This window comes from Burkholderia sp. 22PA0106 (assembly GCF_047497155.1).
GTDB lineage: Bacteria > Pseudomonadota > Gammaproteobacteria > Burkholderiales > Burkholderiaceae > Burkholderia.
Map to the genome: position 1 here is coordinate 1,772,859 of NZ_CP163163.1, position 115,343 is coordinate 1,888,201.

At 67.5% G+C, this 115,343-nt stretch carries 81 protein-coding genes and 3 pseudogenes (2 of these 84 cut by a window edge); 36 read left to right on the top strand and 48 right to left on the bottom strand.

The window, feature by feature from the left end:
• The 6 genes from AB4850_RS22625 to AB4850_RS22650 all read left to right on the top strand — a co-directional run.
• Nucleotides 1–3,133 carry the 3' end of an amino acid adenylation domain-containing protein gene (locus AB4850_RS22625; RefSeq protein ID WP_414445213.1) on the top strand. 6,509 nt of this gene lie to the left of the window's left edge, so 3,133 of the gene's 9,642 nt are visible here — the last part of the coding sequence; its start codon lies off the left edge, out of view; its stop codon occupies nt 3,131–3,133.
• Nucleotides 3,134–3,186: 53 nt separating this feature from the next.
• Nucleotides 3,187–9,684, top strand: a complete 6,498-nt coding sequence (locus AB4850_RS22630) for an amino acid adenylation domain-containing protein (protein ID WP_414445214.1) — start codon at nt 3,187–3,189, stop codon at nt 9,682–9,684.
• A gap of 110 nt (nt 9,685–9,794) precedes the next feature.
• The gene (locus AB4850_RS22635) at nt 9,795–23,171 is read left to right on the top strand and encodes an amino acid adenylation domain-containing protein (protein ID WP_414445215.1); all 13,377 of its coding nucleotides are present in this window, start codon (nt 9,795–9,797) and stop codon (nt 23,169–23,171) included.
• Nucleotides 23,172–23,238: 67 nt separating this feature from the next.
• Complete coding sequence (locus AB4850_RS22640) at nt 23,239–24,864, top strand: cyclic peptide export ABC transporter (RefSeq protein ID WP_414445216.1); 1,626 nt, start codon at nt 23,239–23,241, stop codon at nt 24,862–24,864.
• A complete protein-coding gene (locus AB4850_RS22645) occupies nt 24,861–25,667 on the top strand; it encodes a thioesterase II family protein (protein WP_414445217.1) in 807 nt (268 codons plus the stop codon). The genes AB4850_RS22640 and AB4850_RS22645 overlap by 4 nt, the downstream gene beginning before the upstream one ends.
• An 18-nt stretch (nt 25,668–25,685) precedes the next feature.
• Nucleotides 25,686–26,627, top strand: coding sequence for a homoserine O-succinyltransferase (locus AB4850_RS22650; RefSeq protein ID WP_414445218.1), 942 nt, complete (start codon nt 25,686–25,688; stop codon nt 26,625–26,627).
• 164 nt (nt 26,628–26,791) lie between these two features.
• On the opposite strand, the gene AB4850_RS22655 is transcribed toward AB4850_RS22650, so the two are convergent.
• Nucleotides 26,792–26,917 (bottom strand): hypothetical protein, encoded by a 126-nt coding sequence (locus AB4850_RS22655; protein ID WP_414445219.1) that lies wholly within the window; start codon nt 26,915–26,917, stop codon nt 26,792–26,794.
• Between the two features lie 273 nt (nt 26,918–27,190).
• Entirely contained in the window at nt 27,191–28,891 is a 1,701-nt protein-coding gene (locus AB4850_RS22660) for an ABC transporter substrate-binding protein (protein ID WP_414445220.1), read from the bottom strand.
• Nucleotides 28,892–29,263: 372 nt separating this feature from the next.
• Here AB4850_RS22660 and AB4850_RS22665 point away from each other — a divergent pair, with 372 nt between their 5' ends.
• Together AB4850_RS22665 and AB4850_RS22670 are read left to right on the top strand one after the other, a co-directional pair.
• A complete protein-coding gene (locus AB4850_RS22665) occupies nt 29,264–29,980 on the top strand; it encodes a glycosyltransferase (protein WP_414445221.1) in 717 nt (238 codons plus the stop codon).
• Entirely contained in the window at nt 29,977–30,744 is a 768-nt protein-coding gene (locus AB4850_RS22670) for a PIG-L deacetylase family protein (protein ID WP_414445222.1), read from the top strand. Before AB4850_RS22665 ends, AB4850_RS22670 begins: the two co-directional genes overlap by 4 nt.
• 28 nt (nt 30,745–30,772) lie before the next feature.
• Here AB4850_RS22670 and AB4850_RS22675 read toward each other — a convergent pair whose 3' ends face one another.
• Together AB4850_RS22675 and AB4850_RS22680 are read right to left on the bottom strand one after the other, a co-directional pair.
• Entirely contained in the window at nt 30,773–31,441 is a 669-nt protein-coding gene (locus tag AB4850_RS22675; RefSeq protein WP_414445223.1) for a class I SAM-dependent methyltransferase, read from the bottom strand.
• Between the two features lie 211 nt (nt 31,442–31,652).
• Nucleotides 31,653–32,777: an acyl-CoA dehydrogenase family protein gene (locus tag AB4850_RS22680; protein WP_414445224.1), complete on the bottom strand. Its 1,125-nt coding sequence runs from the start codon at nt 32,775–32,777 to the stop codon at nt 31,653–31,655.
• A gap of 225 nt (nt 32,778–33,002) precedes the next feature.
• On the opposite strand from AB4850_RS22680, the gene AB4850_RS22685 reads away from it, so the two are divergent.
• Both AB4850_RS22685 and AB4850_RS22690 read left to right on the top strand, forming a co-directional pair.
• Nucleotides 33,003–33,461, top strand: coding sequence for a BON domain-containing protein (locus AB4850_RS22685; protein ID WP_414445225.1), 459 nt, complete (start codon nt 33,003–33,005; stop codon nt 33,459–33,461).
• 243 nt (nt 33,462–33,704) lie between these two features.
• Nucleotides 33,705–34,448 carry a YoaK family protein gene (locus tag AB4850_RS22690; RefSeq protein ID WP_414445226.1) on the top strand — a complete coding sequence of 248 codons (744 nt, stop codon included), beginning with the start codon at nt 33,705–33,707 and terminating at the stop codon, nt 34,446–34,448.
• Between the two features lie 52 nt (nt 34,449–34,500).
• On the opposite strand, the gene AB4850_RS22695 is transcribed toward AB4850_RS22690, so the two are convergent.
• A complete protein-coding gene (locus tag AB4850_RS22695) occupies nt 34,501–34,851 on the bottom strand; it encodes a cupin domain-containing protein (protein ID WP_414445227.1) in 351 nt (116 codons plus the stop codon).
• 154 nt (nt 34,852–35,005) lie between these two features.
• Between AB4850_RS22695 and AB4850_RS22700 the strand changes: the two genes are divergently transcribed.
• On the top strand, nt 35,006–35,938 hold the full coding sequence (locus tag AB4850_RS22700; protein ID WP_414445228.1) for a LysR family transcriptional regulator: 933 nt from the start codon (nt 35,006–35,008) through the stop codon (nt 35,936–35,938).
• Between the two features lie 128 nt (nt 35,939–36,066).
• Here the strand turns inward: AB4850_RS22700 and AB4850_RS22705 are convergent, their stop codons facing one another.
• Complete coding sequence (locus AB4850_RS22705; protein ID WP_414445229.1) at nt 36,067–36,351, bottom strand: hypothetical protein; 285 nt, start codon at nt 36,349–36,351, stop codon at nt 36,067–36,069.
• A 284-nt stretch (nt 36,352–36,635) separates the two neighbouring features.
• On the opposite strand from AB4850_RS22705, the gene AB4850_RS22710 reads away from it, so the two are divergent.
• Nucleotides 36,636–37,529: a helix-turn-helix domain-containing protein gene (locus AB4850_RS22710; RefSeq protein ID WP_414445230.1), complete on the top strand. Its 894-nt coding sequence runs from the start codon at nt 36,636–36,638 to the stop codon at nt 37,527–37,529.
• Nucleotides 37,530–37,629: 100 nt separating this feature from the next.
• On the opposite strand, the pseudogene AB4850_RS22715 reads toward AB4850_RS22710, so the two are convergent.
• Nucleotides 37,630–37,761: pseudogene (locus tag AB4850_RS22715) on the bottom strand (integrase core domain-containing protein); the annotation flags it as partial.
• A gap of 56 nt (nt 37,762–37,817) precedes the next feature.
• Here AB4850_RS22715 and AB4850_RS22720 point away from each other — a divergent pair.
• A complete protein-coding gene (locus AB4850_RS22720) occupies nt 37,818–38,270 on the top strand; it encodes an Imm26 family immunity protein (RefSeq protein ID WP_414445231.1) in 453 nt (150 codons plus the stop codon).
• Nucleotides 38,271–38,690: 420 nt separating this feature from the next.
• Here AB4850_RS22720 and AB4850_RS22725 read toward each other — a convergent pair whose 3' ends face one another.
• Nucleotides 38,691–38,843 carry a hypothetical protein gene (locus AB4850_RS22725; protein ID WP_414445232.1) on the bottom strand — a complete coding sequence of 51 codons (153 nt, stop codon included), beginning with the start codon at nt 38,841–38,843 and terminating at the stop codon, nt 38,691–38,693.
• A gap of 4 nt (nt 38,844–38,847) precedes the next feature.
• Between AB4850_RS22725 and AB4850_RS22730 the strand changes: the two genes are divergently transcribed.
• A complete protein-coding gene (locus AB4850_RS22730) occupies nt 38,848–39,486 on the top strand; it encodes a LysE family translocator (protein ID WP_414445586.1) in 639 nt (212 codons plus the stop codon).
• Between the two features lie 74 nt (nt 39,487–39,560).
• Here AB4850_RS22730 and AB4850_RS22735 read toward each other — a convergent pair whose 3' ends face one another.
• The 3 genes from AB4850_RS22735 to AB4850_RS22745 form a co-directional block, all read right to left on the bottom strand.
• A complete protein-coding gene (locus AB4850_RS22735; RefSeq protein ID WP_414445233.1) occupies nt 39,561–39,977 on the bottom strand; it encodes a carboxymuconolactone decarboxylase family protein in 417 nt (138 codons plus the stop codon).
• Nucleotides 39,978–40,120: 143 nt separating this feature from the next.
• Nucleotides 40,121–41,260 (bottom strand): NAD(P)/FAD-dependent oxidoreductase, encoded by a 1,140-nt coding sequence (locus AB4850_RS22740; protein ID WP_414445234.1) that lies wholly within the window; start codon nt 41,258–41,260, stop codon nt 40,121–40,123.
• Nucleotides 41,257–44,292, bottom strand: coding sequence for a LodA/GoxA family CTQ-dependent oxidase (locus tag AB4850_RS22745; RefSeq protein ID WP_414445235.1), 3,036 nt, complete (start codon nt 44,290–44,292; stop codon nt 41,257–41,259). The genes AB4850_RS22740 and AB4850_RS22745 overlap by 4 nt, the downstream gene beginning before the upstream one ends.
• Nucleotides 44,293–45,042: 750 nt before the next feature.
• Here AB4850_RS22745 and AB4850_RS22750 point away from each other — a divergent pair.
• A complete protein-coding gene (locus AB4850_RS22750) occupies nt 45,043–46,209 on the top strand; it encodes a hypothetical protein (protein WP_414445236.1) in 1,167 nt (388 codons plus the stop codon).
• Nucleotides 46,210–46,485: 276 nt separating this feature from the next.
• On the opposite strand, the gene AB4850_RS22755 is transcribed toward AB4850_RS22750, so the two are convergent.
• Together AB4850_RS22755 and AB4850_RS22760 are read right to left on the bottom strand one after the other, a co-directional pair.
• Nucleotides 46,486–47,475, bottom strand: coding sequence for a DUF6396 domain-containing protein (locus AB4850_RS22755; RefSeq protein ID WP_414445237.1), 990 nt, complete (start codon nt 47,473–47,475; stop codon nt 46,486–46,488).
• Nucleotides 47,476–47,639: 164 nt separating this feature from the next.
• Nucleotides 47,640–48,824, bottom strand: a pseudogene (locus tag AB4850_RS22760) (type VI secretion system Vgr family protein); the annotation flags it as partial.
• 305 nt (nt 48,825–49,129) lie between these two features.
• Between AB4850_RS22760 and AB4850_RS22765 the strand changes: the two are divergent.
• The gene (locus AB4850_RS22765; RefSeq protein ID WP_414445238.1) at nt 49,130–50,380 is read left to right on the top strand and encodes a phosphatidylserine decarboxylase family protein; all 1,251 of its coding nucleotides are present in this window, start codon (nt 49,130–49,132) and stop codon (nt 50,378–50,380) included.
• 100 nt (nt 50,381–50,480) lie between these two features.
• On the opposite strand, the gene AB4850_RS22770 is transcribed toward AB4850_RS22765, so the two are convergent.
• Together AB4850_RS22770 and AB4850_RS22775 are read right to left on the bottom strand one after the other, a co-directional pair.
• Entirely contained in the window at nt 50,481–50,654 is a 174-nt protein-coding gene (locus AB4850_RS22770; RefSeq protein ID WP_414445239.1) for a hypothetical protein, read from the bottom strand.
• Nucleotides 50,655–50,777: 123 nt separating this feature from the next.
• Nucleotides 50,778–51,107: a hypothetical protein gene (locus tag AB4850_RS22775; RefSeq protein ID WP_414445240.1), complete on the bottom strand. Its 330-nt coding sequence runs from the start codon at nt 51,105–51,107 to the stop codon at nt 50,778–50,780.
• A gap of 188 nt (nt 51,108–51,295) precedes the next feature.
• Here AB4850_RS22775 and AB4850_RS22780 point away from each other — a divergent pair, with 188 nt between their 5' ends.
• Entirely contained in the window at nt 51,296–52,606 is a 1,311-nt protein-coding gene (locus AB4850_RS22780) for a cation:proton antiporter (RefSeq protein ID WP_414445241.1), read from the top strand.
• 30 nt (nt 52,607–52,636) lie between these two features.
• Here AB4850_RS22780 and AB4850_RS22785 read toward each other — a convergent pair whose 3' ends face one another.
• The gene (locus AB4850_RS22785) at nt 52,637–55,975 is read right to left on the bottom strand and encodes an autotransporter outer membrane beta-barrel domain-containing protein (protein ID WP_414445242.1); all 3,339 of its coding nucleotides are present in this window, start codon (nt 55,973–55,975) and stop codon (nt 52,637–52,639) included.
• 424 nt (nt 55,976–56,399) lie between these two features.
• On the opposite strand from AB4850_RS22785, the gene AB4850_RS22790 reads away from it, so the two are divergent.
• Entirely contained in the window at nt 56,400–56,864 is a 465-nt protein-coding gene (locus tag AB4850_RS22790; RefSeq protein ID WP_414445587.1) for an MEKHLA domain-containing protein, read from the top strand.
• Nucleotides 56,865–56,891: 27 nt separating this feature from the next.
• Here AB4850_RS22790 and AB4850_RS22795 read toward each other — a convergent pair whose 3' ends face one another.
• The 9 genes and pseudogenes from AB4850_RS22795 to AB4850_RS22835 form a co-directional block, all read right to left on the bottom strand.
• Nucleotides 56,892–58,613 (bottom strand): ATP-binding cassette domain-containing protein, encoded by a 1,722-nt coding sequence (locus AB4850_RS22795; RefSeq protein ID WP_414445243.1) that lies wholly within the window; start codon nt 58,611–58,613, stop codon nt 56,892–56,894.
• A gap of 89 nt (nt 58,614–58,702) precedes the next feature.
• Nucleotides 58,703–59,596 carry an ABC transporter permease gene (locus tag AB4850_RS22800; RefSeq protein WP_414445244.1) on the bottom strand — a complete coding sequence of 298 codons (894 nt, stop codon included), beginning with the start codon at nt 59,594–59,596 and terminating at the stop codon, nt 58,703–58,705.
• Nucleotides 59,593–60,522: an ABC transporter permease gene (locus AB4850_RS22805; protein WP_414445245.1), complete on the bottom strand. Its 930-nt coding sequence runs from the start codon at nt 60,520–60,522 to the stop codon at nt 59,593–59,595. Before AB4850_RS22805 ends, AB4850_RS22800 begins: the two co-directional genes overlap by 4 nt.
• A gap of 2 nt (nt 60,523–60,524) precedes the next feature.
• Nucleotides 60,525–62,168 (bottom strand): ABC transporter substrate-binding protein, encoded by a 1,644-nt coding sequence (locus AB4850_RS22810; RefSeq protein WP_414445246.1) that lies wholly within the window; start codon nt 62,166–62,168, stop codon nt 60,525–60,527.
• A 226-nt stretch (nt 62,169–62,394) separates the two neighbouring features.
• Nucleotides 62,395–63,744, bottom strand: coding sequence for an AAA-associated domain-containing protein (locus AB4850_RS22815; RefSeq protein ID WP_414445247.1), 1,350 nt, complete (start codon nt 63,742–63,744; stop codon nt 62,395–62,397).
• A 24-nt stretch (nt 63,745–63,768) separates the two neighbouring features.
• Nucleotides 63,769–65,517 carry an ABC transporter permease gene (locus AB4850_RS22820; RefSeq protein WP_414445248.1) on the bottom strand — a complete coding sequence of 583 codons (1,749 nt, stop codon included), beginning with the start codon at nt 65,515–65,517 and terminating at the stop codon, nt 63,769–63,771.
• Nucleotides 65,518–66,132: 615 nt separating this feature from the next.
• Nucleotides 66,133–67,959: a DUF3300 domain-containing protein gene (locus AB4850_RS22825; RefSeq protein ID WP_414445249.1), complete on the bottom strand. Its 1,827-nt coding sequence runs from the start codon at nt 67,957–67,959 to the stop codon at nt 66,133–66,135.
• Nucleotides 67,960–68,119: 160 nt separating this feature from the next.
• A complete protein-coding gene (locus tag AB4850_RS22830; RefSeq protein WP_414445250.1) occupies nt 68,120–68,392 on the bottom strand; it encodes a hypothetical protein in 273 nt (90 codons plus the stop codon).
• A gap of 70 nt (nt 68,393–68,462) precedes the next feature.
• Nucleotides 68,463–68,891 (bottom strand): annotated as a pseudogene (locus AB4850_RS22835) (DUF2778 domain-containing protein); the annotation flags it as partial.
• 315 nt (nt 68,892–69,206) lie between these two features.
• On the opposite strand from AB4850_RS22835, the gene AB4850_RS22840 reads away from it, so the two are divergent.
• On the top strand, nt 69,207–70,244 hold the full coding sequence (locus tag AB4850_RS22840) for an N-acetylmuramoyl-L-alanine amidase (RefSeq protein WP_414445251.1): 1,038 nt from the start codon (nt 69,207–69,209) through the stop codon (nt 70,242–70,244).
• Between the two features lie 178 nt (nt 70,245–70,422).
• Entirely contained in the window at nt 70,423–71,046 is a 624-nt protein-coding gene (locus AB4850_RS22845) for an ABC transporter substrate-binding protein (protein ID WP_414445252.1), read from the top strand.
• Nucleotides 71,047–71,115: 69 nt separating this feature from the next.
• Here AB4850_RS22845 and AB4850_RS22850 read toward each other — a convergent pair whose 3' ends face one another.
• The 4 genes from AB4850_RS22850 to bdcA all read right to left on the bottom strand — a co-directional run bounded on the left by AB4850_RS22850 (nt 71,116) and on the right by bdcA (nt 73,497).
• Complete coding sequence (locus AB4850_RS22850) at nt 71,116–71,439, bottom strand: CcdB family protein (protein WP_414445253.1); 324 nt, start codon at nt 71,437–71,439, stop codon at nt 71,116–71,118.
• Nucleotides 71,439–71,720 carry a type II toxin-antitoxin system CcdA family antitoxin gene (locus AB4850_RS22855; RefSeq protein WP_414445254.1) on the bottom strand — a complete coding sequence of 94 codons (282 nt, stop codon included), beginning with the start codon at nt 71,718–71,720 and terminating at the stop codon, nt 71,439–71,441. The genes AB4850_RS22850 and AB4850_RS22855 overlap by 1 nt, the downstream gene beginning before the upstream one ends.
• A gap of 162 nt (nt 71,721–71,882) precedes the next feature.
• Nucleotides 71,883–72,743, bottom strand: coding sequence for an NAD(P)-dependent oxidoreductase (locus AB4850_RS22860; RefSeq protein WP_414445255.1), 861 nt, complete (start codon nt 72,741–72,743; stop codon nt 71,883–71,885).
• Between the two features lie 28 nt (nt 72,744–72,771).
• Nucleotides 72,772–73,497, bottom strand: a complete 726-nt coding sequence (bdcA, locus tag AB4850_RS22865) for an SDR family oxidoreductase (RefSeq protein ID WP_414445256.1) — start codon at nt 73,495–73,497, stop codon at nt 72,772–72,774.
• A 72-nt stretch (nt 73,498–73,569) separates the two neighbouring features.
• Here bdcA and AB4850_RS22870 point away from each other — a divergent pair, with 72 nt between their 5' ends.
• Entirely contained in the window at nt 73,570–74,169 is a 600-nt protein-coding gene (locus AB4850_RS22870) for a TetR/AcrR family transcriptional regulator (protein WP_414445257.1), read from the top strand.
• 34 nt (nt 74,170–74,203) lie between these two features.
• Here AB4850_RS22870 and AB4850_RS22875 read toward each other — a convergent pair whose 3' ends face one another.
• The 3 genes from AB4850_RS22875 to AB4850_RS22885 form a co-directional block, all read right to left on the bottom strand.
• Complete coding sequence (locus tag AB4850_RS22875) at nt 74,204–74,845, bottom strand: LysE family translocator (protein ID WP_414445258.1); 642 nt, start codon at nt 74,843–74,845, stop codon at nt 74,204–74,206.
• 72 nt (nt 74,846–74,917) lie between these two features.
• Nucleotides 74,918–75,838, bottom strand: coding sequence for a helix-turn-helix domain-containing protein (locus tag AB4850_RS22880; RefSeq protein WP_414445259.1), 921 nt, complete (start codon nt 75,836–75,838; stop codon nt 74,918–74,920).
• Between the two features lie 154 nt (nt 75,839–75,992).
• A complete protein-coding gene (locus AB4850_RS22885; protein ID WP_414445260.1) occupies nt 75,993–76,928 on the bottom strand; it encodes a LysR substrate-binding domain-containing protein in 936 nt (311 codons plus the stop codon).
• 117 nt (nt 76,929–77,045) lie between these two features.
• Here AB4850_RS22885 and AB4850_RS22890 point away from each other — a divergent pair, with 117 nt between their 5' ends.
• Together AB4850_RS22890 and tssA are read left to right on the top strand one after the other, a co-directional pair.
• Complete coding sequence (locus tag AB4850_RS22890; protein WP_414445261.1) at nt 77,046–77,645, top strand: LysE family translocator; 600 nt, start codon at nt 77,046–77,048, stop codon at nt 77,643–77,645.
• Between the two features lie 103 nt (nt 77,646–77,748).
• Nucleotides 77,749–78,894 carry a type VI secretion system protein TssA gene (gene tssA, locus AB4850_RS22895; protein WP_414445262.1) on the top strand — a complete coding sequence of 382 codons (1,146 nt, stop codon included), beginning with the start codon at nt 77,749–77,751 and terminating at the stop codon, nt 78,892–78,894.
• Nucleotides 78,895–78,903: 9 nt separating this feature from the next.
• Here tssA and AB4850_RS22900 read toward each other — a convergent pair whose 3' ends face one another.
• The 7 genes from AB4850_RS22900 to rhaM form a co-directional block, all read right to left on the bottom strand.
• Nucleotides 78,904–79,146: a hypothetical protein gene (locus AB4850_RS22900; protein WP_414445263.1), complete on the bottom strand. Its 243-nt coding sequence runs from the start codon at nt 79,144–79,146 to the stop codon at nt 78,904–78,906.
• A gap of 62 nt (nt 79,147–79,208) precedes the next feature.
• A complete protein-coding gene (gene rhaS, locus AB4850_RS22905; protein WP_414445264.1) occupies nt 79,209–80,246 on the bottom strand; it encodes a rhamnose ABC transporter substrate-binding protein in 1,038 nt (345 codons plus the stop codon).
• Between the two features lie 96 nt (nt 80,247–80,342).
• Nucleotides 80,343–81,341 carry an ABC transporter permease gene (locus tag AB4850_RS22910; protein WP_414445265.1) on the bottom strand — a complete coding sequence of 333 codons (999 nt, stop codon included), beginning with the start codon at nt 81,339–81,341 and terminating at the stop codon, nt 80,343–80,345.
• Nucleotides 81,334–82,356 (bottom strand): ABC transporter permease, encoded by a 1,023-nt coding sequence (locus tag AB4850_RS22915; protein WP_414445588.1) that lies wholly within the window; start codon nt 82,354–82,356, stop codon nt 81,334–81,336. The genes AB4850_RS22910 and AB4850_RS22915 overlap by 8 nt, the downstream gene beginning before the upstream one ends.
• 17 nt (nt 82,357–82,373) lie before the next feature.
• Nucleotides 82,374–83,906 (bottom strand): sugar ABC transporter ATP-binding protein, encoded by a 1,533-nt coding sequence (locus AB4850_RS22920; protein ID WP_414445266.1) that lies wholly within the window; start codon nt 83,904–83,906, stop codon nt 82,374–82,376.
• A 51-nt stretch (nt 83,907–83,957) separates the two neighbouring features.
• The gene (locus tag AB4850_RS22925; RefSeq protein ID WP_414445267.1) at nt 83,958–84,857 is read right to left on the bottom strand and encodes an amidohydrolase family protein; all 900 of its coding nucleotides are present in this window, start codon (nt 84,855–84,857) and stop codon (nt 83,958–83,960) included.
• Nucleotides 84,858–84,893: 36 nt separating this feature from the next.
• The gene (gene rhaM / locus AB4850_RS22930; RefSeq protein ID WP_414445268.1) at nt 84,894–85,208 is read right to left on the bottom strand and encodes an L-rhamnose mutarotase; all 315 of its coding nucleotides are present in this window, start codon (nt 85,206–85,208) and stop codon (nt 84,894–84,896) included.
• A 141-nt stretch (nt 85,209–85,349) separates the two neighbouring features.
• On the opposite strand from rhaM, the gene AB4850_RS22935 reads away from it, so the two are divergent.
• The gene (locus tag AB4850_RS22935) at nt 85,350–86,348 is read left to right on the top strand and encodes a LysR family transcriptional regulator (RefSeq protein ID WP_414445269.1); all 999 of its coding nucleotides are present in this window, start codon (nt 85,350–85,352) and stop codon (nt 86,346–86,348) included.
• Here the strand turns inward: AB4850_RS22935 and AB4850_RS22940 are convergent.
• Nucleotides 86,335–87,117, bottom strand: a complete 783-nt coding sequence (locus AB4850_RS22940) for an SDR family NAD(P)-dependent oxidoreductase (protein WP_414445270.1) — start codon at nt 87,115–87,117, stop codon at nt 86,335–86,337. The two genes, AB4850_RS22935 and AB4850_RS22940, sit on opposite strands and share 14 nt — an antisense overlap.
• 355 nt (nt 87,118–87,472) lie before the next feature.
• On the opposite strand from AB4850_RS22940, the gene AB4850_RS22945 reads away from it, so the two are divergent.
• From AB4850_RS22945 to aldA, 4 genes are all read left to right on the top strand, one after another.
• Nucleotides 87,473–88,804: an MFS transporter gene (locus AB4850_RS22945; RefSeq protein ID WP_414445271.1), complete on the top strand. Its 1,332-nt coding sequence runs from the start codon at nt 87,473–87,475 to the stop codon at nt 88,802–88,804.
• An 89-nt stretch (nt 88,805–88,893) separates the two neighbouring features.
• Nucleotides 88,894–90,078 carry an L-rhamnonate dehydratase gene (gene rhmD / locus AB4850_RS22950; protein WP_414445272.1) on the top strand — a complete coding sequence of 395 codons (1,185 nt, stop codon included), beginning with the start codon at nt 88,894–88,896 and terminating at the stop codon, nt 90,076–90,078.
• A gap of 205 nt (nt 90,079–90,283) precedes the next feature.
• On the top strand, nt 90,284–91,108 hold the full coding sequence (locus AB4850_RS22955; RefSeq protein ID WP_414445273.1) for an HpcH/HpaI aldolase family protein: 825 nt from the start codon (nt 90,284–90,286) through the stop codon (nt 91,106–91,108).
• Nucleotides 91,109–91,173: 65 nt separating this feature from the next.
• Nucleotides 91,174–92,610 carry an aldehyde dehydrogenase gene (aldA, locus tag AB4850_RS22960; RefSeq protein WP_414445274.1) on the top strand — a complete coding sequence of 479 codons (1,437 nt, stop codon included), beginning with the start codon at nt 91,174–91,176 and terminating at the stop codon, nt 92,608–92,610.
• 35 nt (nt 92,611–92,645) lie between these two features.
• Here aldA and AB4850_RS22965 read toward each other — a convergent pair whose 3' ends face one another.
• Complete coding sequence (locus AB4850_RS22965; protein WP_414445275.1) at nt 92,646–93,095, bottom strand: hypothetical protein; 450 nt, start codon at nt 93,093–93,095, stop codon at nt 92,646–92,648.
• A gap of 44 nt (nt 93,096–93,139) precedes the next feature.
• Nucleotides 93,140–96,082 (bottom strand): HD domain-containing phosphohydrolase, encoded by a 2,943-nt coding sequence (locus AB4850_RS22970; protein ID WP_414445276.1) that lies wholly within the window; start codon nt 96,080–96,082, stop codon nt 93,140–93,142.
• Between the two features lie 463 nt (nt 96,083–96,545).
• Between AB4850_RS22970 and AB4850_RS22975 the strand changes: the two genes are divergently transcribed.
• Nucleotides 96,546–98,156, top strand: a complete 1,611-nt coding sequence (locus AB4850_RS22975; protein WP_414445277.1) for an FAD-dependent monooxygenase — start codon at nt 96,546–96,548, stop codon at nt 98,154–98,156.
• A 16-nt stretch (nt 98,157–98,172) separates the two neighbouring features.
• Here AB4850_RS22975 and AB4850_RS22980 read toward each other — a convergent pair whose 3' ends face one another.
• From AB4850_RS22980 to AB4850_RS23005, 6 genes are all read right to left on the bottom strand, one after another.
• Nucleotides 98,173–99,834, bottom strand: coding sequence for an FAD-dependent monooxygenase (locus AB4850_RS22980; protein WP_414445278.1), 1,662 nt, complete (start codon nt 99,832–99,834; stop codon nt 98,173–98,175).
• Nucleotides 99,831–100,847, bottom strand: a complete 1,017-nt coding sequence (locus AB4850_RS22985) for a methyltransferase (RefSeq protein WP_414445279.1) — start codon at nt 100,845–100,847, stop codon at nt 99,831–99,833. Before AB4850_RS22985 ends, AB4850_RS22980 begins: the two co-directional genes overlap by 4 nt.
• Nucleotides 100,844–102,277 (bottom strand): NAD(P)/FAD-dependent oxidoreductase, encoded by a 1,434-nt coding sequence (locus tag AB4850_RS22990; RefSeq protein ID WP_414445280.1) that lies wholly within the window; start codon nt 102,275–102,277, stop codon nt 100,844–100,846. Before AB4850_RS22990 ends, AB4850_RS22985 begins: the two co-directional genes overlap by 4 nt.
• 14 nt (nt 102,278–102,291) lie before the next feature.
• Complete coding sequence (locus AB4850_RS22995) at nt 102,292–102,876, bottom strand: LysE family translocator (protein ID WP_414445281.1); 585 nt, start codon at nt 102,874–102,876, stop codon at nt 102,292–102,294.
• 36 nt (nt 102,877–102,912) lie between these two features.
• Nucleotides 102,913–104,349: an NAD(P)/FAD-dependent oxidoreductase gene (locus AB4850_RS23000; RefSeq protein WP_414445282.1), complete on the bottom strand. Its 1,437-nt coding sequence runs from the start codon at nt 104,347–104,349 to the stop codon at nt 102,913–102,915.
• Between the two features lie 623 nt (nt 104,350–104,972).
• Nucleotides 104,973–105,740 carry a hypothetical protein gene (locus tag AB4850_RS23005; protein ID WP_414445283.1) on the bottom strand — a complete coding sequence of 256 codons (768 nt, stop codon included), beginning with the start codon at nt 105,738–105,740 and terminating at the stop codon, nt 104,973–104,975.
• Between the two features lie 281 nt (nt 105,741–106,021).
• Between AB4850_RS23005 and AB4850_RS23010 the strand changes: the two genes are divergently transcribed.
• The 7 genes from AB4850_RS23010 to AB4850_RS23040 all read left to right on the top strand — a co-directional run.
• The gene (locus AB4850_RS23010; protein ID WP_414445284.1) at nt 106,022–108,268 is read left to right on the top strand and encodes a TonB-dependent receptor; all 2,247 of its coding nucleotides are present in this window, start codon (nt 106,022–106,024) and stop codon (nt 108,266–108,268) included.
• 77 nt (nt 108,269–108,345) lie between these two features.
• A complete protein-coding gene (locus AB4850_RS23015) occupies nt 108,346–108,786 on the top strand; it encodes an acetyltransferase (RefSeq protein ID WP_414445285.1) in 441 nt (146 codons plus the stop codon).
• Between the two features lie 406 nt (nt 108,787–109,192).
• Nucleotides 109,193–111,973 (top strand): type VI secretion system Vgr family protein, encoded by a 2,781-nt coding sequence (locus AB4850_RS23020; protein ID WP_414445286.1) that lies wholly within the window; start codon nt 109,193–109,195, stop codon nt 111,971–111,973.
• Nucleotides 111,974–112,002: 29 nt separating this feature from the next.
• Complete coding sequence (locus AB4850_RS23025; protein ID WP_414445287.1) at nt 112,003–113,718, top strand: glycoside hydrolase family protein; 1,716 nt, start codon at nt 112,003–112,005, stop codon at nt 113,716–113,718.
• Nucleotides 113,719–113,734: 16 nt separating this feature from the next.
• On the top strand, nt 113,735–114,535 hold the full coding sequence (locus AB4850_RS23030; RefSeq protein WP_414445288.1) for a lysozyme inhibitor LprI family protein: 801 nt from the start codon (nt 113,735–113,737) through the stop codon (nt 114,533–114,535).
• A 78-nt stretch (nt 114,536–114,613) separates the two neighbouring features.
• Nucleotides 114,614–114,895, top strand: coding sequence for a PAAR domain-containing protein (locus AB4850_RS23035; RefSeq protein WP_414445589.1), 282 nt, complete (start codon nt 114,614–114,616; stop codon nt 114,893–114,895).
• A 141-nt stretch (nt 114,896–115,036) separates the two neighbouring features.
• Nucleotides 115,037–115,343: the 5' portion of a lysozyme gene (locus tag AB4850_RS23040; protein WP_414445289.1), read on the top strand. It continues 110 nt past the right edge of the window; only the first 307 of its 417 coding nucleotides appear in the window; the start codon lies at nt 115,037–115,039; its stop codon lies beyond the right edge, outside the window.

Here is a 115,343-nt window from a genome sequence, read left to right on the forward strand (position 1 = left end):
CCCGGTGGGCGTGCGCCTGAGCGGCGCGCTGAATGCCGATGCGCTGCATGGCGCCCTGAACCGCATCGTCGAACGTCACGAAGCGCTGCGCACGCGCTTCGTGGTGGTGGACGGCGTGCCCGTGCAGCACATCGACGCGCCGGCGCCGTTCGCGCTGACGCTCCACGACCTGAGCGGCGCGGCCGACCCGGACCACGAGGTCGCGGCCCATACCCGCGACGAGGCCGCCGCGCCGTTCGACCTGTCGGCCGGCCCGCTGGTGCGCGGCCGGCTGCTGAGGCTCGACGAGCGCGAGCATGTGCTGCTGGTGACGATGCATCACATCGTCAGCGACGGCTGGTCGATGAGCGTGCTGATCCGCGAATTCGGCGCGCTGTATCGCGCGTTCGGCGAAGGGCGGGGCGATCCGCTGGCCCAGCTCTCGATCCAGTACGCCGATTACGCCGCGTGGCAGCGCCGCTGGCTCGCGGGCGAGGTGCTGCAACGACAGCTCGCGTACTGGCAAGCCACGCTGCAAGGCGCGCCGGAATTGAGCGAATTGCCGCTCGATCGCGCCCGCCCGGCCGTGAAGGATTACGCGGGCGAGACCGTCGAGGTCGTGCTCGACGCGCCCTTGAGCGCGGGCATCAAGGCGCTGGCGCGGCAGCAGGGCACCACGCCGTTCAACGTGGTGCTGGCCGCCTGGGCGGCACTGGCCGGCCGCCTGTCGGGGCAGGACGACGTGGTGATCGGCACGCCGGTGGCGAACCGGATGCGCTCGGAAGTCGAACCGCTGATCGGCTTTTTCGTCAACACGCTGGCGCTGCGCATCGACCTGTCGGGCCGGCCCGCCGTGGGCGAACTGGTAACCCGCGTGCACGCGGCGACGCTGGCCGCGCAAGCGCATCAGGACCTGCCGTTCGATCAGGTGATCGAGGCGATCAACCCGGCGCGCTCGACCTCGCACGCGCCGCTGTTCCAGTTGATGCTGGTCTGGCAGAACACCGAGCCGGCCGATCTCGATCTCGGCGAGGTCAGGCTGCAAGGGCTGTCGGCCGATCGCGACCGCGCGCAGTTCGACGTGACGCTGGCGCTCGGCGAACACGAAGCCGGCTTCGCCGGGCGCGTGACGTTCGACACCGCGCTGTTCGAGCGCGCGAGCATCGAGCGCTATCTCGGCTATTTCAAGGCGCTGCTGGCGGGCATGACGGCCGGCGCCGCCGAGCCGATGCACGCGCTCGAGATCCTGCCGCCCGCCGAGCGCCAGCGCATCGTGCACGCCTGGAACGATACGGCCGTGCCCCGCGACCCCGCGCAGACGGCGCACGGCATGTTCGAGGCGCAGGTCGCCCGCACGCCCGACGCGGTGGCGGTGTTGTTCGAGGACGAGGCGCTGAGCTACGCCGAGCTGAACGCGCGCGCCAACCGGCTGGCGCGCCATCTGGTCGCGCAAGGCGTGGGCGCGGACCGTCTGGTGGCGCTCTGCCTGCATCGCGGCGTGGAAACGCTGGTGGCCGTGCTGGCCGTGCTGAAGGCCGGCGGCGCCTACGTGCCGCTCGATCCGCAGTTGCCCGACGAGCGGCTCGCGCGGATGCTGCGCGACTGCGCGCCGGCCGCGGTGCTGGCCGACCACGCCAGCGTGGCGCGCCTGCCGCCCGGCGCGGTGGCGCTAGACGGGCCGCAGGCCGTCGATACGAGCGGCCAGCCCGCGCACGATCTGGCGCTGCGCACGTACCCGGCCCAGCTCGCTTACTGCATCTACACCTCCGGGTCCACCGGCCAGCCGAAATGCGTGCAGTTGACGCACGAAGGGCTGACCAACCTGACCCACATCATGTGGAAGCTGTACCACCTGAAGGTCGGCGACCGCGTGCTGCAGTTCTCGGCGCCGGGCTTCGACGTCTCGGTCAGCGATTACTTCAAGACGATCACGCAGGGCGCCACGCTGTGCATGGCGCCGCGCGAACAGTTGATGCCGCGCGTGACGCTCGAGGCCACCGTGGCGCGGATGGGCGTGCAGGTCGCCACGCTGCCGCCGGCGGTGCTCGCCGCGATGGACGGCGACGCGCTGCCCGGCGTGCACACGCTGGTGACCGCGGGCGACGCGTGCACGCAGGCGCTGGTGGCGCGCTGGTCGAACGGCCGGCGCTTCCTCAACGCGTACGGGCCGGCCGAGGTGACGGCCAGCTCGTCGAACCGCGAAGTGTCGGCCGCGTTCGAGCGCCTGCCGCCGATCGGCAAGCCGCATCCCAACCTGCAGTTCTACGTGCTCGACGCCGAGGGGCGGCTGTTGCCGGCCGGCATTCCCGGCGAGCTGTTCATCGCGGGGGTGGGCGTCGGGCGCGGCTATGGCGGCCGGCCGGACCTGACGGCCGAACGCTTCCTGCCGAACCCGTTCGGCGCGCCCGGCAGCCGCATGTATCGCACCGGCGACCGCGTGCGCTGGCTGCCGCAAGGCGAGCTGGAATACCTGGAGCGGATCGACAACCAGGTGAAGCTGCGCGGCTTTCGCATCGAGCTGGGCGAGATCGAGGCCTCGCTGGTGGCGCTGCCGGAAGTGCGCGAGGCGGCCGTGGTGGTGCGCGAGGACCAGCCCGGCAACAAGCGGCTGGTGGGCTACCTGGTGGCGGCCGAGGGTGGCGAGGCGGCCGGAGTGCAGACCGGTGTTCAGACCATTCGGGCGGCGCTGGCGCGCACGCTGCCCGACTACATGGTGCCGTCGCAGCTCGTGTGGCTCGACGCCTTGCCGCTGACGCCGAACGGCAAGCTCGACCGCCGCGCGCTGCCGGCGCCGGGCGCCATCGTCAGCGAGGCCGACTACGTCGCGCCGCGCACCGAGACGGAGCGCAGGATCGGCGAGATCTGGGCGGAGGTGCTGGGGGTGGCGCGGGTGGGCATCCATGACAACTTCTTCGAACTGGGCGGCCACTCGCTGCAGATGGTGCACGTGCATCAGCAGTTGACGCTGCTGAGTCCGAAGCCCGTCTCGATGATCGACTTGTTCCAGTACCCGACGATCGCGCAACTGGTGGGCCTGCTGCATGCGCAGGCCGACGAGGAGAAGGCGCAGATCCAGACGCAGGTGGACGCCGCGGCAAGACGCGGCGAGCAACGGCGCCGACGCCATGCGTCCACGCCCGCCAAGCCCCGATGAGCCCCGCCAAGCACCGATAAGCCGCGACATTCAACGATAGACAAGGAACCCCCGTGGAAGAGCTTTCCCTGGATGCCCTCAAAGAGGAACTGCTGCGCCTGCTGGCCGAGGAGGAATCCGGCTTGCCGGCGGCGAGCGACGAGGCGCCGGTGCCGGTGTCACGCGACGCGGCGCTGCCGCTGTCGTTCGCGCAGCAGCGCATGTGGTTTCTCGACCGGCTCGACCGGCGCGCGAGCGCGGCGTATCACGTGCCGGCCGGCGTGCGTCTGCGCGGCGCCTTGAGCGTAACGGCGTTGCGCCGGGCGCTGGACCGCATCGTCGAGCGCCATGAGGTGCTGCGCACGCGTTTCGTCACGACGGACGGCGAGCCGGTGCTGCAAATCGACGCGCGGCAGCCGTTCTCGCTGGAGCAACACGACCTGAGCGGCCTGGCCGATGCGCAGGCCGCGCTGCTGCGCCACGCCGAGGCGGAGGCCGACGCGCCGTTCGACCTGTCGGCGGGGCCGGTGGTGCGCGGGCGGCTGCTGCGCATGGGCGAGCAGGACCACGTGCTGCTGGTGACGATGCATCACATCGTCAGCGACGGCTGGTCGATGGGCGTGCTGATTCGCGAGTTCGGCGCGCTGTACCAGGCGTTCGTCGCCGGGCAGCCCGACCCGCTGCCGCCGCTCGCGATCCAGTATGCGGATTACGCGGTGTGGCAGCGCCAGCGCGTGTCGGGCGAGATGCTGCAACAGCAGCTTGCGTATTGGAAGCGCACGCTGCGCGACGCACCGGCGCTGACCACCCTGCCGCTCGATCACGCGAGGCCGGCAGTGCAGGACCACGCCGGCGACAGCGTCGACGTGATGCTGGACGCGCCGCTGGTGAGCCGCATCAAGACGCTGGCGCGGCAGCAGGGCACGACGGTGTTCAACGTGATGCTGGCGGCGTGGGCGGCGCTGGCGGCGCGCCTGTCGGGGCAGGACGAGGTGGTGATCGGCACGCCGGTGGCGAACCGCATGAATACCGAAGTCGAGCCGCTGATCGGCTTTTTCGTCAACACGCTGGCGCTGCGCATCGACCTGACGGGGCAACCGTCGGTGGGCGAGGCGGTGCGGCGCGTGCACGAGGCGGCGCTGGCCGCGCAGGCCCATCAGGATCTGCCGTTCGAGCAGGTGATCGAGGCCGTCAACCCGGCACGCTCGCGCTCGCATGCGCCGCTGTTCCAACTGATGATGGTGTGGCAGAACTACGAGCGCGCGAACTTCGAATTGAGCGGGCTGCAACTCGACAGCATGGCGGCGGCGCAGATCATGGCGCGCTTCGACCTGAGCCTGATCATGCGCGAACACGACGGGCGCATCGGCCTGAGCATGCTGTTCGCGACGTCCTTGTTCGAGCGGGCGAGCATCGCGCGGTATCTCGGGTATTTCGAGGCGCTGCTGGCGGCGATGGTGGACGATGCGAGCGCGCCGGTGCAGCGGATCGGGTTGCTGGCGGAGGCGGAACGGCGGCAAGTGGTGCAGGGCGGGAACGATACGGCGATGGCGTATGCGTCTTCGCTGGGGGTGCATGGCGCGTTCGAAGCGCAGGTGGCGCGCACGCCGGATGCGGTCGCGGTACGGTTCGGGGATCAGGCGCTGACGTATGCGCAACTCGATGCGCGGGCGAATCGGCTGGCGCATCGGCTGGTCGAGCTTGGCGTGGGGCGTGAGGTCGTGGTGGGGGTGTGCCTGCATCGCGGCATCGATCTGCTGGCGGCGTTGCTGGCCGTGATGAAGGCGGGCGGGGCGTATCTTCCGCTCGATCCGGCGTTCCCCGCCGAGCGGCTGGCGATGATGCTGGACGATGTGCAACCGGCGCTGGTGCTGACGCATGACGGTTTGCTGGCCGATCACGACAAGCGGCTCGATCTGGGCGAGTGGCCGGCTGGGCCTGAACAATTCGACAGCGCGCGGTTTGATGGCAGCGGCGGCGAATTGGCTTACGTGCTGTACACGTCCGGTTCGACGGGCCGGCCGAAGGGCGTGCAGGTCACGCAGCAAAACGTGCTGAATCTGCTGGCGTCGATGCAGCGCGATTTGCCATTGCAGGCGCACGACCGGCTGTTGAGCGTGACGACGCTGTCGTTCGACATCGCGGCGCTGGAACTGTATCTGCCGCTTCTGTGTGGCGCATGCGTGGTGATCGCATCGCGAGAAACGGCGCAGGAAGCGTCGCGTCTGGCGCGAGAAATCGAGACGCAACAGATCACGGCGATGCAGGCCACGCCATCCACCTGGCGCATGCTGGTCGATCACGGCTGGCGACCGAAGCCGGGTTTCATGGTGTTGAGCGGCGGCGAAGCATTGCCGCGCGATCTGGCGGAATCCTTGCTGCGAGCGGTGCCCTCGCTGGTCAATTTGTATGGCCCGACGGAAACCACGATCTGGTCGACGCTCTCGCGGTTGGCGCTCAAGGACGAAAGCGTACGCATCGATATCGGCCGGCCGATCGCCAACACGCAGGTTCACGTCCTCGACGACGCGCTGGAACTGGTGCCCGTCGGCGTCGCTGGGGAGCTATTCATCGCGGGCGACGGCGTGGCGCGCGGTTATCGAGGCCGCCCGGACCTGACGGCCGAACGCTTCGTGCCGAACCCGTACGGCGAACCCGGCAGCCGCATGTACCGCACCGGCGACCGCGTGCGCCGCCTTGCAACGGGCGAACTGGAGTATCTGGGCCGAATCGACCAGCAAGTGAAGCTGCGCGGCTTCCGCATCGAGTTGGGCGAGATCGAAGCCACGCTGCGCGGGCAGCCCGACATAAGCGACGCAGCGGTAACGATCCGCGAAGATCAGCCGGGCCAACAACGCCTGGTGGCCTATGCCGTGGCGGCGCACGGCCATCGACCGACGAGTGCGCCGGAACTGCGCCAGGCGCTGTCGCGCACGTTGCCGGACTACATGATCCCGTCGCAACTGATCTGGCTGGACGCCTTGCCGCTGACGCCGAACGGCAAGCTCGACCGCCGGGCCTTGCCCACACCGGACGCCCCGCAAGGCGACACCGACTACGTCGCCCCGCGCACCGAAACCGAGCAGGCATTGAGCGCGATCTGGCAGGAAATCCTGAAGCTCGACCGGGTCGGCATCCACGACAATTTCTTCGACCTCGGCGGCCATTCGCTGCTGGCCATGCAACTGGCGTCGCGCATCCGCGCGCGGCTCGGCGCGGACATCGCGCTGGCCGACCTGTTCGAAGCCCCCACGGTGGCCGCCCTGGCCGCCCGCCTGAGTGGAGCCGGGGCCGAGCCGGAAGCGCGCATCGAACCCGTGCCGCGCGATGCGCTCGCCTCGGGCATGCCGCTGTCGCCGGGCCAGGAACGTCTGTGGTTCCTGAACCAGCTCGAACCGGCGTCGCCGGCCTACAACCTGCCGCACGCGCTGCTGCTGCGCGGGGCGCTCGATATCGCCGCCGTGCAGGGCGCGTTCGACGCCATCGTGCAACGCCACGAAATCCTGCGCACGCGGATCGTCGGCACCCACGGCCGCCCGCAGCAGGCGATCGCCGAGGCGCAGGCGGTGGACCTGCCGCTCCACGACCTGACGCCGCTGCCCGCCGCGCAACGCAAGCCGCGCGCCGACGCGCTGGTGGCCGAGCTGGCCGCCGCGCCGTTCGACCTCGCCACCGATCTGCCGCTGCGCGCCCACCTGATCCGGCTGGCCGACGACGCGCACGTGCTGCTCGTCACGATGCATCACGTGGTCAGCGACGGCTGGTCGATCGGCGTGATGATGCAGGAGTTCGCGGCGCTCTATACGGCGTTCGCGCAACGGCAGCCTTCGCCGCTGCCGCCGGTCAGGCTCCAGTACCTCGATTTCGCCGTCTGGCAGATCCGCTTCTTCGAGGGCCCCGCCATCGCCGATCAGCTCGCGTACTGGACGCGCCAGTTGGACGGCGCCCCCACGCTGCTGACGCTGCCGACCGACCGCGCCCGGCCGGCCGTGCGCCGCAGCGCGGGCGGCAACGTCGCGTTCGTGGTGCCGGCGGCCACCGCCGCGGGCCTGCGCGAGCTGGCCGGGCGCCATCGGGCGTCGCTGTTCATGGCGCTGGCGGCCGCCTACGGCGTGCTGCTGGCGCGCTATGCCGGCCAGCGCGACGTCTGCATCGGCACGCCGGTGGCCGGCCGCCAGCGCGCCGAGCTCGAAGCGATGCTCGGCATGTTCATGAACATGCTGGTGCTGCGTTGCGAGGTGGACGGCGCGCTGCCGTTCGACGCGTTCCTCGAGCGGATGCGCGCAGTCGCGCTCGGCGCCTACGCGAACCAGGATCTGCCGTTCGAGCGGCTCGTCGATGCGCTCAAGCTCGAACGCCACCTGAGCCACACGCCGCTGTTCCAGGCGTTCCTGCAGGTGGACAACGCGGCGCTGACCCAGGCCGCGCCGCTGCCCGGCATCGAGGTGGAACGCTGGCCGCTCGACGGCGACACCGCGAAGTACGATCTGAGCCTGCTCGTCAGCGACGTGGGCAGCGAGCTGCACTGCCGCTTCCAGTACGCGGCCGACCTGTTCGATGCCGCCACCGTCGAGCGCATGGCGCGCCACTTCGGCGTGCTGCTGGCGAGCATCGTCGGCAACCCGTCCGGCTGCGTGGGCGATCTCGCGCTGGTGGACGAGGCCGAGCGCGAGCACATGCTGCGCGACTGGAACGACAGCCGGCTCGAGGTGCCCGACATGGGGCTGCACACGCGCTTCGAACAGCATGCCGAGGCGCGGCCGCAGCAGACGGCGGTGGTGGTGGGCGACGCGTCGCTGACCTACCACGCCGCCAACGCGCGCGCGAACCAGCTCGCGCACTGGCTGCGCGGGCGCGGCGTCGGCCCGGAGGTGAAGGTCGCCGTGTGCCTGGAGCGCTCGGTGGACCTGATCGTCGCGCTGATCGCGGTGCTGAAGGCCGGCGGCGTGTACGTGCCGCTCGACGCGTCGTTCCCGGCCGAGCGCCTGGCCTACATGGCAAAGGACTCCGGCGCGGTGCTGATCCTCACGCAGGCCTCGCTGCGCGAGGCGCTGCAGGCGGTGCCCGTCGAGCAGTTGGCGCTCGACGACGGCTGGGCGCCGGTCGCGGCCATGCCGCGCGGCAACCCCGCGAACCTGACCGGCGGCGAGAACCTCGCCTACGTGATCTACACGTCCGGCTCCACCGGCATGCCGAAGGGCGTGCAGATCACCCATCGCGGCATCGTCAACTACCTGCACTGGGGCATAGAGGGCTACCCGATGCGCGACGGCGAACGCGCCTCGTTCACGCACCTGCCGCTGATCTTCGACGCCTCGCTCACCACGCTGTTCATTCCGCTGTGGGCGGGCCGCGACATTCACCTGCCGCTGCCGGGCGGGCACGACCGGATCGTCGATTCGATGCGCGAGGCCCAGCAGTTGAGCATGGTGAAGATCACCCCGGCCCATATCGACCTGATGGCCGCCGCGCTGCAGCCCGAGGACGTCCACACCCGCGTGCGCACCAGCGTGATCGGCGGCGACGTGCTGACGATCGCGCAGTTCAACACCTGGCTGCGCTACTTCCCCGGCACGGTGGTGGTCAACGAATACGGCCCGACCGAAACCGTGGTGGGCTGCTGCGTGGAATACGTCGATCCGGCCGCGCTGAGCGGCGCGAGCGTGCTGATCGGCAAGCCGATCGCCAACATGCAGCACTACATCCTCGATGCGCGCGGCCATCCGGTGCCGCCCGGCGTGATCGGCGAGCTCTACATCGCGGGGGCCGGCGTGGCGCGCGGCTATCTGGGCCGCCCGAAGCTGACGGCCGAGAAGTTCGTGCCGGACCCGTTCGGGCCGCCGGGCAGCCGCATGTATCGCACCGGCGACCTGTCGCGCTACCTGCCGGACGGGCGGATCGACTTCCTCGGCCGGATGGACAACCAGGTGAAGATTCGCGGCTTCCGCGTGGAACTCGGCGAGATCGAGGCCACGCTGGTGATGCTGCCGGCGATCCGCGAGGCGGTGGTGCTCGCGCTCGACAACTCGGCCGGGCAGAAGGCGCTGGCGGCGTATCTGGTGATGGACGGCGAGGCGGGCGGAGAAGCGGGTGGGGAAGCCGACCTGCAGGCGTGCCGCGCGGCGCTGCGGCAGACGCTGCCCGACTACATGGTGCCGACCGAGTGGATCGTGCTCGACGCGTTGCCGCTGACCGCGAGCGGCAAGGTGGATCGCAAGGCGCTGCCCGCGCCCGCGTACGACGCGCGCGCGGCCGATTACGTGGCCCCCGAGACCGACACCGAGATCCGGCTGGCCGAGGTGTGCGCCACGGTGCTCGGCGTGGCGCGGGTGGGGCGGCTCGACAGCATCTTCGAGTTCGGCGCGAATTCGCTGCTGGTGGTGCAACTGGCGGCGCAGGTCACGCGCGAGTTCGGCATCAAGGTGCCGCTGGCGATGATTTTCGAGGTGCAGACGGTGGCCGGCATGGCGCGGTACGTCGACGGCCTGCTCGTCGAACTCGCGCATCGCACGGATGACACGGAGCAGGACGCGTCCGGCCCGACCGACGACGAACCCGAGATGCGCATCTGAGCACGGCGGCGCGGCCCTCCCGACGAGCGCCGCGCCGCACGGGCCGATTCCGCGTCACGAGCACGAACGAAAGCGAACGAGAACAAAGACACATGGCAAGGAGCACGAGCATGGCGTTGCTGGACATTCTGCAGGAACTGCGGGAACTGAAGATCCGCGTCGAGGCCGACGACGGGCAACTGGTGCTCAAGGGCGCGACCGGCCGCATGGATGCCGGGCTGGTGGCGAGGCTCCGGCAACACAAGGCGGCCCTTCTGGAATTCCTGTCCGATCCGTCGCGCGACGCGCGCGCCGCGATTCCGCGCCGCCCCGCGCACGAGCAGGGCCGGCCGGGGCCGCTGTCGTTCGCGCAGCAGCGCCTGTGGCTGCTGGACCGGATGCAGCCCGGCAGCACGGCCTACAACATCGTCAACGCGGTGCGGCTCGACGGGCGGCTCGATCTCGACGCGCTGCAGCGCACGTTCGACGCGATCGTGGCGCGCCACGCCTCGCTGCGCACCACGTTTGCCGAACACGAGGGGCGGCCGCTCCAGCAGGTCGCGCCGCACGCCTCGGTCGAGCTGTCGCTGATCGAGGCCGCGCCGGCAGAGGGCGAAGGCAAGGGCGACGGCAAGAACGACAGCGAGGCGCGGGTGCGCGCGCTGATCGCGGCGGAAGTCGCCACGCCGTTCGATCTGCGTGCCGGGCCGCTGATGCGGGTGCGCGTGGCGCGGCTCGGCGACGCCGAACACGTGGTGGTGATCGCGCTGCATCACATCGTGTTCGACGAATGGTCGATGGGCGTGCTGCTGCAGGACATCGCGGCGCTGTACCCGGCCTTCGCGGAAGGCCGCCCGCTGCAACTCGCGCCGCCCGCCCTGGATTACCAGGATTACGCGAGCTGGCAGAGCGGCTGGCTCGGCGGCGAGGTGCTCGACCACAAGGTCGCCTACTGGGTGGAGACGCTGCAGGACGCGCCGCCGCTGCTGCCGTTGCCGCTCGATCGCGCGCGCCCGCTGACGCCGGGCTTCGACGGCGCCTCGAGCGGGGTGTTCCTCGACCAGGCCCAGTTGGCCGGCCTGCATGCGCTCGCCAGGCGCGGCAACGCCACGCTGTTCATGGTGTTGCAGGCGCTGTACGCGATTCTGCTGTCGCGCTGGTCCGGCGAGCAGGACCTGTGCGTCGGCACGCCGGTGGCCAATCGCAACGATCCCGAGCTGCACGCGCTGGTCGGCTTCTTCGTCAACATGCTGGTGATCCGCACCGAGGTGGACGGCGCGCGCAGCTTCGAGGCGCTGCTCGCGCAGGTGCGCGAGCGCGTGCTCGGGGCGCTGTCGAACCAGGATCTGCCGTTCGACTATCTGGTCGAGGTGCTGCACCCGGAACGGCACGGCACGCATGTGCCGTATCTGCAGGCGGTGCTGATCCTGCACAACGTGCCGCAGCGCACGTTCGCGTTGCCGGCGCTCACGCTGACCGCGCTCGGCACCGGGCAGCAGCCGGCCAAGTGCGATCTGGCGATGAACGTGGTGGAGGAACGCGACGGCCTCGGCGTGATGTTCGAATACAACGCCGCGCTGTTCGACGCGCCGACCATCGACCGGCTGGCACAGCGCTTTCAACGGCTCGTGACGGGCATCCTGGCCGATCCGGCGATGCCGGTGGGCGACGTGCCGTGGCTCGCGGAGGAGGATCGCCGGGAGATCGCCGAGTCGTGGCAGGGGCCGTGGCCGGTGGGGGCGGCCGAGCCGCATCCGGAACATGAACGCCAGGCGATTGCCGAATCCTGGCAAGGGCAGCGGCCGGTCACGGCCGAGCCGCATCCGGAACACGAACGCCAGGCGATCGCCGAATCCTGGCAAGGGCAGCGGCCGGCAGCAGCCGAGCCGCATCCCACGCACGATCCGCGCAATCTCGTGCAGCGGCTCGATGCCGTGGCGGCGCGGCAGCCGGCGCACCCGGCGATCGTCTGCGACGGCGAAACGATCACCTACGGCGAACTCGACGCGCACGCCAACCGGCTCGCGCACTGGCTGATCGCGCAGGGCGTGCGCGCCGACAGCCGCGTGGCGATCGGCGTCGAGCGCTCGCCGCTGGCGATCGTGGCCTTGCTGGCCGTGCTCAAGGCCGGCGGCGCCTACGTGCCGGTCGATCCGCGCCAGCCCGCCGCGCGCCTCGCGCGCATGCTGCGCGAGGCCGGCCCGGTGCTGACGCTGACGCAGCGCCGGTTCGACGCCTGGCCGGCCGACCTGCCGCGCCTGGATCTGGACGCGCCCGATGCACCCGATGCATCGTTCAACGCGGCCTGGCCCGACACCGCGCCGGACGTCGCGATCCATCCCGGGCAACTGGCCTACGTGATCTACACGTCGGGCTCGACCGGCACGCCGAAGGGCGTGGCCGTGACGCACGGCAACCTGCGGGCCTCGTTCGATGCGCGGCTGGCGTTCTACGCGCCGATCCGCCGCCACCTGCTCGCGCTGTCGATCGTGTTCGACGCGGCGGCCAGCGGGCTGTTCACCACGCTGCTGGGCGGCGGCACGCTGGTGCTGGCCAACGAGGCGCAGGCGGGCGATGCCGAGGCGCTCGCGCGGCTGGTCGACACGCATCGCTGCGACACGCTGATCGGCACGCCGGCACTGAGCGCCGAACTGCTGCGCCGGGTGTCGGACGACGCGCTCGGCTCGCTGCGCTGCCTGATCGTCGGCGGCGACGTGTTTCCGCCGACGTTGCGCGAGCTGGCCCGGCAGCGCTGCCCGCAACTGGCCGTCTACAACGAATACGGCCCCACCGAGGCGACCATCTGGGCCACGGTGCAGGCGGTCGACCTGGCCGACGACGCGCCCGGGGTGGCGCTCGGGCGGCCCATCGCCGGGATGCGCGGCTACGTGCTCGACCGGCGCGGCCACCCGGTGCCGGCCAACGTCGCCGGGGAACTCCATCTGGCCGGGCCGGCGCTCGCGCGAGGCTATTGGGGCGACGCGGCGCTCACGGCCACGCGCTTCGTGCCCGATCCGTTCGGCGCACCCGGCGAGCGCATGTACCGCACCGGCGATCTCGTGCGGGCCGGCGCGGGCGGCGCGCTCGAATTCGTCGGGCGGGCCGACCGGCAATTGAAGCTGAACGGCTATCGCATCGATCTCGGCGAGGTGGAGGCGGCGCTCGCCGCGCTGCCGGGCATGCGCGAATCGGCGGCACAGGTGCGCGGCGCGGGCAACGGCCGGCAACTGGTGGGCTATTGCGTGTTCGATGACGGCGGCGAGGGCGGTAACGAGGTCGATAGCGAGGTCGATAGCGAGGGCGGTTTCGATCCCGACGCGTTGCGCGCGCAACTGGCGCAGGCGCTGCCGGCCTACATGCTGCCGAAACATCTGATCCGCCTGGAGCGCCTGCCGCGCCACGTATCGGGCAAGCTCGATTCGCATGCGCTGCCCGAGCCGGCGACGACGGACGCCGCACACACCGCTCCGCGCTCGCCGCTCGAAGCCGCGCTGGCCGCGATCTGGGCCGAGGTGCTCGGTCGGCCCGAGGTGGGCATCCACGACGACTTCTTCCTGCTCGGCGGCCATTCGCTGCTGGCCACCCAGGTGATCAGCCGCGTGCGCGCGGCCACCGGCGTGGAGGCCTCGCTGGCTAGCCTGTTCGAAGCGCCGAGCGTCGCCGGCTTCGCGCAGCGCCTCGGCGCGGGCGCAATGCCGGACGCACCGTCGTCCACCGCGCCGACGATCCCGCGCGCCGACCGTTCGGCCCGGCTGCCGCTGTCGTTCGCGCAGCAACGGCTCTGGTTCCTCGATCAGCTCGAAAGCGACAGCGCGGCCTACAACATCTGCGAGGCGCTGACGATGCGCGGCGCGCTCGACCCCGCCGCGATGCGTACCGCGCTGAACCGGCTGGTGGCCCGCCACGAGGTGTTGCGCACCACGTTCGGCACGCACGAGGGCCAGCCCGTGCAGCAGATCGCCGCCACGCTGTCGATCGACCTGCCGGTGGTGGATCTGTCGTCGCTGGACGAAGCGCGACAGGAGCAGGAAGCGCGCGAGCTGGCCCGCCAGGAAACCGAGCGCCGCTTCGACCTCGTACGCGGCCCGCTGCTGCGCGCGAAGCTGCTGCGCCTCGATGCGCAACGCCACGTGATGCTGTTCACGCTGCACCACATCGTGTCCGACGGCTGGTCGATGGGCCTGCTCGTGAAGGAGTTCGCGGCGCTGTATGCAGCGGTGCTCGACGGCGAGCCGGACGGCCTGCCGCCGCTCGCCGTGCAATACGCGGATTTCTCGGTGTGGCAGCGCGGCTGGCTGCGCGGCGAGGTGCTCGACGCGCAGCTCGCCTACTGGACCGACGCGCTGCGCGGCGCGCCCGAGCTGCTGGCGCTGCCGACCGACCGGCCGCGGCCCGCGGTGCAGACCTATCGCGGCAGCCTGTTCGGCTTCCGCCTCGGCAAGCCGGTGCGCAGCGGCCTGCAGGCGCTCGCGCACGAGACGCGAACCACCTTGTTCATGGCGCTGAACGCGGCCTACAGCGTGCTGCTCGCGCGCTGGTCCGGGCAGGACGACATCTGCATCGGCACGCCGATCGCCAATCGCACGCTGGCCGATACGGAAGACCTGATCGGCTTCTTCGTCAACACGCTGGTGCTGCGCAACCGGATCGACCCGAAGGCCGCGTTCCGCACGCTGCTGCACCAGGTGCGCGCCACCACGCTCGGCGCGTACGCGCATCAGCACCTGCCGTTCGAGCATCTGGTGGACGTGCTGAACCAGGAGCGCTCGGTCGCCTACACGCCGCTGTTCCAGGTGCTGCTGGTGTTGCAGAACGCGCCGATGCAGGACCTGGCGCTGCCCGGCGTGGAACTCGGCTATTTCGGCAATGCCGGCGCCACCTCGAAGTTCGACCTGTCGCTGTACGTGATGGAGACGGCCGACGAGGGCCTCGCGTGCCACTTCGAGTACAACACCGACCTGTTCGACGCCGCCACCATCGAACGGCTCGCCGACAACCTGCGGGTGCTGCTCGACGGCATCTGCGCGCACCCCGACGCCGCCCTGGCCGAGTTGCCGCTGCTGCCCGAGCAGCAGCGCGAGCAGGTGCTGCACGCGTTCAACCGCACCGCGCTCGAGGTGCCGGCGCCGCTGCTGCCGCAATGCTTCGAGGCGCAGGTGCGGCGCACGCCCGATGCGGTGGCGGCGATCTGCGACGGCGAGACGCTGACCTATCGCGCGCTCAACGCACGCGCCAACCGGCTCGCGCATCGCCTGCGCGAACTCGGCGTGGGGCCGGAAACGCGCGTGGCGATCTGCCTCGATCGCTCGCTGGACCTGCTGGCCGCGCATCTGGCCGTGCTCAAGTCGGGCGGCGCCTATATTCCGTTCGATCCGATGTATCCGCCCGATCGCCTCAAATACATGATCGGGCACGGCCAGCCGCGCGTGCTGCTGACCCAGTCGCACCAGCGCCGCCACGGCAACGCGGCCGAGTGGCAGGCGATCGACCTGGACACCGGCTGGCCGGACGGCTCCGACGCCGATCCCGCGCCGCTCGCCACGGCCGAGAACCTGGCCTATGTGCTGTATACGTCCGGCTCCACCGGGCGGCCGAAGGGCGTGATGCTCCGGCATGCGAGCCTGCGCACCTTCATCGCCTGGGCGCTGCACGAATTCGACGCGGCGAGCCTGCGGCATGTGCTGGCGTCCACCTCGAACTGTTTCGATCTGTCGGTGTTCGAGATGTTCGCGCCGCTGTGCTGCGGCGGCACCGTGCATATCGCGAACACCGTGCTCGACGTGCTCGAGCATCCGGGGCGCTTCCCGGTGTCGCTGATCAATACGGTGCCGTCGGCGATCGCCGAGCTGCTGCGCCAGGACGCGATTCCGCCGTCGGTGCGCGCGCTGAACCTGGCCGGCGAGGCGCTGCCGCTGCTGCTCGCGCGCGAACTGCGCGAGGCGCTGCCCGGCACGCTGATCCGCAACCTGTACGGCCCCACCGAGGACACCACCTATTCGACCTGCTCGCGGCTCGACGCCGACGAATTGCGCCACGTCACGGTAGGCCGCCCGGTGGCCAACACCCAGGCCTATGTGCTCGACGCCGCCTGGCAGGCGGTGCCGGTGGGCGTGAGCGGCGAGCTGTACCTGGCGGGCGAGGGGCTCGCGCGCGGCTATCTGGGCCGCGCCGACCTGACGGCCGAGCGCTTCGTGCCGAACCCGTTCGGCGCGCCCGGCAGCCTCATGTACCGCACCGGCGATCTGGTGCGCTGGCGCGCCGACGGTTCGATCGACTATCTCGGCCGCATCGATCACCAGGTCAAGCTGCGCGGCTTCCGGATCGAGCTGGGCGAGGTCGAGGCGGTGCTGCAGGCCTTGCCCGACGTGCAGGACGCGATCGTGATGGCGCGCGAGGACCGGCCCGGCGAACGCTATCTGGCGGCCTATATCGTCAATCACGCGGGCGACGCGACGGGCGCGGATGGCCAGGCCGATGCCGGCGGCGAGCAGGTGGCGTTCTGGAACGAGACCTTCGATCAGATCTACGGCGAAACCGACGCGCGCGAGCATGGCCACGACGATTTCGTCGGCTGGACCAGCCGCTACGACCAGCAGCCGATTCCGCGCCACGAGATGCAGGAGTGGGTGGAGCAGGTGGTGGGCCGCATCGCGGCGCTCGCGCCGCGCCGCATCCTCGAAATCGGCTGCGGCACGGGCCTGCTGCTGCACCGCCTCGCGCCGCTCGCCGGCCACTATCACGGCACCGACCTGTCGGCGGTCGCGATCGCCAAATTGCAGGCCGAGGTGGACGGCCAGCCGGCGCTGCGCGAGCGGGTGACGCTGCAACAGGGGGCCGCCGACGCGGCATCAGCGCTGGCCGCCGGGCAGGCGTTCGATACGGTGGTGATCAATTCGGTCGCCCAGTATTTCCCGAACGCGGACTACCTCGGGCAGGTGATCGAATCGGCGCTGGCCGCGCTGCCCGAGGGCGGCCGGGTGTTCCTCGGCGACTTGCGCCACGCGGGGCAGCTCGACCTGTTCCTCGCCTCGGTGGAGCTGTTCAACGCGCCCGGCTCGATGCTCGCGTCGGAACTGCGCGAGGCGATCGAACTCGGCGCGCGGCGCGAGGCCGAACTGCTGGTCGATCCGAACTACTTCTTCGCGCTCGCGCAGCGCATGCCGCGCATCCGCCACGTGCAGGTGCTGGCCAAGGCCGGGCAGACGAAAAACGAGCTGACGCAGTTCCGTTACGACGCAATCCTGACGATCGATCGCGAGGCGGCCGCCGAGCCGGCCCCGCTCGGCTCGCAGGTGGCCTGGCAGGACTGGGCGTCGCTGCGGCAGAGCGGCGAGACCGGCGAAGCCGTGGCGGCGCGCCTCGTGCAGGCGGCCTCGGCGCGCTGCGTGGCGGTGCGCGACATTCCCGACGCGGATCTGGCGCTGCCGCATGCCGTGCTCCAGGCGCTGCGCGGCCTGTCGGCCGCCGGCACGCTCGGCGCGCTGCTCGCGGAACTCGACCCCGCCGCGAACGGGCCGCTCGATCGCCGGCTGCTGCAACGGCTGTGCGAAGCGGCCGGCTGTTCGCTGTGGATGGCGCCGGCCGCCGGCGACCAGGGCCGGTTCCACGCGGTGATCTCGCGCGAGCCCGTCACGGTGGACTGGCGCGATGTGTTCGCGGCCGGTGGCGGCCACCCCGGCCGCCACGTCCGGGCGCTGTCGCCGCTGCGCGACGAACTGAGCTATCAGCGCACGCTGCAACGCCATTTGCGCACCGTGCTGCCGGACTACATGGTGCCGTCGCACTTCGTGCTGCTCGATCGCTTTCCGCTCAACGCGAACGGCAAGGTGGACCGCAAGCTGCTGCGGCCGCCCGAGCTCGGCATGCCGGGCGGCGGCGGCGCGCCGGCCACCGGCACCCCGACCGGGGAAATTCTCGGCGGCATCTGGTGCGAGCTGCTGAACCTGCCGGGCGTGGCCGCCGACGACAACTTCTTCTCGCTGGGCGGCCACTCGCTGCTGGCCACGCGCGTGATCTCGCGCATCCGCCAGGCGTTCGGCGTGGAGCTGTCGCTGCGCGTGTTCTTCGAGGCGCCCACGCTCGCGGCGCTGTCGCGTCATGTCGATGCGGCGCGCAGCCGCGCCGAGGGCATGGACGCGCCGCCGATCGTGCAGGTGGCGCGCGACCGGCCTGCGCCGCTGTCGTTCGCGCAGAAGCGCCTGTGGTTCCTCGACCGCTTCGAACCGGGCAGCGCGTCGTACAACATGCCGTCCGCGCTGCGGCTGACCGGCGAACTCGACGTCACCGCGCTGCGCATGGCGCTGGACCGGATCGTCGAGCGTCACGAGGTGCTGCGCACGCGTTTCGAGGTGGTGGACGGCGAGCCGGTGCAGCGCGTGGAGCCGCATGCGCGCTTCGCGCTGGCGCGGCACGACCTGAGCGGCATGGCGGATCGGGACGCGCGCGAAGCGGCCGCCCGGCAGCAGGTGCAGGCCGAAGCGGGCGAACCGTTCGACCTGGCCGCCGGGCCGCTGGTGCGCGGGCGGCTGCTGCGCCTCGGCGACCAGGAGCATGTGCTGCTGGCCACGATGCACCACATCGCGAGCGACGGCTGGTCGATGGGGGTGCTGGTGCGCGAATTCGGCGAGTTGTATCGCGCCTTCAGCCAGGGGCAGGCCGATCCGCTTGCGCCATTGGCGATCCAGTACGCCGATTACGCCGCCTGGCAGCGCGGCTGGATGACCGAGGACGTGCTCGCGCGGCAACTGGCCTACTGGCGCGACGCGCTGCAAGGCGCCCCCGAACTGCTCACGCTGCCGACCGACCGGCCCCGGCCGGCGATGCAGCGGCATCGTGGCGCGGTGGTGCCGCTGCACTGGCCGGCTGCGCTGAACCAGGACTTGAAGGCCCTGAGCCAGCGCGCGGGCGCAAGCCTGTTCATGACGCTCGCGGCGGCGCTCGGCGTGGTGCTCGGGCGTCACGCCGGCCAGACCGACGTGTGCATCGGCTTGCCGATCGCGAACCGCCATCACGCGGAGATCGAACCGCTGATCGGATTCTTCGTCAACACGCTGACGCTGCGCGTGCGCGCCGAACCGGCGCTGCCGTTCGACGCGCTGCTCGCGCAGGTGCGGTCCGACGCGTTGCAGGCCTATACGTTCCAGGATCTGCCGTTCGAACAGGTGGTCGATGCGCTGAACCCGGGCCGCACCACCAGCCACGCGCCGATCTATCAGGTGTCGTTCAACATGCAGAACGCACCGTCGGGCTCGCTGGAACTGCCGGGGCTGACGATCGGCATGATGAACACCCACAGCGCGACGGTGAAGCTCGATCTGTCGATCCATTTGCAGGAGATCGATGGGCAGATCGTGGGCGCGGTGGAATACGACACCGATCTGTTCGACCGGGCCACGATCGAACGCCTGTTCGCGCATTACGAGGTGCTGCTGCGCGCGGTGGCGGAGGCGCCCGATACGCCGGTCGGCCGGCTCGCGCTGCTGCCGGTGCAGGAACGGCAGCAGATGCTGCTCGAATGGAACGATACCGGGTCAATGCGTGGCTCGATGCGCGATCCGGTTCGTCATGTGCATGGCGTGTTCGAAGCGCAAGTCGATCGCACGCCGGATGCCGTGGCGCTGGTGTTCGGGGATGAAGCGCTGACGTACGCGCAACTCGATGCCCGCGCCAACCAGATGGCGCATCGCCTGCGGGCGATGGGCGTGCAGCCGGAAACGCCGGTGGCGATCTGCCTCGATCGCTCGATCGAGTTGGTGGTGGCGGTGCTGGCCGTGCTGAAGGCGGGCGGGGCCTATGCGCCGCTCGATCCTTCCCAACCGTCGGACCGTTTGGCGTGGATTGTCGAGGATGCGGCGCTGCCATTGCTCATCACAACCTCGGCGCTGTCCGACCATGTGCCCGGTTTGATGCTGTTCCGCCTGCTGGTGGACGAGCACGCGGCGGCAATCGCTTCGCAGCCTACCGAACGCCTCGGATTGGACGTGCATCCTCAGCGCTTGGCCTACGTGATCTACACGTCGGGGTCCACAGGCCAGCCGAAGGGCGCGCAACTGACGCACGAAGGCTTGCTGAACCTCGCTCACGCGCAATCGAAGCTGTTCGGCGTGCAGCCGGGCGAACGCGTGCTGCAATTCGCGGCGTTCGGCTTCGACGCCTCGACGTGGGAAATCTTCATGGCCCTGAGCGCAGGCGCGACGCTGTGCCTGGCTCCCCGCGATCAACTGATGCCGGGGTTGACGCTCGAAGCGACCATCGCACGCCTGGGCGTGCAGGTCGCGACGCTGCCGCCGGTGGTGCTGGCCGCCAGTTCTCCCGAATCGATGCCGACGCTGCACACATTGATCAGCGCGGGCGAGGCTTGCTCGCAGGAACTGGTCGCGCAGTGGTCGCAAGGACGGCGCTTCTTCAACGCCTACGGCCCGACCGAAGTGACGGTGTGCGCCACAGCCTACGAAGTGTCGGGCGCGCTGCTGCAAGCACCGCCGATCGGCAAGCCGGTCGCGAACGCGCAGGCGTACGTGCTGGACGGCTCATTTGAGCCGGTTCCCATCGGCGTATCGGGTGAGCTATTCGTGGCGGGCGCAGGACTCGCGCGCGGCTATCGCGGGCGGGCCGACCTCACAGCCGAGCGCTTCGTACCGAACCCATATGGCGAGCCAGGAAGCCGGATGTACCGCACCGGCGATCTGGTGCGCTGGCTGGCCGATGGCAATCTGGAATACCTGGGCCGGATCGACCATCAGGTCAAGATCCGCGGCTTCCGCATCGAACTGGGCGAGGTGGAAGCCGCACTGCGCGCATTGCCGCAAGTGCGCGACGCCGCCGTGCTCATGCAGGCGGACGATGCCGGCGAGAAGCGCCTGGTGGCCTATCTCGTCGAGCAGGACGCGAACGAACTCGATCACGTCGACCGCTGGCAGCAGACGTTCGAGGAAACCTACGCCGAGCACGCGCCCGACGACGACGCGTTCGACATCCAGGGCTGGACCAGCAGCTACGACCACGAGCCGATCCCGGCCACGCAGATGCGCGAATGGGTCGATCAGACGGTGGCGCGGATCGCGGCGCTGCAGCCGCGCTCGCTGCTCGAAATCGGTTGCGGCAGCGGCCTGCTGCTGCACCGGCTGGCGTCGCAGTGCGAGCGCTATCACGGCACCGATTTCTCGGCCGCCGCGCTGACCCAGTTGCAGCGCTCGGTGGCGGGCCGCTTCGACGGCTGCGCCGTGAGCCTCCAGCATGCCGAGGCCAGCGACGCGTCGGTGCTCGATCACGGCCCGTTCGACACCGTGGTGGTGAACTCCGTCGCGCAGTATTTCCCCGACGAGGCGTATTTCCGCGAGGTGGTGGAGCGCAGCGTGCATGCGGTGGGGGCGCACGGCACGGTGTTTCTCGGCGACATCCGCCACTGCGGCCTGTTGCCGGTGTTTCACGCCTCGCTCGAAAAGTACGGGCAGCGCGGCGATCTGCGGCTGTCGCAACTCGCGCCGCGCGTCGCGCAGCGCGCGGCCAACGAATCCGAACTGACCGTCGATCCGGCCTGGTTCCTCGCCTTGCAACAGCGGTTGCCGACCATCGGCCACATCGACATCCAGTCGAAAGGGCGGCGCGTGCACAACGAGATGACGGACTACCGCTACGACGTGGTGATCCGGGTCGGCCACGCCGCCACCGCGCCGAGCGGCGGCCTGCGCTTCGATGCGTGGGACGGCGCACCGCTGCCGCTGATCGAGCAACGGCTGAAAGCGCATTTCGACTCGCATGGTGAGCACGAGGAGCACGGCGATGCGCCGCCGTTCGAGCAACGGCCGAAAGCGCATTTCGACTCGCACGGTGAGCACCGCGATGCGCCGCCGTTCGCGCTGGGCGGCATCGCCGACGCCGCGCTGGCCGCCGATATCGCCGTGCATCGCGCGCTCGGCACGGACCTGACGCTCGACGCGGTGCTCGAAAGCGTCGCGCCGGCCGTCGATCGCCACGCGATGCGCGCGCTGTGCGAATCGCTCGGCCTGCACGTCGCCATGGCGCCCGCCAGCGGCGATCGCGGCACGTTCCACGCGGTGGTGTCGCGCGCGCCGCTGGCCGTCGATTGGCGCGCGGCCGAAGGCGCGGCCGCGCCGGCGCGGCTCGTCAATCAGCCGGCGCAGTTGAAGGTGGCCGGGCTCGACGTGCTCCAGGTGCAACGCAGCCTGCGCCAGAGCCTGCCCGACTACATGGTGCCGGCACAACTGTGCGTGCTCGACAAACTGCCGGTCACGCCGAACGGCAAGGTCGATCGCCGCGCGCTGCCGGCCATCGATTTCAGCCGCAACGCCGCGTCGTACACCGCGCCCGGCACGCCGGCCGAAACCTTGCTGTGCGCGCTGTGGGCCGAGGCGCTGAAGGTCGATCGGGTGGGGATTCACGACAACTTCTTCACGATGGGCGGCCACTCGCTGCTGGCGATCCAATTGGTGTCGCGCATCAACCACGCGTTCGGCGTGGAGCTGCCGCTGTCCAACCTGTTCAGCGACCCGACGCCCGCGGAACTCGCGAAGTGGCTCGCGGCGCCGGTGGTCGAGCGCGGCCTCGTGCTGCCGCTGCGGCCCGGCACGGCCGGCGACGGGGAGGGCGGCAGGGCAGGCGACGGCGCCCCCCCGCTGTTCCTGCTGCATCCGGCGAACGGCGAGGTGCTCGTCTATGCGGAGCTGGCCAACGCGATGACGGGGCCGCAGCCCGTGTACGGCATCCGCTCGCCGAAGGCGGCCGGCGTGGAGCTGGCCGACCGCGATCTGGCCGGGCTCTGCTCGGCCTACGCCGACGACATCGAGCGGTTCCAGCCCGCGGGCGAGGTGCGCCTGTCCGGCTGGTCGCTGGGCGGCACGCTGGCGTTGAGCGTCGCGGCGGAGCTGGAGCGGCGCGGGCGCACGGTGGCGGGCGTGATCCTGCTCGATACCTGGCTCAATGAACGCCACGAACGCAAACAGCAGACGGAGGCGGAGGCGGAGGCCGCCGAATTCACGTTCGTCGGCTTCGTCGGCTACATCCTGGCGTTCTCCGAGGACGATCCGCTGATTCGCGACCAACCCGAGCTGCATGTCTCGCTCGGCAACCTGCGGGCCGCCGTGTCGAAGCTCGGCGCCGACGCCGTGGCCGACGCGCTGCAAGGCGACCCGCGCGCCTTCCTCGAATCCCAAGGCATTTCCGACGAGGCTTATCACACCATGACCGGCTATTTCGAAACGGTGCGCGATGCGTACACGCTCACCGTCAACTTCGTGCCACCGGTGCTCGATGCGCCGATCCACACGCTCTGGGCGGTCGATTCGCTCGCCACCGGCATCGATCCCGATTGCTGGGCGCCGTACACGCGCAATCTGCCGGACAGCCACAGCCGGCGGCTGCCCGGCCGGCACATCGATTTCGTGATGGGCGAGAATGCCGCGGCGATCGCGGCGGTACTGGACGCCTGGCTCGGCGACGCCGGGCCGCATGCGCCGCAGCGCAACCGGGGAGAAATGGCATGGTCCTGAGCAGACACGCGTTGCAAGCATCGACCGACATGAGCGAGGCAAGCGGGGCACGGGCCGGGACGGTGCCATGCTGAAACTCATTGCACGGCTGTATCGCCAATCCTGGCCGCTGCTCACCGTCGTCATCGCCGGCGGCATCGTGAGCGGCCTGAGCAGCGCCGCGCTGGTGGCGATCATCGGGCGGGTGATCGAACAGCACGACGCCACCGGCGCGCTCGCGCTGTCGTTCGCCGGCCTGTGCGTGCTGCAACTGGCGAGCAAGGCCGCCTCGGAGCTGGCACTGCTGCAGATCTCGCAATCGATGATCTTCAAGCTGCGCATCTCGCTGAGCCGCAAGCTGCTCGCCACGCCGCTGCGCAAGCTGCAATCGATGGGGCCGGCGGCGCTGCTCGCGATCCTGACGGAGGATCTCAGCACGTTCGCCACCTGCTCGCAGTTGCTGCCGATCCTGTTCGGCAACGCCATCGTGCTGCTGGCGTGCCTCGGCTACATCGCGTGGCTGTCGTGGCAGAGCTTTCTGGCGCTGGTGCTGTTCCTGGTGGCGGGCTCGGCGTTCTTCACGTTCGCGCAGCGCGGGCCGGCGCGGCGCTTCGTGGAGGCGCGCGAGCAGACCGACGTGCTGTTCCGCGATTTTCGCAGCCTGGTGGAAGGCGCCAAGGAGCTGCAACTGAACCAGCGGCGTGCCCATCACTTCATCAAGGACGTGCTGGAACCGGGCGCCGACAAGCTGCGCCGCGCGTTCTTCGCGGGGATGGCCGGCTACACCTGGGTGTCGAACCTCGGCTCGATGCAGTTCTTCATCGCGCTCGGGATTCTCGTGTTCGGCGTGTCGCACTGGTTTCCGCAGAGTTCGCCCACCTTGCCGATGGTCGCGCTGATGCTGCTCTACCTGGTGGAGCCGGTCGGCGCGCTGCTGACCGCCATGCCCACGCTGCAACGCGGCGCGGTGGCGCTGAACAAGGCGCAGGCCCTCAGCGATTCGCTCGACGATTCCACGCCTGCGCCCGCGTTGGCGGAAGCCGACGCGTCGCCGTTCGCGGGCGGCCCGGCGTCGCTGGTGCTGTCGGACGTGCGCTACGTGCACCACGACGGCGAGCGCGGCTTCGCCGTCGGGCCGCTGAACCTGGAGATTCCGCTCGGCCGGATCAGCTATATCGTGGGGCCGAACGGCAGCGGCAAGACCACCCTCGCGATGCTGCTGCTCGGCCTGTACTCGGTGGAGCAGGGCCGCCTCACGCTGCACGGCGTGGACGTCACGCCCGACAATCTGGTGCATTACCGCAACCAGTTCACGGCGGTGTTCGCCGATTTCCATCTGTTCGAACGCCTGCTCGAACCGGTGACCGCCGACACCGCCCCGCGCGTGCGGCATTACCTGAGCCGGCTCGAGATCGACCACAAGGTGAGCTTCGAGGACGGGCGCTTTTCCACGCTGTCGCTGTCCACCGGCCAGCGCAAGCGGCTCACGCTGCTGGTGTCGTATCTGGAGGACCGCGCCATCTATCTGTTCGACGAGTGGGCCTCCGACCAGGACCCGGTGTTCAAGCGCGTGTTCTACACCGAGCTGCTGCCGGAGTTGCGCGCACGCGGCAAGACCGTCATCGTGATCACGCATGACGACCAGTACTACCACCACGCCGATCATCTCTTCCATCTGGTGGATGGAAGCTCTCGCACGAGTCCCGACGCATGAATCACGAACCGACCACACTTCGCCCCGGCACGCCACGCACCGCCGGAACCAACCCGTGGCTGATGCGCTTCGGGCCGCCCGACGCGGGCCGCCGCCTGCGCCTCTATTGCTTTTCCTACGCGGGCGGCAGCGCCACGATCTACCAGCCGTGGCGCGCCGAGCTCGATGCCGGGATCGAACTGTGCGCCGTGCAGTTGCCCGCGCGCGGCATGCGCCTGGCCGAGCCCGCGGAGCGCGACCTGGCCGCGCTGGTGCGACGGCTGTCGGACGTGATCGCCACGCAGGACGCCGGGCCGTTCGCGTTCTTCGGGCACAGCCTCGGCGCGCTGCTGGCGTTCGAGCTGACGCGGCACCTGCAACGCTCGCGCTTGCCGCTGCCGGCCAAGCTGATCGTGTCGGGCTGCGCGTCGCCGCAGTTGCGCGAGCCGGTGGAGGCGCTCGACGAGCACGACGACGACAAGATGATCGAGCGCCTGACGCGCTACAACGGCACCCCGGCCGAGGTGTTGCAGCACGCGGAGCTGATGCGCCTGATGGCGCCGGCGATCCGCGCCGATTTCGCGTTGGTGGCGCATTACGTCTACGAAGGCGGCGCGCCGCTCGAGGTGCCGATCACCGCGTTCGCCGGGCGCGCCGACGACCAGACCTCGCCCGAAAAGATCGACGGCTGGGGGCGCGAAACGCAGGCTGCCTTCGCGCAGCACTGGTTCGACGGCGACCATTTCTTCATTCGTCCGCAGATGGAGAAGGTGATCCTGCAACTGAACGCCGAGTTGAGCGCGACCGCGCTGCGCGCGCGATAACCATCGAGGAGAACGACCATGCCCCTGAAGATCCCCAACGACTTGCCCGCCGTGAGCGCGCTCGAAGCCGAAGGCGTCAGCCTCATCCGCGAGTCCGACGCCGTGCGCCAGAACATCCGCCCGCTGCGCATCGGCCTGCTCAACCTGATGCCGAACAAGATCCGCACCGAAACGCAGATCGCGCGCCTGCTCGCGCCCACGCCGCTGCAGGTCGAGCTATCGCTGATCCGTATCACCGATCACGGCTCGCGCAACACCTCGGAAGGCCATCTGAGCGCGTTCTACCGCCCGTGGGCCGATGTCCGCACGGAGAAGTTCGACGGCTTCGTGATCACCGGCGCGCCGCTGGGCATGCTGAAGTACGAGGAGGTGCGGTACTGGGAGGAACTGACCGAGATCTTCGAATGGACGCAGACCCACGTTCATTCCACGCTGAACCTCTGCTGGGCGGCGCAGGCCTCGCTTTACCACTTCTACGGCATTCCCACCCGGCTCCTGCCGAAGAAGGCGTTCGGCGTGTTCCCGCATCTGAACCGCGTGCCGAACTCGCCCTACCTGCGCGGTTTCGCCGATAACTGCGTCGCGCCGATCTCGCGGCGCACCGAGATCAGGCAGGAGGATTTCCCGCCCGGGTCCGACATTCGCGTGCTGCTCGATTCGCCGGAGGCGGGGCTGTGCATGCTGGAGGATCGCAAGCACCGCTCGCTCTGCATGTTCAGCCACATCGAATACGACGCGGACACGCTGCGCGAGGAGTACGTGCGGGACGTGGCCAAGAACCTCGCGCCGGCGGTGCCGTTCGACTATTTCCCCGGCGACGATCCCGAGCGCGCGCCGCTCAACCGATGGAAAAGCCATGCGTATCTGCTGTTCGCGAACTGGCTCGGCGAGATCTATCAGACCACGCCGTATGAAATCGATCTGATCGGCAGGGAGTCGCACGAGACGTTGCGGGTTTGAAAACGTGCGGGCGGGATGAAGCGAATCACGGGCGAGGGCCGTTGCGGCTCGGCGCCCGGTTCGATCAATGGAAAACGTGAATCAATGTGCAATGACGGCAGTGATTGCGACGGTAAATATTAAACAAATGCCGTTCGGCTTTATTCAAAGAATTAGGCCCATTCTTATGGGTTGACATTGATATGACCGCATTGCGAACAGGCGGCTTCCGCGCGGGCGATCGGGCGGGTATCCATGATGAAGTTGTCCGCGTCGCACTGCTCGCACACCACCATCAGGCCGTTGAACACGGTCTGGCAATCCCAGCATCTCAATTGATAGACTTCCGATGGCGCCAATACTTCCCAGCTTCCATTCAACGGCTTTTGGCAAGTCGGACAGGAAAAGCAGAGGGTGGAGAGTAAATGTGCCATTTGAGGAAAAGTGAGAATTGGGTTGAATGGCCGATTATTTTCATCACTGCTTCGCGGATGGTGCACCGGGGTGATGCGTGTGTCAACGCTGCCCCGATTGTTTATCGCTCGCGACTTTCCGGTTCATTCCCATCACCCCGCATCGCCCCCTCACACGTTATCGAACCCGACCTCCGCGAAATTGCTCTGCGAGTGGTCATAGGTATCCGCAACATTGCGCAGATGCTTGTCCCACACGCCGAACCAGCGGAATTCGAACAGGTAGAGTTGCGGCAAATCGCGCTGCACGAGCCGCTGCAACTGCGCATACAGCGCGACGCGCTTCGCCAGATCCGTCTCGACCTGCGCGGCCTCGATCACGCGATCCGTCTCCGCGCTCGCATAGCCGGCCGCGTTCTGCCACGCGACGCCGCGCACCGCGGCCTTCGACCAGAAATACTGCTCGACGCCGATCTGCGGGTCCTGCCAGTTCACGCCCCACGAGCTGACCAGATCGAACGTGTAGTCGGTGAACACGTTCTTGGTCCACGCGGCCAAGTCGAACGCACGCAGCGTCACGTCGATGCCGACCGCGCGCAGCGCCTGCCGCACGAATTCGCCGGTGCGCTGATAGTCGTCGCCGTACGGGATGAAATCGTGATTGATCCTGAAGCGCCAGCCATCGGCCTTGCGCGGATAGCCGGCCTCGTCGAGCAGAGACTCGGCGGCCTTGCGATCGAACGCGTATTGCGGCGTATCCGCCGTGTAGAACGTTTTCAGCAGTGACGATACCGGGCCGGTCGCCGGCTTGGCGTAGCCGCGCCACACGGTATTGACCAGCGCCGCGCGGTTGATCGCGTGCAGGATCGCCTGACGCACCTTCAGGTTGCCGAGGATCGGGTGGCGCAGGTTCGGGATCAGCCAGAAGTTCGCCGCGAAGCCGTTGTAGCCGGCGCGGCTCACCACCAGCGACGGCGATTGCGCGAGACGGTCCGCGTCCGAGAACGTGACCGGGTTGCGCTCGCCGTACTTCACCGAGCCGGTTTCGAGCCCGACGGCGCGCGCGCCGGCGTCGGGCACGATCTTCCACGTGATGCCGTCGAGATACGGCCCGTTCTCGCGCCAGTAATGCGCGAAGCGGGTCAGCTGGATATCGCTGCCGCGCTGCCAGCTCTTGAACACGAACGGCCCGGTGCCGACCGGGCGGTTGTTGTACGGGTTGTTCAGGATGTCGGTGCCTTCGTACAGATGGCGCGGCAGGATCGGCGCGGCAATCGCATCGAGCGCGTTGATGATGACCGGCGACGGCTTCGACAGGCGCAGGATCGCCGTGTGGCTGTCGGGCGTGTCGACGCGCGTCAGGTATTGGAACAGGCGCCGCGCGACCGGCGCGTACTGCTTCCAGATCACCTCGCCGGAATACTTGACGTCCGCGGCGGTGAACGGCTTGCCGTCGTGCCACTGCACGCCTTGCCGCAGCCGGATGGTCCAGCTCAGGCCGTCGGCGGACGGCGTGACGCTTTCGGCAAGCTGCGGGCGCGGCTTCAGGTCCGCGCCGTAATCGAGCAGCCCGTCGAAGATCTTGCTGGCGACCGCGCGGCCGGGCGTGGACGTATTCAAGAAGATCGCCAGCGTCGGCGGCTCGGGCGTGACCACCGCGTCGAGCACGCCGCCGCGACGCGGTGCGGCGCCGCCGCTGCTTGCGCCCGGATCGGCATCGGTCAGCGCGAACGCGTCGGCCGCGGGCCAGCCGCCGAGCGCGAGCAGCGCGCCCGTCAGGCCGAAGAAACGGCGGCGCGACAGCGCGTGGCCGTCGCTGTCGGTCGAATCGGGTTGGCGATCTTCGGCGCTGCTCGCGGGCGTCTGAACCATGGTGCGACTCCTGGCGGAAACGAAACGCGCGGCCCCTTGCCGCGCGAGGCGGCTCATTATGGCGGCAGTTTGCGGCACGACTTTGCGGCATTTCTCGAATGCTTATGAGGCGTTGAATCAGGCGTCGAGCGCGTGACGGACCGTGCCCGAGGCGGGGATCGGACGGGCAGGCGCGATGGCGTGAGCGGGGTGTTTCACCGGCCTTCGCGCGGCGACCGGTTCGGCGTTGAACGCGCGATATTGCAAACCCTGTAAAAAATCGCGTCGGCCCTTACCCAAACGACGCCCCGCGACGCCCCGGTGTGTCGATCCCGCACCGGGCATCCGATTTGCGTCTCGATCAGGATCGATTGCTTTCGCAAAGGACCCGCCATGATTGGTGTCGTGATTCCCGCCCATAACGAGGCGCACCGGCTTGCGTCATGCCTGTCGAGCGTCCTGGCGGCGGCGCGCCACCCCGCGCTCGCGCACGAGCCGGTGCAGGTAATGGTCGTGCTCGACAGTTGCCGCGACGGCTCGGCGCGAATCGCGGCCGGCTTCGGCGTGGCGACCTTGGCGGTGCACGCGCGCAACGTCGGTGTGGCGCGGGCGGCCGGCGCCGATCGGCTGCTGGAGGCGGGCGCGCGCTGGCTCGCCTTTACCGACGCGGACAGCCGCGTCGCGCCGGACTGGCTGGCCGCGCAACTGGCGCTGGGCGCGGACGCCGTGTGCGGGACGGTGAGCATCGACGATTGGCGGGGCCACCCGGCCAGCGTGCGCGAGCACTGGCGGCGCACCTATCGCGATACGGAAGGCCATCGCCACGTCCATGGCGCGAACCTCGGCGTCAGCGCACAGGCTTACCGGCGTGCCGGCGGGTTTCCGCCGCTGGCCTGCAGCGAGGATGTCATGCTGGTCGATCTGCTGGCCGCAACCGGGGCGTCGATTGCCTGGAGCGCCACGCCGCGCGTGGTAACCAGCGCGCGGCGCGATCCGCGTGCGCGCGGCGGCTTCGGCGACACGCTCGGCGCCTGGGCGCGGGTCCCGTTGCGATCCGCGGATGAAGCGGAGCCGGACGGGCTGGCGGGCGTCGCGCCAGTCGCGTCATGAAGCCGGTGATGCGGCCGGTGATGCAGGATTGCGCCGCGCCGGAATCGAACGCGGCGCTTTCCGCCCGGCCGCCGAGCCATGACGACGCGCACGCGCCGCTGTTCGTCGTCTCCCCCCATCTCGACGACGCGGTGTTCGGTTGCGCAGCCTTGCTCGCGACCCGGCCCGGCGCAATCGTGTGCACGGTGTTCGCCGGCACGCCGGCATCGCCGCAGCGCCGCCCCTGGGATCAGGCGGCCGGCTTCGCGCATTCCACCGCCGCGATGGCCGGGCGCTTGCACGAGGACGCGCAGGCGTTGGCCTGCTGCGGCGCGCGCGGCGTTCATCTCGCGTTCCTCGACGATCAATACGGCGCGTCGCCCGATGTTCCGACGTTGGCCCGCGCCCTGGCGGAGCAACTGGCGCTGTCGCCCGGCGTCGTGCCGCTGCTGCCGCTCGGCTTGCGGCATCCCGATCACCGGCGCGTGGCCGAGGCATGGCGTTACCTGCGGCGCACGGGTCGGCTCGGGGCCTGTCTCGTCTACGAAGAGGCGATTCATCGGAACGCGCATGGCGAGGTCGAGCACTGCCTCGATGCGCTACGACGCTCGGGCGCACGGATCACGCCGCTCGATGGCGGCTGGTGCCCGGATCGCGAGGGAGATCGGGCACGCGACGTCAAGCGACGCGCCGTGGCGGCCTACGCCAGTCAGTTGCGGGCGTTCGGCAGCGGCCCGCTCGGCGATCTCGATCGTCCCGAGCGGTACTGGCGTGTCGATGGGTGACGCGTTGCGCTGAACCGGTCGCCCCGGCTTATGCGCTGCGGCCCGCCATCTCGTGATGCGCCGCTTCCCTGCGCGCGAGGCTGCCCGGCTCGGCGCTCCAGACATCGAGCAGGAAATCGGCATCGTCGATATGCGTGGCGAGGGTCAGCGAGGCGGCCGATGCGGCTTGCGCGAAACAGGCGTGGACGGCGGCGGCGTCGATCCGCATGTCGTCGGCGCCATGCCGCCAGTGGCAGCAGGCGAGCGTGCCGTCGCGATCGAGGGCGGCGCAGGCCCGGCGGGCCAGCGCCGCGCAGCGCGACGGGGTGTTTAGGTAGTAAGCGAATTCGCTGACGACGATCAGGTCGAAACCGCCATCGGGCCAGTCGTCCGGCATCGCGCGCGTCTCCACGCGAGCATGCGGGAACGGGGCGAGCCGCTGGCGCGCCAGGGCCACGGCGCGCGGCGAGAAATCGGCCGACAGCAGCGTGGCGCAGCGCGGGGCAAGCGCCGCCGACAACTCGCCGTTCGCGCAACCCGGTTCGAACGCGCGACGATAGCGTTCGCGGGGCAGGGCCGCGAGCAGCAGCGCGCGCTTGCGGGCTTCGTACCAGCTCGAGCGGGTACGCCACGGGTCGTCGCCGTTGGCGAACTTCGCATCGAAGCGGGCCTGTCGCGCGAGCGTGTCGAGGTTGACGGAAGCGGGGGGCTTATTCACAGGCGCCATTCGGGTCGCGATATCGCCAGCGCCGCGCCGGACGCGGCCAAGTCGCGCTCGGCATGACGCTGGCGAAGGAGCACGGAAGCGGGCGGCATCTTCAGAGGTGCGGCTTGGGTCGAGAAAGCGTCGCCAACGCCACGCCCAACGCGGCCAGGTCGGTCGCGCTCGGCATGATGCTGACGAAAGAGCACGGAAGCGGAGCGCGTCTTCACAGGCGCCATCCTGGCCGAGACGTCGCCAGCGCCGCGCCCAACGCGGCCAGATCGCGCTCGGCATGACTCTGGCGAAGGAACACGGGCAGATCCGCCGCCATCTGCGCGAACCAGCGGTCGCGGCACAACGGGCCCGCACCGAGCCCACGTTGCGCGGCGCGCAGCACCGTGTCGGCAGCGTGTTCAGCCGCGCCGCGCGCACGCAGCGCCGCCGCCATCGCGTCGGCACGCGGTTCGGCGTCGATGGCTTGCGCCGTTTCGCGCAGCAGGGCGCGCGCGGCGGTCAGCGCGATGTCGGCGGTGCCCAGATGCGCGTGCAGATGCGGATCGTCGCGCTTGCCGGCGGCGTCGCGCAGGCGCGTGGCCAGCGCCGCCGCGCCGCCATACCAGCAGGCGGCGATGCCCGCACCGCCGTGCCAGAAGCCCGGGCGTTGCACGTACGCGCCGGGCGGCCCGACCAGGGTGGCGGCGGCATCGACGAAATCGACTTCCACGCTGCGCGTCGCCCGCATGCCGAGCGCATCCCAGCCGCGCGCGCTGATCGTCACGCCGGGCTGGCGCATCGCGACAATCGCGAGCCGGTCGTGGCCGTCGGCATCGATACAGGTCACGAGCGCGGTGTCGACGCAGTGCGCGCCCGAGCACCAGGCCTTCGTGCCATCGAGCCGGGCCGACCCGGCGCTTCCGGATCGCGTCGATCGCGTCGAAATACGCAGATCGCCCGCGGGCGAACGGGCGGCCCACACGGCGAGCAGCCCGGGTTCGCGCCCTGCGGGCATCGGACCGCCCAGCTCGGCCAGGATCGCATCGGCATCGGCGTGCGCTTCGACAAGCTTGACCAGCGGCAGGTCACGGCCGGCCACGCCGGCCAGAAAGCGCCAGCGCGCGAGCGTATTGCCCGCGCCGGGGCGCGGCAGATGCGGGAACGCCTCGATGAGCCGATGCGCCGCCGCTGCCAGCGCGGTGTCGTCGAGCGAGGCGGGCAGGGTGGCGAGCAAGGCGTCGAGGCTCGCCGGGTCGGCAACGGTATGGCGAGGCGTGGGCGGCACGCCGGGCGGCCGCCGCACCGCCGCACGCGCTCGATGCTGGCCGTTCGCCTGTTCCTGCGAGGTGTGCGTCATGAAGGGTCCTGGCTCCCGTGTTCTGACCGAATCGATGATGAACACAAGCACGGGCCGTGCCTCCCCGGCGGCGAGGCGGGTGGACGGACGCCCGATTGCCGGGCTTGTCATTGATCGGCGATTCCGACGCATCGCAGCACGGCACGATGCTTGCAACGTCGTCAGGAGCGGAGGCGAGCGATGCCTTGACGCCGCTCGCTGCCCCTTTTTTTGCGGAGGTGCGCCATGACATCCCGACTTGATTCGGTCCTGCCCGACAAGGTGCTCGCCTTACCGGCCCTCGATCTCGCAAGGCCGCCCGGCGTGCGAATGACGGTGACCGGCCCCGGCGCCGACGATCTGCCGCGAGCCGACATGCCCCCCCCGGAACGACGCCTCGGCCGCGGCGGCCTCGCGGATCAGGACGCAGCCATCGACCGGGCGGTGCGCGCGGCGATCGCGCCGGTGCTCGATCGCGGGGCGGCGCGCGTGTCGGTCAAGGTGCGGCAGGCGCATGTGACGCTGGACGGCGGCGTGCCGTCCGCCAAGCTGCGCGACGCAATCGGTCGAGCCGCCGTGGGCTGCCCCGGTGTAGCCGGGGTCGACAACCGCCTCACGATCGAGCCGGGAAGCGCCTCGCCCGTGGTGCTGACCCCGGAGCGCCGGACCGTCACGATCAGGCCGGACGGCAGGCGAGGCCGGTAACGGCCGTGATGGGGCGGGGCAATCCGCGCCTTCTCGATGCGCGGCACGGGCCGCCTTTGCCCTTGTTTCCCGGCCATTCCCTCCGACGAAACCTGCCGGCACGCGCCAACCGACGCTTTTGTACACGATGCTTGCAAATTGTTCGCGCGCCATGCCGCCTGGCCGACCCGGCTGCCGCCCGTGTTAGGATGCCCCGCCCGGAGGCAAGCTCCGGGGCGCCATCCGACGGCATCGAGGGTCTTCATGCCCATCCACTATCTTCGCGGTTTCACTTCGCCCGAGCGCAACGAGACATCGAACCGTCGTCTCGGGCGCGTGCTCGCGTTCGTGGCGGGCGCCGCCAACGCGGGCGGCTTCTTCGCGGTCGGGCAGTACACCTCGCACATGTCCGGCATCGTGTCCTCGCTGGCCGACAATCTCGCGATCGGCGAGCTCGACCTCGTGGCCGCGGCGCTGAGTTCCCTCGTGGCGTTTCTTGCCGGCTCCGCAACCTCGGCCATCCTGATCAATTGGGGCCGCCGCCGGCGCCTGACCAGCCTGTACGCGATGCCGCTGATGCTGGAGGCCGCGCTCCTGCTGCTGTTCGGCCTGCTGGGCGCGCATCTCGAAACGCATCACGTGCTGTTCGTGCCGGCGACGGTGTGCCTGCTTTGCTATGTGATGGGCCTGCAGAACGCCATGATCACGAAGATCTCGAAGGCCGAGATCCGCACCACCCACGTCACGGGGCTGGTGACCGATATCGGCATCGAACTGGGCAAGCTCGTCTATTGGAATGGCGGTTCGGCGGCCGAGCCGGCGGTGCGGGCCGACCGTCGCAAGCTGGTGCTGCTCGGCTCGCTGCTGCTGTCGTTCGCGGTGGGCGGCCTGGCCGGCGCGTCGGGCTTCCGGCATCTCGGCTTCGTCTCGACGGTGCCGCTTGCGATCGTCCTGGTCGCGCTCGCGCTGGTACCGGTATTCGACGACATGCTGGCCCGGCGCGATTAGGGGCGATTGGGCACGATCAGGCGCAACCCGCGGCCACGCCGCGTGATCGGCCTCAGGGCTTCGGAATGACCGTCGCCACCTTGCGCAGTTCGGTATGCACCTGCAGCGTGATCGCTTCGCCCTTGGCGATATTCACGATGCTGCCCGGGCCGATTTCCTTCCGTTCCCCGCCGCCGACCTGGCACAGCGCCGTGCCGCTGATCACGACAAAGGTTTCGTCCAGCGCGCGGGCCGGATAGCTATACGTGCCCGGCGTCGCGCGCCACACGGCGACGGCGGCCGGGTGTTCGCTGCCGGTGTCCGTCCACACCCGGCGCGCGTACGAACCTTCGTCACGGCCATCGGCCGGCCGCGAAGGGGCGAAATCCAGGTCCTCGTCAACGTGGAAATACGTCTGCGTCATGCGTTCACTCCTGAAAATCAAACATTGAGGGGGTTGGCAACACGTTCGAGGCGAGTCTGAAGGCGGCCTTGGACAATGGCAAATACCGCCAAAATGGCCGCCCATTCATTTTTGTTATGGCAAGCTCGAAAGCCGGCCAAGCAACGAGGGGATGATGAACGTCAGGCAGATCGAGGCATTCCGCCTCGTCGTGTTGCGCGGATCGATGACCGCGGCGGCGGACGAGCTCGGCACGTCGCAGCCCGGCATCAGCCGGCTGATCGCGGAGCTGGAGGGCGCAACGGGCCTGCAACTGTTTTCGCGCAACGGCGGAAGAATCCAGATCACCGAGGCCGGCGCGGCGTTCTATCGCGACGTGGAACGCAGCTTCGTCGGGCTCGACATGCTCGAACAATCCGCGCGCGAAATTCGCACCATGGCGACCGGGCGGCTCCGAGTGGTGGCCGCGCCGTTGTTCGCGCTGGGCTTCATGCCCGCCGTGATCGAGCAGTTCGTGCAGCGGCATCCGCAGGTGTACGTGTCGCTCGAAATGCGCAGCGAGGCCACGATGCAGCGATGGGTATCGTCGGGGCATTACGACGTGGGCATCGGGTCGGTCGCGCCGGAAGCGTATGCGGTGATGTCCGAGGACCTGTATCGCCTGCCGATGCTGTGCGCCGTGCCGGCCAGGCATCCGCTGGCCTCGCGCAGCAAGATCGTCGCGAGCGACCTGCGCAACGAGCGCCTGATCCTGCCGTCCTATGCGGACGAACCGCGCGCACCGATCGACCGGGTGTTGCGGGCGAACGGCGTCGACCAGGTGCCGGCGATCGAAACGCCGTATGCGTCGCTGATCCTGTCGATGGTGTCGCGCGGGCTCGGCATCGGCTTGACGAACGGGCTCGCGACGCTGCACAACGCGCACGAGCATGTGGTTCTGCTGCCGTTCGAGCCGCTGATGGTTGCGCGCGGTTATTTTCTGCATACCCAGACCAATGCCGCGAAGCCGCTGGTTCAGGAGTTTCTGGGCTTGGTCAGGATGGCGTTGAAGGAGGACATCTTGAAGCTGCCGGAGGCGTATCGGGTGAACGCCAGTTTTGCGGAATAGAGGCTTGGCGGGGAGGGGGGGCGTTGTGCGCTCGCCCATCGCGTTCCGCCAGGGCGAAAACCGCGCCGATCGTTGGTGGACCCGCCGTGACAGGGCGGCACCTTCAACCCGGTGCCGCCCCGTGAGCGTCAGGGCGTTTGCCAATAGCCGCCGTCCGGGCCGCCGATCAGGTTGATCGAGTCGAAATCCAGGTGCCGCAGCGTTTGCCGGGTGGTGGTGGCCCAGCTGTGCGGTTCCTGGACGGGATATTCGGCGAGCAGCTTATACGTGGAGCCGACGGCCCAGGCGCCCTTGTTGAAAGTCCAGGTCTCGTTCGACTTGACCGGGCCGTAGCTGATGATGCTGCCGAACGGCTCGTAGATCGTGATCCAGACTTCCTTGTCGGTTTTATTGGTAACAGCATAGCCAGCCATATTTGATCTCCTGTTTTAAGTGGATATTTCCTGAAAAGCCAATGCCTATTCCCGATGGCTCCTGAATTAATGGAGCCGCGCTAGTATAGGTAGCCGACTTCGGATAGATTGATCGGGCGTCTCATTTTCAAAAAACAAAACGCCATGGTTACGGGGTGCCTTTCTTGACGACGAATCTCTCGGCCGGCGATACGGTTCCGTCCGCTTGTCTGCACGATCATTTCAGTACGCATGCCGAGGCGCGTTCGCAGCAGTTGCTCGCCTGGCGAAGCCGCCTCGGCCATATGCTCGATGTGCCGATCTCGCGCGCCCAAATGGCCGACGGCTTTCACGGAAGCATCGACATGTATCGGTCGGGTGATCTGAGATTCACGGATTGCCGTACCGATCCGGTATTGCAGGCACGATCGTCGGCGAGGATTTCCACCGACACCGTTCGCGACTACGTGTTTCACATCGTCGTGGAGGGGCACGTCGAGACGACGACGGGGCTCTATCCGAAGCGCAAATCGATGCAGTCCACGCCCGGCATCCTGGCGCTGGACCTGAACCAGCCCATGCGCATGGAGCGCAGCGCCTGCCGCCTGCTGGCGTTCTTCCTGCCTCGCGCGCTGTTGAATTCGGTGCTGCCGGAACCCGAGTCGATTCATGGAAGCGTGATCGGCTATCACTCGCCGGTCGCGCGCCTGATCCCGTCGATGCTCGACAAGCTTTGCCGGAACCTGCCCCGGATGCAGGCGGCCGAGGCGCATGACGCGATGCGCGTCTGCGCGCTGCTGATCGCCGCGGCGTTCGGCAAGCAGGCGCGCCTGACCGGCACCGCCCGCATTGCGGCGCGCGCCGCGACGTTCGGCGCAATACGACGCCATATCGCGGCCAATCTGCACGAGTCGGACCTGTCGCCCGAGAGTGTGCAGCGTGCGTCGCAACTGTCTCGCGCCACGCTGTATCGCCTGTTCGAGGCGGAGGGGGGATTGGCGACCTACATTCGCAATTGCAGACTGCGTGAAGCGGCGGATCAATTGCGCCAGTTTCGGCATATGGCGATCATCGATATCGCCTTCGCACTGGGCTTCAGCAGCGCGTCGGATTTCAATCACGCGTTCCGCCGCGCTTACGAGATGACGCCGAACGATTTTCGGTGGTTTGCGTTGTCGCCGACGGCTGAAGCGAGGTGAGCCGAGGCACGCTTGGCCCAAGCAATCGGATGCCGTTTATTTCATCTGCGGAAGATCCGCTTGATCGAGAACGCGACCTGCGGCGGAATTTTGTAGCCACTCAAGCAGTGAGTCGGGTGTCGATGTTATCGGAATCCAGCCGGGCTCGACGGACCGTGGCGGGAGGTTGGTAGCGATGCGTGCTGTGCGGACGCTTTTCGTTGTAAAACTGGCGCCATTGCTCGATAAGAATGTTAACTTTGACGCGTATATGGACGCGGCGGGGAACTACTTTAGGAGGCTGAAGCAATGAGAGCTTTCGCATATTGCGAAGGGGATGTGTTCCTAGTGCCCTTGCGCGACGGGGGGCGCGCCCTTGGCGTTGTTGCACGAGCCAACACGAAAAAAGGGATTGTTGCGGGCTATTTTTTTAAAGGTTTTCCCGATCATGTGAATGACTACTCCGAGCTAGGCTTGACGCCATCTCACGCTACAAAAATTCTTATATTTGGGGATTTGTCTTTAAGGAATGGTGCTTGGATCGTCGCTTCACATTTGAAGGGTTGGCGTGCCGAAGACTGGCCAATTCCAAAGTTTGTGAGGGAAGATCCCTTCACTAAGCGCACTTATTTGATCTCGTATGCAGAAGACGATCCAAGTGTTGAGTTGAGTGAGGAGCCGTTTTCAGGTAATCCGCTGGATTACCCCAAGGCTGGTCTTGCAGGTGCGGGCTTTGTTGAGAAAGTACTAACGGAGCTGTGAGTAGAGCAACTGGAATCCTGGTTGGCAGCATGCGCATCGTATCGATTTTCCGAAACAACGCGAGTGTTGTTTCTCGCTCATACGACCGAATTCGCAAAATTTCTGGAACCACCACGGAACGCGTTGCTTTCCAGAAAGCCAATCGGAAATAGTTCTTTCTGAACGGCGTAATTCACGCACCAAATCATTAATCGATCGGTTTTGCGTGCAATAATGAAATTCGGGGGTTTTCCCATAACGCAGATTCGGATATCGCATTTTATTTATCACTCTGAGGGCGTCGGCCGGATCAGGAGCGGCCGACGCGCAGAGTGCGTTGGTCGGAATTCTGGTGTGTTGCGGATGTATGGCCGAAAAGTTGCGAACTGCAAAAAGGTCCAGATCAGCATCGCGATTTTAACTTCGATAATTCTCATTATGTCAAATAACCAATCCATCATCCCACACAGAAATTGACCCGCCGTCGCCCCTCATGGATATTGCTCGGGTGCCAAGCCCCGCGCGCCCATCCAGCCCCGGCGGCAGCACCTGATCGACATCGAATCCAACAAACCAGAGAGAGAACACAGTCATGCTCATGATTCCGACCGAAAACCTCATCGGCGTCGCCGTCATTTCCCTGGGCATGGTCCTGACGCCCGGGCCGAACATGATCTATCTGGCTTCCCGTTCGATTTCCCAGGGACGGCTCGCCGGCATGATTTCGCTGGCCGGTGTCGCGCTCGGCTTCGTCTGCTATCTGGTGGCGTCGGGGCTCGGCCTGGCCGCACTGTTCAAGGCCGTGCCGCTGGCCTACGACGTGGTGCGCATCGGCGGCGCACTGTATCTCGGCTATCTCGCCTGGAACATGCTCAAGCCCAAGGGCGTCTCGCCGTTCGAGGCACGCGAGCTGGCGCCGCACTCGCCGCGCCGCCTGTTCACAATGGGCTTCGTCACCAACGTGCTGAACCCGAAAATCGCCCTGATGTACTCGGCGCTGATTCCGCAATTCATCAACCCGGCGGCCGGCTCGACGTTCACGCAGTTCGTGCAGATCGGCGTGGTGCAGATCGCCATCTCGGTGTTCGTCAACGGCATGATCGTGCTGGCGGCGGCACGCGTCAGCGGCTTTCTCGGCAAGCGCCCCTCGGCGATGCGCGCCCAGCGCTGGATCGCCGGCACCGTGCTGGGACTCTTCGCCGTCAACATCCTGGTGCGCGGCAAACCGGCCGCGTAACGCCAGGCGCGCCGGCTTCGGCCGGCGCATCACACGCCACGCGGTTCGCAACGCACCGGGAACGACAACCGCCGTTACGCCCCCGTTCTCGGCGTCGCCACCATGAACGCCTCGTCAGTCGGCACGCCCAGCGCGGTCACCAGCCGGTTCGTCTCCGACGCCATGCCCACGATCGCCAGCATTTCGGCATATTCCTCGTCGGTCATGCCCTTGGCCCGCGCGCCGGCCGTGTGCGAGTGAATGCAATACGCGCAGCCGTGCGCGATCGACACCGCCACGTACAGCATTTCCTTCGTCTTCGGGTCCAGCGCGCCCGGCGCCATGACTTCCTTGATGCTTTCCCAGGTGCGCTTGAGCGTCTTGGGATCGTGCGCCAGCGCACGCCAGAAGTTGTTCACGAAATCGGAATTGCGCGTGGCGCGGATATCGTCGAAGACGGCTTTCGCGGCCGGCGACAGTTCGTCGTCGGCAAGCAGCGTTACGGTGGTCATTACCTGGCCTTTCGAAGAGGTTTCAGTCGAGATGTCCGGCTGGCACGGCGCGAAACGAACGCGCCAGCCGGCAGAGCCGACATGGTAGACGGTGCTGCGTGGCATGGGCGGCGCGCGCGTGGTTCGAGCGACACGGCGCCCCATCACCCGCCCCCTTCCCCCCGCCTCCGCCAAAACGGCCGATCCGCCCAACGCGTCTCCATCCGGTAGCACGCACTCAAATTCCGCAGATACGCATCGCGAATCCCGTCGATATGCTGCCGATATGCGTCGAGTGCCGATGGCACGCCCTCGACGTCATGACGATAGACCGCGTCCGCGCCGGCCAGCCCGGTATAGAGCGCATTGAACAAACCCTGCGACGACAGCGGATCGAACGCGAGCGCGGCATCGCCCACCGCCAGCCACGCCTCACCCGCCACGGCCGCCTGCGTGGCGGTGTGCGCGGCGCAAAAGCCGTATGCGCCATCGGGACGAAACCCGCACGCATCGAGCCGGCCGACCATCTCGGCCAGCTCGGGCATGGCGGCCAAGCGCGCCAGCAACGCGTCGCGAGAATGGGCGCTGCCCGCGTCGGGCAGGTCGGCATCGGTATAGAACGCCAGCACGCGGCCGCGATCGGGCAGCGATGCGGTGTACCACCACCCGCCCGGTTCGGCGTGCAGCTCGTTCGCGTCGCCGCCGTTGCCGGTGCTCGAGCCCGCATCCGTCCCGAAGATCCAGCCGCAAACAAGCCGATCCAGCGGCTCGCGCCCGCCGCCGAGCCGCCTGCCCAGCACGGCGCGCCGCCCGCTCGCGTCGATCACGAGCCGCGCCCGGGCCGCGACCGGCCGGCCGGCGCGCAGCAAATCCAGTTGCCAGGTGCCGTCCGGCCCGCCGCTGCGCTCGATGCCGCGCACTGCGGTATCCGCGACGATCGCCGCGCCGCGCCGGCTCGCCTCCTCGCGCAGCCATGCGTCGAAGCGTGGCCGATCGAGATGCCAGCCCGGGCCGTCGAGATTGCGGATCGCATCGGCATCGGCGAGCTGCGCGCCGCCCCAGGCGCTGCGCAGATACCGGCTCGGCGCATGGCCCTGCGCGACGAACGCGTCGTACAGCCCCATGTCCCGCAGCAGCCGGCCGGCGGCGGCCGGCAGGTTCTCGCCGATGCGAGCCGCGCTAGCCCCGCCCTTGTCGATCACGAGCACGCGCCGGAACGGCGCGAGATTGAGCGCGGCGATCGCGCCGGCCGGCCCGGCGCCGATCACCGCCACATCCGCCGTCAATACCGGCGAAGCGCTCAACGCAGCAGGCCGTGCGGGAAGCGCCGCACCTTCTCGATAGTCATCAGATCGACGGAATCGGCGCTCGCGTAGGACACCGCCCCCACCTGCGCCGCAGCACCCGGCACATGCGCGCTCGCCTCGACCGCGGCCATCCCGGCCTTGAGCCTGGCCTTGCCCTCGGCCTTCGGATCGTCGCTCGCCCGGGCGCCGGTCAGGCTGACGTCCTTGATCGGCACGTGCTGATCCTCCACCTCGACGAGCGCGGGAAAGTGCGCGCGATCCGACGGCCCCTCGCGCACCTCCACCACGCCCAGATGATCGAAGTGGGCAATCATGTTGTTGATCTGCTGCGTGTAGCTGGTCGAGCCGAGCGGATCGATCCACGCGGCGCGATTGGCGAAGGCCGCGAGCCGCTCGCCGAGCGGGCGCTTCTCGTCCATCACGATGTCGTAGTTCTCCCGGGTCAGCACCTGGTTCGGCACGCGCGCCGGCCAGAACGACGGGACGTACGGATCGTAGGTCTTGTCATAGCCGGAACGGCAGCTCGCGGTATCGGTCTGCCACGGCACCGCCATCCAGCGCGTGATGCCGCCCGCCTGCTGGCCGGCCATCGGGCCGTTCGGCAGCGTCAGCGCATCGCCGGTCAGCACCTCGCCGAGGTTCGGGGCCTGCCAGCCCTCCTTCGCGTGGGCGAAACGGAACGGCGCGACATACATGCTCGCGTAGCGCACCGGCCAGGTCATCTCGCAGCCCGGATGGAACGCGTCGGCCAGACAGAAATCGAGCGCGGCCTGGGTCAGCACGTCACCGCGCCGGGCGAGCGGATAATCCTCCAGCTTGGCCGGGTGCCGGTGCTTCGGATCGTAATCCTCGATGAAATTGCCTTCCGCCCAGGCCTGCAGCATGGCGAGCTGGGTGGCCGACAGCGTGGAATTCTGGCGCGGCGTGTTGGCGGCCGGCACGGCCATCGCATCGCCGTAGAGCCAGGGCCACGGCTTCGGCGACGCGCCGTCGATCGCGACGTTGCGGAACTGCAGCGCGATGGTGCGGCGCAGTTCGACGAACGCGCCGCTCGCGCTCGACAGGCGGCCCAACGCGTCCTCGCTGGTCAGATCCGCCATGCCCTTCCAGCCGAAGCCGGCCGCGAACCCGGCATTGACCCACTGCAGGCCGTTCAGGCGCTCGAAGATCGGCAGGATGTCGTGCGTGAAGCTGGGCCGCGCCGGCATCGGCAGCATCGCGTTCCTGATCGCCAGGTCGCGCATCAGATCCCACATGGTGCGCACCGACTTGCGCTGCGGCCCGTAGTTCGGCGGCGCCACCACCACCCACGCGGGCGTGACGAGCAGCGGCTGCTTCTTGTAGGTGACGGTGGCCGTCACCGGGCCGTCGGACACGTCGTCGTGCCAGCCCTCGTTGTTGCCGAACGTGACCGCACGGCTGCCGTCGTACGACGCCGACACGCCATGCCCGCCGAGCACCACCAGGCGGCCCTGATCGTCGGTGCGCAGCTCGCCGAGATACACCGGCTTGTCCATGAACTTGCCGTCGTCGAAACGTTGCACCGCGGCGCCCTTCTTGCCGGCGACCTTGCGCGCCTTGGGCGTGATCGAGAGCGCGGCGCGGTCCGGCACGCCGGGGTTGCGCAGCGTGGTGGGCGGCGCGGAAGCGGCCTCGGGGATATCGAGCGCCAGCTGGAAGCCATACCACGCCGCCTTGGTGTTCGCGAGCTGCACCTTCCATTCGATGTCGGCGTTGCCGGCGTGCAGTTCCTCGACGATCTCGCCCTTGGCATTGACGCCATACACGCGAAAGCGCGCCGCCTGCCGCTTCAGGCGCTGCTTGGCGTCGCGATAGAATCCGGGCGCTTCGGCCGGCGGATACGGCACTTCCGGCCCGATGAACCAATCGTCGCTGGTGCCGACGCGCGCCACGCCGATCGACGGGTAGATCACGGCCTTGACGATGCAGGTATCGAGCGGCGCCGGTGCGGGCGCCGCCTCGCGCGGCTCGGTCGGGTCCTGCAGCGGCTGGCCGTTCGCCTCGTGACGGGCACGGGCGCTGGCCGCGTACACCACCTTGCGCGCCTCGGCCAGCGAACCCACCGGCTTCTGCACTTCGGGCACGCGCCAGATGTTGAACGCGAGCCCCTGGCCGTATTCGGCCTGGCCGCGCGCGCCCACGTCCTGCTGCGGCAGCACCAGCGTGCCGACCTGCACGTACGGGCTTTCCGATTCGGGCCATTCGACCGTGGCGCGATCGAGCGGCATCGTCTGTTTCGCCGGATCGGCCGGCTGCGGGGTACGCACCTGCACCATGAAGCGGAAGCGGTACTCGCGGCTGGCGAGGCGCCGGGCCAGATCGGTCGCCAGGTAATCCGCCTCGTTGTTCGGGACGTTTTCCGGTCGGGTTTCCGGTTCGAGCCGGTATTTCACGTACTGCACGTCCTTGCCGCTCTTGCCGCCCTTGCCGGCCTCGAACGGCAGGATCGCCCAGTAGTCGGCGGTCAGCACGCTGCCTTCCACCTTGGCCATCTCGTCGAGAATCCGCTGCGTTTCGGGGTGTGCCTTCAGATAGCCTGGGTAGTCGTTCGCCACCACGCCGGCGTAGGTGAACGCCACCATCTCCTCGGCGTTGTCGACGAAGAACACCGGGTGGTTCTGCATGATGAAGTCGGCCGTGTCGCCGCGCTCGCCGAGCGCATTCTGCCCCGGCACGCCGAACAGCTTGATGCCGATGCCGAGCGTCGTCTTCAGGTCCGCCGAGGCGGGCACCGTGTCGCTCGAAAAGCGCACCCACGCGTTGAGGGTGCCTTGCGCGAACGCGCCGACTTTCAGGTGCTTGGGAATCTTCTTGTCGATCTCGAGCCGCGCATGCGCGACGCCGTGCAGCTTGCGGAACACGGCCCGTTCGGCCGGCGTCTGGCCGTTCTTGATGCGGCGCGCCTGCGCCACACCGACGAACAATTCGGTCAGGCGCTCGGTGCTTTGATCCTTTTCGGTAAAGCAAGGGGGAATCGCGTTGTGAAGCGCGTTGTTCTTCTTTTCCATGTTTTCCTCGGAATGTCTCGATCGCGTTGAATGCCGCGCGCCTTCGCTGCCCGACGCGCAGGCAAGGAACCTATTCAAATCATTGATTCGACGCCGTCAACCCTTCGCGCCCCGGAGCCGCCTGCAGGAAGGATCAGCAGCGAAGCTTACCGATTAATCGTGAAACTTCAATATGAGAAAAACGTTTGCCCGTCAATCGATATAACAAAATAATGGCGCCGATTTTGTTATCGAAAATCGATTGAAGAATACGATCGCGATGCCGTTAATAACCGGCTGATCGAACCGGTATGGCTTGGCATCGTGCAGCACGCTGCCCACGTATCCGGCACGCTCGGGGTAATTCCTGCCGCCGGTTCCCGCGGCCGCCACTCACCCAGGCTGTTTGTAAGCCGCCACCTCGCCCCAACGCGCCTGCCACGCCCATCCGCATTCGCATATCGCACCGATATGGGTGCGTGCGCAAAAGCATATTGGACACGCCCCGCACTCCCCCGTAGCCTGCGCGGCAGGATCGACGGCAGGCTGCCGCTTCGCTCGGGGCAAGCGCGCAACGTCGCCGGATATCGCCGCGCCGTATATCGCCGATATCGCCCTGCCACGAGCGAGCGCACCGAACGTCGAGCGGGATCGGCGCGGCATCGGAACGTGCGCGCCGTATATCGAGGCGGCCCCATCGGCATGAACCGGAGGCCGCCGGCAGCATTCGGGCCGCGCAGGCGCAACGCCGCGCACCCGAGCGGAGGCGACGTGATCGACAAGCAGTTTTCCCGAAAGGCGGCCCGGCTGGCCGCCGCATGCGGCATGGCATTCACGCTCGCGGCATGGCTCGCCGCCTGCGGTGGCGGCGACGGCAACAACGGCGGGCAGGCCGCCGCCTCGTCCAGCGCGACATCGTCTTCCACGTCGTCGGCGTCCGCCGCGGGCGTGCAGCACATCCTGTTCGTCGGCGACAGCTTCACGCACGGCCGCTATGCGCCGGTGCGCCCCTATCATTCGGGCGGCGCGGCCGGCTCCACCAGCGCCTCGACGCTGGTGGTCGACGAAAACTACGGCCAGACCGGCGCGCGCGCCGAGCTCGAAACCGGGCCGTGGGGCGGCATTCCGGCGATCTTCGCGCAGCTCGCGGCCGAGGCCGGGTTGCGTTACGACGTCCATATCGAGGCGATCTCGCAAACGAGCCTCGCGAAGAATTTCGCGGCCGCCCCCAGCGTGATCGCCCAGCCGGGCTGGAACGCGGTGGTGTTGCAGGAACTCAGCGTCAAGCCGTTGCCGTCGGCGCTGACCGGCTCCAGCGTCAGTAATCCGAAGGATTTTTGCGCGAGCGTGAAGACGATCGAGAGCGCTGTTCACGGCGCGGCGCCGCATGCGAACGTGTATCTGTACGAGCCGTGGGCGCGCGGCGATCTCGCGCAGGCGCTGGCCGGCAGCACGAGCGCGTCGGGCTTCGCCGCGCAATATCAAACCGCGCTGAACACGCTCGCCGATGCGAACCACGACGCGTATTACAACGCGGCGGCCGTCGATGGCGCGATCGCCGGTGTCGCCCCGGCCGGCGAGGCGTGGCGGCTCGCGTGGAATCAGGGCGTCGCGAACCCTGACCCGTTCGTCACGACCAGCGCGAGCCTGCCGCTGCTCTGGTACGGCATCAACGCCGTCAACGATCCGCAGATCAGCGCGCCCGATTACATGCACCCAAGCGTGAACGGCGCCTATCTGGCCGGCCTCGTGCTGTTCACGCAGATCACGGGGGGCGATGCGACGCGCTTCGGCGCCGCCGAGGTGGCCGCGCAGCAACTCGGCATCCCGGGCACGCTGGCCGTGCGATTGCAGCAGATCGCGGCGCAGGCCGTGGCGCAGGAAAGCGCCGCGTTGATCAACAGCACCGCGCCCGCGCCGTGCACGCAGTCGCAATGAGCGCAAATCCAGCGACGGGCCGGGCCATTCGAATGGCGTCCACGCCTGCTTCTGGTTGAAGTAGTGAAGCTCGCGCCCGGACAGCACGAATTTCATGTCGGTCGCACCCGGGGGGGCACCGCCTGCAATTCATGCCTACGTGGTCACGACGGTTCCGCCATGGTCGGTCGTGTCGCCGAGTCGGATGAGCTTGATCATGATTGGGGGTTCTTTAACAACGGAGACTGGTTGTTTCGGGATTGGGGCTTGGGTTTGATCGGCAGGCGGCTTGCATCGTCACGTTTTGTCCTCGTAGGCGACCAGCTTCCACATGACGTCTGCCGTCAAGCGGCGTTCGCCCATTACGCGATCAAGCAAGGCCAGCGGACGCGGTTCGTAATAGTCGATCATCGGCAGTTCGTCGCCCTTTTTGAAAATCCGTGTCGTTTCAGCCTGAAGGCCCGGGCGAAGTTGCGCACACCAGACTCCGCTTTCGGGACACTGCGTTCCGGCTCGCGCCGTTGAGCCCAATGGCAATCGAGCAATTAATTCGGGCGACGCCGCTGCCCTCGAAATCTGGGCATCAGCCGAAAGCGGCCATCCGGTCTCGGGATTCAGGTTTTTTTCCTTTGCCAATCGGTCGATCAATTCTTCCGACGGTTTGGGCGGCACCTGGGCATGCTGCTTTTCCCATTCGAACGTACCGTCCCATGTTGGGAGCTTTGCCGGCGGTAACGGAACGATCTGGTCGACGTCAGGAACTTTCGGGTTCGCCAGTTCGTTGGCTCTCAGAAATTTCCCGATCGCCTGATAGCGACGCGAGCGCTCGGAATCGCTAGGCAAATCAAGATATAACGCTCTATCAGTGACAAGAGGATCTAAAAAAGATTTCTCAAGGGCCAAGGCAGATGTGCTATTTCCTGCAGCCACGCTTGTTTGAAAAGTAAGCGCGGCCTCACGGAGGTTATTAACGATTTCGAAATATAATGCCAATTCCAAAGCCGCACGTCCGTGCCCTTGATCAGCCGCACATTTCAACATTTTAATGGCCACATTCGGCACCTTATCATGATGAGCAAACAACTGCGAAACATAATACTGAGCACCGGCATTTCCCAGATCGGCGGCCTTCCGAATATACTTCAGCGCCAGTTCTTTGTTTTGCTTCAGTCCATATCCTGAATTTAGGTAATAGCCGATATCGTAGTAACCTATCGGAATATCTTGAGTGACTAGCTGACTCGCCCACTCGACTGCTTCGTGTTCCGCATTCGGAGAACTGGCCATGCCATGCGACACCAATTGCTGTACGTTGTGATTGGCCTTGTAATGACCATGTGCGGCAGCGATCCTGAAATAACGTGCAACGTCGTCGAAGTTTTTCGGCCCATCGCGCGTCTGTAAATAACGGCCATAGCGGAACAACGCATCAACGTCCGAATCGATGGCAGGTAGGGGTAATCGCCCGGAGAGGTGATCCGGGCCGGCAGGACGCCACCGATGGAGGGTCGATCGATCGTGGCGACCGGCGTGCGCCACACGCGGTCCGACGGCACGCCCTCGAAGGTGACCCAATACGATTGATCGCGGCCCCCCTGCGATTGCACCGACGTCACGAAAATCCCATGCTTCGCTTCGGCCGGATTCGGCGCGAGCCGCATCACTTCACCGGCTTCGAGCCAGAACGGATTGCCGGTCCCCTTGAAGGTGATCTGGTTGGCCAGATGTTCCTCGTGACGCCGGCGTGCCCGGCCCCGGCCTTCCTCGGGTGTGGCGTAGTGCTCGCCCCACTGGTAATCGATGCCGTTCGTCGTCGGGTCGTTGCGCGCCGCGTTTTCCTCGACCAGCAACGAGACCCCGGCCTGCCGGTGGTTGTAGTCGTGCAGGCGCACGGCTTCGGGTACCCGCCTGGTGCGCTTTTCGAGCGTCTTGATCGCATCCTGGCCTGAACTCTCGAGCCCCGCGTCGCGCAGGTACGGCACCGTGCGCTGCTTGCGCGCATAGGCATCCAGATCGTCACCCAGCACGAGCACCGCGTAATCCTTGCTCTGCTCCCAGCGAAACCACAGCCCTTCCTCGGCGCAGAGCCGTTGAATGAACGCGAAGGTTGTCTCGTGATACTGGGTGACGTATTCACGGCGCTTGTATTGACCGCGCAATTGGAACCGGAAATCGACTCCCGCCCGATAGCCATAATGGCGCAGCGTATGAGTGACGATCTCCTCGATCGATTGATTCTGGAATAGCCGGCTCGTGACGCCCCGGTTCAAATCGGCCAGCTTCGGTTCGAGCAGAACCCGATAGTGCGTCGGGTCGCCCGAGGTGCCGCACTCGTCGAACTCCGTGATGACGCCGTGGATCGTATAGGCCGGGGGCACCTTGCTGAACTGTCCGGCGTTTTCGCCGAACATCCTTTGCAGATAATCCCTGTTCGGATCAACCGGCGCCACCACGAATTTGGCGGGACGCCCCACCACCTGGCCCATCGGAATCGCTGCGATCGGGCTCGTGAATTCGATGTGGTAGCGGTATAGCTCGCTCACGGCATCCCGGCCCGTAAAGCGGAGCACGGACATGGGTGCCGGATACGGCGCCAGCTTCAACTCGTACGCCTGTGACATCAAGATCGTCGACATGCGGGCCTCTCGGATTTTTTGGATTTTTTTGCGTCGAAATTTCTATGACTTTATTTTATTGAAAATTCGAATCGTCATTTTCTCGCGAGGCATAGTAAACGGATCAATCGCAATTCGTCAAAGAAATTTGATAAATTAAATAAGACAAGTAATTATAGATAAGTCATTTTTAAGAATTAACCAATTGATAAATTCAAAATCATCTTGCAGGCGAACAAATCTCATTAAAAACATTTGAACGAATTCCTGGCCCTCGGGCACGCAGGATGCTGCCTACTTCCAGGCACCCCTACCCGGAGACCCCCATGCCCCCCATCCAAGGCCCTGCCCGCAGCACGCGCCGACGCCTCGGCGATTGGCTCGCCGCCGAGGAACAGCACATGACCGCGTACCGGCGGCAACTCGCCCACGATGCGTACGCGCAGGCCGGCGCGCATCCGCGTTCCACCGTGGTGGCCGAACTGGCGGCGCTGTTCGAGCGCGACCCGATGCTGCGCATGGGCTTGAGCCGCGCGATCGAACAGGCGCTGGAGGCCGGCTATGGGCTCGGCTACGCGACCATCGACGACCTCATGACGATCCTCGACTCCGTGTTGCGCTACGCGCCGCCGTTCAGCGAGACCGGCCTGATCGTGTGCCCCGTCAATGCCCTGCTCGACTGGCCGATGTGCATGCCGGCCGGCTATGCGCTGTTCCGCGACGAGGCCGTCAACACGCAACTGGGCAAGCTGCTGACCGCCTGGTCGGCGTTCCTGTCCGGCCCGCACTCGCGCACCCATCTGCACGACAGCGGGCCGGACGGCTGGTTCTGCCACGAGGCGCGCGAGCGGATGCGGCTCGACGAATTCATCTGCCGCCCCGACGAACCCCATTGGGGCTTCGAATCGTGGAATCACTTCTTCACGCGGCGCTTTCGCGACGGCGCGCGCCCGGTGGCGGAACCCGGCGATGCGCGCGTGGTGGTCAACGCCTGCGAGGCCGCGCCGTATCAGATCGCCGGCCGCGTGCAGCGCCTCGACGATTTCTGGATCAAGTCGCAGCCGTATTCGATTCGCGACATGCTGACGCCCGATCAGGCGCTGCTGGCCGAGCGCTTCGTCGGCGGCGACGTCTATCAGGCCTACTTGAGCGCGTGGAATTACCACCGCTGGCACGCGCCGGTCGGCGGCACCATCACCCATGCCTATCGCGTGCCGGGCAGCTATTTCTCGGCCGCCGACGTCGAAGGGCTCGATCCGTGCGGCCTCAACGATTCGCAGGGCTACATGACGGCGGTGGCCACCCGTGCGGTGGTGGTGATCGAGTGCGAGGACCCGGGCATGGGGACGGTGGCCTGCGTGTTCGTCGGCATGGGCGACGTGTCGTCGTGCGTGATCGACGCGTTCCCCGGCCAGCGCGTCGCGAAAGGCGACGAAATCGGCTACTTCCAGTACGGCGGCTCGACCTACTGCATGCTGTTCGAGCCGGGCGTGGTCGGGCGCTTTCTCGTGGAGGCCGCGCCCGATCGCGATTCCCCGGTGCTGCCGGTCGGGGCCGCGTTGGCGATCGCGCGTTGAGCGAGCGATCCGGTCGCGACGCGCATATCGGCCTGACGCGCCGGCCTGACGCGCCGGCCTGACGCGCCGGCCAGGCGATACGGTCAGCGGTGACGCAAGGTCATGCACTGACCGGCAACGGCGGCACGCGCTCGGGGTCGCGCAGCGGTTCGGGCGGGATGCCGGGCAGATCGTCCTGGCCCGGCGGATCGACCGGGTCGGGATCGGGAAACGGCGGAATATGGGATGCGGACATCGGGAACCGGTGGTTCGCTGTCATGGGAATCGCGTTCATCGTTGCTCCTGTGAGGATCGGGTCGCCCCGGCCATCGGCATCGGGCGAGGCGGTCACGCGCGCCGGCCGGTCTTTGCTACACGCTTTGTAGATTCTGCCCGGCCGGCGCAGTCGATCAGTCGATCAGTTGCCCTGCGCGGCGCTGCCGCCTTGCCCCGGCATGCCCGGCGCCGGGTAATGCGGGTTTTCGCCGCGCGCGCCCTTGGGCTTCTTCGTGTGGGGCTTCATGCCGTCGCCGCCAGGGCTGGCGCCCTGCATCGGCGTGGCGCCCTGGCCCGCCACGCCCGAGGCCGGGTAATGCGGGGTCTCGCCGCGCGCGCCCTGCGGCGTATTGGTGGCGGGCTGCGCGGAGCTCTGGGCGTGGACGGCCGGGGATGCGGCCAACACGGCGGCCAGCGAAGCACCGATGGCGGCGCGGAGCAGTTGCGGGAGGATCGGCTTGACTGATTGCATGGTCGGTTCCTTACGATCGTGGTCGAGGGTGGAGGAACCGCCAGGGCACGCAAGACGCGTTCCGCGCCAAAACACGCGCGCGGCGCGATATTTGCTTGGGTCATGGGCACTCGGTCGGAAATGGTGGCGTGCGCAACGTTCCTCGCGCGCATCGCACCCTTCCCACCATCCGCGACGGAGGAATTTCAATGCTTCATGAAACGCTGTGGTATCTGATGGTCGGCGGCGTCCTGATCGTGGTCGGCGTGACGAGTTCGGCGCTCCATCGGTTGCCATGCAGCACCGCGATGATCTACCTGGCGGTGGGCGCGGCGCTCGGGCCGGCCGGGCTCGGCATGATGCATCTCGATCTCGGGCGCGACGCGAAGCTGCTGCGGCAGATCGCCGAGGTCGCGCTGCTGGTGTCGCTGTTCGCGATCGGCCTGCGCCTGCGCGTGGCCGCGCTCGACCGGCGCTGGCTGTTGCCGGTGCGGCTCGGCTTCATCGCGATGATCGTCACGGTGCCGCTGCTGGCCGGCGCGGCGGTCTGGCTGCTCGGCCTCGGATGGGGGCCGGCCCTGCTGCTGGCCGCGATGCTCGCGCCGACCGATCCGGTGCTGGCCCACGACGTGCAGGTGCGCAACCCCGGCGACGTCGATCTGGTGCGTTTCGCGCTGTCCGGCGAAGGCGGGCTCAACGACGGCATCTCGTTGCCGTTCGTGCTGGCGGGCCTCGCGCTGTGCGGGCAGCTCGACATGACGCAAGGCGCCGCGCCGACCTCGCTGCCGTTCCTGCTGCACACCGCATGGGGCATCGTCGGCGCGCTGGCGATCGGCACCGGCCTGGGCTGGATCACCACCCACGGCATCACGCGGCTGCGCACGCATCATGCACAGGCGCTCGGGCTCGAAGGCTTCTTCGCGCTCGGGCTGATCGTGATCGCGTTCGGCGTGGCGCAACTGGCCGATACGTTCGGCTTCCTGTCGGCGTTCGCGGCCGGGGTGGCGATGCGGCGCGTCGAGCATCGCGCGAGCGGCCCGAGCGCGCCGACCGAGGTGATCGGCTCGGTCGATTCGAACGATATCGGCGCGACCGAGCAGGACCCGCAGCGCGCCCACGCCTACATGACCGAATCGGTGCTCGGCTTCACCATCGAACTGGAGCGGATCGCCGAGGTGGTGATCATGACGATGATCGGCAGCCTGCTCGCCACGTTCGTCGTGACGCAGTTCTCATGGGCCATGGCCGCGCTCGCCGCCGCGCTGATGCTCGTGATCCGGCCGCTCGCGGTAAGGCTGTCGCTGGCCGGCTCGCCGGCCACCGCCACGCAGCGCCGCCTGATCGGCTGGTTCGGGATACGCGGCATCGGTTCGTTCTACTACCTGCTGTTCGCGATCGAACACGCACCGGCCGTGGCCCGGCCGCTGGCGCCGGTGGTGCTCGGCGTGATTGCGCTGTCGGTGATCGTGCATGGCGTGTCGGCCACGCCCTTGATGAATCGGTATCACCGGTTCGGATAGCGGCGGGAGAACCGTCGCGGCGGCCGCCGTTCACCACGCCCAGCGCACCCCGGCATTGCCCGTGATGGTGCGCTGGTGTTCACCGCCGAGGTTCGTCAGATAAGCGAGCGTGGCGTACACGCTGCCGCGCTTGCTCAGTTGTGCGATCAATCCGGCGCCGATCTGCCCGGCGGTCTGGCCGACCTGCGTGCCGAGCGTGGTCGCGCCACCGAAGGTGGTCTGGTCGTCGGCGCCGAACGAACGCAGCAGGCTCACGCGCACGTACGGCTTCCAGCTCACGCCGTGCGCATCGAACGCCCATTGCAGGCGCGCGCCGATCCGGCCGAGGAAGGTGTTGCCGTTGTTCCAGTTCACGCTCGACACGCCGTCGTCGAAGCGATCGAGCGACAGCCATTGCCAGACCAGTTGCGCCTGCGGTTCGAGCGTCAGCCCGTAGCCGAGCGCGATCGGCAGCCCGGCCTCCAGCGAGCCGGTGAACGCGTTGCCGTTGGTCGAGCCGTTCAGGTTGTCGTTCGCATGGGTGCGCACGGTCAGCGCGCTGCCCATCAGCACGGCGTCGGTGTACCAGCCGGCCGGGCCGATGTGGGTCCAGTAGCCGCCGAGATCGTAGGCGTTCACCTGCAACGTGCCCACGCCCAGATCGCGCTGCGCGAGCGCGAAGCCATCGACATCGCCCACCGCGCGCGAGAAGCCGAGGAAGAAGCCGTAATGGTTGCGATGCCCGCTCGGGCTTTGGTCCGCATACAGTTCCTGCCCGACCTGCATGCCCCAGACGGTGCCGTCGAACGACGGGCTCGCATCGCCCTGCTGCCGCATGTTGCTGTAGCCGCCCCACACACGCGCCCAGGCGGCCGGCACCGGGCCGTGCTCGGACAACAAGTCCTGCCCGCCCAGGCGATCGTGGAAGGTGTCGATCTGTTGCTGGCCCAGTTGCCGCGCAACGGCCGGCGCTTCCGAATACAGCGGCACCGCCATCCGGTAGATCGGCTCGGGGGCGCTGCCCGGCGCGGCGTCGGCGACGGCCGCGACGATCGCCTCGGGCGTGCCGGCCGCCGGTGTAATGGCCTGCGTGGCGGGCGGCGGCGCGGGTTGCCCCGGCGTGACGACGCCCGGCTGCGGCTGGGGCGGAATCGTATTGCGCAGATACCAACTCTGGCTGGCGCCGCTGGCGGGCCCGCCCTTGGCGAGAAAGTACGCGTAGGCGCCCGCGCTGACCGTGCCGCCCGCCAGCGTGAACGCACCGTCCGCCGTCGCGGCGGCGTTGTTGGCCTGCACCACCTGGATGCCGTCGCCGAGCGTCTGTGCGCCGGGGCCGCCCACGTTGGTCACCTTCAGCGTGGTGGTGCCGGTCGCCTCCACCCCGGCGACGATCAACTTGTCGGATGCCGCGCCGTCGCCGCCCAGGTACGTATTCATCGCGATGGCGGCGTTCTGCCCGATATAGTCGCCCGCCACCGTCAGCGTGTTGCCCACGCCGGGGCCGCCAAGCTGGATCAGGCCGGCATTGGTCAGGTGTCCGATGATCTGCAGGTTGCCGGTGGCCCCGCTCGCGAGGCCCGCGAACGCGTTGGCCACCGCGATCGTGCCGGTGTTGGTCACGTTGCCCGTCACGCTGCCGTAGCCGCCGAGCGTCGCGCCCGGCGCCACCGTCACCAGCCCGTTGCCGGACAGCGCCGCGCCCGGGTGGGCCGCATCGCCGACCAGCAGCGCCCCCGCATTCACGTTCGTGCCGCCCGCGTAGCTGCTGGCGCCGTTCAGCGCCAGCGTGCCGCTGCCGAGCTTGGTCAGGCTGCCTGCGCCGGTGATGTTCTGGGCGATCGTCGACCGGAAGCCCTGTGTGTCGATCGTGCCGTTGTTCGCCGTGATCGACAGCGCGCGGCCCGGCGACAGATCGAACGCGCTGCCGAATTGCAGCGTGCCGCCGTTGAACGTCAGGCTTCCCGACGATGCGCCGAGGGCGTTGTCGGCAGCCACCGCCAGCGTGCCCTGCGTGATCGTCGTGCCGCCCGCGTAGGCGTTGCCGCCGAGGGCGACGGGCGCGAGCGTCAGCATGCCCGCCCCGCTCTTCTCCACCGCGCCCGCGCCGCCGATCGTGCCCGTGTAGCTGCCGGCCGCATCCTGCTGGAAGCGCACCAGCCCGTTGTCGGTGACGGCCAGCGGCAGGTTCGCCGCGTTGGCCTGCAAGGTCGCGCCCGCGTTGACGGTGGCCGCCACCGTGGCCGTGGTGGTGCCGAGCGTGCCGGTCAGGTTCAGCGTGCCGCTTTGCACCAGCGCGGTCGAGAACGTGCCGGTGCCGGCCCAGTTCCAGGCGTCGCCCGCCATCGTCAGGCTCTGGAAATTCGTGAACGCGTTCGCCGCGGTGCCGCTGCCCTGCAAGGTCACCGTGTTCGAACCCGCGCCACCGTCGGCCGTGCCGATGATCTGCGAGCCGGTCTGCAGGACCAGCGTGACATTGCCGTTGCCGCCGCGAATCGCGGTGCCGCCGCCGCCCTGGATCAACCCCGCGTTGGTGATCGTGGTGTTGCCGTTGGTCGAGCGCACGCCGATGCCGTTGTTGCTGATGATCCGGCCGCCGGCCTGATTGGTGATGGTCGCCGCAAACGAGCTGCCGAGCGTGTTCGACACCACCGCGTCGACGCTGCCGCCGTTGGTGGCGGTGCCGGTGGTCTGGATCGTGCCGCGGTTGATCAGCGTGTCGTTGTTGCCCTGCATATAGGCGGCCGGCGCGTCGCGGCCGTTGGTGGTGAGCGTGCCGCTGTTGTCGATCGTGCCGTTGCCGCCCAGCAGCGACGCCGCGCGCGCGTTGCTGCCCGAGGTGGTGACGGTGCCGGTATTGACGAGCGTGTTGCCCGACGCGCCGGCATTGCTCTGCCCCCACGCCGCCGTCATGCCGTACGCGTTGTTGCCGGTGGTGGCGATCGTGCCTTGATTGACCAGCGTGTTGCCGTTGCCGTTCGCGGCGATGCCGTCGTTATAGGCGCCCGTCGTCGAAATCGCGCCGGTTGCGCCATTGGTGATGGTGTTGCCGCTGTTCACGCCGATCAGCATCGCGCCGCGGTTGGCGACACCGGTGCCGTTGCCCGACATCGACAGCGTGCCGTTGTTGGTGATCGTGCTGGCGGTATCGACGGAAAACGGCGTGGGCGTGGCGCTCAACACGTAGTTGCCGGTCGAGGTCGAATCGAGGCCGATCGCCACGCCGGTGCTGCCCGGCACGGCCACCACCGACGGCACGTTCGCGCCGCTGCACGTGAGCGCCGCGCCGCTGGCCGGCGCGGTGGCCGAGCATGCCGCGTAGGCCCCCACCGGCAAGGTGCCGGTCAGGATCGCCACGCTGCTCCAACCCAGATTCCTCGACGTTTTTTTCATTGTTCCGCTCGCATTTATTGATGACGTTATTGCTGCAAACCGGCACGTGAATCGGGTTATAGCACCCGACTCGAAATAAATGCAAGGATCGCTTGATTGACATCGTCAATAAATTGGCAATGCGAAATGCTTGAATCGGGAGATGGTGCGATGCGGCATGAACATGCCTGCGGCGCGGGTTTCCCGAGAGGGGGCCGATCGGGAATTCAAAATAGGGGCATGCAATTTTTGCCTGATGGTTTTTATATTCGGCAATAAGGAAGCGGTGATTTATTTAAATCAGATGATTTCCAATCGAATCGACAGAACGGGCATTTCGATTGATTGGACCGATAAAACCGGAGGCATTTCGGCGGTCTCGAAGGCCAGCATCGCCGCGGCGCTTCGGGTATGCTCCAAAACCCGATTCCGTCCACGCAGCCCCATGCCGCCTCTCCACAGCCAACCCGACTTCTACCGCCTCCTCGCCGACAGCCACGCCCGCCTGCTCGGCAAACCGCTCGTGCCGCACGGCGACACCCTCTCGCCCGCCGAAGCCGCCGAATGGCTCTACGAGCACGCGCCGTTCGCGGTGCTCGCGCACAACACCGCCGCCGACCCGGTGTTCATCTACGGCAACAAGGCCGCGCAGCAGCGCTTCGGTTACGACTGGGACGAGATCACCCGGCTGCCGTCGCGGCTGTCGGCCGAGGCGCCGAACCGCGAGGAGCGGCAGCAATTCCTCGAACGTGTGCGGCGGCTCGGCTACGAAGCCGGCTATCAGGGCGTGCGGATCATGAAATCGGGCGAACGCTTCATGATCGAGGAAGCCACGCTGTGGCAACTGATCGACGCGGACGGCACGCTGCACGGCCAGGCCGTCGTCATCCCGCGCACACGCGACCTCTGACACAACCGCGCTGAACGGCCCGCCGCTTCAGGCCGCAACCCGCACATCCCGCTCCGCCCCCTGCCCGCGCCGCCGCCCCGGCGACGCGGCCAGCAACTGCCGCGTGTAATCCGCGCGCGGCGCATCGAGCACGGCCTGCGCCTCGCCGGCCTCGACCACCTTGCCATCCTTCATCACGAGCACGCGATCGCTGACATGGCGGATCACGTCGAGATCGTGCGAGATGAAAATCAGCGACACGCCCAGCGACGCCTGCAATTCGCCGAGCAGATCGAGCACCTGCGCCTGCACGTAGACATCGAGCGCCGACACCGGCTCGTCGCACACGATCAGCGCCGGCTCGGCCGCCACCGCGCGCGCGATCGCGATGCGCTGACGCTGGCCGCCCGACAGCGACACGGGCCGCCGGTCGAGATAGCTGCCATCGAGGCCCACGCGCTCCAGCAGCGCGATCGCGCGCGCCGCATGCTCGGGCTTCGGCAGCCGCGCGGCGTACAGGCCGTCGTCGAGCAGCTCGCGCACGGTATGACGCGGATCGAACGAGCCGAGCGGATCCTGAGGGATATAGCGCAGCCGGGGCCGCGTCTCGCGGCGGTCCCGCTCGCGGGCGCCCGCGCCGTTCCAGCGCCGGCCGAGGAATTCGACTTCGCCCGCGCTCGGCGCGAGCAGGCCCAGCACGATATTCGCGGTGGTGCTCTTGCCCGATCCCGATTCGCCGACGATGCCGAGCACCTCGCCGCGCCGCACCGAGAACGACACGTCGTCGAGCGCGACGAACGGCGCGCCGCCGCGCTGCGGATATGCCTTGCCGATGCCGTCCACGCGCAGCACCACGGCGTCGCCGGGCGCGCGCCGCGCGGGCAGCGGTTCGCGCACGGTCCGCAATGCGCTCTTGCCCGCTTGCGCGGCGTCGTGCTCGTGTTCCGCTTCGGGTTCCTGATCATCGGCCAGCCGCGCGGTGGCAAGCCGGTGCCCGCGCGAACGGCCATCCGGCTGCGCGGCCAGCAACTGCCGCGTATAGCGATGCGAGGGCCGCTCCAGCACGCTGCGGGTCGGCCCGCTGTCGACCACCTCGCCGCGATGCATGACGAGCACGCGGTCGGCAATGCCCTCCACCACGGCCAGGTCGTGGCTGATCAGCAACAGGCCTATGCCGGTGCGCAAGCGCTCGGCGAGCACGGCCAGCACCTGCGCCTGCACCGTCACGTCGAGCGCGGTGGTGGGCTCGTCGGCGATCACGAGCGGCGGCGCGGCGGCGATCGCCGAGGCGATCAGCGCGCGCTGGCGCAGCCCGCCCGACAGTTCGTGCGCGTACTGCGCCGCGCGCCGCTGCGGCTCGGGAATGCCGACGGCCACCATCGTCTCGTGCACGCGCGCGATCCGCTCGCGCCGCGAGCGCGCCGCACCGTGGCGCGCCACCGCCTCGCCGATCTCGGCACCGATGGTGCGCAACGGATCGAGCGACACCAGCGCGTCCTGCATCACCAGCCCGGCGAACGCGCCGCGCACCGCGCGCCAATCCTTCTCGCGCCAATCGAGCGCGGGCCGCCCGTCGATCTCGAAGCGCTCGGCGCTGACCCGCGCGCCCGCGCCGGCCAGCCCGATCAGGCTGCGCGCGGTCAGGCTCTTGCCCGAGCCCGATTCGCCGACCAGCGCGACGCACTCGCCGGCACGGATCGTCAGGTCCACGCCGCGCACCAGCGGCGCGGCGCCGGCCGCGTGCGCGAAGCCGATCGACAGGCCCCGCACGTCTACCAGCGTTCGTCCGGGTTGGCCGGTTTGGCCGGGTTGTCCATCCAACGGCGGCACGCCGCCAGCGAATTTCGATCGTGCGCTCATCAGGCACGCCCTCCATGACGACGCGACAACACCTTGCCGATCACCGTGAACGCCATCACCGTCAGCGTGATCGCCGCGCCGGGGAACACGCTCGGCCACCACGCGACACGCAGCACGTCGCGCCCTTCGGCCAGCATCACGCCCCATTCGGGCGTGGGCGGTTGCGGCCCGAGGCCGAGGAAGCTGAGTGCGGATACGGCCAGGATCGCGCTGCCGATGTCGATGGTCGCAATCACGGGGATCGCCGCCAGCACGTTCGGCAGCAGATGCCGGAAGAACACCCGTGTGCGCGAATAGCCGTAGGCCGGCGCATGCGTGACGTAATCGGCGCGGCGCACGCCGAGCGTCTGCGCACGCAGCACGCGGCCGAATTTGGGAATGCCGGCGATCCCGACCGCCACCGCGATATTGACGATCCCCTGCCCGGCGAACGACACCACGAACAGCGACAGCAAAATCGGCGGAAACGCGGACAGCACGTCGAAGATGCGCGACGCGCCCTCGTCGAGCGCGCGCGGCCCGAGCCCGGCGGTCAGGCCCACCACCAGCCCGATCAGCAGGCTCACGCCCATGCTGGCCAGGCCGATCACGAGCGAGTAGCGCGCGCCGTAGATCAAGCGCGCGAGCACGTCGCGGCCGATCCGGTCGGTACCGAACACGTGTTCTGCACCGGGCGGCTGCAAGGCGTGCGCCACGTCGCTGACGAGCGGGTCGTAGCGCGTGAACGCATGCGGAAACGCCAGCGCCACGGCCAGCAGCACCAGAAACGCCACCGACAGCAGCACCGAAAGCGGCCAACGCCACGGCCGGCGCGCAGCGCGCGCGGCGGTGGCGACGGGAACGGCGAGCGCCGCGTCGGGCGCGGCGGTGGACAAGGCGGACAGATCGCTCATGACTTGCGCAGCCTCGGATCGATGAACAGATAAGCGACATCGAGCAGCGTCGAGATCGCGACATGAACGAACGCGGCCAGCAGCACCACGGCCAGCACCACCGGCACGTCCTGCGAGGTCACCGCGTCGAGCGTGATGCTGCCGAGGCCCGGCCGCCCGAACATCTTCTCGGTGATCACCGCGCCGCCGAGCAGGCCGCCGATCAGCCAGCCGCCGAGCGTCACCACCGGCAGCAGCGCGTGCCGCAGCAGGTGCCGCACGCGCAGCCCGAACGCCGACACGCCGCGCGCCCGCACGGTGGTCACGAACGGCCGTTCGTACGCCGCATCGAGCGCCTCGCGCATGACCTGCGACAGCACGCCCGCAGTCGGCAACGCGAGCGTGACGGCCGGCAGCACCAGCGAGCGCCAGCCGCCGCCGCCCGACACCGGGAACCAGCGGAAATGGAACGAGAACGCGATCAGCAGCAGCATGCCGAGCCAGAACACCGGCATCGACGTGAAGCCCAGCTCGACCACCGACGCCGTGCGGCGCAGCCATTCGCCGCGCCGGTCCTGCGCGCCGGCCGTGACGGTGGCCGCGCCGAGCGCGAGCAGCAGCGCCAGCAGCCCGGCCGAGCCGGCCAGTTGCACGGTCGGCCACAGCTGGCTGACCAGCACCGAGGCCACCGGCTGCTGCATCACGAACGAGGTGCCGAGGTCGCCGTGCGCGAGCCGCAGCAGGAACTGCCCGTACTGATACGGCAGGCTGTGGTTCAGCCCCCACTGCGCGGCGATCGCGTCGCGCAGGCCCGGATAGGTCAGGTCGCCGGCCAGGATGTCCTCGATGCGGCCCGGCAGCGCGTGGATCGTCACGAACGCGGCGCTGGCCGCCAGCCACAGCACCAGCAGCCCGGTGCCGAAGCGGGTCGCGATCTGGCGCAACATGATCAGTGCTCCTTGCGATCGATCCAGAGCTCGTAGGCGCTGTTCGGCCCGTCGAGTTCCGGCTCGAAGCCGATGCCGTGCACCGTCGATTTCGCCGCGATGTGATAGGCCGGCGCGAACAGCGGCACGATATACGCCTGATCCACCGCGCGATGCTGGATGTCGGCCAGCAGCTTGCGCCGTTCGTCGCCCACCGGCAGTTGCCGCGCGCGGTTGATCGCGCCGGTGATCTCCGGGTCCGACTTCGGAATCGCGTTGTACAGGAAGCCGTGATCGCCGAGCATGTCCCACAGCTCCATCGCCACGTCCGACGGGTTGTCGGTGTTCGGGTAGATGTACCAGATGCCGCTGGCCTTCTGGTTCGCGAAATCGCCGGCGGTGGTGATGTGCAGCTTCAGGTCGAAGCCGAGGTTCTGGCGCAGCGCCGACTGGATCGCGCGGATCAGCACGTCGCGGCTGTCGCGCACGTAGGGCTGCGGATAGCCGACCTCGATGCTCAGGCGCTTGCCGTCCTTGGTGCGGAAGCCTTCCGCATCGCGCGTGGTCCAGCCCGCCGCGTCGAGCAGCGCGTTCGCGCCCTTCACGTCGTTGCCCCAGGTGCCCTTCAGCGCGGCGTTGGTGTCGGGGTTGTCGGGGCCGATGTTCGACCACGCGCGGCGCACCGTGCCCAGGTAGACGCTCTTCACGATCGCATCGAGATCGAAGCCGTCGCGCAGCGCGCGGCGCACGCGCACGTCGTCGGCGGGCGCGATCGTGTAGTTGACGTTCAGCGTGAACGAGGTGGTGGCCGACGGCCCCGTGTAATAGCCGAAGCCGTCCACGCCCTCGAACACCGGTGCGTCGGTGGGCTGCACGCCCTCGATCATGTCGACCTGGCCCGAGCTGAGCGCGCCGGTGCGCACCGCGGCCTCGGGCAGGAAGCGGTACACCACGCGGTCGAGATAGGCCGGCCCCTGATGCTGGGCGCGCCCCGATGCCCACTGGTAGTCGGGGTTGCGCGTGAACGTGGCCGACTGGCCGCGCTGATACGCGCTGAACACGAACGGGCCGGTGCCCACCAGCGGCGGGCCGCCCGCGCACAGGTCGGCGGCCGATTTGAGCGCCTTCGGCGAGATGAAGCCGAGCTTCACGCTCGACAGCGATTCGAGCGTGGTCGAATCGGGCTGCTTCATGATCAGCTTCACCACGCTCGGCGACACCACTTCCGCATGATCGAAGTGCACCAGCAGCGACGACGAGGCCGAGGTGGTCGCCACGTTGGCGAGGATGTAGTCGAAGTTGGCCTTGACGGCGCTGGCGTCGAACGGCGTGCCGTCGGTGAAGTGCACGTCGTCGCGCAGGTTGAACGTGTAGACCTTGCCGTCGTCCGACACGCTCCACGATTTCGCGAGCCACGGCGCATAGCTGCCGTCGGCGCGCTTGTCGATCAGCGAATCGAATACGTTGCGGATCACCCAGAACGCGTTCTGCTGCGACGCGCGGTGCGGATCGAAGCAGGCCGGCTCGGTGGTCACGCCCCAGGTGAGCGTGCCACCCGCTTGCGGCTTCAGCGCCGCTTGCGCGGCAGAAGCAGAGGCGGCGGCAGAGGCATTGCCCGCGCCCGCCGGCTCCGATTTTTCGCAGCCGGCCAGCGTGAATGCAGCCAATGCGGCGAGTGCGCCAAGGAAAGTGGCCCGCGACGCGTGCGTCGCCGGCCGGTCAGTCGATGTTGATGCAAAGCGATTCATGCAGCGTGATCCCCGAACAGAACGAGACAGCCTAATTTCGACTGCCTGCGGGGGACAACGAAGCATTGCTGCTAACGATATGGGCGGCGCCGCTTCGAACCATCGCAGCGATGGAACGAAGGCGGCACGAAGCAGCACGCGCCGATCAGCTCTCCACGTCGGCCAGGCTGAAGATGCCGGTCTGGTCGTTGTACGAGAACACCTCGCCGTAACGGCCCCAGGCGATCAGCGCGTCGAGCGTTTCCTCGGCGGTTTCGTCGGGCAGGAAATCGCCCAGTTCCTGCTCGAAGCGCACGCGCGGCGCGCGATGGCCGGGGCGCTCGTTGAGCACCGTGCGAATCCGCGCGGCCAGCGGCACATGGCGCAGCAGGTGATCGGCGAACAGCGTCTTGCGCTCCTGCGTGCCGTAGTCGGCGAAGATGCGGCCGGCCGGCGTCAGTTGCACGTCGCCGTCGCGCACGTCGGCGAACGCCAGATGCTGGAGCACTTCCGCGATCGGGAACAGGTCGTCGATATGCAGGTGCAGCGAACGCGCGATTTCCGGCATGTCGGCGCGGCCGTTGTACGGCGCGGCGGCCACCGTCTCGATCAGCCCGGCCATCAGGTTGGTCGACACGTGCGGCAGCCAGCTGCCCAGTTGCCATTCGTCGCGCGCGGTCTCGCCCAGGTTGCGGGTGGTCATCTTCGCGTAGATGTCGTCCACCAGCTTGCGGAACACCGGGTCCAGGCGGTTGCGCGGGTGCTTGAACGGCACCTGGATCTCGGCCACCACGCGGCCCGGGTTCGACGACAGCACCAGGATGCGGTCGCACATGAACACCGCTTCCTCGATGTTGTGCGTGACGATCAGCACCGATTTGATCGGCATGCGGCCTTGCGTCCACAGGTCCAGCAGGTCGGTGCGCAGCGTTTCGGCGGTCAGCACGTCGAGCGCCGAGAACGGTTCGTCCATCAGCAGCAGCGTCGGGTCCACCACCAGCGCGCGGGCGAAACCGACGCGCTGGCGCATGCCGCCCGACAGTTCACGCGGGTAGGCGTTCTCGAAGCCGTCGAGGCCGATCAGGTCGATCGCGGCGAGCGAACGGCGGCGGCGCTCGCTCGCGTCCACGCCGAGCGCTTCGAGGCCCGCTTCCACGTTCTGCAACACGGTGAGCCACGGGAACAGCGCGAAGGTCTGGAACACCATCGCGCAGCCCTGGGCCGGGCCGCGCAATGGCTTGCCCATGTAGCTGACGTCGCCGCTGCTCGGCTCGATCAGGCCGGCGATGATGCGCAGCAAGGTGGATTTGCCGGAGCCGGAACGGCCCAGCAGGCCGACGATTTCGCCCTCGCGCAGCGAGAGGTTCACGCCGTCGAGCACGAGCTGCTCGCCCTGCGACTTGTCGAAGCCGCGGCGCACGTTGTCGATGCGCAGCACCTCGGCGCCATGGGCCGGCGTGCCGTTCGGGGTGGCGGCCGCTGCCGTGCGGTCGGCGCTCAGGATGTCCGTATTCATGATGAGGTCTCCTTGGTAACCGGGTTAATCGAGGCGGAGTTTGGATTCGGCGTACGCATACAGCGGGCGCCAGAGGACGCGGTTGAACAGCGTCACGAACAGCGACATCACGACGATGCCGAGAATGATCTTCGGGAAGTCGCCCGCCGCGGTGGTCTGCGCGATGTACGCGCCCAGGCCGTGCGCGGCCAGCTTGGTGTCGCCCCACTGCACGTATTCGGACACGATGCTGGCGTTCCACGCGCCGCCCGAGGCCGTGATCGCACCGGTGATGTAGTACGGGAAGATGCCGGGCAGCATCGCGCCGCGCCACCATTGCCAGCCGCGAATCCGGAAGTTCTTCGCCACTTCCTTGTAGTCGTTCGGGTAGGCGGTGGTGCCGGCGATCACGTTGAACAGGATGTACCACTGCGTGCCGAGCACGATCAGCGGCGACAGCCAGATGTCGACGTTCAGGTGGAAGTGCACGATGAAGATCACGAAGATCGGGAACAGCAGGTTGGCCGGGAACGCGGCCAGGAACTGCGCGAGCGGCTGGATCTTCTCGGCCAGCGCCGGGCGCAGGCCGATCAGCACGCCGAGCGGCACCCAGATCACCGACGAGATCGCGATCAGCAGCACCACGCGCAGCAGCGTGATCAGCCCCAGGCCGAACACGTGGCCGACCTCGTCGAGCGTGACGCCGGTGCGCATGTAGGCCACCACGCGCACCACCGCATACAGCGCGAGCGCGCCCATCACCGTGGCGAACACGATGTCGCCGGCCAGCGTGGCCTTGCGCGCGGCTAACGGCGCGGCGGCCTGGCGGCGCGGCAGGATCCGCAGGCGCATGCGGGCGGTGGCGGCCAGCATCGAGCCGGCCGGCGCGAGCATCCGGTGGATCAGCCGCGTGCGGCGCACCATGTCGAGCAGCCAGGATTGCGGCGCGTCGGCCGAGGCGGTGTTCTCCATGCGGAACTTGTCGGCCCAGGCCACCAGCGGGCGGAACAGAAGTTGGTCGTAGGCGAGGATCACCACCGTCATGGTCAGGATCACCCAGCCCACCGCGCCCAGGCTTTTCGTGGCGATCGCCTGCGAGAGATACGCGCCGATGCCCGGCAGCGTGATGGTGCTGTCGCCCACCGTGATCGCCTCCGAGGCCACCACGAAGAACCAGCCGCCCGACATCGACATCATCATGTTCCAGATCAGGCCCGGCACCGCGAACGGCACTTCGAGCTTCCAGAAGCGTTGCCAGCCGGTGAGCTGGAAGCTGCGCGACACTTCCGACAGATCGCGCGGCACCGAGCGCATCGACTGATAGAAGCTGAACGTCATGTTCCAGGCCTGGCTGGTGAAGATCGCGAAGATCGCCGCCAGCTCCGCGCCGATCACGCGCCCGGGGAACAGCGCCAGGAAGAAGGTGACCGTAAACGAGATGTAGCCGAGCACGGGCACCGATTGCAGGATGTCGAGGATCGGCACCAGCACCTTCTCGGCGCGCCGGCTTTTCGCGGCCAGCGTGCCGTAGGTCAGCGTGAACACCAGCGAGGCGAACATCGCCGCGAGCATGCGCAGCGTGGTGCGCATCGCGTATTCGGGCAGATGCGAGGGGTCGAGCGAGATGGCCTCGGTTTTCAGCGTCGAGATCGGCGCGAGCGTCTGGTGAAAGCCGATGGCGGCCATCGCCAGCATGCCGATGATGAGCGGAAAGGCCAGCAGGTCCCAGCGATTGGGCAGCACGCGGGACACGGACGGGTTGGCCGTCAGGTTGATGCCGAATTTCAGATTCATCGATAACCTCATCGCGGTGGAAGCGAATGGGCAGCAAGTAAGGAAAACGAAACAAAAGCGCAGGGCTCTCGCCAGCCGGGCGTGCCGGGCACGGGCGTGGAGACGGCGCGCATCGTACGGCCGTCGAATGACAGCCATGCGATCAGCGAACCGGTCGGACCGGGGCGCACGAGAGCCATCGCTCAGGCGGATCGGCGCTGACGCGCGAACGCATGACGAGACGGCGCCTCATGGCGCGGGAACAGGATGCACGGGGAGGTAAAGCGACGCGCACCGTCTGCCTGTTGGCAGGACGGCGGCTGGGATGGGAAGCGCGGACGTCCTGCCGTTCAGGCAGCGAATCTGATCGAGGTTCGACTACTACAAGAGTCCAAGGCTTTTGCCCCAAATTTGAAGACCTGCGGATTCTAGGCGGCCTGCAAAACATAAGTCAACATCATTTTCGACAAAGTCTCGCGGGCCGTGGAATCGGTTCACGGCGGCCCGTTCGAGGCTGACGGAAAACGGTGCGCGAATCGTCTCGTTGAACTGAACAACCCGCGGCCGGAGGCCGGTGCGAAACCGGTTCGGGCGCGGGTTGTGGGCGTGGTGCCGGGGTTGCGGTGCCGCGGTGCTTCAGTGCGAATGCGGCTCGTGCTGCTCGCCGCCGCCGTGCGGCTGCTCGTGCTGTTGCGGTTGCGGACGCGGCTGTTCATGCGGCTGCGGACGCGGTTGCTCGTGCTGCTCCGGGCGCGGCTGCTCGCGGGCCGGCTCGGCCGGATGCGGCATCTGCGCGTGCTGTTCACGTTGCTGCTGCTCGCGCTGCTGTTGCTGCTCCCGTTGTTGCTGTTGCTGCTGCTCGTGCTGTTGCTGTTGTTGCTCGTGCTGTTGCTGTTGTTGCCCGCGTTGCTGCTGTTGTTCACGCTGCTGTTGCTGTTGCTCGCGCTGTTGCTGCTGTTCGCGCTGTTGATCCATGCGCGGCGGCTCGCCGGCCGGACGTTCGTGCTCCTGCCGCTGGCCGTTCTGCATCTGCCCGCCGAAATTCGGCTGCGGCGCGTGCGGCTGCCCCGGCTGCTGCGCTTGGCGGCCCGGCTCGGCATTGCCATGCTGCTGCGCCTCGAAGCCCGGACGCCCTTCCGCGCGCGGATTGCCACCCTGCCCCTGCCCCTGCGGCTGCGGCACGGGGCGCGCACCCTCACGCGTATCGCCCTGCGTGAAATGCGGCATCGTCATCGCGCCCGGGTTCGCGGGCGGCAGGCCCGGCGGCCGGTGCGCATTGCCCGGTTCGCGTCCTGGCGCCTGCCCTTGAAACTGGCCCGGCGCCTGCCCAGGACTCGGGCGGCCTTCGTTGTGGTTGTCGATCCGCGTGTTGTTGTTCACCACGTTGTTGTTGTTCACGACGTTGCGGGTCGTGTCGTAGTGGTTGTTGATCGTCGTGTTGTTGATGTGGTTGACGACCGTGGTCGAACGCGACACGTACGTGTTGTTGTTGTAGACCACCGCCGGGCGATGCCAGCCGCCACCACCGCCACCGTTACCCGGGCCGTCGTTGCGATAGCCGCCGTCGCGCCCGCGATCGCCGCCCCAGTTCATGCCCCACGCGTGCCAGCCCCAGTCGTGGTGATGGCTGATCGCATCGCCCACCAGGATGCCGACGCCGAACGTCAGCACGCCGGCCGTCACCACCTCGCCCGTCGAATACTCGGGGCGGTGATAGGCGTAGCCCGGATAGACCGGCACCGGCTGGCCGTACACCACGTTCGGGTCGTAGGTCGGCACATACACCACGTCCGGCTGGGCCGGCGCGATCACGATGGTTTGCGGCGGCGGCGGAATCACGGCCGGGCCGGCGTACACCGGCGGCTGGCCGGCCTCGTCCTGATAATCGGGCGGGGGCGCCTGGCGCGCCGTGCTCGACACCGCCAGTTGCTTCGACGATTTCAGGTTGCCCGACTGCTGCGCGCGCTGACGCATGACCTGGATCGCGTTCATCACGTCGGTCGGGTCATTGACGTAGGCCTCGCCGAGCGCGGTGGTCCACTGGATATTGCCCGCCATCTGGTTCAGCACGGCCGGGAATGCGGTCAGCGATTTCACGCTGACATCCCACGGCTGCTGGTTCGCGGCGTTCTGCAGCGCGGCGCCCTTCAGCGACGGATTCTGCGCGAGCCACTGGTTGGCCGCGGTGATCTGATCCGGATAGGTTGCGCCCGCAAGCACCTGGGCCACGAGCTTGTCGGGGAACAGCGCGATCGGCGCGACCATCTGTTCGAGCTGCGCAGCGGTGGGCGGCGTGTAGGGGGTGGCGGCCGAGGCCGGTTGCGCGGCGGAAGCGGCCGACGCATCGGAGGCGGCCTGCGTGGTGTCGGTGGAGTTGCCCTTGTTGCATCCGGCGAGCGCCAGCAGGCTGACGATCAGCGTCGACGACACGACGGTGCCGAGAATCTTCGATGTTCCTTTCATATCCCCTTCTTGTTGTCTGGTGGCACACATCGAGATTAACGGATGGGGACAGGGTTCGGCCTACCGACAATCTGTTACTTGTATGACGTTGTGTACTTGAAAGCTGACGACGAACGCCTTCCCGCAAGGATCGGGGGGCGGTGCGAGCGGTTCCGATGGATCACGACTTTGTTCGCCGCTTTTCCAGGTAACGGCGCCAGAGTGTTCCAATCAAGCTGTATTCAATGGCGGCCAGCATCAAATTGATGACGGCAACCACGGAAAGATAAAAACCTTCGGGATCGCGCGCGCCAAATGTTTCGGATATCTCGAGCAGGCGTTGCTGCTGGCTTGTCGTCATTGGCAGCGGATAGGTGTGAACAAACCGCATTGACACCGCGAACAAGCCGACAAAGAGGAGGACTTTGAAAGCGCTGCGGGCAAGTGTCGCCATGGGTCACCACCTCGATCCAGCCGTAAGCGTCCAACCCCGATCTGCCGGCAGGAATGGTCTTTGTGTTTAAAAATGCCCGACGGATAGCCTGAAAATCAGATTGGCTAGGTAGCGTGATGCAGCCGAACGAATGACCAGCGCCACCGATCGGATGCAACCTGAAATTGCCGCGTTTGACTCCATGTATCCATGTTTAATCGTCGATTTGGCCGTCGCAGCGATATAGAGCAAACCATTCCGCGTGATGGGTAGGCTTACCGATCAAAGTATTGCCCAAATCCTTGCTCCAGGCTCCCAACTGTGAACGCACCCCTCCTTTGGGGCGATCAACGATCCAATATCGCCCGTGCGGTAAAGGGCCATTTCCTACAACCCCGGTGCAACCGCCGCTATTACGGTAAATCCCCTCGCCTGAAAAAGCCATGAACGTACCCACGCCATAAATCGTCAATGGCGCGAGAGGGGCATTATTGACAATGAATTTCCCCCAAAATGCCATGATTAAGACCTCTCGCTCCAGTCATATCAGATATCGCAGCCTCGGAACCGGCACATGAGGCATGGCGGGGATTCGCAAAAATCCGCTACCGCCCGTGCACTGAAACGGGTGGATGAGATCGTCACGATGACGGCCGAGTACGAACCGACATTGGGTGTTCGATGACGGCGATTGGCCAATGGCCAACTATTGACCTGGCGCAATCCGGTAACGGAACTTGCTTTTGTCTGACAAATCCGACCGAGGACACAGCGCAATAGCCTGCCATTTCGACATGCTGCCCGCTTGCGCTGAATACGAAGAAGGAACAACAGCATGAATAAAGAACAGCAGGCATTGCCAGGCGAAGTTGTCGATTCGGGACGACGTGATTTTCTGGCAAGAACTTCGGTGTGGTCGGCCGCGACACTCGCATTGCCGATTGCAGGATGCGGGAGCAGCAACGCGCAGGAGGTCGCGGATGCCGCCTATGTGATCGATACCTCGCTTCAGTCTCCGAACCAGGACTCGCGTGTGCGATCGCTGGTACTGCATTACACCGCCGAAACGCTGGCGGATTCCCTCGCATCGCTGACGAACTCGCAAAAGCAGGTCAGTTCGCACTACGTCGTACCTGATGCGGCCGACGGCGGTGAGCGCTTCCGTGTCCATGCGCTTGTGCCGGAATCGCGTCGCGCGTGGCATGCCGGTGTCAGCTATTGGCAGGGTGACCGCTTGCTCAATCCAAGTTCGATCGGCATCGAGGTCGTCAACCTCGGCTTTCCCGCTCAGGACGAAAACGCGCCGCTGATGAATCGCCGCTGGTACCCGTACGTACCCGAGCAAATCGCCGTGGTCGGCAAGCTCGCGGCCGAAGTCGTCGCGCGTCACAAAATCCTGCCGCAAAAGATCGTCGGGCATTCCGATATCGCACCGGGGCGCAAGTTCGATCCGGGTCCGCTATTTCCGTGGCAAAAACTTTACGAGCAGTACCAGATTGGCGCGTGGCCCGAAGCGGAAGCGATCAGCTATTACCGCAGCCATCAACCCTTCCAAGGCGACATGGCGGCACTGCAGGCGAATTTGCTCGCGTATGGTTACGACACACCGCAAACGGGCGTGCTCGATGCACAAACCATCAGCGTGGTGGCGGCGTTCCAGATGCATTTTCGTCCCGCGCGATACGACGGTGTGCCCGATGTCGAAACCGTGGCGATCCTTCATGCCCTGCTGGAAAAATATTTTGGCCAGGGCCGTTCGCAGCTCCGTCAAGCGACACCGGGGCAGCCGAGCCCACGAAGCGAAAGCGAAAAAGGTGACGACGCGTGGCCGGCTCCGGGCGCGATCGTGCAACCGGGTTCGCCACACTTCTGAAGCGTCGCGCAGGATAGCCGCCCTTTTCTCCATCGACGCGGGCCGATAACGCCCGACGGAGTGCCAGGCAGCGCGTTCCGTCACTCGCCAAAGCTTCGATTGCCCAAGCGCGGGATGTGGCGGATTTTCACGAATCCCGGCCGCGCCTCTATCGCGCGGCGCGCCGTCGATCGCGGCGATGCAGCGGCTGGGCCTCGACGTGGTGCCGGTGGGTTTCAACGATTTCGATTCGATGCTGGCCTGCGTCGACCAGACCGCCGCCGCGCTCGACACGCCGCTGGCCGCGCAACGCGCGCTCGACGCGCTGCCGGATCACACCGAGCCGCGCGTGTTGCACGTCGCCTCGCTCGCACCGCTCGAGGTGGACGGCAGCGACACCATCGTCGATCAGTGGCTGCGCGCGGCCGGCGCGCGCAACGCCGCCGACGGGCTCGGCGGCAACCTGCGGCCGGTCTCGATCGAGCAGGTGCTGGCGTGGCATCCGGACGTGGCGATCCTCGGTGCGAACGCCGGCTCGATCGAACAATCGCCGCAGCGCTCGCTGTGGCAGACGCTCGATGCGGTACGCAAGGGCCGTGTGTATCGCAATCCGGCGGGCGTGTTTCCGTGGGATCGCTACGGGCCGGAGGTGGCGTTGCAGGTACGCTGGGCGGCGGGCGTGCTGCATCCGGGGGTGTTTTCGGCGCAGCAGTGGGTGATGGAAACGCAGGATTTCTATCGGCGGTTTTTCGGGTATGCGCTGTCGGCGGGGGACGCGCGGCGGACGCTGGCTGGTCAGCCGCCTGGCGCCGCAGCGCAATGAGACCGATGACATTGACAACGATGACTCACGGCAAACAATCGCAGATTCATCGTCAGGGCTTTGTCAACTTTAGAAAGCGCCGAACAAACGATCGAGCGCGGCAAGAACCCGCGTTTGCTCGGATTTCAGCGTTCCGGTCGAAGGGCCAAGCTCACTGGTTCTTATTGCGCCTAGAAATGGCGTTTCCAGTATGAATTTCTCGCCGTCGATCTCGAGGATCGGAGCCAGATCCTGCGCAACCTTGGCGGGTGTGTAACTGCCCGCAAGGTGTGCCAGCGGAATGACGACCCATGACATCAGATCTCCCGGATGATCGCTTTGCACATCGAGCAGATAGGGCGACTTCGCCTTCGACCGGGATGACGGGTTGTTATACAGATCAAAACGTGCCATCAGAACATCCGGTGCTCGTCGAGAGGCAAACCGTCGCGTTCAATGCGCGCATTCATCTCGGTAATGAAATCAGCGTGCTCTGCTGCCCAGACACGCGCCTCGGCTTCCTGAACTTCCTCACGCAGGCCCCGTTCGCTTGCACATGAGATGTTGACATCCAACTCTTTCGCGCGTTCAAGCAGCTCGGAGGGCAACGACACGTTGGTAAGCTTGCGACTGGCTTTTCTCGTCGGGTTAGAAGCGGCCGATTCACCGGAATGCCGCATTTGTGCAGAAATCATGTGCAGATCCTATGCGCATAAAATATGCGCACATTACCGCACATCCTTTATGACGCCTGTCGACCGATGCCGACGATGCAGATCTTCTCGCGTCCGACAGGACAGGTCCCGAGCAGCGTCTCTGAATCGAGCCGGGACCCAGCCCATCGCCCCGCCACGCTCTCACCCCTTCCCGCCCGCCCCGTTGATCGTCACCTGCGCCATCACCGACCAATCCCGCTCGCCCAGCCCGGCCGCCACTGCTTCGCCCATCCGCCCGTACACGGCGGCCAGCATCGGCAACGCGCGCCCGGCCTCGGCGGCGGCCTCCGACGCGAGCCGCAAGTCCTTCAGCCCCAGCGTCGCCTTGAACCCCGGCTCGTAGTTGCCCTGCGCCAGATTGGCCGAATAGACCTGATACGACCGGCTGCCGAACAGCGTGCCGAGGATCAGCTCGAAGAAGCGCTCGCGCCCGAGCCCGTTCGCCTCGGTCAGCACGACGGCCTCGGCCATCGCCTCGATCGCCATCGTGATCATCATGTTGCAGGCGATCTTCGCGGCGTTGGCGGCCGGGGCTTCCTCGCCCATGTCCCAGATCCGCCCGCCGATCACCTCCAGCAGCGGCCGGATCGCGTTCACGGCGTCGGGCTTGCCGCCCGTCAGCACGTTCAATTCTCCGCGCGCGGCCACGTCGGGCCGGCCGAGCACCGGCGCGGACACATAGCCCACGCCGGCCGCCGCATGCAGCGCGACCAGCTCGTGCGCGAACGCCACCGAAATGGTGGACGCCACCACGTGCACGAGGCCCGGCCGCGCCTTGGCCAGCAGGCCCGGGGCGATCAGCGTCTCGCGGATCGCCGCGTCGTCGGAGAGCATGGTCAGCAGCGCGTCGCCGTCGAGCAGGTCGGCCGGCGACGCGGCGCGCGTCACGCCCTCCACGCTCGCGCCGGAACGGCTCCACGCCTGCACGTCGTGGCCGGCTGCCGCGAGATTGCGCGCCATCGCGCGCCCCATGGCGCCCAGGCCGATGATGCCGATTTTCATAGTGGATTCCTCAGGATCGAAAACGGCCTCAAGCGCCGAAACCGCCGTCGATGGTGTGCATCGCGCCGGTGATGCCGCGCGCCGCAGGCGACGCCAGATAACCGACCAGGCTCGCGACATCCGCCGCGGTGCCATGGCGGCGAATCGCCATGTAGCTGCGCATCTGCTCGGCGAGCGGGCCGTTGGCGGGGTTCATGTCGGTGTCGGTCGGGCCGGGCTGCACGACGTTGACGGTGATGCCGCGCGCGCCGAAATCGCGCGCGAGGCCGCGTGTCATGCCCTGCAGCGCCGATTTGCTCATGCCGTACGCGGCGGCGCCCTCGAACGGCACCGTATCGCCGTTCACCGAGCCGATCGAGATGATCCGGCCGCCGTCGGGCATCAGGCGCGCCGCCTCGACGCTGGCGTGATACGCGCCGCGCACGTTGACGTCGATCAGGCGGTCGATGGCGTCGGCGTCGAGCGTGAGCGGATCGCCGCCGACGAACAGCCCGGCGTTGTAGACGAACACGTCGAGCGGGCCGGCCTCGCGCACGGCGGCCAGCAACGCGTCGCGGTCGGCCGCGTCCGCCCGCACGGCCTGCGCGCCGGTATCCTTCGCCACCGCCTCGGCCGCCGCCTGCGAACCCGCCCAGGTGAATCGCACCGTCGCGCCCGCCGACGCGAACCACGCCACGATGGCCGCGCCGATGCCACGGCTGCCGCCCACCACCATCACCGATTTGCCCTGCCAGCCTGCTGCTTCCGTATTCATCGCATGAACTCCTTGAAATAAATTAGCGATCACTATAAATTTCGATTCACGACAACGCAAGGTATTTTTGTAGTGGATGCTAATTTAATCAACGGCGGTAAACCCGGGCGCGGCCGGCCGCGCGCATTCGACCCCGATACCGCGCTCGAGGTGGGCCAGCGCATGTTCCATGCGGCGGGCTACGACGCGGTCGGCCTCAGTGCGCTGACCGACGCGCTCGGCATCAAGGCGCCGAGCTTTTATTCGGCGTTCGGCAGCAAGGCGGCGTTCTTCCGCCAGGTGCTGGAGCGCTACGCGGGCACGGCGCTCGCGCTGACCGACATCCTGGTGCCGGGCCGCCCGCCCGCCGAGGCGCTGGCCGAGCTGATCGGCAGCGCGGCGCGCACCTATGCGCGCGATCCCGAGCGGCCGGGCTGCCTCGTGCTCGAAGCCGCGCGCGGCGGCGAGGCGAGCGAGAGCGCGCAACTGGCCTGCGAGGTGGCCGAATGGCGGCGCGTGCAGATGCGCGAGTTCGTGGCGGCTACGCATCCCGAACAGGCGGCCACCGCCACCGATTACGTGTCGGCCGTGATGTCGGGCCTGTCGGCCGGCGCGCGTCAGGGCTGGGACGAGGCTCGGCTTTGCGCGGTGGCCGACGTGTCGGCGGCGGGCCTCGCGCAGCTGCTGCCCTGAGCGGATTGCCGTCAGCCAACTTCCCGGCCGGCCGTCATCGCCACGCGAGCACGGCCAGCACGCCGAGCGCCAGCGCGATCAGCACCAGCCCCGAGACGCGCTCCAGCCACGGCAGGATGCGCGTGAAGCGCCGCAGCACGATGCGGTTGCCAATCGTCAGCGCCACCAGCGCGTCCCACAGCAGCACCACGCCGCCCATCCATGCGCCGTAGAACAGCTTCCAGCCCGCGCTCGCATACGGGCCGCTCAACATCGCGGCGAGGCTCGCGTAGAACAACGCGTTCTTCGGATTGAGGATGCCGGACAGAAAGCCCATCCCCGTGGCGCGCCCCCACGCCGCAAGCGGCCGAGCACGCGCCGCGCCGGCCGCGCGTGTTGCGGACACCCGAAGATCGCTGCGGCCCGCGTGGCGCACGAACAGCACGCCGAGCCACAACAAATAGACGCAACCGGCCAGTTGCAGGCCCGTGAACCACGCGCTGCCGGGCCGCAACGCCGAGGTGCCGGCGAACGCGGCGACGATGAACACGCCGTTGGCCAGTGCGATGCCGAGGCACGCGCCGCTGGCCACGCGCCAGCCGGCCGACAGCGAGGTGCGGGCGATCAGGAAGAAATCCGGCCCGGGGGACAGCAGCGCGAGGAAATGCGCCGCGGCGATCATCAGGAAGACTTGCATATCCGGCATCAGCGAAGAACGGGCTCGCAGTGTGCCGGCCGCGCGGTGCGCGGTATTGAAGGAAATTGCGGCTCAGGCGCGGAACGTGCCGGGGGTCACGCCCGCGTAGGCCTTGAACACGCGCTGGAAATGCGCCTGATCGGCGAAACCGAGATGCTGGGCCACGGCGGCCAGGCTGTCGCCGTCGCGAATCCGCGCCCGCGCTAGATTGATGCGCTGGTTCAGTTGCCAGACATGCGGCGTCATGCCGGTCACCGCGCGAAACGCACGGATCAACTGATAGCGGCTCATGCCGGCCAGGCACGCGAGGCCGTCGAGCGCGATGTCGCTGTCGGGTTCGGCGCGCAGGCGGTCGAGCGCGGGGCGAATCCGGTCGGCCAGATGTGCGGGGGCGGTTGGCGGCGCGATCGGCAGGCCCTGCGCCGCATCGCATGCACCGACGAATTCGATCAGCGCCGCTTCCTTGTCGCGGACATCGGCGTCGGAACACAGCAGCGCGTTCAGTTCGCAGCACTGCGCGTAGAGCGCGGGGTTCGTCACGATGCGGATCGGTTCGTCATCCTTGGCATCTTGCGGCACGGCCGGCGCGTATTCCTGGCGGACGGCATCGCGCCAGTTCGCATCGATATGCAGCATCTGGTAGCTCCAGGCCTCGCCGGGCGCGGGGTTGCAGGCATGCACGCGATGCGCCGGCACCAGCACGAGCATGCCGGGTTGCAAGCCGATCGGGCCGTCGGGTGCACCGGTGAACACGCTCGCGCCGCCGTCCACCGCGCCGACCGAGAACGTCGGATGGTGATGCGGCTTGTAGCAGGCGCGGCTGCGGCAGGCACGCCGGCTTTCGACGAACGGGAGGGCTGGGTCGCGCCAGAACGATTGGCGGGCGTCTCGGCGAGCGGCGGAGGTGGACGACACGAGGGCCGTGGCGCTGTACGTGGCGGGGACAGAAGACGCGGTGGCGGTGACGCTATGCGTGGCGGGGGCGGAAGACACGGTGGCAATGACGCTGTGCGTGGCAGGGAGCGTCAGTATGCGGGAAGGCGGACCGAACCGGTGGCAGACGCGGCGGCACATGTGGCGGCGGATAGGCCCGATACGCCGGCACATGCCGTGATCGATACGACCGGCCGATGCACTGTCCGCCGCCTCACCCCGCCATCTTGTGCGCCCGCCCCCGCTTCGCCTTCTTCGGCCTGGCCTGCGCAGCAGCCTCCTCCGTCTCGGCCTCGCGCAGCAGCCAATCGCGCAGCGCCGTCACCCCGGCCGCCGCCTGCCCGCGCCGCGTGCAGAACGCAAACGCGCCGCCGCCCGCCACGAAACCGAGCGGCGCGACCAGCCTCCCGGCCGCGATCTCGCGCTCGACCAGCAAGGCCGGCGCGATCGCCACGCCCAGCCGCGCCGCGGCCGCCTCCAGCATCAACGACAGGTGATCGAAGCGCCGCCCGCCGCCGAAACCCGCCGCATCCAGCCCCTGCGCGGCGGCCCAATCGGCCCAGGCCTGCGGATTCGAACGCGTATGGAGCAGCGCCTGCCCCGGCAACGCGCCGGCGGCCGCGATCCGATGCGGCCAGTCCGGCGCGCACACCGGCCCGATCCGCTCCTCGAACAGCGCCACCGCCTCGATCTGGCGCGGCCACGCCCGCCCGCTGACGATCAGCGCATCCACCACCTGCGCCTCCAGGTCCGCCAGCGCGGCGCTCGTCTGCAAACGCACGCGAATCTCCGGATGCGCGGCCTCGAAATGCTCCAGGCGCGGAATCACCCAGTTGGCGAGCAGGCTGCCCGGCGCGCCCACCACGATCTCGGCCGCCTCGCCCGGCCCCGCGATCTCGGCGCAGCGGCTTTCCAGCAGCGCCAGCGCGCGATCGGCGGCGTCGTGCAGCGCCAGCCCGGCCGCCGTCAGGCGCACGCCCGACGCATGCCGCACGAACAGCGGCTTGCCGAACCAATCTTCGAGTTGACGAACCTGGTGGCTGACGGCGCCGTGCGTGACGCACAGCTCCTCGGCCGCGCCGGAAAAGCTGGCGCGTCGGGCGGCGGCGTCGAACACGCGCAGGGCATTGAGCGGGGGCAGGCGGCGCATCGGGCTTGGCTGTGAATTTTCCTCACGGCATTCTGCGAGAAATCCTCGCTATTGCAAAGTTTTCTTCGCACCTAGACTGCAATCCATCTCATATCTCTCGTTCGACGGACCTCCGCCATGCCGCCCAGCCTCGCCCCGCTCCTGCCGTTCGTCGTCGTGGCCTTTTCGATGTGGGCCACGCCGGGGCCGAACAACATGATGCTGATGGTGTCGGGCGCGCGCTTCGGCCTGCGCCGCACGCTGCCGCAACTGTTCGGAATCCTGACCGGCACGCTGCTGTTGAGCACGCTCGGCATCGTGCTGCTCGAACCGGTGATCGCCGCGTGGCCGCGCAGCGTGCTGCTGCTGAAGATCGTCGGCACGGTGTGGCTGGTGCGGATCGGCTGGCGCATGGCGCACGCGCGCCTCGGCGACGGCCCCGGCGACGCGCAACCGATGCGCTACCTGCCCGCCACGCTGTTCCAGTTCACCAACCCGAAGGCGATCACCGGCACGGTGGCGCTGGCCTCGCTGGCGCTGTCGGCCACGCACGCCAACCCGTGGCTGCCGGCCGCCGCGCTGCTGACGGCGCCGCCGCTGTGCCTCGTCGCAAACGGGTCGTGGGCGCTGGCCGGGCGCAGCCTGCGGCGGCTCCTGTCGACGCCGCTGCGCTGGCGCGTCTTCACGCTCGGCACCGGCTTCGTGACGGCGGGCTGCGCGGTATTTCTGTGGACCTGAGCGCGGGGGACGGGGCGCGGCGCTATCGCCGCGTCGCCGAACTGGCGTAGCATCGACGCGATTTCCTGCGTTGCCAGCCCCCCTCGCCATCCCGGAACGACCGATGACCGATTCGCTTTACGCCAGCGCCAACCGCTATTTCACCGAGCACTTCCGCCTCGATCTCGACACGCTGCTCGCACCGATTTCCGCCGATGCCCCCAGCGGGCGCTCGATGCGCGCCACCCCCTACTACACGGCCTTGCGCCAGGCGCGCACGCAGGACGACCCGTCGCTGCCGGTCGGGGTATGGGAGCGGCCGCGCCACCGGCAAGGCGCCGACTGGATGAAGGTCGGCATGCTGGCCGCCGGCATGTTGGCGCACCAGAGCAAGGATTTGCAGTTGCTGACCTGGCTGTTCGAGGCGCAGATCCAGCAGCACGGCTTCGACGGCATCGCACCGCCGCTGGTGCTGCTGCGCGAAACCTGCGCGCGCTTCTGGGACACGATGCTGCCCGACGACGCCAATGATCATTTCGAGCAACGCGAGGCGTTGCTACGCCTGATGGACGAGAAAAATCTGGCCACGCTGCGCCTCGCCACGCTGGTGGAAAGCGAGGGGCGGCCCGCATTCGGTTGGGCCGATTGGGAACGGGCGGTGCGCGACGACCAGGAGCACCGCGCCGGCCGTCAGCACGCCGATACCAGCGCGGCGAGCCTGCCGGAATTGCAGTTCACGCTGGGCGCGGCCTCCGGCGAATCGCTGGCCGCGCGGTACGCGGCGCTGGGCGACGGGCTGGCCGCACTCGATGCGCTACGCGACGCCCTGGCGCCGCGCTTGGGCAACGCCACGCCGCCGATCGGCCGGCTGCACGCGCTGCTCGAACAGATCCGCGCATGGCTGGGCCACGAGTTGCAACGGCGCGGGCTGGCGGCGCAGGAAGCGGCGTCCGCCGCCACCGAATCATCCGTTGCGAATGCAACGATCTCCGAACCCATCGGCGGCACGGCCGACGCCGCGCCCCCAACCGAAGCCCTCACTGCCGACCTGCTGCGCGAACGCGCCCAGGCTTACGCGCGGCTGGCCGAGATCGCCGCATGGTTGATGCGCATCGAGCCGCACAGCCCCGCGCCGTATCTGGTTCGCACCGCCGTCGAGTGGAGCGCGCTGCCGACGCCCGAGCTGTACGACAAGGTGTTCGTGCAGATGGGCGGACAACTCGATATCTTCACGATGCTCGGCATCGCGAGGCCGCAGGACAAGGCGTAAGCGCAGCCGTCACGCCGTCGCATCGTTCGAGCGACGGCGCCACAGCATGCGCCCGCCCACCTGCCGCACCTCCACCACGCCGCGCTGCGCGAGCAGATCAAGCGCCGCGCGCGTCACGTCGAGCGTCAGTTCGGTTTCCTGAGCGCCGAGCCAGAAGTGCTGCACGCCTTCCACCGTATCGACTGCTGCAGGGCGTTCGGCGAGGTAACGCGCAATGTATGCGGCGGTGTTTTCGATCAAATCGTGGTTCATGACCAAGCGGCTCGCGGCCGGATATTCGCAAGACCGCGAGCTTACCGCAGCGGCGCAGCCGCTCAGAAATTGAACTGGTCGATATTGCCCGCATCGAACGTGGTCGGCGGCCCGAGCACGACCTCGCCGTTCTTGCCGATGGTGCGCGCGCCGAGCTTGCCTGCGTCGAAGCGCTCGCCTTCCTTGCCGGTGATCGTGCCCGAGGCGAGGTTCGCGGCCGCATAGGCTGCCAGGTAACCAAGCTGGCCCGGGTCCCACAGCTGGAACGCCTTGACGGTGCCGTTCTTCACGAACGCGCGCATCTGGTTCGGCGTGCCCAGCCCCGTCACGGCCACCTTGCCCTTGCTCGACGACGTCGAGATATAGCGCGCGGCCGCCACGATCCCCACCGAGGTGGGCGCGACGATCGCCTTCAGGTTCGGATAGGCCTGCAACAGGCCTTGCGTCTCGACGAAGGATTTCTGATCGTCGTCGTTGCCGTAGGCGATCTTGACGAGCTTGAGCTTCGCGTATTCGGGCTTCTTCAATTCCTCCTGCATCCAGTGAATCCAGGTGTTCTGGTTGGTCGCGTTCGGCGTGGCCGACAAAATCGCGAACTCGCCCTCGCCGCCCGTCAGCTTCGCGACGAGCTGAATCTGACCGCGCCCGATGCTCTCGGCATTGGCCTGGTTGACGAAGATTTCCCGGCCATCCGGTGCGGTGTCCGAATCGAACGTCACGACCTTCACGCCCTGCGACATGGCGCGCTTCAGGTAAGGCACCAGCGCGTTGGCATCGTTGGCGGCGATCACGATCGCGTTCTGCCGCTGGGTGGTCAGCGTGTTGATGTATTGCACCTGCGAAGACGCCCCCGCATCCGACGGCCCCACCACCTTGCCCTGCCCCTTCAACTCCTTGATGGCGGCCATGCCGCCGTCGTCGGCGATCACCTCGTACGGGTTGTTGATCTGTTTCGGCACGAAGGCGATCTTCAGGCCTTCCTTGACGCCGGCCGCCTGCGCGGGCGCGGCACCCAGCGCGGTGAACGTGGTGAGCGTGGCCAGCGCCGCCAGGCTCAGGCAGGCGGCCGCGCGCGCGGCCGGGTGAGGGAATCGATGCATGCTGGTGTCTCCGATGTAAGGCCGGCATGTAAGGCTGAGATGCGAACCCGGCCATGTTGATATGCATGACGAAACAACGAACGCGACGATCGACGCTCAACGCGACAGCGTGCGCCGGTGCAGCCGCCGCGCATGCCAGCTCGCGGCGAGGTTCGGGATCAGCACCGACGACAGCAGCAGCACGCCGGTGACGATCGTCAGCGCTTCGCTCGATACGTCGACGAGCGTCAGCGCGTTCTTCAGGATGCCGACGATCAGCAGCGACAGCAACACGCCATACAGCGAGCCGCGCCCACCGAAGATGCTGACGCCGCCGAACAGCACGGCCGCGATCACGGCCAGCTCGAAGCCCTCGCCGTTGTCGCCGCGCGCGCTGGTGAAGCGCAGCGTGTAGACCACCCCGGCCAGCGCGCTCATGAAGCCGGACAGCACGAACAGGCGCAGCTTGGTGCGCGCCACGGCGATGCCCGAAAACGTGGCGGCGGCCGGGTTCGCGCCGATCGCGTAGAGGCTGCGGCCGAATGCGCTGGCCTGCAGCAGCACCGTGAACAGCACGGCCGCGACGATCACGATCACGAACGGCTCGGGCAGGAAGCTGCCGCCCACCGTGTTCATGCCGAACGCCGTGTAGCCGGGCGGGAAATCGGCGATGGCCTGATCGCCGAGCAGCACATAGGCCAGCCCGCGAAACAGCGCGAGCGTGCCGATCGTCACGGCCAGCGAAGGCAGCCGGAAGCGCACGATCACCCAGCCGTTGAACAGGCCCGCCAGCGTGCCGGCCGCCAGCGCCGCCGCGATCACCGCCGGCATCGGCCAGCCCAGATGCCAGAGCACGCCCATCAGCGCGCTCGACGCGCCGAGGATCGACGCCACCGACAGATCGATCTCGCCCGTCACGATGATCAAAGTCATGGTCAGCGCCATCAGCGCGATCTCGCCGATGTCGAGCAGGATGTTGGCGAGGTTCGACGCGTCGAGGAACACCGGCGACAGCACGCGGCCGAGCACCAGCGACAGCATCAGGATCACGGCCAGCAGGCTTTCCCAGCCCAATGCGGTGGCGCTGCGCGCGCCCTTGCGAGACGACTCAACCATGATCGCGTTTCCTCATCATGCGTTTGGCGACCGAGCGGGCCAGCAGCGTATCGGCCGTCACGGCGGCCACGATCAGCGCCCCCTCGATCGCCTGTTCCCAGAACGGCGAGACATGCAGCACGGCCAGCGCGATGCTGATCACGCCGAGCACCAGCGCCCCGAGTGCGGCGCCGAGTATCGTGCCCACCCCGCCGTTGATCGCCACGCTGCCCACCACCGCGGCGGCCACCACCTGCAACTCGATGCCCTTGCCGGTGCTGGCGTCGGCCGTGCCGAAGCGCGCCAGCCACAGCGCGCCGGCCAGCCCGGCCAGCGCGCCGGAAATCAGGAAGCCGGCCAGCACGCGGCGGTCCACGCGAATCCCGGCGAGGCGCGCGGCCTCGGGGTTCGAGCCGATCGCGTAGTGCTCGCGCCCGGCCCGGTAGCGCTTCAGGTAAACCGACAGGCCGGCGAGCAGCACCACCGTGATCAGCACCAGCACCGGCACGCCGAGCACCGCGCCGGTGGCCAGCCGCGAATACGCATCGGGCAAGTTGCCGGCGTTGATCTGGCCGCCGTGCACCCAGGCGTAATCGGCGCCGCGCAGGATGTAGAGCATCGACAGCGTCGCGACCAGCGAAGGCACGCGCCCGTAAGCCACCAGCAGCCCGTTCAAGCCGCCCGCGGCCAGCCCGATCGCCACGCCCGCCGCGAGCGCCACCGGCACCGGCATCTGCGGGAACGCCACATAGAGGCTGCCGACCCCGTAGGCGCCCAGCCCCACCACCGAGCCGACCGACAGATCGATATGCCGCATCAGCATCACGATCGTCATGCCGGCCGTCAGCAGACCGATGATCGAGACGTTGAGCAGCACGTCGCGCAGGTTCTGCAGGTTCAGGAATTGCGGCCGCGCGAGCGCCGTGCCGCCCACCAGCAACAGCAGGACAACGAACAAGGTGGTTTCGCGGCTGCGCGCGATCGCGGCGGCCAGCGCCGCCGCCGGGTGGCGCACGGCGGATTCGGCTGGGTTCATGGTCGGGGTTCCGGTGGTCATGCGGCACGCTCCAGCGACGGATCGCGCCCGCCGAGCGCGGCGCGCATGATGCGCTCCTCGCTGGCCTCGGCGCGGGGAATATCGGCGCGGATGCGCCCCTCGTGCATCACCAGCACGCGGTCGGCCATGCCGAGCACCTCGGGCAGTTCGCTCGAAATCATCAGCACGGCCATGCCGTCGCGCACCAGGTCGGCCAGCGCGGCGTACACCTCGGCCTTGGCGCCCACGTCGATGCCGCGCGTGGGTTCATCGACGATCAGCACGGCCGGCCCGGTCGCGAGCCACTTGCCGAGCACCACCTTCTGCTGGTTGCCGCCCGACAGCGTGCCCACCGGCAGCCGCAAGTCGCCCGCCTTCAGGCGCAGCTTCGCGCCCCACTCGCCGGCCAGCGCCAGCTCGCGCGCGGCCGACACCAGCCCGAAGCGGGCGAGCCGCCCGAGCACCGTCATCGACGCATTGCGCGCGATGCTCAACTCCAGCGCGAGGCCCTGCTCGCGGCGATCCTCGGGCACCATCGCCAGGCCGGCGCGCACCGCCCGCCCCGGGTCGCCCGGCGCGAGCCGCTTGCCGGCCACCGCGATCTCGCCCGCGTCGAGCGGATCGATGCCGAACACGGCGCGCGCCACCTCGCTGCGCCCCGCCCCCACCAGCCCGGCCAGCGCGACGATCTCGCCCGCGTGCACGTCGAACGACACGTCCTTGAACACGCCGATGCGCGTCAGCCCGCGCACCGACAGCCGCACCGCGCCGCGCTCGACCTCGGCCTTCGGATAGAACGTGGCCAGATCGCGGCCCACCATCGTCGCGACAATCTTCGTGGTACTGAGCGTCTCGGTGGGCGCGTCGAACACCTTGGCGCCGTCGCGCATGATCGTGACGTGACGCGCCAGCGCGAACACTTCCTCCAGCCGGTGCGTGATGAACAGCACCGCCGCGCCGCGCTCGCACAGCGTGCGCACGATCGCGAACAGCCGCTCCACCTCGGGCCGCGACAGCGCGGCGGTGGGTTCGTCCATCACCAGCACGTTGGCGTCGAGCGACAGCGCCTTGGCGATCTCGATCACCTGCTGATCGGCGATCGACAGGCCGCGCACGCGTTGCTGCGCTTGCAGGTTCACGCCGAGCGAGGCGAGCAGCACGGCCACCTGTTTTTCCATCGCCGCGTAATCGATGCGGCCGAGCCGGTCGAGCGGCTGGCGGCCCATGTAGATGTTCTCGGCGATCGACAGATCGAAGAACAGCGTCGGCTCCTGGTAGATCACGGCGATGCCGGCCGCGCGCGCGTCCGAGGGCGACGCAAAGCGCCGCTCCACGCCATCCACGCGCAGCACGCCGGTGTCCGGCGCATGCACGCCCGCGAGAATCTTCACGAGCGTGGATTTGCCCGCGCCGTTCTCGCCGAGCAGCGCATGCACTTCGCCCGCTTGCAGCACCAGCTCGCCGCCGATCAGCGCGCGCACCGCGCCGAACGACTTGCTCGCGCCGCGCAGTTCGAGGCGCGGCGGGACCGCCTTGTCAGGTGTCGCCAAGTTCGTCTCCGTTGTAGGTAGTTTGGTCTTGCCGGGGCACCGCGTGCATGGCTAGATCCGGTACACGCGCTCGGCATTGGCCGAGAACAGCAGCCGGCGCTCGTCGTCCGACACGCCGCCGACGATCCGCGCATAGGCGCGCCACAGCGCCTCGTAGCCGCCGAACAGGCGATCCACCGGGAAATTCGAGGCGAACATCGCGCGCGTCACGCCGAACGCGTCGATCGCATCGAGCACGTAGGGGCGCAGGCTCTCGACCGTCCAGGCGTGATCGAACATCGCCAGCCCGCTCAGCTTGACCGACACGTTCGGGCAGGCCGCCAGCGCGCGCAGGCCGTCGCGCCAGGCGCGAAACCCGGCCGGCGTGTCGCGATCGACGAACATGCCCGCGTGATCGAGCACGATGGGGATGTCCGGATGCGCGCGCGCAAGCTTCGCCGCCTCGGGCATCTGCGCGGGGTAAAGCTGCATGTCGAACGACAGGCCGTAACGCGCGAGCAGCCCGAACTGCCGCCGCCACGCCGGGTCGGCGAGATAGTCGCGCGCCACGTAGTTGTAAAGCGGATCGGCGTGCACGTTGAGAATCTGGCGGATGCCGCGCACGTTGGCGAACGCGGCATGCGCGGCCAGCACGACCTCGGCATCGGGCGCGGACAGGTCCGCCGCCGCGACGATGCCGTGCGGCAGCCCCGCGTGGCCGGCCGACCGATCGTCCGCCAGCGTGTGCAGCCAGCGCGTTTCTTCCACGGGCCGCACCGGGTCGAAGTTCGCCTCCACGTGCACGACCTTCGCGATCTCGATCTCGCCCGCCTCGCGCAGCAAATCGGCCGGCAGATAATCGTGCGCGAGATCGCGTGCGTCGCCCACGAACGACATGCCGGGCTTCGACAGCCACGGATAATCGCCGCTGGCGGGCCGCCAGAAATGCACATGCGGATCCACTACTCGCATCGTCGGGCTCCTTGCGCTCGAGGCGCGCGCATCGATTCAGGGAAGATGAAACAGCGGCGCGAGCGGCACCTGCACGGGCGAGCCGTCGGGCTCGGTCTGCATGATGTCGGCCATGAAGTCCCACCATTTGCGCATCACCGGCTCGGCGGCCAGCGCGTCCATGCGATGGCCGGGATCGCGCTTGAGCACGGCGAACAGGTGATGGGTGGCCTCGTCGAGAAAGATCCAGTAATCGCGGATGCCGGCCGCGCGCAGCGCGTCGGCCAGTTCGGGCCAGATTTCGCGGTGCCGGCGCTCGTATTCGTCGCGCCGGCCCGGATCGAGCTGCATCCGGAATGCGATCGTCTCCATGATCGTGTCTCCCTCGTTGTCGCATCGGTGCGACCGCTGCATGGCGGCACGCCCGACGCGTTGCAGCGACTATAAACGCCTCGCGATAGCCAACCAATCCGTTATCATCATTGGGCGATCCAGAAAACGAATCACCCGCCCATGACCCTGCACACCACCGCGCTGTCGCTCGTCAACCGGTTGAAATTCAAGCATCTCGCGCTGCTCGTCGCGCTCGACGATTGCCGCAACGTGCATCAGGCGGCCGGCGAGATCAACGTGGCCCAGCCCAGCGCGAGCCGCATGCTCGGCGATATCGAGGATGCGTTCGGCTTCCGCCTGTTCGACAGGAATGCGAAAGGTCTTGCGCCCACCTCGCTGGGCCTGCCGGTGCTGGCCTATGCCCGGCGCGCGCTGTCCGACCTCACACGCTTCGCCGAGGATCTCGACGTGAAGCGCCGCGGCGGCCACGGCCAGTTGACGGTGGGCGCGATCATGGGCGCCGCGCCCGACGTGCTGGCGCTGGCCGTGGCCTCGCTCAAAACCGTGCGCCCGCTGCTGAACGTGCGCATCCTCGGCGAAACCAGCGATCAGATCGTGCAATTGCTGTACCGCCGCGAGGTGGACCTCGCGCTCGGCCGCCTCACCAACGCGCTGCAACACAACGATTTCCACTTCGAGCCGATCGCGGCCGAAACGCTGGTGCTGGTCACGCGCGCGCAGCATCCGCTGGCCGCGCGCGGCGAACTCACGCTGGCCGAACTCGCGCAATGGCCGTGGGTCGCGCAGCCGGTCACCAGCCCCGCGCGCGTATTGCTCGAAAACGAATTCGCGCGCGCCCGGCTCGCCACGCCGGCCAACCTCACCGAATGCGGCTCGATCTTCGCGACGCTGCAACTGGTCGAGACCTTCGACGCGATCGCCATGCTGCCCGAACCGGTGGTGCGCGATCACGTCAAGGCGCGGCTGCTGGTGGCGCTGCCGCTCGAAATCGGCAAGCGCCTGCCCGGCTACGGCATCCTCACGCGCCGCGACGAGCCGCTCTCGGAAGCGGCCGAATACTTCGTCGGCCTGCTGCGCCGCTTCTCCGACCCGGCGGTCGATACGCTGCGCGACGCGCCCGGCGCGCCGGATTCGCCCGTGATCGTCACTGAAGGTTGACGAACAGCCCGCCATCCACCAGCAACGCCGCGCCCGTCACGTAACGCGCGCGCGACGAGGCCAGGAACACCACGCAATCGGCCACCTCGTCGGGCGCCCCGAGCCGGCCCAGCGGAATGCGCTTTTCCATATAGGCGCGCTTCTCGGCATCGGCCAAGTCCTCGGCGTTCAGGTCCGTGGCGATGGTGCCCGGCAGCACCGAATTGCATCGGATTCCGTACGGCCCGAGCGCGATCGCGCACGACTGCATCAGCGAATGCACGCCGGCCTTGGTGGGCGTGTAATGCGTCTGCATGCCGCCGCCCACCAGCGCGCTGATCGAACTGGTGGCGACGATCGCGCCGCCCGTGCCCTGCTCGCGCATCTGCCGCGCCACCGCCTGCGTCACATAGAATGCGCCGTTCAGGTTCACGCCCACCGTGCGTTCCAGCACCGCGGGCGGCATGTCGAGGAACGCATGAAACGGGCAGATGCCGGCGTTGCTGGCCAGCACGTCCACCTTGCCGAACGCGCGCACCGCCTGGCGCACCAGCTCCGTGCCGGTGCCGGGCTGGGCCACGTTGCCCTCCACCGCGATCGCGCGGCGGCCGGCCCGGCCGATCTCGGCCAGCACCTCGTCGACGGCCGTGCCCCGGCCGTACGAGGCATCGTTGTCGCCCCAGTAATTGATCACCACGTCGGCGCCCTCGCGCGCACTCGCCACCGCGATCGCGCGGCCGATCCCGCGCGAGCCGCCCGTCACGATCACCACCTTGTCCTGTAGCAGCACTTCGTCCTCCTGAATTGCGGTTGTGCGGCGGCCGGCCCGCCCCTGCCGTGCGGCTCAATATAGGGTCGCCGCCCCGGCCCGGACAATCCGGAATCCGCATCGTCCGATCCGCGTTCCGGATCGCCGTGTCGCAGGTCGCGCGTTGCCGGCCCGCCGCCGCTATCGACTCTCGATCCGGAAATTGCATCGCCACCGCCGATATTGGTATTGGTCACGCATCGTCGGGCTGATTACAGTGCTGCATGCCTCGCGCCCACCGAGGGCGGTGCACGGCAACGACGAACGCGCGATCGACGACGGAACCGGCCACGGCCGGCCACGCGATCGACGGCGACGAACAACAACGGAGACATGAATGGACGACCCGGCAATCCTGCTCGGCGATGCGATTCGGCGCGTCACGCGACGGCTGCTGCCGTTCCTGCTGCTGATGTACGTGATGGCCTTTCTCGATCGCGCCAACGTCGGCTTCGCCAAGGCGCAGTTCCAGCTCGACACCGGGGTGTCCGACGCGGCCTACGCGTTCGGCGCGGGCATCTTCTTCGTCGGCTACGCGCTGGTGGAAGTGCCGAGCAACCTGATGCTCGAACGCGTGGGCGCGCGGCTCTGGATGTGCCGGATCATGATCAGCTGGGGGCTGGTATCGGCGGCCACCGCGCTGGTGCACGGCGAGACGGCGTTCTACGTGCTGCGCTTCCTGCTCGGGATCGCCGAGGCGGGCTTCTTCCCCGGCGTGATCCTGTATCTCACCTACTGGTTTCCGCGCCAGGCGCGCGGCAAGGCGCTCGGCCTGTTCTATTTCGGCGCGCCGATCGCGTTCGTGGTGGGCTCGCCGCTGTCGGGGCTGCTGCTCGATCTGCACGGCGTGGCCGGGCTGCGCGGCTGGCAGTGGCTGTTCCTGGTGGAGGGGCTGCTGGCCAGCGTGGTGGGCGTGGCCGCGTGGTTCCGGCTCGACAACGGGCCGCGCGACGCGCGCTGGCTGCCGGCCGCCGAGCGCGAGGTGCTGGTGGCCACGCTCGACGCCGAGGATCGCGCCAAGCGCGACCACGGCCCGGCCTCGATCCGCCAGGCGCTGGCCGACCGGCGCGTGCTGCACCTGAGCGCCGTGTATCTGCTGATCCAGATGAGCGTGTACGGCGTGGTGTTCTATCTGCCGTCGCAAGTGGCCGGGCTGATGGGCCGCAAGCTCGGCTTCGAGGTGGGGCTGGTGGCGGCGCTGCCGTGGCTGTGCGCGCTGGTGGCCGCCTACTGGGCGCCGGTGCTGGCCGATCGCAGCGGCCGCCATCGCCAGATCGCCGCCGCCACGCTCGCGATCAGCGCGGCCGGCATTGCCGCGTCGGTGGCCAGCGCGCAGCCGGCGCTGTCGCTGCTGGCGCTCTGTTTCGCCGCCGCCGGCTTCATCGCCGTGCAGCCGGTGTTCTGGGTGCTGCCGGCCTCGACGCTGCGCGGCAGCGCGGCGGCCGCCGGCTTCGGCCTGATCAATTCGCTCGGTGCGCTCGGCGGCTTCGTCGCGCCGAACCTCAAGCAGGCCGCCGAGACCGCGTTCCATTCATCGTCGGCCGGCCTCTACACGCTCGCCACCACCACGCTGGCCGCCGCGCTGCTGGTGCTGGCCGTGCGCCGGCAACCCGCGCCGAGCGGCCGGCCGCACGACGAGCCGCAGGCGCGGGCGCGCTATTCGCCGTGAGGCGGCGCCCTCTTCGAGGCGCGCGGCGGCCTCGCCCTGCACGCCGCTCGCTGTCATTCATTCGCTAGTTCGCACTCCGGAGGAACATCATGTCGGTCCCCACCATCAAGCAGATCCGTGCCTACACGCTCCGCGGCGGCGGCGCGGATTACCACGACCAGGAAGACGGCCACTGGATCGACGACCACATCGCCACGCCGATGGGCCGCTACCCCGAATACCGCGCGAGCCGCCGCAGCTTCGGCATCAACGTGCTCGGCACGCTGGTGGTGGAGGTGGAAGCCAGCGACGGCACGGTGGGCTTCGCCGTCACCACCGGCGGCGAGCCGGCCGCCTATATCGTCGAGAAGCATCTGGCGCGCTTCGTGGAGGGCGCGAAGGTGACCGATATCGAGAAGATCTGGGATCAGATGTATTTCGGCACGCTCTATTACGGCCGCAAGGGGCTGGTGCTCAACACCATCTCGGGCGTGGATCTCGCGCTGTGGGACCTGCTCGGCAAGGTGCGCGACGAGCCGGTGCATCAGTTGCTCGGCGGCGCGGTGCGCGACGAGCTGCAGTTCTACGCCACCGGCGCGCGGCCCGACCTGGCCCAGCAGATGGGCTTCATCGGCGGGAAGATGCCGCTCCATCACGGCCCGGCCGAGGGCGACGAAGGGATGCGCAAGAACCTGGAGGCGCTGGCGGCGATGCGCGAGCGCGTCGGCCCCGATTTCTGGCTGATGTGGGACTGCTGGATGAGCCTCGACCTGAACTACGCGACGCGGCTCGCCCACGCGGCGCAAGCGTACGGCCTCAAGTGGATCGAGGAAGCGCTGCCGCCCGACGACTACTGGGGCTATGCGGCGCTGCGCAAGGCCGCGCCGCCCGGCATGCTGATCAATACCGGCGAGCACGAGGCCACCCGCTGGGGCTTCCGGCTGCTGCTGGAGATGGGTTGCTGCGACGTGCTGCAACCCGACGTGGGCTGGTGCGGCGGCGTGACCGAGCTGATCAAGATCTCGGCGCTGGCCGACGCGCACGGCGCGCTGGTGGTGCCGCACGGCTCGTCCGTCTACAGCTACCACTTCGTGATCACGCGCCACAACAGCCCGTTCGCCGAGTTCCTGATGATGGCGCCGAAGGCCGACCAGGTGGTGCCGATGTTCCATCCGCAGTTGCTGGACGAGCCGGTGCCCGAGCGCGGCCGGATGCGCGCCTCGGCGCTCGACAAGCCCGGCTTCGGCGTGCGGCTGAACCCCGATTGCCAGCTCGCGCGGCCTTACACGCACTGAGCGCACTGAGCGCGGCGGGCGCGCGGCTTGCTGGCGGCGGGTTGCCGAATGCGTCGGCCGGCAGACCCGGCGAGGCCGCCGAACCCGCACGCGTCGCGCCATGAATCCTCAGTACGGCGTAGGATCGTAGCGCCGTGCCGCGCCGCCCGGCTCCGCCTGACTTCTGACTTGTTCCGCAGCCCCTACCGATTTCCGGAGACACCGCATGCCACCGTTGCCCCCGCTCGACAATCCGTTCAAACACGCACTCGCCGCGCACACGCCGCAACTCGGCACCTGGAACAGCTTCGCCAGCGGCTACACCACCGAAATCATCGCGCAGACCGGTTACGACTGGATGCTGGTCGACGGCGAGCACGCACCGAATTCGGTCGACACCATCCTCCAGCAGTTGCAGGTGCTGGCCGCCTACCCGACTCAGCCGGTGGTGCGCACCGTCGATCACGATCCGGCGCGCATCAAGCAGTTGCTCGACATCGGCGCGACCACGCTGATGGTGCCGATGGTCGAAACCGCCGAGCAGGCGGCGGCGCTGGTGCGCGCGATGCGCTACCCGCCGGGCGGCTTTCGCGGCATCGGCGGCGCGCTGACGCGCGCGACGCGTTGGGGCAGCGTGGGCGACTACCTCGCGCGCGCCGAATCGGCGCTGTGCTTGACCGTTCAGATCGAATCGCGCGCGGGGCTGGAGAACGTCGAGGCGATCGCCGCCACCGAGGGCGTGCACGGCCTGTTCATCGGCCCGGCCGACCTGTCGTGCGCGCTCGGTCATCCCGACGACGCCGGCCACGACACCGTGCAGCAGGCGATCCGCCACATCATCGACGTGTCGCGCCGGGCCGGCAAAGCCGCCGGCATCCTCGCGCCGGCCGAGGACGCGGCGCGCCGCTACCTCGAATGGGGTGCGAGCTTCGTGGCCGTGGCGATCGACATCGTGGCGCTGCGCGACGCACTCGACGCCGCGCTGGCGCGCTTCCGCCCGACCGGCGCCGCAGGCGCGGCGGCGAACCCGGCCGCCAAGGGCGCCTACTGATTCGCGCCGATTCCCAAGCCAACGACGACGCAACGACCTACCCCGATTCCAGCCAGGAGACGACCATGTCCAGCACTCCGACGCAATACCAGCAGTACATCGACGGCGAATTCGTCAGTTCCACCGAACATTTCGAGGTCCGCAACCCGGCCACCGGCGCGGTGCTGTCGCACGCGCCCGTGGCCAGCGTTGCCGATCTCGACCGCGCGATCGAGGCGGCGCGACGCGCGCAGCCGGCCTGGGGCACCCGCCCGGCGATCGAACGCGCCCGCTTCCTGAACCAGATCGCCGACCTGCTGCGCGCCGACGTGGCGCGGCTGGCCGACATCATCGTCAGCGAGGGCGGCAAGATTCGCGGGCTGGCCGAGGTCGAAGTCAACTTCACGGCCGATTACCTCGACTACATGGCCGAGTGGGCGCGCCGCATCGAAGGCGAAATCATCCCGAGCGATCGCGCCAACGAAACCATGCTGCTGTTCCGCAAGCCGATGGGCGTGGTGGCCGGCATCCTGCCGTGGAATTTCCCGTTCTTCCTGATCGCCCGCAAGATGGCGCCGGCCCTCATCACCGGCAACACCATCGTCATCAAGCCGAGCGAGGAAACCCCGAACAACTGCTTCGAGTTCGCCAAGCTGGTGGCGAAAACCTCGCTGCCGAAGGGCGTGTTCAACGTGGTCGGCGGCAAGGGCGACGTGGGCGGCAAGCTCAGTGCGCATGCCGGCGTGGACATGATCAGCTTCACCGGCAGCGTGGCCACCGGCCAGCGCATCATGGCCGCCGCCGCAACGAATCTGACCAAACTGAACCTGGAGCTGGGCGGCAAGGCCCCGGCCATCGTGCTGGCCGACGCCGATCTCGAACTGGCCGTGACGGCGATCCGCAACTCGCGCGTGATCAACACCGGGCAGGTCTGCAATTGCGCCGAGCGCGTGTATGTCGAACGCAAGGTGGCCGACGCGTTCATCGAGCGCATCAGCGAGGCGATGCGCGTGACGAAGTACGGCGATCCGGGCGCGGATGCGTCGGTCGAAATGGGGCCGCTGATCAATCAGGGCGGCCTGGACAAGGTGGCGGCGAAGGTGGCCCGGGCCGTCGAGCAAGGCGGCACGGTGGTGACGGGCGGCAAGCTGGCCGACCTCGGCCGCGGCTTCCACTACGAGCCCACCGTGATCGCCGGCTGCCGCGAGGACATGGCGATCATGCGCGAGGAAATCTTCGGGCCGGTGCTGCCGATCCAGATCATCGACGATCTCGACCAGGCCATCGCGCTCGCCAACGACTGCGAATACGGCCTGACCTCGTCGGTCTACACCACCAACCTGAACAAGGCCATGCACGCGATTCGCGGCCTGTCGTTCGGCGAGACCTACGTGAACCGCGAGAACTTCGAGGCCATGCAGGGCTTCCATGCCGGCGTGCGCAAGAGCGGCATCGGCGGCGCGGACGGCAAGCACGGCGTGTATGAATACACGCACACGCAGGTGGTTTATCTGCAGACCTGAGCAATCGGGCCACACGGCGGTGGCGGCGCCAGGCGTTACCGGCGGCGCCACCGCTCGCGTTCGCGCGAGCGCTCGTCGAGCCGCGCCACGTCCGCGTCGAACGCCGCGTATTGCGCACTGCAAAACAGTTGGCAGAGCCGATCGACGTCGGCGCGCGATTCCACGTCGAACGTCACGACATCGCGCTCGATGCTCGGCTTGCCGAACCCGAACCTCGGCTTCTTCTCGCGCATCGCCACGGCGTTCAGTTGAAAATCCTGGCCGAGATCCGTGCCGAGCGCGCTGATCCACAATTCGCGCTGGTCGCCGGTGTGGCGCAGCACCAGCGCGGGCAACGGGCCGCTCTGGTCGACGTCCCACAGCGCCAGTTGCGCCGCCCATGGAAACTGCTCAAGCGCACCGATGAACCCGGCATAATCGGTCGGGCCTTGCGGGTCCAACCGGGAATAGTCGTCGCCGGTTTTCTGAATCGCATAAGTCAGCATGGCCAAGTTTCCGGGAATGGAAACCGCCACTATACGCCGCCGGCTCAGGCCGCCAAGCGCTCCGACGGCGCGAGGTAGCGCGCGATATCCACTTCGTCGATCTGCTCGGGCAGCATGAAGCGCCGCGCGTAATCGAGGTGCACGCCCGAGCGCAGGAACAGGCCGAACAGCTCGGCGTCGATATGCTGCGCTTCGCACATCGACGCCATGATCGCGATCGCCTCGGACAGCGTCTTGCCGCGCTTGTACGGCCGGTCGCCGGCCGTCAGCGCCTCGAAGATATCGGCGATCGCCATCATCCGCGCGAGCGGGCTCATCTCGTCGCCGCGCAGCCCCTTCGGGTAGCCGGTGCCGTCCATCTTCTCGTGATGGCCGCCGGCGATTTCGGGCACGTTGCGCATGTGGCGCGGAAACGGCAGTTGCGACAGCATCATGATGGTCTGCAACATGTGCTCGTTGATCTTGAAGCGCTCCTCCTCGGAGAGCGTGCCGCGCGACACCGAGAGGTTATAGAGCTCGCCGCGATTGAACAGCAGCTCGGGCACGTGCATCCGGAAGCCCCAGCGGTTGTCGGGCGAGCCGAACGGCGTGGCCGCACTCTCGCGCTCGATGCGGTGCTCGGCCTTGTCGGCCAGCAGCGGCTCGCGCACCGGCAGCGGCCCGCGCGGCGTGCGCGCCTGGCGCTTGCGCTCGTCCTCGGACACGCCGAGCCGGTCGTCGAGCGTGCGCCGCCAGGTGCGTCGGCCGATCCGTTCGAGCCGCTCGACGCGCGCCGGGTCCATGAACTCGCCGCCCTCGTTGCAGGCGGCCACGAACGCGAAATCGTCGTCGATCTCGCGCAGCAGCGCGTCGCGCGTGCTCGCGGCGCGCTCGCGATCCATGCCGGCCTCGACGGCCTTCAGGCAAGCGATTTCCGTCTCGCACTTGAGCACCTCGAAGCGCATGCGGATTTCGTGAATCCGGTCGTACAGCGTTTCGAGCTTGGTGGCCTTGTCGATCACGTATTCGGGCGTGGTGATCTTGCCGCAATCGTGCAACCAGGCCGCCACATGCAAGGCCTCCCACTGCTGCGCATCGAGATCGAAATCGCGCCACGGGCCTTCGTGCGTGCTGCACGCGGCCTGCGCGAGCATTTTGGTCAGCTCCGGCACGCGGTTGCAGTGGCCGCCCGTGTGCGGGCTTTTCGCGTCGATGGCCTTGGCGATCAACTGGATGAACGACTCGAACAGCGCGCGCTGCATCTTGATCAGCTCGCGCGTTTCGATCGCGCTGACGAACAGCCCGGTCAGCTCGGCGATGAACGACAACTGCATTTTTTCGAGCGGCTTCGAATGCAGCAGCACGAACGCGCCCACCAGCACGCCCTCGCGGTTCACGAGCGGCACCACGGCCGCATCGCCCGCGCCGAGCCGGAACTGCGAGAAGCCGGCCTGCAGGATGTCCGGGTTCGACAATTGCCCGGCGAGCGCGCGATTCTCGGCCAGCGCCGAGCGGATCAGCGCGGGCGCCGTGTCCACCGCGAGCGGCTTGAGCGTTTCGTTTACGGCCTCGCGCCGCGTGTCGCGCGCGGCGGCCGGTTGCAGCACCGTGCCGTCCTCGCTCGCCAGATAGAGCACGCCGGCATCGGCGTGCGCCTCGGCCAGCATTTCGGTCAGCAGCATCGGCATCAGCCGTTCGAAATCGGGCTCGGCGGCCACCGCCTGGATCGTGTCGAGAAAGCGCCGGATGGTGCGCTTCATCTCCTCCATGCGCGCGGCCAGCCGGTCGATCTCGCTGATATGCGTGGTGGCGATCTCGCCGCCCGGCGCCAGCTCGAAGCGGCGCACCGTGTCGGCCTGCGCGGCGAGCTTCTGCAGCGGGCGCGTGATGATCGCGCCGAACCACCATGTGACCGGCACCGACAGCGCCAGGATCGCCAGCGTGACGATGCCGACCATCAGCCGCCGCTCGTCGGCCTCGCGCAGCAAATCGCGCTGGCGGATCGCGGAGGTCAGGTAAAGCGGCGCGACGTCGTCGAACGCCAGCCGGCTCGCCGTCATGTGCCACGGCTCGTCCTGCGCCTCGACCACGCTGGCGTGCCAGCCCGCGCGGCCGACCTCGCGAATGCTCGCGGCCATGCGCGCCAGCACCGGCACCTGCGCCATTTCCTCGCGGCTCACGAGTCGATCGCCGTCGTCCGTCGCGCCGTGCACCGGCCCTGCCTGCCAGGTCGAGGCGATCAGTTGGCCGTCCGCGCCCACCAGCGCGAAGCTCAGGCCCGGCAGGCTGTTGCGCGCGACGAGCGTTTGCTGGAGCGTGTCGAGGTTGATGTCGCAGCCCACCACCGCGCGGCCGTCGGGCGCGGCGAACGCCAGCGTGGTGCCCACTTCGCGCACCGACGAGAACACATAGGGCGCGGTGCGGATCAAGCGCTTCTGCTCGATCGCCTGTTGATACCACGGGCGCATGCGCGGATCGAACGTGGCCGGATACTCGGCGCGCGTCACATCCGCGATCACATGCAGATCGGCGTCGAAATAGATGAAATGCCCGGCGGCGGGCTTGACCGAATGATCGATCGTCTGCAATGCGAAACGTGCCGCATCGGGCGCTTGCAGGCCGCGGCGTTGCACGTCGTTGCGAATCGCGCGAAACATGAAGAAATCGCCGTTCGCATAACCGATGTAAATGTCTTCCATGCCCGGCGACGCGAGCAGGATGGCGTGCAATGCACCGAGTACGGCCATTCGTTGCGCGGTGGAATGCGCGTGCACGATATGTCCGTAGGCCAGGGTTTTCACCGCGATCGACGCCGGCGTCAACATCCTCTGGATTTCATTCGCGGTCTCACGGCTCATGTCACGCACCAGATTCGCCGAGTGATCCTCGAGAATCCTGCGTGAATGATCGTAATCCACCGCGCTGATCAGGCCGCCGATCAGCAACACGACCACGGCAATGAACACCGAGACGTGCAGCCGAAAAGGCAGATGCCAGCGTCTGGCCATCAGCATCCCCGGTGCGTATTACTTCTTGTTGGCTGGTCTATTCAAGTCATTACCGGTTCTTTATCCGGCGTAAAAATCCCGGCCAATATACAGGCGACAGTATTGGCGTACAACCGCGCGAACATGACAAAAATCGGGTTTCAGCATGCGTTCGATAAAACCGGTTCGAACGCGGATTTTCAACACGCCGAAACATCAATTTTTCATAATGCCGTGAGTCGAAAAAAACGTGCCCCCATCACGCCGCCATTGCACAGCGCGCGCCGCAATGCTATAAAGCGGCGTCGGAAAAGGCAGACTTGGTCTGGTAAGCCCAAGTCCTTTCGGTAACGAAAGCTCTGGTCTTTGGCCTCGTGCCGGGATCCCCGCGACGAACCCGGCGCCGCCCAGGCGCTCACCGGTTCGTCCGCGCGGCGTCCTGGCTCAGGAACGCTCCGGTCGAACCTCGACAACGGAGCTTTCCATGCACCACCCTTCCCTTTCGCTTTACGACGTCGTCATCGCTGGCGCCGGCCCGGTCGGCCTGTTCCTGGCCGGCGAACTGCGCCTGCATGGCTGTTCGGTGCTCGTGCTCGAACAGGCCGATGCGCCTGATTCACTCAGTTCACCTGATTCACCGCTCAAGCGGCTGCCGTTCGGCATGCGCGGCCTGAACGCGCCCACGCTCGACGCGTTCCACCGCCGCGGCCTGCTCGACGCGATCGTCGCCGCGCAGCAGGCAGGCGACGCGGCGAACCGCGCCAAGGCGTCCGCGCATTGGCAACGGCCGGGCAACGCGGCGCACCGCCCCGGCGGCCATTTCGCGGGGATTGCGTTCCATCTCGACGAGATCGATGCGTCGGCCTGGCCGTATCACCTGCCCGGCCCGGCCGGCTATACGCTGGCAATCGAACTGGCGGCGCTCGAAGCCGTGCTGGCGCGCCACGCGAGCACGCTGGGCGCCGCGCTCCGATACGGTTGCCGCGTCGACGGCCTGCACGACGATGGCGACACCGTGACCGTTCACACCACCGGCGGCGAGACGTTCCGCGCGCGCTGGCTGGTGGGCTGCGACGGCGGGCGCAGCACGATCCGCAAGGCGGCCGGCTTCGATTTCATCGGCACCGATCCCGAGTTCACCGGCTATTCGGTCGAGGTGGAACTGGCCGGCTCGGCCGCGTTCGCCGCGCTACGCCCCGGCCGACACGCCACGCCCGATGGTATGTACACCTATGCACCGCCGGGCACGATCACGATGGTCGATTTCGACGGCGGCGCATGCCAGCGTCTCCAGCCGATCACCGCCGACCATGTGCAGGCCGTGTTGCGGCGCGTGACCGGCCTCGATCTCACGGTCGAGCGGCTGCATCTGGCCGCTACCTGGACCGACCGCGCCCGCCAGGCCGGCGCATATCGCCAAGGCCGCGTGCTGCTGGCGGGCGACGCCGCGCATATCCACTCGCCACTCGGTGGCCAGGGCCTCAATCTCGGCATCGGCGACGCGATGAACCTCGGCTGGAAGCTGGCCGCCACGCTGCGCGGCGACGCGCCGGCCGGGCTGCTCGACAGCTACGCGAGCGAGCGGCACCCGGTTGGCGCACGCGTGCTCGACTGGTCGCGTGCGCAGGTTGCGTTGATGCGGCCCACGGTCGGCTCGCGCGCGCTGGCCGACGTGATCCGCGATCTGGCCGCCACGCGCGACGGCGCGACGTATTTCGCCGAACGCGTGTGGGGCGTCGCGCTGCGCTACGAGCTTGGTGGCGCGCATCCGCTAATCGGCTGCAGCCTGCCCGATTTCGCGTTGCACGACGGGACGCGAGCCGGCAGCCTGTTGCGCGACGGGTGTGGCTTGTTTCTGGAATTTGCGGCGCGCGCCACGGATGCGGACCCGGCGCGCGCCGCGCTGTTGGCGGGCTGGCGATCGCGCGTGCGCCATCTCGTCAGCGATGCGAACGATCGGCTCGGGTTGCGCGCCGTGCTGGTGCGGCCCGATGGGTTCGTGGCGTGGGCGACGGACGCTGCTGAAGCTGAAGGCGCGTTGGAGGAGACGCTTCGACGCTGGTTCGGTGAAGCGCGGGATGCGACGGCCGGTTAGCCGCCGCATCCCTTGCTCAAGCCGCCGCGAATCCGGTCAGCCGCCGCCATATCGCCTCCGCGCCATCCGCATCGACATCGCGGTTGCCGCGCCAGGCGATCACGCGATCGGGGCGGATCAGCACCAGCTTGCCACCATAGAGCGCTTGCGCCGGTGCGTTCGACACGTCCACTACGTCGAGCCGCACCGCACGGCGCACCGCCGCGCGCACGATCTCGCCCGCCTCCGCGCCATCGAAGCGCAGCAACGTGAAGCCCATGCCGAACCGGTCGTAGATCGAACTGCCCATCCCGCGCCCCGCATCGACCCAGAAATGCGGCGCGCGGCCGCCCGGCACGCCCGAGGGTTCGTAGTGCTGATAATCGTCGGCGGGCGGTGCGGCGTCGCCGATCACGATCGGCGAGCCGTCGACGCGCGCCCCGAGATGCACGCCCATCGAATCGAACTGATCGGCGAAGCCGGCCAGCATGGCCCCGAGCTGCGCGCGTTGCGCCGCGCCGGCGGGTGAATCGTGCTCGATGTCGGCGGACGTCTGCACGGCGCCCACCCGGCGCGACAACTCGCGCGCCGCGGCCACATTGCGTTTCGCGACCGGCAAGCGTTCGAGCGCGTAGCTGTCGAGCAAGGCCGGGCCGCCCCATCCTTGCAGCGTCGCGGCCAGTTTCCACGCCAGGTTGGCCACGTCCTCGATGCCGGTGTTCATGCCGAAACCGCCGGTCGGCGTGAAGACGTGCGCGGCGTCGCCCGCCAGGAACACGCGCCGGTCGTGCAGGCGCTCGGCCACCAGCGCCGCGCCGGCCCGCCACGCGCGGGTATGCACGACCTCGACCGGCACGGCCTCGCTGCCGCCGATGCAGCGATGGATCGTCTCGACGATCTGCCGGGCATCGGCGGGCGCGTCGCCGGGCGGCGCCTGCGTGAACATCAGGAATTCGCCCTGACCGTCCAGCGCGATCAAGGTTGCGCGCGCATCGGGATTGCTGATCCAGTACTGGAACGCCCGGCGCTCGCGCAGACAGCCCGCATACAAGGCCGGCGCACGGAAATAGGTGGCCAGCATCCGGCCGCCGAAATACTGGCCGCCGATGCCGTCCGGGCCCTCCAGCGCGATGCCGAGTTCATCGCGCACCATGCTGCGCGCGCCGTCGCAACCGATCAGGTAATCGCACTCGAACGTCGATGCGCCGAGCGCGGCGTGATTGGCGCGCAGCGTCACGCCGCCCGCGTCCTGCCGGAACGTCTCGACATGCCAGCCGGGCCGGTAGTCGATGCCGGTTTGCGTGCGGATGTGCTCGGCCAGATGCGCCTCCACCTGCATCTGGTTCGCGCGCAACACCGGTTCGGGCACCTGATCGAGCGGGCCGCTGTCGGCCACCGCCTGCCGCTTGTCGCGCTCGGACGGCATCGCGAGCCGCGCCAGCTCGAAACCGGCGAGCCGCGTCAGGTAGCGTACGTCGGTCGGATGCGCGTCGGGCAGGCCGAGCCGCCGAATGCCGGCGGCCAGCCCGAGCTGCCGATACAGCTCCATGGTGCGGGCGTTGTGGGTGCTGCCGCGCGGGCCGTTGCGCGTGGCGGCCTCGGTATCGAACAGCGTGACGGCGATGCCGTGACGATCGAGCAGCAGCGCGGCCACCATGCCCACCGGCCCCGCGCCGACGATGGCGACAGGTGCGTTCATGCGTGGCCAGCCTCCATGATGAGCATCGCGGTGGCCGGCATCGGCGTGACCTTGCGCAGCGCCAGCCCGGCGGCGGCAAACAAGGCCTCGTATTCGGCCAGCGTGCGCTCGCGGCCCGGCGTCAGCATCAGCATCGTCAGATCCATCAGGGATGCGAACGAACCGGCCGCCGCCGCATCGCCGGCATCGGGCAGCGCCAGTTCGATCACGGCGACGCGGCCGCCCGCAACCAGCCCGTCGCGGCAGTTGCGCAGGATTCGCGCGCACGACGCATCGTCCCAGTCGTGCAGGATATGCTTGAGCAGATACAGATCGGCGTCGGGCAGCGGCGCGAAGAAATCGCCGGCCACCGCCCGCAAGCGCGTGCCTAGCCCCTGCATGTCGGCGGCCGCGCGCGCATCGTCCACCACGTGCGGCAGATCGAGCACGACGCCTTCGAGCGCCGGGTTGGCCGCCATCAGCGCGCGCACCAGCGTGCCCGACGCGCCGCCGAGGTCCACCGCCACGCGGGTGCCGGCGGTATCGACGAGCCGAGCCGCATCGGCCGCCACGAGGTTCGTCAAGGCGCTCATGCCGGCCGAGAACACCGCGGCCTCGTCGGGCTCCGTGCTGTAGTGATCCCACAGCTCGCCGCCCAGCGTCACCGCCGTTTGCCGCGCGCCGGACCGCACCGCATCGACGGCGCGCCCCCACGGCAGCCAATGCCCCGGCATCGCCACCGCCATCGCGTAGGCGCGCAGCGAGCCGGGGCCGCTCGCGCGCAATGTGTCGAGCAGCGGCGAGCCGGCATAGCGGCCCTCGGCATCGCACCGCACGAGGCCGAGGGCCGCGCCGGCCCTCAGCAGCCGCGTCAGGGCATCGGCGTCGGCGCCCAGGCGACGCGCCAGCTGGTCAGGTGGCAACGGCGCGGCGTCGAGCGCCTCGGCCACCGACAGTGCGGCGAACGCATGCACGACCTGCGTTTTCCATGCGCCCGTGATCAATTCGAGCATCTCGGCCGGGGCGTTCATCATGCGTCGCTCCGTGCGGCGCGACGCAGCCCGAGCGACGGCTGGGTCACGAGGCGGATGTCCTCCAGCGTGGTATCCGCGCCTTCGAGGCTGCGCCACGGCCCCCACGACACCGACACGTCCAGCGTATGCAGGTTGGTGGTGGGCACGCGCGCGGCCTTGGCATCCTGCTCGGCCTCGGCGGCGTCGAGCAGTTGCTGCGTCAGCGCGCGCGTATCGATGTCGTTGGCCTCGTGGATGTCGCTCAGGCCCGCGCTGATATCGGTGAAGTTGCGCACCGGCTCGTCGTGATGCGTGCTCGCATGCACCAGTTTCTGCGCACTCCAGAAATACTCGTCCTTGCCCTTGTACGACTGATACATGCGCGACACCAGCACCAGCATTCGCGTATAGGCGCGCCGGTAGATGTACTCGAAGAAGCGCCAGCCTTCGCCTTCGTCGATCTCCTGCTTCACGACGCTGTTGATGGCTGCCGCCGCGATCATGCCGCTGTACTGCGCCAGATGCACGCCGGTGGACAGCAGCGGATCGAGGAAGCAGGCCGCGTCGCCGACGATCATGTAGCCCGGCCCGCAGAATCGGTCCGACACGTACGAGTAATCCTGCTCGACCTTGACCGGCGCGACGCGCGCGGCCTGGGCCGTGACGCCGCGGATCGCCTTCGACTGGCTCAGACGGTCGAGATAGTAGGCTTCGAGCGAATCGAAGCCGGGCCGATCGCGCAGAAACGCGTTGCGGTGCGTGACCAGGCCCACGCTGTAGCGATCGTTGCCGAGCGGAATGTGCCACCACCAGCCATCGGGCGCGGACACCACGTTGATCGCGCCTTCCGGGCTGTCGGGCAGCAGCTCCGCCCCGGTCCAGTACGACCACACCGCCACGTTCTTGAAGATTTCGTGTTGCTGGCGCATGTCGAAATGCTGCTGCGACAGCACGCCGTGGCGGCCCGAGGCGTCGATCACGTAGTCGAAATCCACGCGCTGCGTCACCTCCTCGCCGCGCCGCATCCATTCGGCGGCCACCGCGCGCTCGCCGTCGAACACGATGCGCTTGACAGTCGCGCCCTCGATCACCTCCACGCCCTGCTGCTCGGCGTTGCGCAGCAGGATGTCGTCGTAGGTGGCGCGATCGACCTGCCATGACCAGGCATCCTGATCGACCAGCTTGCGCCAGTCGAGCACCCATTCGTCGTCGGCCCAGTGGATCAGCGCGCCGCGCTTGATCTGAAAGCCGTGCGCCTTGACCGCCTCGTAGGCGCCGGACAGCTTGAGCGTGGCCTGGCACGAGGCCAGCAGCGATTCGCCGATGTGATAGCGCGGAAACGTGTCGCGCTCCAGCAGCAGCACGTCGTGGCCTTCCTTGGCCAGCAGCGCCGCCGCGGTCGAGCCGCCGGGGCCGCCGCCGATCACCAATACCTGTACGCGTCGATTCATGATGAAACTCCTCGTTACTTCAATGCAGAGGCCATGAGCAGGACCCCAAACGATCCGAGCACCGCCGCCCCCGCGCGCGCGATCCACCGCTCGCGCCCGGTGCCGGCCGCGGCCTTGCCGAGCGCCGCGCCGAGCAGGATCCAGGCGATCGACAGCGGCGCCAGGATCGCGACGAAGCCGAGCAGATAGAACGCCACGCGCGGGCTGTCGAACGGGATCACGTTGATCGCGAACACCAGCGCCTTGGGGTTCAGCAGCGTGGCGACGAACACGCGGCGCGGCGTGATCGGCCTGTGCCCGATCCGCTCGGCCTGATCGCCGCGCCCGCTGCGAAACAGCGTCCAGGCGAGGTAAAACAGATAGGCCGACACGGCCACCCGCAACACCCGCGCGAACTGCGGCCACTGCGTCAGCACCGGCTTCAGCAACAGCCCGACCGCCAGGATCGCGATGCCGTAACCCAACGCCTCGGCCAACGCCAACGGCAAGGCGCGACGCAGGCCGAGGGTCGCGCCGCCGGTGGCCAGCAGCGTGTTGGTCGGCCCCGGCATGGCCAGGATGGTCATCACGGTCAAGGTGAAGAGAAGCGGTTGGATCACAGCCGGGGCTCCGTGCTCATGGATGGTTGGGCCGTCTCAGACGGCGGTGGGGGTGGTGATGCGGCGCAGCCCGAGCGACGGCGACGTGACCAGTTCGAGCCGGCTCACGCTGGCATCCTCGCCGCTGAGGCTGAACCAGTCGCCGAACAGCGGCTGCATGTCCAGCGCCGTGATGTCCGACGGCGCCGAGCCTTGCAGGCTGGTGTCCTGCATGGTCTTCGCTTCCTGCATCAGCACGTCGTTCAGGATGCGGGTATCCACGTTCGCGGCTTCGTCGATGTCGGTCAGGCCGGTGGTGATGGTCGTGAAATCGCGGATCGGCTCGACCTTGCGCGCCGATTCGTGCACCAGCTTCTGCGCGTTCCAGAAATAGTCGTCGGCGCCCTGATAGCGCTCGTACATGCGCGACACCAGCACCAGCATCCGCGTATAGGCGCGCCGATAGACATATTCGAAGAAGGCGCGGCCTTCGGCTTCCCGCACGTCACCTTTCGTTGTACTGATGATCGAGGCCGCGGCGATCATGCCGCTGTATTGAGCCAGATGCACACCGGTGGACAGCAGCGGATCGAGGAAGCAGGCGGCATCGCCCACCAGCAGGTAGCCCGGCCCGCAGAAGCGTTCCGCGACATACGAATAATCCTGCTCGACCTTGACCGGCGCCACGCGCGTGGCGTTGCGCGTCACGCCCTGGATGGCCGGCGATTGCGCGACGCGGGCCAGGTAGTAATCCTCCAGCGAGTCGAAGCCGCGCCGGTCCGCCACGAACTTGTTCTTGTGCGTGACCATGCCGATGCTGTAGCGGTCGTTGCCGAGCGGAATGTTCCACCACCAGCCATCGGGCGCGGACACCACGTTGATGCCGCCTTCCGGGCTGTCGGGCAGCAGTTCCGCGCCGCTCCAGTACGACCACATCGCCACGTTCTGAAACACCTCGTGTTGCTGGCGCATGTCGAAATGCTGCTGCGCGATCAGCCCGTGGCGGCCCGAGGCGTCGATCACGTAATCGAATTCGACACGCTGCGTGACGTCCTCGCCGCGTCGCATCCATTCGGCCGCCACAGCGCGCTCGCCGTCGAACACGATGCGCTTGACGCTCGCGCCTTCGATCACTTCCACGCCCTGCTTCTCGGCATTGCGCAGCAGGATGTCGTCGTAGGTGGCGCGATCGACCTGCCACGACCAGATGTCCGGATCGACGAGCTGCCGCCAGTCCAGCACCCACTTGTCGTCGCCCCAATACACCACGCCGCCGCGCTTGATCTGAAAGCCGTGCGCCTTGACCGCCTCGTACGCGCCCGACAATTTCAGCGTCGACTGGCACGACGCCAGCAACGATTCGCCGATGTGATAGCGCGGAAACGTATCGCGCTCCAGCAACAGCACCTCCAACCCGTCCTTGGCCAGAATGGCCGCCGCGGTGGCACCGCCCGGGCCGCCCCCGATCACCAGTACCGCAACTCGCTTGTGCATCGCATGACTCCTCTCAGAATGGACGACAGGGACACTGTTCGTTGCGTGCTCATGATCGAAGAGCGCCCGTGCCTGAAACACCGCACCGGTTCGTTCTCGCTACCCTCACAGAACAGCGCCACGCCGCCGCGTATTCCATCTTTTTTCAGATGAATGCCTAACAAAATGAGCGCGCGTGCGAAGGCCACTCGCCGTGCCTGCGATGTCGTAAAGGAAATGAATGCCGCGTGAGGTGGTGCGGAGAGCGCTGCTATACAGGCAGCAAGATCGTCCGCGTGGAGTCAGTTGGATCGCCTGGATCGTTCTGGAATGGCGGCGCCCCCATTCGTTGCGGGCGCAACCGGATTGCCATGCACGGTGCGCACCCTCGCGTTGGTCGGCATGAGCGTGGCCTGCCTGTTGTTTCCGGAAATGGTTGCGCCCGCCACGGTAACGGCTTCGCTTGATGAGGTATTGGAAAGCGCGCTTGTGTGCGTCGGCCGGATCGGCCTGCTGGCCGCGCTCCTGATGCCGACCTGTTCTGTGTCGCGCGAATCGGGGATGACGGGGTTCGTTCCGACGATCCGGTCGCGGCGGCTGGCCGCCGCAACGCCGGATCGCACTCACGCAGCGCTAACTGCGTTTCACAAGCACTTCAGCGCCACTTCCGGCCGAACGAACCGATACGACTCCGTAATCAGTTCGTCGACCTTCAGGCTTTCGCGCTGCCGACGCGCCGCTTCGCGCATCGTGTCGTCGATGTTGACGTTCAGCGCCTGCTGACGCGACGCGAAATCCGGGTCGCCTTCCTTGACCGGCACGCGCGAATTGGCCAGCTTGGCCGCCGCGTCGGTGGCCAGTTGCGGCCGGTCGAGCACGCGATGCACGTCGCGCTCGCTGCGGCGGTCGTTGCTGCGGATCGTGAAATCCGCCTGGTCGACGCGCCCGCTCGGGCTGTAGAACACCGCCGTCGCCAGCCCCTCCAGCGCGCAATCCTCCTCCTTGCGGCGATGCACGAGCTCGCGCGCCGGCCGCTCCGGCAGGGCCAGCCGCGTGATGCCGCGATCGTTGAGCGCGCCGAGAATCTCCTGGTGATCGTTCGGCACGCACACCTCGCGGCGCGCCGGCCAGAAATCGAAGTAGCCGTAGCCGCCCCACCATTCGCCCACATGGATCGCGAAAATCTCCGGGTAAATCTTGCGTTCCTCGCGCCGGCTCGGCTTGACGTCGTAGAAACACATGCAGGCCACCTGGATCAGGTGCGTCGCGCCCAGCGCGGCCAGCGGATCGTAGATCAGGATGCCGAAGCGGTCGTGCGGGTTCCAGTCGGGGAACACGTTCCACTGATTGGCCGGCTTGCCGGCGAACTCCACTTCGTAGAAATCGGAACTCAATGCGCTGATCACATGCATGGCCTTGCCCTTTCCTGTTTCGAGTGCTGTCGGGACCCATCACGCCCGGGGAAAAACGGTCCGGCGTAGTACAGCATGGCGCGCCGCGACGGCGCAAGGCGCGGCCGGCCGGCCCTGCCCCGCGCGTCGCTCCATGACAATCTTTTTGTCCGAATCCGTCGTTTTTTGATCGAATCCGTCGATTTTTGTGCAACGCGGCATGAGTCCCATTTACAATTGCAAACGATTCTCGTTATTGAAATGAATCTCATCTACCAACCTTGACCCGAGCCTCAAGCCTTATGCCGCACAGTGGAAACTCGCACACCCTGAGCAGTCGCACTGCCGCCGCCCGCGCCGCCGAAGCGCTGTTCGTCGCGCTGATGGGCGCCGCCGCGCTCCAGAGCGCGCAAGCCCAGACCGCCCCCGCCGCCCCCGCCGCCCCCGCCGCCCCTGCCGCATCCACCGCCCAGGCCGCTCCGGCCGCCGCAGATGCTGCGCAGCCGGTGACGGCCGCCCTGCCCGCCGTGTCGATCAAGGCCAAGGCCGAGCCGGGCGAACTGCCCGCGCCCTACGCGGGCGGTCAGCTCGCGCGCGGCGGCAGCGTCGGCGTGCTCGGCACGGCGAACGTCATGAACCAACCGTTCAGCACGACGAACTACACGGAAGAACTGATGCGCGACACGCAGGCGCGCACCATCGCCGACGTGGTCGTCAACAACGCCTCGGTGCGGGCCGAGCAAAGCTCGGGCGGCTTCGGCGACGTGTTCCAGATTCGCGGTTTCGACGTGCAGGCCACCGACGTGGCGCTGAACGGCCTGTACGGCATGGTGTCGGCCGCGCGCGTGCCGGTGAACATGCTGGAGCGCGTGGAAGTGCTCGAAGGCCCCGGCTCGCTGGCCTACGGCATGGGCCCGGGCGGCAGCGTGGGCGGCGCGATCAACATCGTCAGCAAGCGCGCCGACGACACCCCGCTCACGCGCCTGACCGCCCTTTACCAGACCAAGGGCCAGTTCGGCGTAGCCGCCGACATCGGCCGCCGCTTCGGCAGCGAAGGCCAGTTCGGCGTGCGCTTCAACGGCCAGATCAAGGACGGCCAGACCGGCATCGCGCACGGCAACCAGTTGCAGGGCGACAGCGCGATCGGCCTCGATTACCGCGGCAAGCAACTGCGGTGGTCGTTCGACGCCTACAACGTGTCCGAAAACACGGACGATCTGAGATCACAGATCGGCTTCGGCACCGCCACCGCGGTGCCGGCCGTGCCGTCGGCGTACAGCACCTTGTTCCCGGGCGCGCAATTGAAGCTGCGCGACACCGCGCTGATGACGCGCGCCGAGTACGATATCAACCAGTACGTGACCGTGTACGGCGCGGCGGGCGAGCACTATGGCACGTCGGCGCAGAACTTCCCGTATGCGTCGGGCCTGACCTCCAGCGGCGCGTTCGATGTGGTCAACGGTTATTACGACCAATACACGCGCACCAAGACCGTGGATGCCGGTTTCCGCTTCCACTTCAATACGTTCGGCGTGAAGCACACGCTGGTTGCCGGCGTCACGAGCCTGAATCAGGAAATCGGCTATTTCTACGCCTATGGCGTGAATTCGGTTTCGTCGAACCTCTACGACCCGGCGCCGCTGCCCTCCGTCGGCCTGCCGCGCGGCGACATGCAGCGCAGCAGCCAGACGCACCTGAACAGCCAGCAGGTGATCGACACGATGTCGTTCTTCAACGACCGCGTGCTGTTGACCGGCGGCTTCCGCCGCCAGACGGTTGGTCAGGATAACTACGATCCGACTTCGGGCGCGCTGCAAAGCACGATCGACCAGCAGGCCATCACGCCGCTGGCCGGCTTCGTGGTCAAGCCGCTGTCGAATATTTCGGTGTACGGCAATTTCACGTCCGGCCTGTCGGTCAGCAGCCCGGCGCCGGCCGGTTCCTCCAACGCGGGGCAAGGGTTCGCGCCGTACAAGTCGAACCAGTACGAAGCCGGCGTGAAGGCCGATTGGGGCCGCGTGATGACGCAGGCCGCGATCTTCCAGATCTCGCAGCCGAACGCCGTGACCGACCCGGTCAGCAATATCTACAGCTACAACGGCATGACCCGCGTGCGCGGCCTCGAACTGTCCGCCTACGGGCAGGTCACGCGCGACCTGCGCGTGATGGCGAGCGCGACGTTCTATGATCCGAAGGTGTCGGGCACTGCGGGTGGAACTCAGGACGGTAATGTGGCGGGCGGCGTGCCGAAGTTCGCGTTCAATTTGGCGGCTGATTACGATTTGCCGTGGGTGCCGGGCTTGAGCGTTAATGGCCGCATCATTCACACTGGTGCGCAGTATTACGATTCGAGCGACGCGCTGCGCTTGCCGGCGTGGACGCGTTACGACGTGGGCTTGCGGTATGCCACGCGCATTGCGTCGAAGGATGTGGTGCTGCGGGCGAATGTCGAGAATATTTTCGGCAGCCGGTATTGGATTCAGCAAGGGACGTATGTGACGAATGCGGCACCGCGGACGTTGTTGTTGTCGGCGCAGTTTGATTTTTGAGGGGTGCGGGGGCGCGATGCGCTCCCGTTGTCGGGATGAATCACTGCTCGAATATTCGTTCCGCTTACAATCGGTCGATGACGACCATTCGACATTCCCGCCCGGAAGAAGGCAAACGCGCGATCGAGATCTGGCGCCGCGCCGTGGATGCCACGCACGATTTTCTGTCCCAGGAAGATCGCCAGACGCTTGATGAGCTGGTTTGCGGCTTTCTCCCCACGGTTCCGCTCTGGTTTGCTTTGGACGCCGACGATTATCCATCGGCGTTCATGTTCATCGACAACGGGCATATGGAAGCATTGTTTGTCGATCCCGCTTATCGTGGGATGGGCATGGGAGCCGCCCTCGTTCGTCATGGACTTTCGCTGCATCCCGACATGACCACCGACGTCAACGAGCAAAACATCCAGGCCTTGGGGTTCTACGAAAAAATGGGCTTCACGCGCACCGGCCGCTCTCCGCTCGACGGGCAAGGGCGACCTTATCCGATCATTCACCTGGAATATACGGGCGTCTAATTGCCGTCGCCGAGCAAAGGCGACTTCAGCTCTGATAGACCGAGCCGCGTCTTTCGACCATTTCCGCCTCAACGTCGCAGCGGCCATATGCTGTGTCCGCCCCAAGCGATGATCGCTCATCGTCGAAACATCAACTCACCGAAACACCCGGTCAAGTTGACCGAACACTCCGTTTCATCCGAATCAACCAGGTATTTTTTTCATATCAAACAGAAACTTTTAATCACGGTCGCATCACGCAAAAATCAACAGAGACAATTCGCGCTCCCAAGCCCGATAACTCGAACGAATTCGACGTCAATCGACATACACAAAACCATTTTCCGGCGGTAGAATCTCGGCGCATTTAATTCAAAAAATCTTTCGATTTGAAAGAAAAGTGTAGAAAGCAACAATAAATCGACACATGAACGCTACAGATTTGGTTTGGGCTATTCGCGGGGGCGTGGTCCAGCATGATCGCCTGCTCAAGGCCGATATTCCGAGTTTGCCGAAAAATACCCTGATGCCGCGGCGGGCACTGATTCAATCCGAACTGGGCCGCGATTTCAGCATCGAGATCGATATTGTGTCCTCGGCGCGCGACGTCGAGCTCAAGGCGCTGATCGCGCAGTCGATGACGCTCTGGATTCAGCAGCCGGATCGCAGCTACCTGCCGCTCAACGCCTATATTCATACAGCCCGGCGGCTCGGCGCGGACGGCAGCCTGACGACCTATCAGGTTTCGCTGGCATCGTGGATGCACTTCCTGAAATTTCGCTCGGATGTGCGTCATTGGCAGGACCGTTCCGCCGACGCCATCATCACTGACGTATTCAACGAGCATCCGCAGGCGCGCGGCAACTTTCAGTTTGCGCTGTCGAACCCGCTACCGGCCCGTTCTTATTGCCGTCAAAGTGAAACCGATTGGAACTTCGTGCATCGGCTCATGGAAGATGAAGGCTTGTTCGGCTTCTGGCGTCATGCGTCCGATGGGCGATCGCATTGTTTCGTCGTTACCGACGATATTCACAATCTCGATCCGGTGGCATCGGATGTCATATCGTTTCATCGCACCGGCGTCGATGCGGAATCGGACGCGCTGGTGCAATGGGCCGGCTCGCGTTCACTGCAGAGCGTGACGCATACCACGCGCACCTTCGATTACAAGTCGCCGGCAACCGCACAAAATCCCAAAGGCACCAGCATGCCGACGCGCGCCAATCAGGGCGAGCTGCCGCAGCAAATGGAAGTCTACGAATACACGGGCGCCTATACCTATCCGCGTCAGACGCGCGGCGAGCATTTGTCGAAGCTCCGGCTCGAGGAATGGGAATCGCGCGCAAAGCGGTTCCAGGGTGCCGGTGGCACGCGCAGTCTCGACGCTGGCCGGCTGTTCACGCTCAACGGGCATCCCGAACACGCGCGCGATCCGCTGAGCCAGCGCCGGTTCGCGGCGATCAAGGTGTCGCGCTACATCGAGAACAATCTTCCGGTGTCGAACCACGAGGGGTCCTACCCGCACAGCCTGCACTCGGCCATCGAGCAGGTGAAGGCCGGGCTCGACGCGGACGGGCTGAACGCCGCCGCCCGCATGCACGGCGACGGCTCGACCGGCTTCTACTGGGCGGAAGTCGAGGCGCAACGCATCGCCGTGCCGTATCGCAGCCCCTTCGCCCACCAGAAGCCGGCGATGCAGTTGGAAACAGCGATCGTGGTCGGCCCGTCCGGCGAGGAGGTCTATACCGACGACCTGAACCGCGTGAAAGTGCAATTCATCTGGGATCGCATCAACGAGAGCGACGAGCGATCGTCGTGCTGGATGCGCGTGGCTCAATCCGATACCGGCAACGGCTATGGCGGCGTGCATATCCCGCGCGTCGGCGAGGAAGTGATCGTCGGTTACCTCGGCGGCGATTGTGACCGCCCGATCATCCTGCATCGCGTCTACAACGGTGCGGCCAAACCGCAATGGCACTCGAACGGGATCCTGTCCGGCTACCGGTCGAAGGAATACGCCGGCGCCGGCCACAACGAACTCGTGCTCGACGACGCCACCGCTCAGACCCGCGTGAAGCTGTTCAGCAGCAGCGCCAACACGCTGCTGCATCTCGGCTACCTGATCGACCAGGACGGCAACAGCCGCGGCGCCTATCTCGGCAGCGGCTTCGACCTGAAATCGGATGCGCACGGCGCGATCCGCGCCGCGCGGGGCATCTTCATGTCGAGTTACGCCGCCTCGGCCAAGCAGCCGATGGATGTGCGCCAGGCCTCGAGCCAGCTCGTCAACGCGGAATCGGTCGTCCAATCGCTGTCGGAAGCCAGCGTCGCGCATCGGGCCGAAGGCCTGCAGCCCGGCTACGACGCGCTGCGTTCGTTCACCGACGCGACGCAATCGAGCGTGGCCGGAAGCACCAGCGGCGGGCGAACCGCCGGTGGCGGCGGCGGCAACGCGAACGGCTTCAAGACGCCGATCATGATGCTCGGCAGCCCGGCCGGCATCGCGCTGTCGACCCAGCAATCCACGCACGTGGCGGCCGACGAGCAACTCAATCTCGTCAGCGGCGAAAGCCTGCATCTGGCGGCGGGCAAATCGCTGGTGGCCAGCGTCGCCGAGAAGATCAGTCTGTTCGCCAAACGTGCGGGCGCGAAACTGTTCGCGGCGAGCGGCAAGGTGGAAATTCAGGCGCAGTCAGACAACCTCGAGCTCATCGCCGATCAGGTGCTGAAGTTGATCAGCGCGAAGCAGCGGATCGAGATCACGGCGGCGCAGGAAATCGTGCTGAATGCGCGCGGCAGCTACATCCGCATCAGCGGCGCGGGGATCGAGCACGGCACGCAAGCGCAATGGACGGCCTACGCGGCCAGTCACGCGATGCCGGGGCCGAAGTCGCTGCCGGTCGATTTGCCGGGCTTCGACATGCCGAAGGCGTTCAGCAACCGGCTCGACGTCTACGACATCTACTGGATGCGCGAATTCGGCGAAGTCGAATACACGGCGCGGCGCGAGAGCGGTGAAATCCTGGCACAAGGCCTGCTCGACGAGCATGGCCGCACGCCTCGGCTGTCGACCCACGAGAGCGAGAAGCTCGAGGTGCTGGTCGGCACGCAGGGCGCGTGGCTCGTCGAATCGGAGGCAACGCCCATCGCCGACTACGACGAAACCCTGCCCGACGATCCCGATCATTACGTCAACCAAAGCGCCTGACCGCCGCCTCACCCGCCCACGAACACGTTATGAACACCAAGCCACAGGCTTCCGACCCGTTATCGGCCGTCACGGTTTATTTCAAGGACCATTTCGGCCAGCCGATTGCCGATCTGAAGGTCGACATCAAGGGCATCGAGCAACGCGCCCAGCAGTTATACCATTCGGCCGCGACCAATGCGCAAGGCGCAATCCAGTTCTCGGTGCAAACCGGCACGGCGCTGTCCGTGCACGTCAAGCGCTGGACCAACGACAGCATGAAGGAAGTCGCACGGCTCGACGCCGCGATGAAGGAGATGCGGTTTCACCTGACCAGCCCGAAGACCAAGCACGAGCTGCCGACCAAGGTCGACGACGCGGCGAAAGGCGATTACTGGCGCGGCAGCTACACGGTCAAGTCGCACGACACGCTCACGTCCATCGCGAAGAAGTTTCATACGAGCATCGACTTGCTCAAGCACACGAACAACCTGAAGTCGGATCTGATCGTCGTCGGGCAGAAGCTGAAGGTGCCGCCCGTCGAAACGCGCAAGACGGACACGCCCGCACCGCGCAAGCCCGCGCCGAGCGGCACGCCGCCGAAGACCGACAACGACAACAACGACAAGGGCGCGCCGACCACCGCGCCGCGCCAAGGCCCGGCGCCGATCATCTTCCCGATCCAGTCGCGGCCGCTGAACGATCAGGGCGGCATCTACGGCACCACGGCCAGCGACTACACCTGGACCAAGCCGCTGCATGGCGGCGGACACGATCAGGCCCGGTTCGGCGCGAACCGCTCGGGCGGGCGCAAGCATGCGGCCCGGGATCTGTATGTTCAGAGGGATACGCCGATCGTCGCGATTGCACCTGGCGTCGTCATCAAAAGCGAGTTTTTCTATTGTCAAACGCACCAGATCAGCATTCACCACACGACAACCGACGGACGCCAGTTCATCGCGTTGTATGGCGAGGTGGCGCCAAAATCGATCACGGTGAAGGTCGGCGATACAGTGGCGCAAGGTCAGGTGTTGGCGCGCAGCGGCGTATTGCTGAAAGCCGGCAACGTGCCGCTGCATGTGGTCGGCGACCAGAATGTCTCGATGCTGCACTTCGAGACCTATTCGGGCGCCGAAGGCTTCGATCCACACTCGAAGCTCAACGGCTCGGTGCTGCACAACAGCTTCCAGCGCCGTGGCGATCTGATGGACTCGCTCTCGATCCTGCAGGAAGGCTATCGCGCAACGTTCAGCGATGCACCGCCGCTCAAGCCGGCCGGAAACCGCACGCCAATCGCGCAGTTAGCGATTTCCGAACGCGGCAAGGACTTCATCAAGGGCTGGGAAGGCGTGCATTTCGATGCCGACAAGAGCCACACCTACTACTACGACGACAGCAAGGGCTATTGCACCGTGGGCTGGGGGCACCTCATCAGGAAGGCCAATTGTTCCGACTGCGGCTACGTCTCGATGTCGAGCAAGATCACCACGGAGCAGGCGAAGGCGCAATTCGATATCGATGTCGCCATCTTCGACAAGGCTGTCAAGGACAACATTACCGCGCCGCTCTATCAACACGAATATGATGCGCTGGTATCGCTGGCGTTCAACATGGGCAGCCTGACGAAAGCACCGAGTTTGTGCAGCAAGATCAACAGCGGCGATTACGCCGGCGCGCCGGTGGAATTCCTCGACATCGAGAATCACACGCGCCGGGAACGCGAGCACGACATGTTCTGTCTCGGCATCTACAATTCGAACCACTGACAATTACGGATCGATGATGAAATTTCTTCGCGCCTTACTGGCTCTCACGCTGTCTACCGGCATGGCTGCAGTTCAGGCCGCACCGCAAAATGTATACCGGATGACCGGTGTAGCGAGTTATACGAAGGGTATCGATACGCCCAAGCTGTCGTTCCCTGTCAACCCGGCGACAGCCTCGTCGCTGACATTCGACGGCAGCAGCTTCGCCTATCACGAGACGGGAGACAGCTGCTCGGTGACAGTCGACAAGGCGCTACCCTATCAGTTCGACATGATGATGGTGCACGCCTTCGGCACGCCAGAAAAATTCGATGCCTTCCTGACCGGAAAATTTCATATGAGCAGCGCGGTCCTGACCCGCACCTACCTGCTCGGCCAGGAGAAAGTGCCGATGTGCGCAGGCCTGCGCGCGGCAATGGTCTATCAGTCGCCCGAGCAATTCCTGGTGGTGACCGGGTCGCGCATTTACGTGTTTCAGCATCAGACTCAAGCGCCGGCCGACGCTGCGCAAAGCTTCGATTGCAGCAAGGCGCGAAGCCATGTCGAACATCTGATCTGCGGCGATCCCGCCTTGGTAAAACTGGATGCCACGGTGAATCGCGGCTACGTCGAGATGCAGTTGACCAACTCCCAGGAAATCTCGTCCCAGGATCCGGTCCGCATCGACCAGATCAACTGGATCCGTACGATCCGCAATGCCTGCAACGATACGGCCTGCCTGATGAACGCCTATCGCGCTCGAGTACAAACCATTAAAGGCCGGATCGCCAGCGCCTATCCAGACTATCCGAACGAATCGACTCAGGACAGCGACTGACCGGACCGCGATCGCGGCCCCGTGGCCGCAATCGTCCCGACGGACGACTTGAACATCTCAAATCGAACGGATGACGGTATGGCATTGCAAATCATCGTCGTCGGCGACGACACATCGCATGGCGGAAAAGTCATCAGCGGTTCAGAGACGCACACGCACGGCGGCAAGCCGATCGCCCGCCTGAATGATCTCGTCGACTGCCCGGAGAAATATCCCGACGGCAAGCCGCATGGCGTCAACAAGATCGTCGAGGCCCATCCGACCTTCACGATCGGCGGGCAGCGCGTCGCGCTGCATGGACATCGCACGGAATGCGGCTGCACGCTGATCGGCAGCATCCCGGCGACGGTCGGGGACTGAGCGGGCGCGCCCCTCACCCGCCCGCGCCGCGATAACCGGCTGCCTGCTCGAACAACCAGCCGCGAAACGTCTCCAGCGGCCGCCCGTGGCTGCGGAGTCAACCCGTCAGGCGGCAAGGACTTCACCAAGAGCTGGGAAGGCATGCACTTCGACGCCGACAAAAGCCATACCTACTATTACGACGACAGCAAGGGCTATTGCACGGTGGGCTGGGGACACCTCATCAAGAAAGCCAGCTGCACCGCCTGCGGCTACGTCGCGATGTCAAGCAAGATCACCACGGAGCAGGCGAAGGCGCAATTCGATACCAATGTCGGCGCCTTCGACCAGGCAGTCAAGAAACTGATCACCGCGCCGCTCTATCAACACGAACATGATGCGTTGGTGTCGCTGGCATTCAACATGGGCGGCCTGACCAAGGCGCCCAGCCTGTGCCGGAAGATCAACA

Bases quoted from the DNA above. Each gene is read 5' to 3' on its own strand.
- AB4850_RS22635 (WP_414445215.1), top strand. From the start codon at position 9,795: ATGGCGTTGCTGGACATTCTGCAGGAACTGCGGGAACTGAAGATCCGC.
- AB4850_RS22640 (WP_414445216.1), top strand. From the start codon at position 23,239: ATGCTGAAACTCATTGCACGGCTGTATCGCCAATCCTGGCCGCTGCTC.
- AB4850_RS22645 (WP_414445217.1), top strand. From the start codon at position 24,861: ATGAATCACGAACCGACCACACTTCGCCCCGGCACGCCACGCACCGCC.
- AB4850_RS22650 (WP_414445218.1), top strand. From the start codon at position 25,686: ATGCCCCTGAAGATCCCCAACGACTTGCCCGCCGTGAGCGCGCTCGAA.
- AB4850_RS22660 (WP_414445220.1), bottom strand. From the start codon at position 28,891: ATGGTTCAGACGCCCGCGAGCAGCGCCGAAGATCGCCAACCCGATTCG.
- AB4850_RS22665 (WP_414445221.1), top strand. From the start codon at position 29,264: ATGATTGGTGTCGTGATTCCCGCCCATAACGAGGCGCACCGGCTTGCG.
- AB4850_RS22670 (WP_414445222.1), top strand. From the start codon at position 29,977: ATGAAGCCGGTGATGCGGCCGGTGATGCAGGATTGCGCCGCGCCGGAA.
- AB4850_RS22680 (WP_414445224.1), bottom strand. From the start codon at position 32,777: ATGACGCACACCTCGCAGGAACAGGCGAACGGCCAGCATCGAGCGCGT.
- AB4850_RS22685 (WP_414445225.1), top strand. From the start codon at position 33,003: ATGACATCCCGACTTGATTCGGTCCTGCCCGACAAGGTGCTCGCCTTA.
- AB4850_RS22690 (WP_414445226.1), top strand. From the start codon at position 33,705: ATGCCCATCCACTATCTTCGCGGTTTCACTTCGCCCGAGCGCAACGAG.
- AB4850_RS22695 (WP_414445227.1), bottom strand. From the start codon at position 34,851: ATGACGCAGACGTATTTCCACGTTGACGAGGACCTGGATTTCGCCCCT.
- AB4850_RS22700 (WP_414445228.1), top strand. From the start codon at position 35,006: ATGAACGTCAGGCAGATCGAGGCATTCCGCCTCGTCGTGTTGCGCGGA.
- AB4850_RS22705 (WP_414445229.1), bottom strand. From the start codon at position 36,351: ATGGCTGGCTATGCTGTTACCAATAAAACCGACAAGGAAGTCTGGATC.
- AB4850_RS22710 (WP_414445230.1), top strand. From the start codon at position 36,636: ATGCTCGATGTGCCGATCTCGCGCGCCCAAATGGCCGACGGCTTTCAC.
- AB4850_RS22720 (WP_414445231.1), top strand. From the start codon at position 37,818: ATGAGAGCTTTCGCATATTGCGAAGGGGATGTGTTCCTAGTGCCCTTG.
- AB4850_RS22725 (WP_414445232.1), bottom strand. From the start codon at position 38,843: ATGACTGTGTTCTCTCTCTGGTTTGTTGGATTCGATGTCGATCAGGTG.
- AB4850_RS22730 (WP_414445586.1), top strand. From the start codon at position 38,848: ATGATTCCGACCGAAAACCTCATCGGCGTCGCCGTCATTTCCCTGGGC.
- AB4850_RS22735 (WP_414445233.1), bottom strand. From the start codon at position 39,977: ATGACCACCGTAACGCTGCTTGCCGACGACGAACTGTCGCCGGCCGCG.
- AB4850_RS22745 (WP_414445235.1), bottom strand. From the start codon at position 44,292: ATGGAAAAGAAGAACAACGCGCTTCACAACGCGATTCCCCCTTGCTTT.
- AB4850_RS22755 (WP_414445237.1), bottom strand. From the start codon at position 47,475: ATGGCCAGTTCTCCGAATGCGGAACACGAAGCAGTCGAGTGGGCGAGT.
- AB4850_RS22765 (WP_414445238.1), top strand. From the start codon at position 49,130: ATGCCCCCCATCCAAGGCCCTGCCCGCAGCACGCGCCGACGCCTCGGC.
- AB4850_RS22770 (WP_414445239.1), bottom strand. From the start codon at position 50,654: ATGAACGCGATTCCCATGACAGCGAACCACCGGTTCCCGATGTCCGCA.
- AB4850_RS22775 (WP_414445240.1), bottom strand. From the start codon at position 51,107: ATGCAATCAGTCAAGCCGATCCTCCCGCAACTGCTCCGCGCCGCCATC.
- AB4850_RS22780 (WP_414445241.1), top strand. From the start codon at position 51,296: ATGCTTCATGAAACGCTGTGGTATCTGATGGTCGGCGGCGTCCTGATC.
- AB4850_RS22785 (WP_414445242.1), bottom strand. From the start codon at position 55,975: ATGAAAAAAACGTCGAGGAATCTGGGTTGGAGCAGCGTGGCGATCCTG.
- AB4850_RS22790 (WP_414445587.1), top strand. From the start codon at position 56,400: ATGCCGCCTCTCCACAGCCAACCCGACTTCTACCGCCTCCTCGCCGAC.
- AB4850_RS22800 (WP_414445244.1), bottom strand. From the start codon at position 59,596: ATGAGCGATCTGTCCGCCTTGTCCACCGCCGCGCCCGACGCGGCGCTC.
- AB4850_RS22805 (WP_414445245.1), bottom strand. From the start codon at position 60,522: ATGTTGCGCCAGATCGCGACCCGCTTCGGCACCGGGCTGCTGGTGCTG.
- AB4850_RS22815 (WP_414445247.1), bottom strand. From the start codon at position 63,744: ATGAATACGGACATCCTGAGCGCCGACCGCACGGCAGCGGCCGCCACC.
- AB4850_RS22820 (WP_414445248.1), bottom strand. From the start codon at position 65,517: ATGAATCTGAAATTCGGCATCAACCTGACGGCCAACCCGTCCGTGTCC.
- AB4850_RS22825 (WP_414445249.1), bottom strand. From the start codon at position 67,959: ATGAAAGGAACATCGAAGATTCTCGGCACCGTCGTGTCGTCGACGCTG.
- AB4850_RS22830 (WP_414445250.1), bottom strand. From the start codon at position 68,392: ATGGCGACACTTGCCCGCAGCGCTTTCAAAGTCCTCCTCTTTGTCGGC.
- AB4850_RS22840 (WP_414445251.1), top strand. From the start codon at position 69,207: ATGAATAAAGAACAGCAGGCATTGCCAGGCGAAGTTGTCGATTCGGGA.
- AB4850_RS22845 (WP_414445252.1), top strand. From the start codon at position 70,423: ATGCAGCGGCTGGGCCTCGACGTGGTGCCGGTGGGTTTCAACGATTTC.
- AB4850_RS22850 (WP_414445253.1), bottom strand. From the start codon at position 71,439: ATGGCACGTTTTGATCTGTATAACAACCCGTCATCCCGGTCGAAGGCG.
- AB4850_RS22855 (WP_414445254.1), bottom strand. From the start codon at position 71,720: ATGATTTCTGCACAAATGCGGCATTCCGGTGAATCGGCCGCTTCTAAC.
- AB4850_RS22860 (WP_414445255.1), bottom strand. From the start codon at position 72,743: ATGAAAATCGGCATCATCGGCCTGGGCGCCATGGGGCGCGCGATGGCG.
- bdcA (WP_414445256.1), bottom strand. From the start codon at position 73,497: ATGAATACGGAAGCAGCAGGCTGGCAGGGCAAATCGGTGATGGTGGTG.
- AB4850_RS22875 (WP_414445258.1), bottom strand. From the start codon at position 74,845: ATGCAAGTCTTCCTGATGATCGCCGCGGCGCATTTCCTCGCGCTGCTG.
- AB4850_RS22885 (WP_414445260.1), bottom strand. From the start codon at position 76,928: ATGCGCCGCCTGCCCCCGCTCAATGCCCTGCGCGTGTTCGACGCCGCC.
- AB4850_RS22890 (WP_414445261.1), top strand. From the start codon at position 77,046: ATGCCGCCCAGCCTCGCCCCGCTCCTGCCGTTCGTCGTCGTGGCCTTT.
- tssA (WP_414445262.1), top strand. From the start codon at position 77,749: ATGACCGATTCGCTTTACGCCAGCGCCAACCGCTATTTCACCGAGCAC.
- AB4850_RS22900 (WP_414445263.1), bottom strand. From the start codon at position 79,146: ATGAACCACGATTTGATCGAAAACACCGCCGCATACATTGCGCGTTAC.
- rhaS (WP_414445264.1), bottom strand. From the start codon at position 80,246: ATGCATCGATTCCCTCACCCGGCCGCGCGCGCGGCCGCCTGCCTGAGC.
- AB4850_RS22910 (WP_414445265.1), bottom strand. From the start codon at position 81,341: ATGGTTGAGTCGTCTCGCAAGGGCGCGCGCAGCGCCACCGCATTGGGC.
- AB4850_RS22915 (WP_414445588.1), bottom strand. From the start codon at position 82,356: ATGAACCCAGCCGAATCCGCCGTGCGCCACCCGGCGGCGGCGCTGGCC.
- AB4850_RS22925 (WP_414445267.1), bottom strand. From the start codon at position 84,857: ATGCGAGTAGTGGATCCGCATGTGCATTTCTGGCGGCCCGCCAGCGGC.
- rhaM (WP_414445268.1), bottom strand. From the start codon at position 85,208: ATGGAGACGATCGCATTCCGGATGCAGCTCGATCCGGGCCGGCGCGAC.
- AB4850_RS22935 (WP_414445269.1), top strand. From the start codon at position 85,350: ATGACCCTGCACACCACCGCGCTGTCGCTCGTCAACCGGTTGAAATTC.
- AB4850_RS22945 (WP_414445271.1), top strand. From the start codon at position 87,473: ATGGACGACCCGGCAATCCTGCTCGGCGATGCGATTCGGCGCGTCACG.
- rhmD (WP_414445272.1), top strand. From the start codon at position 88,894: ATGTCGGTCCCCACCATCAAGCAGATCCGTGCCTACACGCTCCGCGGC.
- AB4850_RS22955 (WP_414445273.1), top strand. From the start codon at position 90,284: ATGCCACCGTTGCCCCCGCTCGACAATCCGTTCAAACACGCACTCGCC.
- aldA (WP_414445274.1), top strand. From the start codon at position 91,174: ATGTCCAGCACTCCGACGCAATACCAGCAGTACATCGACGGCGAATTC.
- AB4850_RS22965 (WP_414445275.1), bottom strand. From the start codon at position 93,095: ATGCTGACTTATGCGATTCAGAAAACCGGCGACGACTATTCCCGGTTG.
- AB4850_RS22970 (WP_414445276.1), bottom strand. From the start codon at position 96,082: ATGGCCAGACGCTGGCATCTGCCTTTTCGGCTGCACGTCTCGGTGTTC.
- AB4850_RS22975 (WP_414445277.1), top strand. From the start codon at position 96,546: ATGCACCACCCTTCCCTTTCGCTTTACGACGTCGTCATCGCTGGCGCC.
- AB4850_RS22980 (WP_414445278.1), bottom strand. From the start codon at position 99,834: ATGAACGCACCTGTCGCCATCGTCGGCGCGGGGCCGGTGGGCATGGTG.
- AB4850_RS22985 (WP_414445279.1), bottom strand. From the start codon at position 100,847: ATGATGAACGCCCCGGCCGAGATGCTCGAATTGATCACGGGCGCATGG.
- AB4850_RS22990 (WP_414445280.1), bottom strand. From the start codon at position 102,277: ATGAATCGACGCGTACAGGTATTGGTGATCGGCGGCGGCCCCGGCGGC.
- AB4850_RS23000 (WP_414445282.1), bottom strand. From the start codon at position 104,349: ATGCACAAGCGAGTTGCGGTACTGGTGATCGGGGGCGGCCCGGGCGGT.
- AB4850_RS23005 (WP_414445283.1), bottom strand. From the start codon at position 105,740: ATGCATGTGATCAGCGCATTGAGTTCCGATTTCTACGAAGTGGAGTTC.
- AB4850_RS23010 (WP_414445284.1), top strand. From the start codon at position 106,022: ATGCCGCACAGTGGAAACTCGCACACCCTGAGCAGTCGCACTGCCGCC.
- AB4850_RS23015 (WP_414445285.1), top strand. From the start codon at position 108,346: ATGACGACCATTCGACATTCCCGCCCGGAAGAAGGCAAACGCGCGATC.
- AB4850_RS23020 (WP_414445286.1), top strand. From the start codon at position 109,193: ATGAACGCTACAGATTTGGTTTGGGCTATTCGCGGGGGCGTGGTCCAG.
- AB4850_RS23025 (WP_414445287.1), top strand. From the start codon at position 112,003: ATGAACACCAAGCCACAGGCTTCCGACCCGTTATCGGCCGTCACGGTT.
- AB4850_RS23030 (WP_414445288.1), top strand. From the start codon at position 113,735: ATGAAATTTCTTCGCGCCTTACTGGCTCTCACGCTGTCTACCGGCATG.
- AB4850_RS23035 (WP_414445589.1), top strand. From the start codon at position 114,614: ATGGCATTGCAAATCATCGTCGTCGGCGACGACACATCGCATGGCGGA.